A 109,312-nucleotide genomic window follows, 5' to 3' on the forward strand; every position below is an offset into this window, starting at 1 on the left:
TGTCCGCCCCGCTTGCAGTTCATCCAACGTGGCTCGCGCTTGATCGCAGGCCCGTGGAAGAGTCGCTTCCCATTGCCGAAACTGACTCCATCGAACAAGCAATCACGCGGTTCGAAACCCACCGAACGGAGTCCATCATGAGCCTGCAAACTGCCTTCACCGCCGCCGTCCTTGCCTTCTCTGCCGCTTTTACCGTCTCGGCCCAAGCCGCACCGCAACCCACCGTCAAGCTGGAGCGCGTCGTCGTCACCGGCAAGGCCACCCAAGAAGTTGCGCAACTGCCGCGCGTTGTGGTGGTCGGCCACAGCGAATCCACGCTGCTGCGCCGGACCACGCTGGCGGCCGCCAAGACCACCGCCAAGCGCACTTGAGCCGACGTCTGGTCCCCATGCAGATGACGCCTTTTCCCCACCGTCGAGCCGAGTCGCCAGTACTGCTGAGCCAGTACTGCCGACTCAGCTCGGCCTATTCCAGAATCTCCTTCAGCCGTGCCCGGTCAAAGCCGATGACGCGCTGGCCGCGCACGACCAGGGTCGGCGTGCCGACGGCGCCCAGGGCCTGGTAGTCGCTCAGGCACTGGGCATCGCGCTCGATGAAGCACTCGCTGAAGGGCACGCCCTCCTGAGTCATCCAGCGCCGCGCCGCCAGGCAATAGGGGCAGGTCTCGGACGAGATCATGCGGATATCGCCCGGCCTGGCGCGCTGCTTCAGCAGTTCGCCGTCCTGCGCTGCAACATGCCCGCGCCAGGCCCAGGAGGCCAGCGCGGTCAGCGCAACGACGACGAGCAGCGAAAGCGGGGGCCACTTCATGGCCCCATGCTAGACCGGCTCAATAAACCTCGGGAACGATGATGTCGTCCGGCACGGGGTTGCGCAGGTAGTCCTCGCGGCGTTCGCGCGCGGGCAGATCGATGTCGGCGTGCGGCACCTCCTGGTAGGGCATCTGGCCCAGCAGGTGATGGATGCAGTTCAGCCGCGCGCGCTTCTTGTCATCCGCCGGCACGACCCACCAGGGCGATTCGGGGATGTGGGTGCGCTCCAGCATCACCTCCTTGGCCGAGGTGTAGGCCTCCCAGCGCCGGCGCGACTCCAGGTCCATGGGGCTCAACTTCCACTGCTTGAGCGGGTCGTGGATGCGGCCCAGGAAGCGCACGCGCTGCTCGTCGTCGCTGATCGAGAACCAGTACTTGATCAGCTGGATGCCCGAGCGCTGCAGCATGCGCTCGAACTCGGGCGCCGAGCGGAAGAACTCCTCGTACTGCTCGTCGGTGCAGAAGCCCATCACGCGCTCGACACCGGCGCGGTTGTACCAACTGCGGTCGAACAGCACGATCTCGCCGGCCGCCGGCAGGTGCGACACATAGCGCTGGAAGTACCACTGCGTGCGCTCGCGGTCGTTGGGCGCCGGCAGCGCGGCCACTCGGCACACGCGCGGGTTCAGCCGCTGCGTGATGCGCTTGATGACGCCCCCCTTGCCCGCCGCGTCGCGGCCCTCGAACAGGATGACGACCTTGTGGCCCGTGTGCTGCACCCAGTCCTGCAGCTTGACCAGTTCGCTCTGCAGGCGGAACAGCTCGCGGAAGTAACGCCGCCGCTCGATGGCTTCACCGGCCGGCGCGTCGCTGGCCATCACACCGTGTTCTCGGTCCTCGAGCTCAAGCTCCAGTTCCTCGTCGAAATCGTCCTGCAGGTCGCGGTGAATGCGCTTCACCAGTTCGTCTTCGATGTGGCTCACGAGGGCTCCCGGCCGCAACGGCGGCTGTAGGCCGCGAGCCTAGGCGGGCGATATGGCGCGACTGTGACAAGGAGCTTGACGACATCGTTTACACACGTAATCATTCGCCATCGTTTACGCTCGTAATCAATGACCAGGCCACCCACCCCCATCAGCGACGCCGAAGCCCAGGTCATGCGCCTGCTTTGGCAGCGCGCTCCCCAGGCCGCCGACGAGATCGCCGCGGTGCTCGGGCCCCGGCAAGGCTGGCAGCTTGCCACCGTGAAGACGCTGCTGAACCGGCTGCTGAGCAAGGGCGCCGTGACGGCCGAACGCGACGGCCGGCGCTTTCTGTACGCGCCTGCCGTACCCGAGGACGCCTGGGTGGCCGACACCGGCCTGTCGCTGATCGACCGGCTGTTCGGCGGGCGCCTGGCGCCGCTGGTGGCGCAGTTCGCGTCGGAACGCAAGCTGAACGCGGACGACATCGCGGCGCTGAAGGCGCTGCTGAAGGAGCAGGGGCATGAGTGAGCGGCTGCTGGTGGTGTTGCTGCAGCAGGCTCTGTTGCTGAGCGTAGGCGTCATGCTGATCGCCGCGCTGCGGCCGCTGCTGCTGAGGCGCCTGGGCGCAGGCAGCGCCTACGCGGCCTGGCTGCTGGTGCCGGCGCTGTTGCTGACGCTGCTGCTGCCCCGGCCGGCTCAGGAGCCGCTGCGCGTGGTGCTGCAGGCCACGGGCAGTGCCCAGACGCTGGCCGCGCCTGCGCTGCCAGCGCCGCCGCCGGATCACGCGGCAGCCTGGTTGGCGCTGTGGCTGGGCGGCGCATCGCTTTTCGCCGCGACCCAGTTCTGGCGGCAATGGCGGCTGACGCGCCTGGGCCAACAACTGCCGGCCGGCAGCAGCCCCGCCCTCGTCGGCTTGCTGCGGCCGCGCGTCGCGCTGCCCGTCGATTTCGAACAGCGCTTCTCGCCTGCCGAGCGCGAGCTGATCCTGGCCCACGAGCAGGTGCATCGCGACCGACTGGACAACCTCTGGAACCTGCTCGCCTGCGCGCTGACGGCGCTGCACTGGTGGAACCCGCTGGCCTGGTGGGCCGCGCGCCGTATGCAGGCGGACCAGGAACTGGCCTGCGATGCCGCCGTGCTGGCGGCCCGGCCCGGCGCGCAGGCCGACTACACGCGGGCCCTGCTGGCGGCCCACGATCTCACGCCCCACGGCGCGCCGCTGGCCAGCCGCTGGGGCAGCTCCCACCCTCTCGTCGAAAGGATCGCGATGCTGAACCGCCCCCTACCCCTGAACCGCCGCCGCGCGCTGCTGCTCGCGGCCGGCGTGGCCGCCGTCTCCACTCTGGCCTATGCGGCGGAAAGCCCGCCTCCCGCAGCCGGCGCCGGCTTCATCGAGCTGCAGCTGAAGGTGGAGCGCAGCCAGGGTGGCGACAAGTCGACCATCGAGGCACGCGTCATCGGCCGCGACGGCGAGCGTGTGATGCTGCGGCTCGACGCCTTGGCCGGCGACGAGCCGGGTTGGGTGAAGGAGCCGCTATCGATCACGCTGTGGCCGAAAAAGGCCGGCGACTCGGCGCTCATCAAGACTCAGATCAGCCATGGCGAGCCGGGCGTGGAACTCGGCCACCCCAGCGTGATGTCGGCCTGGGGTCAGAAGGCCCGCATCGAGATGACCCGCGCCGGCTCGGACGAAAAGTTCGCACTGGAGCTGACCCCCACGGCCTTGCCCGCCAACTTCCAGCCGCCGAAAAACACCTTCTGAGCGAGGAGGCCGCTACAGTGCCGCCTCCCCGAATCCGCCCCCCTGCAATGAGCCTCGCCGACCTCCGCGCGGCGCTGAACGCCGAGCTTTCGGCCACGCCCGAGTACTACGACTTCAAGGTGCTGCACAGCGAGCGCGACGGCGTGCTGTGGCGGGTGACGCTGGAGCCGGGCTATGTGTTCGCCGAGGGCCAGCGGCCGGGTGTGGCCTCGGCGCAGGCGCTGCTGGACGACAGCCTGGACGGCGCCTCTGCGTGGTGGGGCGCGCCGAGCAAAGGCGGCGCCAGCGTGCTGGCCGTGCTGGCCGAGGACGACCAGCTCGTGCTGCAGAACGCCAGCGGCCCGCCGCCGCCGGCCGGGCACCTGCTCCGCCTCTACCCGACGCGCTTCCTGAACGCCGTGGCCGATGCGTGGTGGGACACGCCCTGGGCCGAACAGGCGCTGGCCTGCCTGCCCGACCTGTCGAACCCACAACCTCTGCACGGCGGCACGGCATTGACCGGCGAGCCCTTCCGCTGGCTGCGCCCGGCGCAACGCGCAGCGCTGGCGCTGGCGGGCCACAGCAGCGGTTTCCTGTGGGGGCCACCGGGCACGGGCAAAACGACGACGCTGGGCGTGCTGCTGGCCGAGTACCTGGACCGCCACCCGCACGCTCGCGTGCTGCTGCTGTCCACCACCAACCAGGCGGTGGACCAGGCCACGCTGGCCGTCGACAAGGCCCTGCACAAGGGCCGCCGCGAGCACCTGCGCGCCGAAGTGCAGCGCCTGGGCACACGCTTCGCCGCCACGGCCTACGAAGGCCGCGAACACTTGATCCCGACGCAGGACCGCGATCTCATCACCCGCCTGGCCCGCGCCGAAGGCCAGCGGCCATCAGCCCGTGATTCGCTCGCGCTCAAGGCCTGGGCCGACCGCGTCGCCGCACTGCGCGACGAGCTGCGCGCCGCTTCGCTGAAGGTGCTGCAACGCTGCCGCCTGGCCAGCATGACGACGACGCGCGCAGCCTTCACGCTGAAGACGCTGCGCGAGCTGCAGCCCGATGGCGAACCGCCCTTCGACCTGCTGGTGTTCGACGAAGCCAGCCAGGTGAGCCTGGCGCATGCCCTCGTGCTGATGCCGCTGGGCCGCGCCCGGCTGTTTGCGGGTGACCCCCAGCAGCTGTCGCCCGTGCTGCGCAGCGACGACCGTCTGGCCCGGCGCTGGCTGGGCCGCTCGGCGTTTACGGAGATGCCGCGCGGGCCGTCCGTCGCGCTGCTGGACGAACAGTCGCGCATGGCGCCGCCGATCGGCGAGCTGGTCAGCCAGCTGTTCTACGACGGCGCGCTGCGCGTGGCGGCAGACGCCGAGGCTTCGGCCAGCTGGCAGGCTGCTCGCCAACGCAGTTTGGGCGACATCGGCGCCAACGTGCATGTGCATGTCCACCATCTGAAGACGGATGGCGGCTGGTCGGCCGCGGAGCGCGGGCCGGTGCGGCGCGAGTCGGCCGAAGCCATTGCAGAGTTGGTGGAGCGTGCGCTGGCCAGCGGCTCATGGCAGGCCGAGGAGCTGATCGTGCTGACGCCGTTCCGTGCGCAGCGGGCGCTGATCCGCCAGCGGCTGCGTGCGCGCGGCCTGCCGGAGGCGCTGCGGGTCAGCACCGTGCACCGCGCCCAGGGCAGCGAGGCGCCGGTGGTGCTGTTCGACCCCGCGGATGGCGCCCAGCCCTTCCTGCACGGCGACGAGGCACAGCGCCTGCTCAACGTCGCGCTGAGCCGGGCGCAGGCCAAGCTGGTGCTGTTCGTGTCGCCCGCCGATGCGGCCAGCCCGCTGCTGGCGCCGCTGGTGCAGCGGCTGCGCTTGGCCGGCGACACCCGGGACGCCCTGCCTCTGCAGGAACTGGCGCGCGAGCCGGGCTTTCCCGCCAATGCGCTGGGGCGGCGCGTGGCCGCCGGGCGGCAGGTGGGCGAGGTGGCGCGCATCAGCGCCGACGGGCGTCAGTTCTGGCTGATCAACGCACGCACCGGGGCGGAGCAGCTGATCGACGCGGAGTTCTGGCGCCGGCGCGCACAGGGCGCACCGGCGTAGCCCTTCAGACCGCCGCCGTGATGACGATCTCCACCTTCCACTCTGGCCGCGCCAGGCCGGCGATGACGGTGGCGCGCGGCGGCGTGTGGCCGGCCGACACCCAGGCGTCCCAGGCGGCGTTCATGCCGGGGAAGTCGGCGCGGTCAGCCAGGTAGATCTGGGCGCGCAGGATGCGGCTCTTGTCGGTACCGGCGCGCTCCAGCAGCTTGTCGATGGCGGCCAGCACCTGGGCCGTCTGGCCGGTGGCGTCGGCGCTGGCGTCCTCGGGCACCTGGCCGGCCAGATAGGCGACGCCGTTGTACACGGCCATCTCCGACAGGCGGGCGCCGATGTCGAAACGTTCAACGGGGGTGGAGGCGGTCATGCTTTCTTCCGGTGCTTGGTGGATTTGACGGGATTCGATGCCGGCACAGCTTTCTCTGCCTTGTGCCCGAGCTTGCTCTCGGTGCCGGCCAGCAATTTCTTGATGTTGGCCGAGTGGCGCCACACCAGCAGCAAGCCCATGATGATCAGGGCCAGCACGGCTGGGCCGGCTTCCCAAATGAGCAACTGATACATCGGCGCGAAGGCGGCCGACACGATGGCGGCCAGGGACGAATAGCGGCTGAACCAGGCAATGATGAGCCAGGTCGCCAGCGTCGCAACCCCTAGCAGGGGGTTGAGCCCGAAGATGACGCCGGCCGCCGTGGCCACACCCTTGCCGCCCTGGAAGCGGAAGAACACCGGCCACAGATGGCCAAGGAAGGCCGCCAGGCCCACCAGCGCCGCCGTGCCCTCACCAAGGCCGTACCTGGGGCCCCAGATCAGCACGGCCAGCACGGGGAGATAACCCTTGAGCGCATCGAACACCAGCGTCAGGATGGCCGCGGCCTTGTTGCCCGAGCGCAGCACGTTGGTGGCGCCGGGGTTGCCCGAACCATAGGAGCGCGGGTCCGACAGGCCCATGGCGCGGCTGACGATGACGGCAAAGGACAGCGAGCCGACAAGGTAGCCGAGGAGGGCGGCCAGCAGGGGGAGGACGGTTTGCATGGGGCGGCATTGTCGTGCAGCCCGGCCTTGTCAATGCTGCCGGGCCTGCCACCAGACCTGCAGCCGCCGCCCCTGCTCCAGCAGGAACAGGATGAACCGCCCCACCGGCTTGCGCAGGAACGGCAGGTCCTCCGCGAGCAACAGCAGCCCCAGCGGCAACCATTCGATGCCGATGATGGGCAGAAACCAGAACACCGACGCGGCGATGCACAGCAGGCCAGCCGGGATGCGCACCCACACCGCCCGGGGGCTGTGCAACCAGGCCAGGCAGCGGGCGGCGCGCTTGGGCAGCAGTGCCTCCAGCTGGGAGTACGCCAGATCCAGCGTCTCGCGGCCGTTCATGGCGGAGGTTCGCGTCGACATCGACGGCAGTGTCGCGAGCGCCTGCCGGGCAGCCCGTAGGACGAGACCGCGAACGCTCAGCGCCTGCCCCGGCCGACAAGCCGCGGCAACACCGCAAGAACCGCCAGGGCCAGCAGCGCGCTGATCAGCGCCGTCGTCTCCCGGCCCAGGCCGCAGGCCACGCCGATGGCCGCCGTCATCCAGATGCCGGCCGCCGTCGTCAGGCCCTGGGTGTCCTCCTCGGTGCGGTGCTTGATGATGGCCCCGGCGCCGAGGAAGCCGATGCCGGTGACGATGCCCTGGATGACCCGGCTCATGTCGGCCACGGCCATGCCGCCGAGCTGCGGCACCAGCACGAACAAGGCTGCGCCCATGGCCACCAGCATGTGCGTCCGAATGCCGGCCGCCTTGCCCTTTTGCTCGCGCTCATAACCCAGCACACCGCCCAGCAGCGCCGCGAGCAGCAGCCGCGTCATGAGGCGGGTGACCTGCTCGACATCGGGCGCGTCAGAGAACTCGGACTGCAGGGTCTGGAGGACGGTGGCCCACATGGCCGCCCGCTTGGCAAGCCGCGCGCCCGCGCCGGTTCAGTTCGCGCAGGTCACCGGCCGCGCGCCCAGCAGCGTGGTCAACACCTGTGGCTCGATGCCGACGAGGTAGCCGCGCCGGCCGCCGTTGATGCAGATCCTCGGCAACGCCAGGATCGAAGCCTCGACAAACACCGGCATGGCCTTGCGCACACCGAACGGCGAGGTGCCGCCGACCTGGTAGCCGCTGTGGCGCTGCGCCACGTCGGGCTTGCAGGGCTCGACCTTCTTGCAGGGGATCTGCCGCGCCAGTTCCTTCAGGCTGACCGTGCGGTCGCCGTGCATCAGCACGATCAAGGGCTCCGCCTTCTCGTCCTGCATGACCAGGGTCTTCACGACAGCGTGCTCCTCGACGCCCAGCTGCTTGGACGACTCGGCCGTGCCGCCGTGCTCGATGTAGTCGTAGACGTGCTCGGTGAAAACGACGCCGGCGCGCTTCAGGGCCTGGGTTGCCGGGGTTTCGCTGACATGGCTGCTCTTCTTGCTCATCCCCTCATTTTCGGGGAGGCGTTCGATTCTGTTTCTCGACAATGAATTATTGTTTTACAGTAAGTTTTCCGTGTTTGCCCTAGGCCACCATGCCCGACTCCTTTTCTGCCGATGGTTTACGGCGCATCCGCCGCCTGGCCTGGGTCGTGCGGCTGCTCTGCCTGCTCGGCGTCGTGGTCATCGGCACCCTGCCCTTCATCTTCTGGGCCGAGGCCGACTGGGTGGCCGAGGTGGCGGCGCATCTGTGGAACGTCAACAAGCTGCAGCTCGATCTCGGCTCGCGGCTGTGGGGGCTGGCGGCGTCGATGCTGCCGACATCGGTCAGCCTGTTCGCGCTGTGGCAGATGTGGTCGCTGTTCGGCTGCTTCGCCCAGGGCGAGCTGCTGGCGCGCCGGCCCGCCCAGCATCTGCGCCGCCTGGGCCTGGGCCTGTGCGCCCTGGCCGCCGCGCAACCGCTGGGCCAGACGCTGGCCATCCTGGCGCTGACCTGGGGCAACCCCAAGGGCGAGCGCCAGCTGTGGTTCGGCCTCTCGGCCGACCACTACCTGGCTCTGCTGTTCGGTCTGCTGCTGCTGGCGTTGGCCCAGGTGCTCTCCGAGGCAGCACGCGTCGCCGACGAAAACGCTGAATTCGTCTAACCCCATGCCTATCGTCGTGACCCTCGACGTCATGCTCGCGCGCCGGAAGATGCGCTCGCGCGAGCTGGCCGAGCGCGTGGGCATCACGGAGGCCAACCTGTCGCTGCTCAAGAGCGGCAAGGTGCGCGGCGTGCGCTTCGACACCCTCACGCGCATCTGCGAAGCCCTGCAATGCCAGCCCGGCGACCTGCTCGCCTGGGAGCCCGGCCCCGAGCCTCCCGAAGACCCCTGACCCGCTGTCATCCCATGCGCTTTCTGATCTCTTGCCTGCTGCTGGCGGCCTGCGCCGCCCATGCCCAGACCGAAGTCCTGCCTCCCGTCCAGACCGACCTCAAGCGCGACAAGGGCGTGCTGCCCTATGCACGCATCAACGAGCTGCTGACCAAGTTCGGCAAGTATGGCGAGGGGCTGTTCCGCATGGACTTCAAGGTCGACACGACGAAGTCCACAACGCCCCTGGCGGACGTGCGCATGGCGGTGCGCAGCGACGAGGCCGACCACCCCATCCGCATCGACGGCGAAGGGCGCTTCGACCTGCCGCTGCTGCCCGAGGCCGAGGCCAAGACTGCCGACCTGGCCAGCAATGCTGCCAAGGGCACGCTGCCCATTCGCGGCAGCATCGAGCTGACCTATCCACCGGAACAGCTGACGATGGCCAAGGTGCGCCAGACCCTGCGCGTCGCCCGCACGCTGCGCGAGGAGCTGCTGCCCTTCTATCTGCGCTGGCTGTTCCCGCGCATCGAGGCCGTGCGCGTGTGCTCGGCCACACCCAGCTGGGAGCTGCAGTGGCAGGAGAACGGGCAACTGCTCGGCCTGCCCCTGCCCCTTGCCGCTGGCGAGCGTGATCCAGATGCCAAGAAGGGCGAGAAGGGCCGCCCCTGCACGCTGCTGACCGGCCAGGAGAACTGGCCCGACGCAGCCCGCCTGCTGCCGCCGCCCGACAGCAAGCTCAGCGTCAAGCTGTAAGGGGCATGAACCACCGTTGGATCGCCCGCGGCCTGGTCGGCGGCCTGCACCTGGCGCTGCTGGCCGCGCTGTGGCTGCACCGGCCGCCACCGCTGGACCACCCCGGCGAGCGACGTCTGACGACGGTCCGCCTGGTGCTGCCACGTCCGAAACAGACGCCGGCGCCCGTACCGTCGACCGCGCCGACGCAGCGCAAGCCGAGGCCCGAGCTGCCCGACATCGCGCCCCTGCCCTTCAGGACTGAAGCGCCCGGCGCTGCCAGCCCCGCGCCTGCCCCAGCCGCCGAACCCGCCCCGGCCGCCATGGCACCCGCCGAACCTCCCCGCACGACGCTGCGCCTGATGCTGCCGCCTGGCTACGCGGCGTCATCAGCCGCGGCGCGCAATCCGGCGCTGAGCGACCCGCGCAGCAACACGCCGCGCCCGACATTCGAGGACCGCATCGCCGACGCCACCGGCGGCGCTGGTGCCTGGGTTGAGGAAAGCACCGGCGAGAACCGCTCCCAGTCCGTCGGCGCCCTCGGGGACCGGCGCACCGTCATGCGCCGTGGCAACACCTGCGTCGAGATCTTCCGCTCGCGCATCGCCGACATGGACCAGTTCAACGGCAACGTCGCCCCACGGGCGGTGAGCATGGTGGGCAAGCCCTACAAGTGCAAATGAAGGGCGGCGAGCTGGCATAGACTGCGGCCACAAAAAATCAGGGGGAATGGCCAGCATGTCGCTGACCTCGGAAGCCGTACTCGCGCTCGCACCGGATGCTGCCTCGGCCAAGGCCGCCCACGGCCTGGTCAGGCCTTCGCAATGGCCCACCCTCGGCGCGAATGACGCCGCCGTCTGGGGCGAATGCCAGGGCAGCGGCGCCAAGCCCTACCAGACCCAGGTCGACCTCGCCGGCCCCGCCTTCCGCTGCTCCTGCCCGAGCCGCAAATTCCCCTGCAAGCACGGCCTGGCGCTGCTGCTGATGCGGGCCCAGCAGCCAACCGACTTCGCCGCCAGCGATGCGCCGGCCTGGGTCGGTGAATGGCTGGCCGGCCGTGCCGACAAGGCGGAAAAACAGGCCGAGAAGCAAGCCACCAAGGCCAGCGCCGCGCCGGCCGACCCTGAAGCGGCCGACAAGCGCGAGGCCCAGCGCTGGCAACGCATCGAGACCGCCGCACAGGACCTGCAGCGCTGGCTGGCCGACCAGATCGCCCGCGGCCTGGGCGTGCTCGACGACAGCGCGCTGCAAAGCTGGGCCGCAATGGCGCGCCGCATGGTCGATGCGCAGGCACCGGGCCTGGGCCAGCGCATCCAGGCCGCCGCGGCCGGTGTGCGCCGCGGCGCCGACTGGCCCGAGCAGACGCTGGTGCGCCTGGGCCTGCTGCAGCTCGCCTGCGAGGCCCTGAGCCGGCGCGCGCAGCTCGGCGCCGGTGAACAGGCCGACCTGCGCATCGTCGCCGGCTGGCCAATGGACCGCGACGAGGTGCTGGCGCAAGGCCCGCGCGAGACCGACCGCTGGACGGTGCTGGGCAGCGCCACCGAGGCCCGCGACGACCGACTGACCGAGCGCCGCGTCTGGCTGCACGGCGAGCGCAGCGGCCGCCGCGCCTTCATCCTTGACCACGCCTTTGGTGGCCGCGGCTTCGAGCAGTCCTGGGTCACCGGCACGGCCGTTGACGCGACGCTGGCCTTCTTCCCCAGCGGCAGCGGCCTGCGCGCCCTGCTGGTGGACACGGCCGCGCCCGTTGGCGCCGCCCGCTGGCCCGCCACCCAGGCCGCCGAGGAGTTCCAGGCCGTGGCCCGCCGCGTGGCCGGCTGCCCCTGGGTGGGGCTGCATCCCATCGTGCTCTGTGACGCCCTGCCGCTGCGCCATGGCGAACGCCTGCTGCTCATCGTCGACGGCCGCGCGCTGCCACTGGCCCTGCGCGAGGCCGATGTCTGGACGCTGCTGGCCCTGTCCGGCGGCCGGCCGCTGAATGTCACGGCCGAATGGGACGGCCAGGCCCTGGCGCCATTGACGGCTTGGCGTGGCGACGAGTTGCTGTGGCTGAGGAGCCCTTCATGAGTGGCCCCTGGACCGCCCTGCTGCCCGCCGCCACCGTGGGCACCGACCGCCAGCCCGGCCCCTGGCCGCTGCCGGCGGGCGACATCGGCAGCCTGGCCCGCCAGGCCGCCGAGTCCGCCACCGAACCGGCCACAGGCCTGCTGCGCGCCGCAGCCGTGCTCGCCAGTTGCTCGCTGGCCGGGGCTCAGGGCTCGCTATGGTCCGAGCCGCTGCCGGCCGCCGCGCCGGAGGATGCGCGGCCCGCGCTCGAAGCCGGCGCCGCCCTCGATGCCTTGAACTGGGTGCTGCAGGACGGCCCCACGCGCCTGCAACACGAGGCGCTGTTGCGCGTCGGCCAGGCCGCCCGGCGCCTGCCTGCCCGGCTGCTGCCGCAGGCCCTGGACTTGGGCCGCCGCTCCGTGGCCTTGCGCGCACCGCTGCTGACCGTGCTGGGCGAACGCGGCCTGTGGCTGGCCGCCCAGCGCGCCGACTGGGCATTTGCCGCCGGTGCCAGCGAAGCCACAGGCAGCGATGCAGCCTGGACCGAGGGCACGCTGGAGCAGCGCCGCGCCTGGTTCACGCAGGCCCGCCAGGCCGAGCCTGCGGCCGCCCGCGAGCGCCTGCAAGCCGCCCTGGCCGAACTGCCTGCTCGCGAGCGCGCCGACCTCGTCACCGCACTGGTCACTGGCCTCAATCCCGACGACGAACCGCTGCTCGATCAACTGCGCGCTGACCGCAGCCGCGAGGTGCGCCAGGCTGCGCTGCAACTGCTGCTGCGCCTGCCCACGGCCGCCCATCCGCAGCGCGCCGCCGCCCGCCTGTCACCCCTGCTCGTGCTGGAACGCGGCCTGCTGCGCAAGCGCTGGCAGATCGATGCGCCCGCCGCAGCCGCCGCGGACTGGAAGGCCGACCAACTCGACGCGACCCGGCCGCAGAACGATGCGCTCGGCGAGCGCGCCTGGTGGCTCTATCAATTGGTGCGCCAGACTCCGCTGGCCTGGTGGCGCAGCCACACCGGCATGACGGCAGCCGAGCTGCTGGCCTGGGCCGCGGGCACCGACTGGACCGAGGCCCTGATCCGCGGCTGGGCCGAGGTGCTGTTCGCCGCACCGGCGAATGACTGGTGCGACGCCCTGCTCGACCACTGGCCGCCCAGCCTGCGCGAAGACCCCGCCCGTGTGCTGGGCCTGCTCGCACCTGCCGCGCGCGACCGCCACCTGCTGCGCTACGCCAGCGGCGGCTCCCAACCCACCGCCACCGTGCTCGTGCATGCGCTGAACGCCTGCGCGGCCGGCCAGGCGCTGTCGGCCGAGTTGTCCGCCCTGCTGGCGCGAACGCTCAGCAAGCAGATCGGCGACGGCACGCTGAACACCGATTACGGCCTGCGCGGCCTGCTCAGCGACTTCGCCTGCGCCGCGCATGCCGACAGCCTGGCCACGCTCGCCGCCCTGCCGCGCCGGGCCGACGAAACCCCTTCCTGCGCCGAGGCGCTGCTCACGGTTGAACGCATCGTGAGCGCGCGTCGCGCCCTGCACACCTTGACCCCGAGGACGCCATGACCGCCGATGTTTTGCGCCAGCACGCCGAGACCCAGTTCGCCGAGGAACTGGCTGAGCTCAAGCGCGCCGACACCCGCCAGCGCCCGACCAACTGGGAGCTGTCGCCCTGGGCCGTCGTGCGCTATCTGATGGGCGGGCGGCTGGACAACGGCTTCGCGGTCAGCGCCAAGTACATCGGTGACCCGCGGCTGATGGAGATCGCCGTCGCCACGCTGGCCACCGACCGCGCGCTGCTGCTCTATGGCGTTCCCGGCACGGCCAAGTCCTGGGTGTCCGAGCACCTGGCTGCGGCCATCAGCGGCGACTCGACGCGCCTCATCCAGGGCACCGCCGGCACCAGCGAGGAGCAGCTGCGCTATGGCTGGAACTACGCCCAGCTGCTGGCCCACGGGCCGTCCGAAGCGGCGCTGGTGCCCAGCCCGCTGATGCAGGCCATGCGCGCCGGCAAGATCGCCCGCGTCGAGGAGCTGACGCGCATCCCGGCCGACGTGCAGGACAGCCTCATCACCGTGCTGTCCGAGAAGACCCTGCCCATCCCCGAGCTCGGCAGCGAGGTGCAGGCGGTGCGCGGCTTCAGCGTCATCGCGACGGCCAACAACCGCGACAAGGGCGTCAACGAACTGTCGGCCGCGCTGAAGCGTCGCTTCAACACCGTCGTGCTGCCGGTGCCGGCCAGCGCCGAGGACGAGATCGCCATCGTCACCAAGCGCGTGGGCGAGATGCGCCGCGCGCTGGAGCTGCCGGCCGAGCCGCCGGCGCTGAAGGAGGTGCAGCGCGTGGTGCAGATCTTCCGCGAGCTGCGCAGCGGCCAGACCGAGGACGGCAAGACGCGCATCAAGTCGCCAACGTCGACGCTGTCCTCCGCCGAGGCCATCTCGGTCATCAACAGCGGCCTGGCGCTGGCGGGCCATTTTGGCGACGGCGTGCTGCGCCCGGCCGACATGGCGGCCGGCCTGATCGGCGCCGTCATCAAGGACCCGGTGCAGGACCAAGCCGTGTGGACGGAATACCTGGAAACCGTCGTCAAGGAGCGCAGCGACTGGAAAGACCTCTACCGCGCCTTCCGTGAACTGAACTGACGTGGATCACTTCTTCGGCATCCGTCACCACGGCCCCGGCTGCGCGCGCAGCCTGGTGCGGGCACTGGACGCGCTCAAGCCCGACTGCGTGCTGATCGAAGGCCCGCCCGAGGCCGATGGCCTGGTCGCCGCGGTGCTGCAGGACGGCATGCAACCGCCCGTCGCGCTGCTGAGCTATGCGCCCGACGAACCCGGCCGCGCCGTCTACCACCCCTTCGCCGAGTTCTCGCCCGAATGGCAGGCGCTGCGCTGGGCCGCGATGGCCGCCGTGCCGGCGCGCTTCATCGACCTGCCGGTGGCGCTGTCGCTGACGCGGCCCGAGGAGGACGAAACGCCGCTGCGCGAAGACCCGCTCGGCCGCCTGGCCGAAGCCGCCGGCTATGCCGATGGCGAGGCCTGGTGGAACGACCAGGTGGAAGAGCGCGGCGACGGCGAGCAGCTCTTCGCCGCGATTGCCGAAGCCATGGCCGCGCTGCGCGCCGATGCCGGCGACGAAGACCCCCACACCCTGCTGCGCGAGGCCCATATGCGCCAATGCCTGCGTGCCGCGCGCAAGGAAGGCTTCGAGCGCATCGCCGTCGTTTGCGGCGCCTGGCATCTGCCCGCTCTGCAAGCCGAGGTCGCGGCCAAGGCCGACGCCGCGCTGTTGAAAGAAGCGCAAGCCGGGCGCGCCAAGCTCAAGATCGCCTGCACCTGGGTGCCCTGGACCTACCGCCACCTGACGCGCGCCAGCGGCTATGGCGCCGGCATCGCCTCGCCCGGCTGGTACGAGCACCTGTGGGCCAGCACCGCGGGCGACCGGCCGCGCGCCATCGGCTGGCTGGCCCGCGTGGCTGCGCTGATGCGGGCGCGCGATCTCGACTGCTCGTCCGCCCACCTCATCGAAGCCGCCCGACTGGCCGACACGCTGGCCGCGCTGCGCGGCCGCCCGGCGCCGGGGCTGGAGGAATTGCACGAGGCCACGCGCACGGTGCTGACGCTGGGCGACGAGGCCGTACTGCGCTTCCTGGCCGAGGCCCTGGTGGTGGGCGACCGCTTCGGTCAGGTGCCTGCCGACGTGCCCACGGTGCCGCTGCAGCGCGACCTCGAGCAGACGCAGAAGAGCCTGCGCCTGAAGGCCGAGGCCTTGCAGAAGACGCTGGACCTGGACCTGCGCCAGCCCAACGACCTCGCGCGCAGCCATCTGCTGCACCGGCTGCTGTTGATCGACCTGCCCTGGGGCCAGGTCGCCAGGCTGGGCCGTTCCTCGCGCGGCAGCTTCCACGAGGTGTGGACGTTGCAATGGCAGCCCGAGTTCGCGCTGCGCCTCATCGAGGCCAGCCGCTGGGGCCAGACCGTGGCCCAGGCCGCCACCGCCCGCGCCATCGAGCGCAGCGCCAGCATCGAGCGCCTGGCCGAGTTGTCCGAGCTGGTCGACCGTGTGCTGCTGGCCGACCTGCAAGGCGCCGTCGCTGCCACGACGCGCGCGCTGGAAGACCGCGCCGCGCTGACTGGCGACACCGCCCAGCTGCTGGCCGCGCTGCCGGCCCTGGCCAATGTCTTCCGCTACGGCAATGTGCGCCAGACCGACGCGGCCATGGTGGGCCATCTGCTGGACGGCCTCATCGTGCGCGCGGCGCTCGCCCTGCCCTTGGCCTGCACCGCGCTGGACGAGACCGCGGCCGATGCGCTGCGCGAGCACCTGCTGGCCGCGCATGCCGCGGTGGGCCTGCGCGCGGGCGATGCGCAGAGCGCCGCATGGCGCCAGGCGCTGCAACAGCTGGCCAGCCTGCCGACGGCCCACGAGCTGCTGCAGGGCCTGGCGACACGGCTGCTGCTTGACGGCGGCGACTGGGACAGCGAACGCGCGGCGCAGCAGCTGTCGCTGCACCTGTCGGCCGGCGCGCCCGCGGCCGATGCGGCCGCCTGGCTGGACGGCTTCCTGAACCGCAATGCCGTCGTGCTGCTGCATGACGACGCGGTGTGGCGCCTTGTGGATGACTGGCTGACGGGACTGGGCGAAGACCATTTCATCACCGTGCTGCCGCTGGTGCGGCGCAGCTTCTCGCACTTCGCCGCGGGCGAGCGCCGCGACCTGGGCACTCGTGCCGCACGCGGCGCCATCACCGCCGAAATCGGCGGCGCGGCCGACTGGGACGAGGCCCGCGCCGCGCTGCCCCTGCCGCTGCTGCGGCGCCTGCTGGAGCTGCCCGCATGAGTGCCGATGAAGAACGCCTGCGCCGCTGGCGCCTGGTGCTGGGCGGCGAGGCCGAGGCCGCGTGCGGCGGGCTGAGCGGCCCGGCGCAGGAGATGGACCAGGCGCTGACGGCTCTCTACGACGCTCAGGGCCCCGGTGGCCTGCAGTCGCGCGACCGGCGCGGCGGCCGCGGTGGCTCGGCGCCCAGCGTGGCGCGCTGGCTGGGTGACATCCGCCGCTACTTCCCCAGCCAGGTCGTGCAGGTCATGCAGCGCGACGCCCTGCAGCGCCTGAACCTGCGCGACATGCTGCTGCAGCCCGAGATGCTGAACAGCGTGCAGCCCGACGTGCACCTTGTCGCCCAGCTGATGGCGCTGTCGCGCGTGATCCCGGCCGGCACCAAGGACACGGCGCGCATGGTGGTACGACGCGTCGTCGACGAGCTGATGAAGCGCCTGGACGAGCCGCTGCGCTCGGCCATCAGCGGTGCGTTGGACCGCAGCCAGCGCAACCGCCGGCCGCGCCATGCCGAGATCGACTGGCACCGCACCATCCGCGCCAACCTGCGCCACTGGCAGCCCGAGCACCGCACCGTGGTGCCGCAGACGCTGATCGGCTATGGCCGCAAGGCAAGGCGGCCGCAGCGCGAGGTGGTGCTGTGCATCGACCAGAGCGGCTCCATGGCCAACTCGGTCGTCTACGCCAGCATCTTCGGCGCCGTGATGGCCTCGCTGCCGGCGGTGTCCACGAAGCTGGTGGTCTTCGACACGGCCGTTGTCGACATGACCGAGCAGCTCGACGACCCGGTGGAGCTGCTGTTCGGCGTGCAGCTCGGCGGCGGCACCGACATCAACGGCGCGGTGGGCTATTGCCAGTCCATCATTCGCGAGCCGCGCAACACCATCCTCGTGCTGATCTCCGACCTGTTCGAGGGCGGCGTCGAGGCCGGGCTGCTGAAGCGCGCAGCCGAGCTGGTGGAGAGCGGCGTGCAGTTCGTGACGCTGCTGGCGCTGAGCGACGAGGGTGCACCGGCCTATGACCACCAACTGGCCGCCAAACTGGCCGCCCTGGGCGTGCCGTCCTTCGCCTGCACGCCGGACGCCTTCCCCGGCCTGATGGCAGCGGCCATCCGGCGCGATGACATCGCCACCTGGGCCGCGGGCCAGGGGCTGGCTACGTCGCGCTGAGCCGCTCGCGCAGTGCCTGCCCACCGGCGCCGCCACGGCGCTTGAGCTGACGGAACAGCGTCTGGCGCGAGCCCAGGCCGCTGCGGGCGGCGACATCGTCCAGCGACAGCGCCGGGTCCAGCAGCAGGCGCGCAGCATGCTCGGTGCGCAGCCTTGCGAGCCAGGCCATCGGCGTGCAGCCCTGCAGCGCACGGAAGCAACGCACGAAGTGGTACTTGGACAGCCGCGCCACCGCGGCGATGTCGTCCAACGTCAATGCGTCAGCGTGGCAGCTCAACATGAAATCGGTGGCGCGGTCCAGGCGAGCCAGCAGCTCGACGTGCTGGCCCCGGCTGAGGGTCGCAAGGCGGCCGCTGCGCGAGCGCCAGCCGGGCTCGGCCTCCAGCATGCGCCACAGCAGCGACTGCAGGCTCTCCTCCAGCCAGGCCTCGTCGCCGACGTCACCAAGCACCGCGCCTCGGCCGCCAAGAATGGCATCGCGCAGCTGGGTCAGCTCCAGGTTCAAAGCGCCATCGGCCGGGCGCAGATGCTCGGCAAACCCTGCCGCTTTACGCCCGTTCTCGCCGTCGGCCGAGAGCACGTCGGCCGGCGTCTGGTGCGCCGCGTGGGCGACCTCGTCGGCCATGCCGGGCCGAAAGAAGACACCAAAGCTCAGCACCGGCTCGCGGCTGCGGATGCGCGCGCCGTAGTGGCCGCCCTGGTTCAGGATCAGGCAGCGTTCGGTGTCGACGCGCAGCCGCCGGCCCGGCAGCAGATAGTCCTCGCCCTCGCCGCCCCAGGCTCGCTTGATGGACAGCGTCTGCGTGTGCGGCGGGAATTCGACGCCACGGGACCAACCCATGACGACGGCGTTCTCTTGCCCCCAGTGCTGGGCGAACCACTGCCGGAACCCCGCGTTCGCAGCCGTCAGTGGCCGCGGCGCCAGGTCGGGCAACTCGCGCAGGATCATGCGCGCAAGTCTAGGCGCCTAGCGCGGGCTGCTCGCGGCGGATGCGGCCGGCGTGCCATCGCCGCCGCTGGGCTGGATCGGCCGCGAGCGCGCACCGCCCGCGTCCTGCCCGGCCGTCATCGCGCCCACGGCGGGCGGCGCCTGCGGGTGGTCGGAGGCACCGCGCAGGTCGGTGCTCGGCGCCACCTTGGGCAGCGGCTCGGACGGCGGCACGGGCGGCGGCGGCACTTCGCGCCGGCAGGCGCCCAGCAGGGCCAGCATCAGCACAGCCGGCAGGGTGACGCTCAGACGGTGGGTCGGCTGCGCGGGCATGACTCGCTCCTTGGCAGAAAGCCTGACGGACAGGGCGGCCGGGGCAATCTTCGTGCCCTGCCTCCTTCAGCCACCTTTGGCCTTGGGCGCCACCGGCACATAGACCTCGACCGGCGATCCGGGCTCATCGGGACAGAAGTCGGGGCCATAGCGCTCGAACAGCGGACCGGCGGCCTGGACATCTTCCGAAGCCGGTAGCTGGCGCTCGAAAATGTCGCCGAAGCCCGCCTCAAGCTCTGAAAACGGAAAGCTGAAGAAGGCGTAGCGCCCGGCTGGCAACGTCAGCTTCGTCATGCCCGCCGGCACGGTGGCCGACGGCTCGACGGCCACGCAGGCCAGGTAGTCGAAGCCGGCGTCAGACTGGTTGTGCATGACGCCGTAGGTGGTCCTGGCCTCGATGGCCTGCGCGACCTCTGGGATGCGGGCCACGAAGCGCGGCCACAGGGCCCGGATATCGGGCGACATCGGCGTCGTGCGAATCTGCAGGCCGACGACGGTGACGGCGGGTCGGTCAATGATCTGGAGTGGCATGGCGGTCCTCGAAGTTGCGAAACAGGCGCCCGTGGAGGTGCCCACGCTACGACGAACGGCGGGCATCGTTTTCGACCAACCGGTGTCGAGCAGCAATTTCTGCAACACCGGTGCCCGCACTGCACGCCTAGGCTGGTGCCCTCATCACTGCCCACACCCGCCATGCGCCAGCTCCTTGCCGCTGCCTTGTTTGCCGCCCTGCTCTCGCCCGCCCAGGCCGCCGCGCCGGCCGAACTGTTTGATTTCTGGGTCGGCGACTGGATCGTCACCTGGCAGAACGCCAACGGCAGCCCGGGCCAGGCTCGCAACCGCGTCGGCAAGATCCTCGACGGCCAGGTCATCGAGGAGAACTTCGAGGGCGACCCGGCCGTCGCGCCGCGGCTGCTGGGCCGCTCGCTGTCGGTACTCGACAAGGCCGGCGTCTGGCACCAGGCCTGGGCCGACAACCAGGGCGGCTTCTTCGCGCTGACCGGCGGCAGCATCGGCGAGACACGATTCTTCGCGACCGACCTCAAGCCCGTCGGCGAACAGATCAAGGGCCAGCGCATGCGCTTCTACGACATCAAGCCCGACAGCTTCATGTGGGACTGGGAAGGCAGCACCGATGGCGGCAAGACCTGGGCGCTGATCTGGCGCATCCAATACCAGCGCGCGCCCGGGGGCTAAGGCCCTCCCCATAGACTCGGCAGGGTCGTCGATCTGACCCGGAAGTCCCCATGCCTTTCTCGACCTGGCTGCTGTTCTGCGGCGTGGCCTTGCTGACCTGTTTTTCGCCGGGCCCCGGCGTGCTGCTCGCGATCTCCAACGCCATGGCCGTGGGACCGCGGCACACGGTGTTCAGCTCGCTGGGCAATGCGGCCGGCCTGCTCATCGTGTCGGGCGCCGCCACCGCCGGCATGGGCGCCCTGCTGGCGGTGTCGGCCTCGGCCTTCCTCGTCGTCAAGCTCATCGGCGCGGGCTATCTGATCTATCTGGGCATCAAGCAGTGGCGCAGCGCGCCGCTGCGGTTGGATGCCCCGGCGTCGGCCAACCAGCCGCACACGCCGGGCAAGCTCTTCCTGCAAGGCATGGGCGTGGCCGTCACCAACCCCAAGGCCATCCTGTTCTTCACGGCGCTGTTCCCCCAGTTCCTGACACCCGGCCATTCACTGCTACTGCAGACCCTGCTGCTCACCCTGACCTTCACCGTGCTGGCCCTGGTGTCCCACGCGGTCTATGTGGGCCTGTTCCGCTCGCTGCGCCGCTTCCTGACCGAGGTACGGCATCTGCGGCTGTTCAACCGCATCTCAGGCGGGCTGTTCGTGCTGCTGGGGCTGAGCCTGCTGAGGCTGCGCAACCGCGCGGCTTGAATCAGATCGAGCTTCGGCCCGTTCCTGCTCGCGCAGCCGCAGTACGCGCCGCTGCACCTTGCCCGTCGTCGTCATCGGCAGGGCGTCGATGAACTCGATTTCCTTCGGGTACTCGTAGGGCGCCAGGCGCGCCTTCACATGGGCTTGCAGGGCCTCCACCAGCGCGGTGCTAGCAGCATGCCCGTCGGCCAGCACGACATAGGCCTTCACCAGCGCGCCGCGTTCGGCGTCGGGCTTGGGCACGACGGCCGCGTTCGCCACGGCCGCATGCTTGAGCAGGCAGTTCTCAATCTCGCCGGGGCCGATGCGATAGCCGGCGGCCTTGAAGACGTCGTCCGCCCGGCCTTCGTACCAGAGCGTGCCGTCCCGATCGCTGCGGGCGAGGTCGCCGGTGCGGCACCAGTCGCCCGTGAACTTGGCCTTCGTCGCGGCCTCGTTGTTCCAGTAGCCAAGGAAGAAGACCGGGTCGGGATCGCCGTGGCGGTCACGCGCGTTCACGGCCACCTCACCGGTCTCGCCGGGCGCGCATTCCCGGCCCTCGTCATCGATGACCGCCACGCGGTGGCCCGGGTAGGCCCGGCCCATGCTGCCTGGTTTGGCCGGCCACAGGGCCTGGCAGTTGCCAACCACGTAATTCATCTCGGTCTGGCCGAACATCTCGTTGACCGGCACCCCCAGCGCATCGCGGCACCAGTTGAACACCGCGTCGCCAACGGCCTCGCCGGCGCTCATCAGCGCGCGCAGCTTCAGCGCATGGCGCTTCGGGCGAGGCTCGGCCTTCATCATGGCCTTGAGCGCCGTCGGGAACAGGAAGGCATGCGTGACGCCGTAGGCCGCCATCAGCTCGAAGGCCTTGGCCGCAGAGAAACGGCCCTGCCAGGCGACGATGGGGCGGCCGAAGTAGAGCGTGGGCAACAACGCATCCATCAGCCCGCCGGTCCAGGCCCAGTCGGCAGGGCTCCAGAAGACGGCGTCCGTCTTCTGGAGCCCTTTGCTGGGCCGAGGCCCTTCATTGCCGCCTCCCATCTCCCGCTCCCTCTTCCCCAGGGAAGAGGGCCTGATCGTCTCAGTGACATCGGGAAATGGATCGAAACCGAACCAGTTCTGGCTGGCGACAAAGCCAGTCAGGTTGCCGATCAACGCCCGCTGTGGGATCAGTGCACCCTTGGGGTTGCCGGTGGTGCCGCTGGTGTAGATCAGGATGGCCGGGTCGTCGGCCTGAGTGGCCACTGGCTTGAAGCGCGCCTCCTCGGCCTGCAGGGCCTGCATCCACGGCAGCTCGTCGCAATCCACCGGGCATTCGCCCACGACCAGGATGCGGCGCAGCGCCGGGCAGCGCGCCTTGACCTCGCGCAGGGCCGGCAGGGCTTCGCAGGCGGCAATGGCGAGCACGGCACCGCTGTCCTGCAGCCGGTACTCCAGCGCCTCGGCGCCGAAAAGCATGGACAGTGGCATGGCGACCGCGCCAATCTGCTGGATCGCGATGTGGGCGACGGCCGTCTCGAAGCGCTGCGGCAGCACGATGGCCACACGATGGCCGCGGCGTACACCCTGGTCCAGCAGCGCGTTGGACAGCCGGTTGGCGGCCCGCTGCAATTGCGCGTAGCTGTAGTGGGCGCGGCAGCCGCTTTCGCTGTCGAAATAAATGGCCGTGGCGTCGGGGGTGTCGCGCGCCCAGCGGCCGCAGCAGGCCTCGGCGATGTTGAAGTCCTGGGGCACCTGCCAGCGAAAGGCGCCGTGCAGCTGCTCGTATCGGTCTTCCGCCATGGGCCACCCCCGGTTGGGACAAGGGGGCGAATGCTAGCCAGCCCGGCAATGCCCGGGCTAATGGATTGCCCGGGGCAGAAACCGGGCGGTCAGGTCAGAGCCCGAGCCAAGCTGAGGGAGACCACATGCTCGGCCGGTCGCCGTCGGCATAGCGCTCCAGCGCGTCGCCGGTCAGGCGGCAGATGCGCCACTCGGGCATGACGTCGGCGCCCAAGCCTTCATAGAAGCGGATGGCGTCCTCATTCCAGTCCAGCACCGTCCAGTCGAAACGGCCATAGCCGCGCTCGCAGGCTGTCTGGGCCAGCTCGATGATCAGCGCCTTGCCCAGGCCGCTGCGGCGGTGGGCGGGGCGCACATACAGATCTTCCAGATAGAGGCCGGGCTTGGCCAGGAAGGTCGAGAAGTTGGTATAGAACAGCGCAAAGGCGACCACCTCACCGTCCACCATGCCAACCAGGCACTCGGCCGCGGGAGCATCGCCAAACAGATGCGGCTCGAGCTTCTCTGGCGTGACTTGCAACAGATGGGTCAGGTTCTCGAACTCGGCAAGCTCGCCGATGAGCTGGACGATGGCTTTCAGATCGCGCGGCTCGGCGGCGCGGATGTCGTGGCGGGGTGCGGGCATGGTGGCCATTGTCAGCGCACTGCCGTGTCCTACAGTGCGGATATGCCCGATGTCTATTCCCCGCGCCGCGCCCACCGCAGCGAATTTCTGAGCCTGCGCGGCCTGCGCCACCACATCTTGCGCTGGGGCCAGCCCTTGCCGGGCCACTCGCCCCTGGTCATGGTGCATGGGTGGATGGACGTCGGCGCGTCCTTCCAGTTCGTCGTAGACGCCCTGCAGCAGGAGCGCGAGGTCATTGCGCTGGACTGGCGCGGCTTCGGCCTCAGCGCGACGACGGGTGCCGACAGCTACTGGTTCCCGGACTACCTCGGCGACCTCGACGCCCTGCTCGATGCGCTGAGCCCGGGCGCGCCGGTGGACCTGCTGGGCCACAGCATGGGCGGCAATGTGGCCATGAGTTATGCCGGGGTTCGTCCGCAGCGCATCCGTCGCCTCGTCAATCTCGAAGGCTTTGGCATGCCCGACATCTCGTCCGCCGCCGCGCCCGAACGCCTGGCCAAATGGCTGGACGAGCTGAAGGACCCGCCCTCGCTGCGACCCTACGCGACGCTGGCCGACGTGGCCGAGCGACTGCGCAAGAACAACCCCCGCCTGGCCGCCGACAAGGCCGCCTGGCTGGCCCAGCACTGGTCGCGTGAAACGCCCGAGGGCTTCCAGCTCAATGCCGACCCGGCCCACAAGCTGGCCAATCCCATGCTCTACCGCAAGGCCGAGGTGCTGGCCTGCTGGCAGCGCATCGCCGCGCCCACGCTGTGGGTCGAGGGCAGCGACGACCAGCTGACGCGCTTCTGGGGCACTCGCTACCCGCGCGAAGACTTCGAGGCCCGCCTGGCCCTGGTGCCACAGCTGGAGAAGGCCGTGCTGCAGGACGCCGGCCACATGCTGCACCACGACCAACCCGAAGCGTTGGCCGCCGTGCTTGAGCCCTTCCTGTCGAAGACATGAGGCAGCCTGCCATCGGGTTGCTGCTCGCGCTGGCTGCCGCAGGCGCGCAGGCGAGCTGCTCGCGAGAACTCAGCGTCGGCATCTCCGACCTCGGCTATTCAGCCTTCCTGCGCGACGGCCAGATCCAAGGCGTCGTGCCCGATCTGCTGGACGAGCTGGCCCGGCGCAGTGGCTGCAAGCTGACCCTGCGCTACGCGCCTCGTGCGCGCGTGCTGCTGGACTTCGAGCACGGCAGCATCGACGTGCTGACCTCGGCCATGCGCGCTGCCGACCGCGACCGGGTCGGGCACTTCCTGCCCTATGCCTTCACGGAACTGGATCTGATCGTCGCGTCGGAGCGCGGGCCGCGCTCGCTGGAGGCCTTTGTCGGCCGGCCCGACCTCAAGCTCGGTATCGTCCGAGGCGTGCGCGTAGGTGAGGTGCTGGAGGAACGGATCGCACCGCTGCTGGCCTCGCGACAGGCCGAGTATTCGCCCGACTTCAACAACCTGGCGGCCAAGCTGACGGCCGGGCGCATCCAGGCAGCCATCATTCCCAACATGATCCATGCCAAGCTCAAGCGGGATGGCGCACTGCCGGCGCACAGCATCGTCGTCGACCTGCCGGAGGCCGGCACCGAACCCATCGGCCTTTACCTGAACCGCACCACCGTCACCGAGGACGACGTTCAGCTGCTGCAGGCCCAGATCACCCTGCTGAGGCGCGAAGGCTGGATCCAGCAGCTCTACGCGCGTTATGTCGGCGAGGCCGAAGCCCGGCGCCTGTTCAGGACCGAGGCTCGCTGAACTCGGCCTCCAACTTGTCCATCTGTCTCGCGTAGACGATGACGATGGCGCAAAAGCCCAGCAGCGCGCCCTGCGACGCCAGCCAGAAGGCCAGCGGCCATCCGAACACCTCGACGCTGAGTTCGCGGGCAAAGAACACCGGCACAAAACCAACGATGGCCCAGGCCAGCAGCAACCACACCGTCAGGCGGCGGGTGCGGCGCCAATAGTCGTCGCGCAGCGGAGCTGTCATGGCGGCCATTCTCACCCATGAGAAAATCCGCGTTTCGCCAAGAACCAAGCGACCGTCATGGACATCGAACACATCAACCAAATCGGCAACAACCTGGCCGACCTCACAGCGCGTACCGACGCGCTAAGGGGGTATCTTTGACTTCGACCGCAAAGCACTGCGACTGAACGAGGTCAACGCCTCCCTCGAGAATCCCAACGTCTGGAACGACCAGAAGCGTGCCCAGGAACTGGGCAAGGAAAAGCGCACGCTGGAGGCCGTCGTCGACACGATCACGACGCTGACCAGCTCGCTGGCGGACAACACCGAGCTGTTCGAGATGAGCCGCGAGGAAGGCGACGAAGCCGGCATGCTGGCCATCGAACAGGACGCCGCCGCGCTGCAGGCCAAGGTCGAGGAACTCGAGTTCCGCCGCATGTTCAACAACCCGGCCGACCCGCTGAACTGCTTCATCGACATCCAGGCCGGCGCCGGCGGCACCGAAGCCTGCGACTGGGCCGGCATGCTGCTGCGCCAGTACCTGAAGTACTGCGAGCGCAAGGGCTTCAAGGCGACGCTGGAAGACGAGACGCCCGGCGACGTGGCAGGCCTCAAGAGCGCGACCATCAAGGTCGAGGGCGAGTACGCCTTCGGCCTGCTGCGTACCGAGACCGGCGTGCACCGCCTGGTGCGCAAGAGCCCGTTCGACAGCTCCGGCGGCCGCCACACCTCGTTCGCGTCGCTGTTTGTCTACCCCGAGGTGGATGACAGCATCGAGATCGACATCAACCCGGCCGACGTGCGCACCGACACCTTCCGCGCCTCGGGCGCTGGTGGCCAGCACATCAACAAGACCGACTCGGCCGTGCGCCTGACGCACATCCCGACCGGCATCGTCGTGCAGTGCCAGGACGGCCGCAGCCAGCACAGCAACCGCGACGTCGCCTGGAAGCGCCTGCGCTCGCGCCTGTACGACCATGAGATGCGCAAGCGCCAGGAAGAACAGCAGAAGCTGGAAGACACCAAGACCGACGTGGGCTGGGGCCACCAGATCCGCTCCTATGTGCTGGACCAGAGCCGCATCAAGGACCTGCGCACCAACTACGAAACGTCTGCCACGCAGAAGGTGCTGGACGGCGATCTCGACCCGTTCATCACGGAGTCGCTGAAACAGGGCGTTTGATGCCCTCCCTGAAGCACTGCGCGCCCGCGTTCCGGCTGGCGCGCAGCGCTTCGACTGAACTGACCGATTTCCAAGGAAGCCCCAATGCGTGAAGGCAATGCCACCCTGATCCAACGCCTGGACTACCAGCAACCGGCGTTCTGGATCCGCAAGGTCGACCTGACCTTCGATCTCGACCCGGCCAAGACCCTGGTCACCAGCAAGATGCAGATCGAGCGCAACCGCGCCGTGCCCCACGGCCCGCTGCGTTTGCACGGCGAGGAACTGAACCTGCTGCGCGTGCTGATCGACGGCGCGAGCGTCTCCTTCCGCCAGGAAGGTAACGAGCTCATCATCGAAGGCGCACCCGATGCCGACTTCGCGCTCGAGATCCGCAACACCACCTGCCCGGACAAGAACACGGCCCTCTCCGGCCTGTACACCTCGGGCGGCAGCTTCTTCACGCAATGCGAGGCCGAGGGCTTCCGCCGCATCACCTATTTCCTGGACCGCCCCGACGTGATGGCCGTCTACACGGTCACGCTGCGCGCTAACGCCACTCTCTACCCGGTGCTGCTGTCCAACGGCAATCTGGTCGACAGCGGCACGCTCGACAACGGCCGCCACTTCGCCGTCTGGGCCGACCCCTTCCCCAAGCCCAGCTATCTGTTCGCCGTCGTCGCGGGCGACCTGGTGGCGCGCGAGCAGCGCATCCGCACCCGCGCCGGCAAGGACCACCTGCTGCAGGTCTACGTGCGCCGCGGCGACCTGGAGAAGACCGAGCATGCGATGAATTCGCTGATCGCCTCCATCGTCTGGGACGAGGCCCGCTTCGGCCTGCCGCTGGACCTGGAGCGCTTCATGGTGGTCGGCGTGTCCGACTTCAACATGGGCGCGATGGAGAACAAGGGTCTGAACATCTTCAACACCAGCGCCCTGCTCGCCTCGCCCGCCACCGCAACGGATGCGGACTTCAACCGCATCGAGTCCATCGTCGCCCACGAGTATTTCCACAACTGGACCGGCAACCGCGTCACTTGCCGCGACTGGTTCCAGCTGTCGCTCAAGGAAGGCCTGACCGTCTTCCGCGACCAGGAGTTCTCGATGGACATGGCCGGCACGCCGTCGGCCCGTGCCGTCTGCCGCATCCAGGACGTGCGCCAGCTGCGCGCCGCGCAGTTCCCCGAGGACAGCGGCGCCATGGCCCACCCGGTGCGCCCGGACAGCTACAGCGAGATCAACAACTTCTACACGGCCACCGTCTACGAGAAGGGCGCCGAGGTCGTGCGCATGTACCAGACGCTGGTCGGCCGCAGGGGCTTTGAGGCGGGCATGAAGCTCTACTTCGAGCGCCACGACGGCCAGGCCGTGACCTGCGACGACTTCGCGCAGGCGATTGCCGACGCCAACCCCGGCTCGGGCCTCGCTACGCGCCTGGACACTTTCAAGCGCTGGTACTCGCAGGCCGGCACGCCGCGCGTGACCGCCCGCGGCGAGCATGACGCCGCCGCCCGCACCTTCACGCTGCGCTTCACGCAGACCACACCCGCCACGCCGGGCCAGGGCGACAAGCAGCCCCAGGTGATCCCCATCGTCATGGGTCTGCTGGACCGCCACGGCGCCGCACTGCCCGTGAACGCCAACGGCGACACCGAGGGCGTGGTGGTACTGGACCAGGCCGAGCAGACCTTCATCTTCGAGAACATCGACAGCGAGCCCGTGCCCTCGCTGATGCGCGGCTTCTCTGCGCCGGTGGTGCTGGAGGACGGCCTGTCCGACGCCGGCCTGATCGTGCTGATGCGCCACGACAGCGACCCTTTCAACCGCTGGGAAGCCGGCCAGCGCCTGGCGCTTAACCGCATCCTGCATTCGCTGCGCGCGGGCCAGCCGCTGGTGCTGAGCCCCGTCTTCATCGACGCGATGCGGGTCCTGCTCAACCATCCCGAGCTGGACCCGGCCTTCAAGGAACTGGCCCTGACCCTGCCCGGCGAGGCCTATATCGCCGAGCAGCTCGACGTCGTCGACCCACAGGCCATCCACGCTGCCGTCATGGCCGCACAAACCCAGCTCGCCGCCGCCCTGCGCGACGACTGGGCCGCGGCCTTCGAGGCCAACCAGATCAGCGGTGGCTACACGCCCGACCCGGTCTCGTCCGGCAAGCGGGCGCTGGCCAACCTGGCCCTGTCCATGCTCGTGCTGGATGCGCAGGCCACGGGCGACACCGTCTGGCCGGGCAAGGCCTACCAGCGCTTCAAAGACGCGTCCAACATGACCGAGCGTCTCGGCGCGCTGGCCGCGCTGGTGAACGCCAACGCCGAACTGGCCGCACCGGCCCTGCAGCGCTTCCACGCGCTGTTCAAGGACGATGCGCTGGTGGTCGACAAGTGGTTCTCGCTCCAGGCGCGCGCGCCCGAGGCCGATGGCCGTGTGTTCGCGCGTGCCAAGGCGCTGACCAAGCATGCCGACTTCACACTCAAGAACCCGAACCGCGCGCGCAGCCTGTTGGCCTCGCTGTACATGTTCAACCCGGCTGCGTTCCACCGCGCCGACGCGGCCGGCTATGTGTTCTGGGCCGAGCAGGTGCTCGCCATCGACGCCATCAACCCGCAACTGGCCAGCCGCCTCGCCCGCGCGATGGACCGCTGGGCCGTGCTGGCCGAGCCCTACCGCAGCGCCGCCCGCGAGGCCGTCGCGCGCGTTGCCGCCAAGCCTGATCTGTCGAGCGACGTGCGCGAGATCGTCGAACGCGCGCTGGCTTCGGGAGGCTGATCGATGTCTCGTCAAACCAGCCTGACCCAATACCTCGTCGAGCAGCAGCGCGAGCACGGCCACATCCCGCAGGAACTGCGCCTCTTGATCGAGGTCGTGGCGCGCGCCTGCAAGCGCATCGCCATCGCCGTCAACAAGGGGGCGCTGGGTGACGTGCTGGGCACCGCCGGCAGCGAGAACGTGCAGGGCGAGGTGCAGAAGAAGCTCGACATCATCGCCAACGAGGTGCTGATCGAGGCCAATGAATGGGGCGGCCACCTCGCGGCCATGGCCAGCGAGGAGATGGACGGCATCTACGTCGTGCCCAACCGCTACCCCCAGGGTGAATACCTGCTGCTGTTCGACCCGCTGGACGGTTCGAGCAACATCGACGTCAACGTGTCCATCGGCACCATCTTCAGCGTGCTGCGCAAGGTGGGCCATTCGCGTGGCGTCAGCGAAGACGACTTCCTGCAGCCCGGCAAGCAGCAGGCGGCGGCTGGCTATTGCGTCTATGGTCCGCAGAGCATGCTGGTGCTGACGGTGGGCGATGGCGTAGCTGTCTTCACGCTGGACCGCGAGACCGGCTCCTGGGTTCTGACGCAGGACCAGGTCAGGATTCCGGAAGACACCAAGGAATTCGCGATCAACATGTCCAACCTGCGCCACTGGGCGCCGCCGGTGCGCCGCTACATCGACGAATGCCTGGCCGGCTCCACAGGGCCTCGTGGCAAGGACTTCAACATGCGCTGGGTCGCCAGCATGGTGGCCGACGTGCACCGCATCATGACCCGCGGCGGCGTCTTCATGTACCCCTGGGACCAGCGCGAGCCCGACAAGCCCGGCAAATTGCGCCTGCTGTACGAGGCCAACCCGATGGCCTTCCTCGTCGAGCAGGCCGGCGGCGTGGCCACCACCGGCAGCGAACGCATCATGGACCTGAAGCCCACCAAGCTGCACGAACGCGTGGCCGTGGCCCTGGGCTCCAAGAACGAGGTCGAGCGTATCGCGGCCTATCATCTCGACGCGTCCTGAGAAGCGTACCAAGAAGCGTCTATGGCATAGGCCGGTCCATCCAGCTTGTGATGAGCTGGACGGCCTCGGCCTCCATGCCGATGAAGCCGTGCCAGTGGAGGGCCTCGCAGGCGTCGCCCGTCGGGTCGGCGCCGCCGTCGACCACGACCAGCTTCTTCACTGGCGCAGCCGTCAGCCCCCGCGGGATGTAGCCCACGTCATGAGGCAGGGTCTGCCGGCACTGGTCCTTGGCGTGGTGCAGCACCAGCACCGGCACGCGGAGGGCCGACAACTCCTGGCGCGGCACGGCGCCCGGCTTGTCCCAGGCGACGATGCTGGACGTCAACACCAGGCCGGCGATCTCCCCCTGCAATCGGATGGCCGCCGCCGTGGCCGACACCGTTCCACGACTGGTGCCGACCAACCAGACCGGCAATGGCGACTTCTGCCTGACGGCCTTCAGCACTTCGCGGATGTCGGTCATGTGGGCATCCGAGATGCGCTCGCTGTAGCCCAGATCGGGCGTGTCGCTCGGCTTGCCGAAGATGGCGACGTTGTAGCCGCGCGCGGCGAACTCCCCTGCGGAGCGGACCAGGAAATTGCGGCTCGTCGGCCGCCCCGCTTCGATGCGACCGAAGCCCCCGCTGCCGCCAGGAAACAGCAGCACCGTCGCCCGCGCACCTTCGGCGGCCTGCCAGAACACCGGCGTGACGACGCCCTCGCGGGTGGCGACATCGAAGCGCCCATCCTCGGCCTGGGTCAGCGCCGTGGCGCCCAGCATCCACGCCCCCAGCAGCAGAATCCTGATTTTTTTCATGCGCCGGAGTTTGCGTCCTGCCGCCCGAAAAGCAAGCCGATCTTGGCGGCTCACAGCAGTTGCGCTATGATCTCGGGCTTCGCTGATCCCGCCTGCGGGACGCGTGAGGCCGGCATAGCTCAGTTGGTAGAGCAGCGCATTCGTAATGCGAAGGTCGGGGGTTCGACTCCTCTTGCCGGCACCAGAACAAGAAGAAGCACCAAGGGCCTGATCTCGCGATCAGGCCCTTTTTGCGTTCTGGGCAGTTTTCCGCACTTGGAACAGCTGTTGCAAACGACCTCAGCCCAACCTCGATAACGCACGCGCGGCGCGGGCACCGGGCCGTTAGTCTGCATGGATTGCAGTTCCCGAAGTCGCCCGAACACCATGGACAGCGCCAGCAACACCCCCACGCCGGGCTTGCGTCAGAAACTCATCATTGCCGCCATCGTCGTCACGGCGCTGCTGGCCTTGTTCGGCCTGTCGACCTTGCACGAGCGCACGACCAGCGAGGTGCAGGCCCGCAAGAACGCCACCGCCCTCAGCTTCGAGCGCTCGCCCGAACAATGGCTGGCCCACCCGCGTGAAGCTTCCGAGTTCGAGCGCGCCCTGCAGGCCAAGGACGTTGCGGCCGTCGGTGTCAGCGGCGGCCTGGTGCTCTACACCGACCGCGCCGGCCATCAATTCAGCACGCGGCTCATCGACTGCGGCCTGGGCTGCAAGAACGAGATCGGCTCACGCCTGGGCGAACTCAGCGTGGCCCAAGGCTTTGCGCTGACCGACATCGACGTCGACGCGCGTACCGGCGGCCAGCGCCTGTTCCAGTCCCTGGAGCGGGCCGGGAGCGCGCTGGCGCCGCTGCTCGTCATGCTGCTGATCGCCGGCCCGCTGGTCTATCTGCAGCTGCGCGGCCCCTTGAGCCAGCGTACCCGCCTGGCCGACAAGCCCAAGACCCGCTTCGACGACGTCATCGGCGCCGAAGAGGCCAAGAAGGCGTTGCGCCGCGTGGCAGCCTTCATGAAGGATCCCAAGCAATACGCCGCCGTGGGCGCCAAGGCACCGCGCGGCGTGCTGCTCGACGGCCCGCCGGGCACCGGCAAGACCCTGCTGGCCAAAGCCCTGGCCGGCGAATGCGGCGCCAGCTTCATCAGCGTCGACGGCTCCTACTTCAGCTCCATGTTCTATGGCGCCGGTATCGGCAAGGTGAAGGAGCTCTTCAAGAAGGCCCGCGACGCAGCGCCCTGCATCGTCTTCATCGACGAGATCGACGGCATCGGCCGGCGCAGCAACGGCAAGGAAGCCGGCGGGGGGGGCGGCGAGCAGGAGCAGAACCGCATCATCAACCGCCTGCTGGTGGAGATGGACGGCTTCTCCTCGCTGGAGAACGTCGTCATCGTCGGCGCCACCAACCACATCGACAACATCGACGAAGCCATGCGCCGGCCTGGCCGCTTCGACCTCATCGTGCGCACGGCCATGCCCACAGTGCCCGAACGCCAGCAGCTGTTCGGCCTCTACCTCGGCCAGATCAAGGCGGCGACCGTCATGGACCTCCCGTCCATCGCCCGCACGGCCGCCGGCATGTCACCGGCGGACATCGCCAACTGCGTGAACCGCGCCGCGGCCTATGCGGCCGAGGCCGGCGAAGCCCACGTCAGCGAGGAGCGGGTCTACCAGTCGCTGGAGACCCATCAGCTCGGCGGCGAGGTGAGCAACAGCAAGGACGTCATCACGCCCGAGACGCTGCGCCGCATCGCCTTCCATGAATCCGGCCATGCGCTGGTGGCCCATGTGCTGGAGGCCGGCAGTGTCGAGCGCGTCAGCATCGAGCCGCGCGGCCCGGCCCTGGGCGTGACCTATGTGACCCGCACCCACGAGGAGCCGCTGTACGGCGAACGCGAGCTGCGCTCGCGCCTGGCCATGATGCTGGCAGGCCGCGAGGCCGAGCTGATCGCCTTCGGCAACACCTCCTCCGGCGCGGCCGACGACCTCAAGCGCGCGTCGGAGCTCGCCACCAACATGATCGGCTCCATGGGCTTTGGCAAGACGTTCGGCTTGCTCAGCATGGCCGGCGTGCCCAAGGAACTCATCGGCCCCGACGTACAGAAGTCGCTGCTGGACGAGGCCCGCGCCCTGCTCGAGAGTGCCCAGGCCGAATGCCGCAGCGTGCTGGAGGACAAGCGTGACCGCCTGGACGCATTGACCGAGATGCTGCTCGGCCAGGAAACCGTCAGCGGGGCGCCGTTGAAGCGCGTGCTGATGGGCGAGCCTACGGCAGCTTGAGCCGCTTTCTTGCGGTGGACAAGGTCTGCCGCGACTTGGCGTAGTCGCGCCACGGGTCCTCCTTCTCGAAGGACAGGTACTCGCGCGCCGTCGTGATGGTCCACTGCGCGCCGCTCTTCAGTGAGCCGAGCTGCTCCCAGCTGACGGGCATGGAGACGCCCAATCCCGGCCGGGCCCGCGCAGAGAACGCCGTCGCCGTCGTCTGGCCGAAGCCGTTCCTCAGGTAGTCGATGAAGATCTTGCCGACGCGGTTGCGGCCGCCGCTCTTGGCGACGAAGCGCTGCGGGAGGGTCTCGGCCATGTGGGCCACGACGGCCTGCGAGAAGGCCTTGACGGTGTCGTAGTCCAGCTTGGGCGCCAGCGGCACCACCACGTGCAGGCCCTTGCCACCGCTGGTCTTGAGCCACGCCTTCAGGCCCAGCTCCTCGAGCATGGTGTGCGTGAGGGCGGCCGCCTCCTGCAGATGCGCCCAGCTGACGCCCTCGCCCGGGTCCAGGTCGAACACGATCCGGTCCGGCAGGTCGATGCGCCCGACCTTGGAGTTCCAGGTGTGGAACTCGACGACATTGAGCTGGGCGGCGTTGATGAGCCCTTCGACGCTGTCGACGGACATCAGCGCCTCGTGTTCCGGCCACAGCGCCGGATCGAGGGTCGTGATGCCCGGGATCTCCTTGTCCGAATGCTTCTGGAAGAACAGCTGCCCGCTGATGCCCTGCGGTGCACGCACCAGGGAGACGGGGCGGTTCTTCAGGTGCGGCAGGATGCGGTCTGCGACGCTCTCGTAGTAGTGCACCAGGTCGATCTTGCGCAGCCCGGTCGAGGTGTCGATGACCCGGTCGGGGTGGCTGATCTTGACGCTCGTCCTGGGCGAAGGCCGTACCGCCGCGGCCTGCTCGCGCTGGATCGCCTTGGGCGCCTTGTCGGCGCGCACACCAACGAATCTCGCATGCCGGATATGGCCATCGGGCGTCCACTCGCCGAAGGCCACTTCCACCACCATCTCCGGCCGCACCCAGCGCTCGCTACCCCGGGCGCGGCGCGACCAGCGGCCCGGCTCGACGGCCGCCGGGGCTATGGCCGGCGTCTTCGTCTGCAGCTTGCTCAACTGCCGGTGCAGCTCGCGCCCCTGCGCCGACGCCCAGCCGGTGCCGACCGAGCCGGCCGAGCGCAACTTGCCGTCCTGGTGATAGCCCAGCATCAGGGCTCCAACTTCCTGGGGCGAGTTCGTGCGGTCGGTGAAGCCGATGACGACGAATTCCTGGCGGCGCTGGCATTTCAGCTTGAGCCAGCTGTCACTGCGCCGGGAGACATAGGGCGAGTCGGCCTTCTTCAGCATCACGCCTTCCAGGCCCAGCTGGCAGGCCGCGGCGAGCACCTGCGACGGCGCCGCCGGCAGCTCATCGCTGAAGCGAACGCGGGCCGAGGTGCGGCCTTCGAGCAGCTCTTTGAGCACCGCGCGCCGGCTGCGCAGCGGCACCTCTCGCAGGTCGGTGTCGCCGAGGAAGGGCAGGTCGAACAGGAACATGGCGATGTCCTGCGTGCGCGCGTTGTCGATGGCGTTCTGCAGCCGGTTGAAGTCCGGCACGCCATGCTCGTTCAACACGACGATCTCACCGTCCAGCCAGGCCTGATCGATGCCGAGCTTCTCAAGTTCATCGACAAGCGGCGCCAGCTTCGCGGTCCAGTCATTGCCATTGCGCGTGATCAGCGCGACCTTGCCCTTGCTGATGCGCACGCCCATGCGATAGCCGTCGAACTTGTTCTCTATCACCCAGTCGCCGTCTGCGGGCGCAGCGGCAATCAGCGTTGCCAGCTGCAGCTCGAGCGTCTTCGGGAACGGCGCCTTCCTTGCGCGGGACAGATCGGGGCCGGCCGTCTGCGGCTGTGCGCGCACCCGCGGTTCACGCTCCTCCACGGGGCCCAGGGGTTTTTCCACGACGCTGTCCGGCAGGGCGCTGATGACGTCGTATTCGGCCGTCGGCCGCGCCCAGGCATCGCCGCGCTTCTTGAACAGGATCCACTGGTCCTGCTTCTTCTCGCCCGGCTTGGAGATGCGCACCAGCTCCCACAGCCCGGCCAGCTTCTCGCCATGCAATTCGAAGATCAGCTTGCCCTTGGCCAGGCCCTCGCGCGGGTCGCCGACAGGCGTCCAGCTGCCGCGGTCCCAGATGATGACGGTACCGGCGCCGTAATGCCCCTTGGGAATCTCGCCCTCGAAGCTGTTGTAGCTGACCGGGTGGTCCTCGACATGGATGGCCATTTGCTTCTTGGCGGGGTCGAAACTCGGCCCCTTGGGCACGGCCCAGCTGACCATGACGCCGTCCAGTTCGAGCCTGAAGTCGTAGTGCAGGTGCGAGGCCCAGTGCTTCTGGATGACGAAGCCCAAGGCCTTGGACTTGCGGCGCCCCAGCCTCCCCTTGGGCTCGGCGGTGCCGCTGAAATCGCGCTTGGCGTTGTAGCGCGCCAATGGCGCCTCGGCGGTAGCGGGGCGGGGCTTGCTCATGGGTCAGGCGCTACTTGCGCGCCCGCAGCCGTTTGGGGGCTGCGGCCTCGGGTTCGGCGGCATCGCGCGTGGCCGCCTTGCGCGCCGGCATTGGCGTGACCTTGGCAGACGTCTTGCCGCCGGCCTTCACGGCGGGCTTGCTGCCGAGGCTGGCGCGCAGTGCGTCCATCAGGTCGATGACCTGGCCGCCGCCTGTCGGCCCATGCTCCTCGCGCGTGGAAGCGACGATCTTGCGGCCCTTGACCTTCTCTTCGATGGCTGCCAGCACCCGGTCCTTCTCCTCATCGTGGAACAGCCCCGGCTCGAAGCTGTCCGCCGCGATCTGATCCACCAGCTGCAGGGCCAGCTGCAGCTCCGGCTTGGAGATGCTGGCCTTGGGGATGTCGAGGTCGGCCAGCGAGCGCACCTCGGCGGCATAGCGCAGCTGCTGCAGGATCAGCCCGTCATCATTGGCGCGCACCTGCACCACGTACTGCCTGGCCTTCCAGGACCACTTGGCCAGCGCGCAGCGGCCTGAGCGGCGCAAGGCTTCGGCAAGCAGGGCGTAGGGCTTGTCGCCGCGCTTGTCCGGCGCGAGCAGATAGCTCTTGTCGTAGAACAGCGGGTCGATGGAAGCCAGCGGCACGAAACTGACGATCTCGATGACATGGCTGCTGCCCTCTTCCAGCGCCTTGAGCTCCTCCGGCGTGAAGAGCACAAACTGGTTGTCCTCGACCTCATAGCCCTTGACCATATCCTTGCGCTCGACAACCTTCTTCGTGCGCTCGTTGACGTATTGCTGCTTGAGACGCGCGCCGTCCTTGGCCAGCAGGTTGAAGCGGATGTCAGCGCCCGCCTCGGTGGCCGAGAACAGGCGCACGGGCACGTTGACCAGGCCGAAACTCAGGGTCAGGGAAGCGATAGAGCGGGCGGATGTGGCCATGGAATCTCCTGTGTCCCGACAAGCTACGCCGGCCGGCCTGCGGCGGGTCAGGGAACAGCGCCGCATCGCTGTGTAGGACGCCGGGACGCATCGCGTCGCCAGGGCAAGCAGGCTCATGTTGCCGCCGTCATGAAGCGCTGCGGCAGCGTCGTTCCGGGGCGGGCACGCCGATTGCCGGGAGCGGTGCCGCACCTTCTTCAGCCCGGACCCCCGACATGAGCGACTGCCGTTTCCCGACCTCCGCCCTTGCCGAGCCCAAGGTGCGCCCATGAGCTATGCACCCTATGCCTTGAGTGGTCTGACGCTGCGCGACCTGCAGCGGCCGGCGCCGGCCCGCGCGCCACTCAGGCCCTGCCTCTTCGTCGACAAGGACGGCACCCTCGTCGAGGGCGCACCCCACAACGCCGACCCGCTGCTGCTGCGCTTCATGCCCGGCGCAGGCGAAGCCCTGGCCAGGCTGCAACGCGCGGGGCTGGCCCTGGTCATCGTCACCAACCAGAGCGGCCTGGCGCGCGGCCGCTTCACCAGGGCGGAGTTCGCGCGCCTGCAGCAGGTCCTGCTGCAACGGCTGCAGCAGGAGTTCGGTGTGCGCATCGAGGGCGTGGAAGTCTGCCCCCACGCACCCGACGACGAAGGCCGCCCGGCCTGCCTGTGCCACATACCGGCACCCGGCATGCTGATCCGCGCCGCCCACCGCCACGGCCTGGACATGGCGCGCTCCTGGATGGTGGGCGACAGGCTGGATGACGTCGAGGCCGGCCACCGCGCAGGCTGCCAGGGCCTGCTCTTCGACAGTGGCGGCGAAACTGTCTGGCGTCGTTCACCCCTGCGGGAGCCCGACGCGCGCTTTTTCGACTGGCCCGCGCTGGCCGACTATGTCGAGAAGCTCGCCACCGCCCGCCTGCCCTCTTTCGCGTCAGCCCCGGGCAGCGTCATGCAGCCGCAGGCGACGCCTGATGTGGCTTGGCATCGGCCCGACTGAGCCGGCGCGAACCAGAACGCTCAGGCCGCCTGCGGGCGCAAGGCATGGCGCGTGATGTGGGCGATGGGAACGCCGACATAGAAGATGTGCGACAGCAGGCCGCTGACGATGTTCCACCCGTGCGGAAGCTGCCAGCCGTTGACCGCTGACAGCGGGACGACGACGTAGACCATCGCCACCCAGGTGAGCAGGCCGTAGACGCTGCCCCACAGCCAGGGGCGCGCCGTCAGCGCGCCCAACCGCAACGCCGCAGCCATGTAAACCGCAGCCATCGCCGTGGTCAGGCAGAAGTGGAACAGCAGCCCCAACCCTGCCATCGCCACGCCGCCCTGCAAGGCGGAGGCACCCAGCAGCCCGCTGGCGATGTATTTCAGGATGCCTTCGACGGTGGCGCCCTGCGCTGCATAGCTCGCGAACGCCGCCACGATGTCCAGGGCACCGGCCACCAGGCCGGCAACAACGACGGCAACGCTCTTGCGCATGGATCTTCCAATCGGTCGAAATGCGCGAAGGGTGGTCGATTTGCCGCCCGAGGATGCCTAGCACCAACCCTCATTGATCAACCGCGGTGCGCCCACTACGGGCTGGTGGCTCCTGGCTCTAGCCCTGTTCAGCCAGGAAGATCTCCACGCGGCGGTTCGCGGCACGGCCGGCCTCGGTGTCGTTGCCGGCCACCGGCTCGTGCGAGCCGCGCCCCGCCACGTTGACTCTCGAACTCGACACGCCGCGGGCCGACAGATAGTCGCGCACGGCCGCGGCGCGTTCGCGCGACAGCGGCTCGTTGATGGCATCGCTGCCGGTGCTGTCGGTATGGCCGACGACAGTCACACGCACACCCGGGTCCAGGTTGCGCCCGATCTCGTCGAGCACCGGGCGCATCTGCGGTTTGATGTCGGCACGGCCGGTGTCGAAGGACACGTCGCTGGGCACGTTGAGCTTGAGGCGGTTGTCATCAGTGCGCGCGACCTCGACGCCGGTACCCTGACTCGCCTGGGCCAGGGCGGCGCGCTTGTCCTCCATGCGCTTGGACCACAGGTTGCCGGCAACCGCGCCGACAGCGCCGCCAATGACGGCCCCACGCCCGGCGCTGCCGCCGGTCACCGAACCGATGATGGCGCCGGCCACAGCGCCGGCCCCGGCACCCTTGGCGGTGCCTTGTTCACGCTCGCTCATCGACGAGCAGCCAGCGGCCAGCAGGGCCGCCACGATCAGGGTGGCCGCCGCGCCGTGGCGCAACGGAATCTTGGAAGAACGCATGGTGTACCTCTCGACAGAAAAAGCGCCGCCGGACCCTGAGGTCCGGCGGCGGGAGCATGGCGTGCGGCGCAATCAGATCTTGCGCTGGTCGCGGGCGTCCTTGACGGCCTCGCGGGCATCGCCCACGGCCTTCTGGACCTTGCCCTCGACCTGCGTCGCGGCGCCCTTGACCTGCTGCTCGGTGCTGCCAATGGCCTCGCCCAGCTTGCGTTGCGCCTTGCCCGCGATGTCCTTGACGCTGCCCTTGACTTGATCGGTGTTCATGGTGTGCTCCTTTGTGACGACCCCCGTGACGACTTGCCTAGGGGACTGGCGTCAGACTAACGAGCCAGGCAGTGCACCCGGGCCGGCCTGGGCCGGGTCGGCGGGTGGGTCCAGTCCTACGTCGCGCCTCAGCAAAGCCGGCGGGCCGCCCCATGGCGCGCCCGCTGACAACATCGACCAGGTCGGCTGCCGCTCTTCCTACGTGCCTGTCGCGCCTCGTCCGCTGTCCTCCTCGCGCCCGCGCAGCGATGCTTTGCCTACCCCAACCCCACTGGAGACCATCATGGGCAAATACCTTCTCGCCTGGCTGCTGGGTGTCCCCGGCATCGTGCTGCTGCTGGTCTATCTCTTCTTCCATTGACTGCGGCGACGCGGGCTCGGCAGTGCCGGGCCCGCGGTGGGCCAGCAGCGTCCAAGGGGTCCGCATGCCCGGCACCCGCCTTGCCGAATGTCCACCCCACTCAGGAGACCCTCATGTCGACCATCGCCGAAATCATGTCCACCCAGGTGCGCACCATCCAGCCGCAGGAAAGCCTGCGCCGTGCGGCGCAGTGCATGCAGGAACTGGACGTCGGCGCCCTGCCCGTCTGCGACGGTGAACGCCTGCTCGGCATGCTGACCGACCGCGACATCACGGTGCGCGGCATCGCCGACGGCCTCAATCCCGACCAGGCTTGCGTGTCCGACATCATGAGCCCCGAGGTCCAGACCTGCACCGCCGATCAGGATGCCGAGGACGCCAAGCGCCTGATGGGCGCCCGCCAGCTGCGCCGCCTGCCGGTGGTCGACAAGAACGGGCGCCTGATCGGCATCGTGTCGCTGGGCGACCTGGCGGTGCGCGAGTCCGGTCACATCGACCGCGCCCTGCGCGAGATCTCGGCGCCGGGCGACGCCACGGCGCCGCACTGAGGGCCACTCAAGCCAGCGGCACGGCCGCGGCCATCTGCGCCGCAAATCCGCCGGGCATCTGTCGGGCATCTGGCTTGCCAGACCTGCGTATGAACACACGCTGCCTATTGCTGTTGGCCGCCGCGGCCCTCACGGCTTGCGGCGAGAGCGCCCGCCTGCCGCAGGGTGCTGACGTCGGCCCCCGGCCCACCCTGGTCGAACCGGTGCAGACCCTGGTGCCAACCGCCCACGTCGCCTCGACCCGCCCTTGGGCAGCCGGCGAGGCGCCGATCGCCGCGCCAGGCCTGCAGGCCCAAGCCTTCGCCAGCGGGCTGGAGCACCCACGCTGGCTGCATGTGCTGCCCAACGGCGACGTGCTCGTGGCCGAGACGAACGCGCCGCCACGGCCGGACGAAGGCAAGGGGTTCAAGGGCTGGGTGATGAAGAAGCTGATGGCCAAGGCCGGTTCAGCCACGCCCAGCGCCAACCGCGTCACGCTGCTGCGCGACGCCGACGGCGATGGCCGCGCCGAGGTCAGGACCGTCTTCCTGCAGGACCTGAACTCGCCCTTCGGCATGGCCCTGGTTGGTGATCGCTTCTACGTGGCCAACACCGATGCGGTCTGGGAATACAGCTACATGCCGGGTCAGACGAGCCTGAGCGGCCCCGGCCGCAAGCTGACCGACCTGCCCGCCGGCACGCGCAACCACCACTGGACCAAGAGCCTCATCGCCAGCCCCGACGGCAGCAAGCTCTACGCGACGGTCGGCTCCAACAGCAATGTGGCCGAGCATGGCATCGAGGCCGAGGAAGGTCGCGCCGCCATCTGGGAGATCGACCGCAGCAGCGGCGCCAAACGCCTCTTCGCCACCGGCCTGCGCAATCCCAACGGCATGGCCTGGATGGCCGCGCCCGGCGGCGCACCGATGCTGTGGACCGTGGCCAATGAACGCGACGAGCTCGGCAGCGACCTGGTGCCCGACTACCTGACCTCGGTGCGCGATGGCGGCTTCTACGGCTGGCCCTACAGCTGGTACGGCGCCCATGTGGACAGCCGCGCCCAGCCGCCACGACCCGATCTCGTCGCCAAAGCCCTCGTGCCCGACTATGCGTTGGGCGCTCACGTCGCCGCGCTGGGCCTGACTGCTGCAGGAACCAGCCCAGTGCCCAAGCTGCTGCTGCCCGGTGGCTCGTCCGAAGGCGTCTTCGTCGGCCTGCACGGCTCCTGGAACCGCAAGCCCTTCGCGGGCTACAAGGTCGTCTACATCCCCTTTGCAAACGGGCATCCGCAGGGCCTGCCCGTGGACGTGCTGACGGGATTTCTGAGCGCAGAGGGCGAGGCCCGCGGCCGCCCGGTCGGCGTGGCCGTCGATGCTCGCGGCGCGCTGCTGGTAGCCGATGACGTGGGCAATGCCATCTGGCGCGTGGCGCCGCGCTAAGTCATCTCAGCGGGTGCATTCGGGCCGAGCGCCGGGCCGCTCCCAAGCCGGCCCGCTTAGGCGATGTGCGCGCCGGTCAACCCGGCACGCATCGCCGTCCCCTTGGGGGACCGGCTGGGCACGCCCGAGTTCAGCAGGGCGAGACCGGACGAGGGGCGTGTCAAGCCACGCGTCGACGGCGGTCCACCGCCTCGATCTTCAGCATCTGGCGGTACTTGGTGACGGTGCGCCGCGCCACCACCAGGCCCTGCTGGGCCAGTTGACGCGTGATCTCGGCATCCGACAGCGGCGCATCCGGGCTCTCGGCCTCGATGATGTCCTTGATGAGGCCACGGATCGCCGTGCCGGAGCAGGCGCTGCCATTGGCACTGATCATGGCGCGGCTGAAGAAGTACTTCAGCTCCAGTACGCCCACCGGCGTGGCCATGTATTTGTTGTTGGTCACACGCGAGACGGTGCTTTCGTGGATGCCCACTTCCTCGGCGATCTCACGCAGGCCCAGCGGCTTCATCGCCATGGCACCGTAGTCCAGGAAGTTGTGCTGGCGCCTGACGATGGCCTCGGCCACGTCCAGGATGGTCGAGAAGCGCTGCTCGACATTGCGCAGCGTCCAGCGCGCCTCCTGCAGGTGGGCACCGAGCTCGGCGTTGGCCGCCGTGCGGTGGCGCTGGAAGAGCTGGGCATAGACCTGGTTCAGCCTGACGCGGGGCACGATGGCCGGGTTGAGCTGCACGGTCCAATGGCCCCGCACCTTCTTCACGATCACGTCGGGCACGACATACGGCACCTGCGTGGAGCCGAAGCGCCAGCCCGGCCGCGGGTCCAGGCGGCGGATGCGGTCGCAGACCGCCTCGACGCGCGCCGGCGACTCGCCCAACTGGCGCGCCAGCGAAGCCACGTCGCGCGCCGCGAGCGCCGACAGGTGGTTGGTGACGATGTCCTGGGCCAGGGCCCGCGTGTCGGCGCAGTCGATGCCGGGCAGCTGCAGCAGCAGGCACTCGCCGACGTCGCGCGCCGCCACGCCCGCCGGGTCCAGCGACTGCACAAGCCTCAGCGCGAACTGCATCTCCTGCAGCTCGGGCGCCGGCTCCAGGCCGGTGACGTCGATCAGCTCCTCCAGCGGCGTGCGCAGATAGCCGTCGTCGTCCAACGACTCGACGATGGTGCGCGCCAGTGCAAGGTCACGATCGGACAGCGGCAGCACGTTCAGTTGTCCGTGCAGATGCGTCGCCAGCGAGGTCTCGACGGCCATCATGTCGAGCGCGCTGAGTTCGCCGTCCTCGGCGCGGCGCTGCCCGGCACTGTCGGTCGCCCACAGGTCCCGGTCACTGCCATCCTCGGGCCCGCCGCTGGTGTCGGGATCGTTGGCCGCAGCCGGCAGCTCGGTACCGGCATCGGCCGAAACACCCTCCTCCATCAGGCTGGAAAGGGCCGACGGTTGCTCCATCGGGCCGGCCTCGGTGCCGGTAGCCAGCGGCAGCGCCGTGCTGCCCTCTCCGTCACCGGCCTCGCCCTCCTCGGTCTCGAGGAAAGGGTTGCGGCCCAGGGTGTCTCTGAGCATCGCAGCAAAGTCGAGCGAGGACATCTGCAGCAGACGCACTGCATGCTGGAGTCGGGGGGACAGGGTCTGGGTCTGCCGGTGGTCGGCACGGAGGTCCATGGAGGGCACGGGTGCTCCTGTTGGCAACGTCGCTTTTGCCGCGCCGTGCGTGGACGGCGCGCGGGAACTTCAGTCAATGCAACCTCCGTGCCGGCGAGCATTGCTTGTCGCATCCCGAAACAGTTTGGCTCCGCCCCCAGGGAATAGCGTCGCGTGGCAAGCGTGAAGCCCATGGAACGCCCCGCCCACGGGCGCCGCGCCGCTGCAAGATTTACCGAAGCGCCCTCCCCGAATGGGCAATTTCGGCAAAGCGTGCCGCCTGATACGGCATGTTCGACGCCGGCCGCTGCAGCCCTTTTCGCCTTTCAACCCCGCGCAGGCACAGCCCTTGCCCTTGGCCGGGCGCGAGATCCCTCGCAATAGGAGAACGCATGAAGAAGATCCTCATCGTCTCGATGGTCGCGCTGGCCACCCTCGGCACCGGCGGCTGCGCGGTCACCAGCGGCCAGAGCACCGTGGGCCAGTATGTCGACGATGCCACCGTCGCGACCCGCGTGAAGGCACGCTTCGCCGAAGACAGCCAGGTCAGCGCCATGCGCATCCAGGTCGAGGCACTCAAGGGCACCGTGCAGCTCGCCGGCTTCGCCACTTCGCAGGCCGAGAAAGATCGCGCCGGCCAGCTCGCCCGCAGCACGCCCGACGTGAAGGAAGTGCGCAACAACATCATCGTGCGCCCGCCGGAGAAGTGAGCACCATGCAGACCCCAGCCACGGCGGCCGCCAGGGTGACTCCACACTAGGTCGGGGACCCCATGACGGCGCCCGACCCGCGACTCGAGCCGTCCCAACCGCCGCGCAGCACTTGGGCTCTGCGCGGCATTTTTTTTGTCGCCCTGGTTTTCGCCGTGCGCGAGGCCCGGCCGCTGCTGGCGCCGGTGCTGATCGCCGTCATGCTGACCTTCGCTCTGGCGCCTGCCGTGCGCTGGCTCCACAGCCGCGGCGTGCCGCCCTCCATCGGCGCACTGCTGCTGGTGCTGGCACTGCTGCTGTCCACCGTGTCCGTGGCCAGCAGCCTGGCGCGCCCGGCCGCCAGTTGGTGGCAGGCCGCGCCCACCACCGTCGCCCAGCTGCTGGAGCAGTTGGAGAAGCTGCGGGCCGCCATTCCGGGCTTGAGCCCACCGCAGCCCGCCACGCGGCTCGGCCGGGTGGCGGCGACACCGGCATCGGACCCTTTGAAGGAAAGGCTGGCTACCGAAGGCGTGGCCTTGACCGGCCTGGTGCTGACACGGGGCCTGTCCTTCCTGCTGGCAGCCGCGGCCACGGTCATCCTGACCTATTTCCTGCTCGCTTCCGAGCAATGGTTGCTGTCCCGCAGCATCGAGGCCTTGCCGCGCCGGCGCACCCGCGCGCTGCTGCTGGGTGGCGTGCGCGCAGCCCAGCGCGACATCAGCCACTACCTCGCCGCCGTCGGCATCATCAACGCGGTCGTGGGCGTCATCCTGGCCCTGGTGCTGTGGCTGCTGGGCCTGCCCAACCCGACGCTGTGGGGCTGCATCGCCGCGCTGCTGTGCTTCATTCCCTACCTCGGCCCGATGGCGCTGATGGTGCTGCTGCTGCTCGCCGGCATCGCGACCTTCGAGACCGGGCCGGAGATCTTCGGCCCCACGCTGTCCTTCATGGCCATCCATGCGGTGGAAAGCAACATCGTCAGCCCGGTCATCGTCGGGCGCCGGCTGTCGCTGAGCACTGTGTCGGTCTTCCTGTCGGTGCTGTTCTGGGGTTGGCTGTGGGGCATCGTCGGCGCCCTCATCGCCGTGCCCCTGCTGATCGGGCTGCGCAGCGTGTGCCAGCGCCGGCGGGGCCTGGCGCTGCTGCGGCGCTTCCTGGAGGGCGACCGGCACGCACCGTCGCCGTCGCTGGGCTCGCTGCTGCGCGGGCCGCCATCGAAATCCCGCTCACGCAAGCACTACACCTAGGGGCGGTGGCTCAGCCGCACGCAGTCGGGCACGCCAATTGCCAAGGCGGCCTGATACTTCTTCGTGGCCGGGGCGGGCCACAGCGCTATGGTTGCGTCCGTGCAATCCGCTCACGCCTGCCGCACCTGGACCCGCCATGCCGGTCACCATTCGTTCCCGTTTGCTGTTGCTCGTGCTGTCGGTGCTGCTGCCCGGCATGCTGGGCGTCGCCTGGCTCATTGCCAGCATCTACGAGACCGAACGCGACGCGCATGAGCGCACGCTGCGCGACACGACCCGCGCGCTGTCCCTGCTGGTCGACGGCGAGCTGTCGCGCCGCGCGGCCATCGCCCAGGTGCTGGCGCAGTCACCCGCGCTGGACGGCCCCGGGCCGCTGCGCGAGGAGAGCCGCCTGGCCTTCGAGCGCCTGGCCCGGCGCGCCATGCAGGGGCTGAGCGGCTGGGTTGAGCTGAGGGCACCGGGCAAGCTGCTGCTGAGCACCCGGCCGGGCGACGGCGCCAGCGCCGAATCCAGCGCGCCTGAGGCGCTGAGTGCCACCCCCGTCATGCTGCCGCTGCAACCCGTTGCGCCCACTCCCACGGGCGTGCCCCCGGAGCCGCATGCCGCCTGGGTGGAGCCGGTGACCCGCGACGGCCGCCTGGTCTACAACCTGGTCGTCACGGTGCGGCCCTCGGAGCTGCAGCGCGTCCTGCAGGCGCAGTCGCCGCATCCGGGCTGGATAGGCGCTGTCATGGACAGCAGCGGCCGCCTCGTGGCCCGGCTGCCCGGCGGCGCGGCCTATGTCGGCCGCGAGGGCCGCGCCGACCTGCGTCAGCGCATGGCGGCGGCGCGCGAAGGCGGCTTCGAATCGATCTCGCTGGACGGCCGCGCCACGGCGGGCTACTTCAGCACCTCGGCGCTCGGCTGGAGCTATGTCAGCGCCATGCCGCGCGAGGAATTCGCCGGCCGCGTGCCCCAGGCCGTGCAACGCGTGGCGGTAGGCGCGCTGGCGCTGCTGGCCCTGGCCATGGCCGGCGCCATCTGGGTGTCCCGCCGCATCGAGCGGCCGATAGGCGCTCTCAAGCGCCTCGCCCAGGACCTGCAGGCCGGCCGGCCGGTGCAGGCCGCCCCGACCGGCATGGCCGAGTGCGACGAGGTGGCCGAGGCCCTGGCCAGCGCGGCGCGCGACATGGAGACCAGCCGCGCCGAGCTGGAACTCAGCGTGGCCCAGGCCGTGGAGCGCACGCGCCATGTCGAGCAGCGGGGCGCCCAGAGCCAGCGCGTCGTCGCCCTGGGCCGGCTCACCGGCGGCGTGGCGCACGAGTTCAACAACCTGCTGGGCGTCATCAGCAACAGCATGCACCTGATGCAGCGCCACCCCAGCGCCGCCGAGCTGCAGGGGCCGCTGCGCGCCACGCAGCGCTCGGTCGACAAGGGCAGCGCGCTGACCCAGCATCTGCTGCGCTTTTCCGGCCGCCGGCCGGTGCGGGTGCAGACCCTGTCGCTGGCCCGCTACCTGCCCGAGGTGCAGGAGCTGATGCGCAGCGTGCTCGGGCGGCGCATCGAGATCCAGGTGCAGGTGGCGGCCAACGTCTGGCCGGTGCGGGTGGACGCCAACGAGCTGGATCTCGCTCTCGTCAACCTGGCGTTGAATGCCCACGACGCGATGCCGACGGGCGGCGAGCTGCGGCTGCGGGCCAGCAATGCCGAGGCGCACGACAAGGAAGGCCTGCCGCCGGGGGACTATGTGCTGCTGACCGTGGGGGACGACGGCATGGGGCTGGATCCGTCCCTGGTCGAGCATGCCTTCGAGCCCTTCTTCACGACCAAGGGGGTAGGCCAGGGCAGCGGCCTAGGCCTGAGCCAGGTCCATGGTTTCGCGACCCAGGCCGGCGGCACCGCGCGCCTGGCCAGCACGCCGGGCGTGGGTACCACGGTGTCGCTGCTGCTACCGGTGGCGAGCAACGCCCAGGACAACCAGATGCCGGCCTTTGCCGACACGGCCCCGCAAAGCATTGCCGGCGCCACGGTGCTGCTGGTCGAGGATGACGAGGCCCTGGGCGACGTGACGGCGGCACTGCTGATGGCCCATGGTGCCCGCGTGTTGCGCGCCGCCGAGGTGGGCGCCGCCCTGCGCCTGCTGGACGACGGGGCCGGGGCGGATGTGGTGCTGAGCGACGTCGTCATGCCCGGCGCCATGGACGGGGTCGCGCTGGCGCGCCGGCTGCGCGAGCACCGCCCGCGCCTGCCGGTGGTGCTGATCACCGGCTTCAACAACTCGGCCATTGGCGAAGGCGAGTTCATCACCCTGCACAAGCCCTGCGCGCCGGCCGAGCTGCTGGCCGCGCTGCAGGCGGCCCTCGCGGCGGCACGCATCGCCCACCCGCCGCCCACGGCCGGCCACACGCCGTAACGACAACTCAGCCACCGCGGCAGGCGCGGGCATGCCAAATGCCGATGCCAGGGCTGGACGCACGGTATGCCTGCGGACGGCCGGCGCGTCTTCATCGAACCCTGAAAGGATCTGCCATGAGCAACGACGACATCATCGACACACTGAACGACCTGATCGAAACCTGCAAGGACGGTGAATACGGTTTCCACGCCTCGGCGGAATACCTGAAGGACCCGGCAATCAAGCAGTCCTTCGAGCGCCGCGCCGAGGAGTGCCGCCAGGCTGCCACCGAACTGCAGTCGCAGGTCGTGCGCCTGGGCGGCAAGGCCGAGGACAGCGGCACCGCCGCCGGTGCAATGCACCGCGGCTGGGTGGCCGTGAAGGGCACGCTGGCCGGCTACACCGACAAGGCCATCCTCGAGGAGACCGAGCGCGGTGAGGACAGCGCGATGAGCGCCTATCGCAAGGCGCTGGAAGAGGCCCTGCCGCCCGATGTGCGCATGCTCGTGGAGCGCCAGTACGAAGGCGTGAAGCGCAACCACCTGCAGGTGCGCACGCTGCGCGACCAGGCTCGCGCCGCCGTCTGAGCGTGCAGCCGCCCTAGCTTCGGCCGGGGCGGTGCGAGGATTCGGCATCGGCATCGCCGGGCCGCTCCTCGCTGTCGGTTTGCGCCGGCGCGGCCTTGGTGGCGCGCTGGCGAGGCTTGGCAGGGGTGTTGACCAGGTTGGCCTCACCCTCCTGCTCCTCCTCTTCATCTTCATCTTCATCGTCCTCGTCGTCTTCGCTTTGCGGCGCTTCGTCGATGGCCGTGAGCAACGCTTCGGTGTCATCGGCTTCGCCCGGCGTGAAGACGCGGTCCACGCCGATGTCGGCGCCGTCGCGCACCCCTGTCTCGCCTTCGCTGGACGGCAGCGATTCGCCCAGCGGCAAGGGCGCCACCTGATCGTCGCGCAGGGCCACGTCGACGGGCAGGCCGGGGTCGGTGCCGTCGTCTTCACCGTCCATGCCCGCCACGTCGCTGCCGCTGTCCGAGCTGTCGCTGGGCCCCAGGCTCGCCTTGTCGCGGCCGGCGGGCTCGGCCGCGGCGGAATCGATACCTAGCAGGCTGCTGCGTGCCATGAAAACCTCCGGCTGTGAAACGCGGGACGGCCCCGCACCCATCGCAGGCAAGGCGTGTGCCGCCGTGCCCGCGGATCAGCCAGCGTCGTAAAAGCGCAGCTTTTCCACCGCGAAGCCGCGATCCCGCGCGAGCTGCACCAGCGTTTGGCGGCGCTCCGCGGCCAGCGTCGGTCGGCGTGACAGCAACCACAGCGCGTCCCGCCCGGTGCTGCCAATCAGCGCCTCGTCATAAGTCGGATCGACATGCAGCACGCCATGCTCGAGCCAGGCCAGCGGCAGCCAGCGCAACGCCTCGGGCCAGTGGCTGATCCTGAGCCGGGCGCCATGGCCGCCTGGCACCGGCTCCACCAAGGCCTCGCTGCCGTGGGTGCCGCTGCCGTCGACCCGGCGTTCCAGCAGATCCAGCCGCCCGTCGTCGCGCGGCAGCAGGCCGAACTCCGGCGGCTGCAACGCCGGCGCACCGTGCGCTTTCAACTCGCCAACCACGAACCAGCGGCCGCTGAGCTTCGCCAGGTCGACCTCGGCAACGGTGGCCAGTGGCTCGGACCGATGCGTGCCGAGCAAGGTCTCGACCAGGGGCAGCCCCAGCGTCACGAAGCTGCTCGCCGCAGCGGGGCTGACGCGGCCGCGCCAGCGCTCGGGCAGCAGCGGCCAGGCCAGGCCAAGCAGGCGCAGCCAGGGAATGTTCCGCAGCGCGCCGGTGGGGCGCGGCGTTGCGGGCTCGGCGTGAGGGCGCCGGCGCAGCGCCAGCAGCGCCGCAACGGCGAGCAGTGCGCCACCCACCGGCAGCAGCAGCTTCCTGGGTTGCAAGCGGTGGCGCAGCTGGCCCGTGAGACCTTCGACACCCGCGTGCAGCCTGGCCTCGCGCGCCATCAGCCGGTGCTCGACATCCAGGATGCGGGCATCGATATCGGGTTCAGGCAGCGGCGCGTTCATCGCTGGCCTCATTGGGTTGCGGGTCGGGAGCCAGCATCAGGTGGCGCCGCGTTGCGGGCAGGCGCAACCTGGGCAGCAGGCTGCGCACGCGTTGCAGCGCCAGCACGATGGCCAGCCCGTTGACGGCGATGGCCAGCAGCAGGGCCACCTCCAGCGGCAGCCCGGCCGCGACCAGCAGGCGGATGACGCCGGCCCACAGCACCAGCCAGGCCGTCACACCGAGGATGGCCACGGCCACCATCAGTGCAACGATCTGGGCCAGCGCCTGGACCGCGCGTTGCAGCTCCAGCGACAGCAGCTCGACCCGGTCGCTGACCAGGCCAGGCAACTCGCGCCACAGCGACTGCAGTTGCTCCAGCAGTGGGGCGGGCTGGTCTTGCGGTGAGTCGGCCAAGGCCGCCTCAGCGGGCGAGCCGGGCAACCAGCACGCCGACGGCCAGGGCCGTCGCGATGGCGGCCAGCGGATGCTCGCGCACGGTGCTGCGCAGGCTCTCGGCCCATTCATCGCCCAGGTCGCGCGCATCGCTGGCGCGCTGGCTCAGCGATTCGCTAGCGGCCTGCACGCCGTCCTGCAAACGCTGCACGGCGGGCGCGGCCGTCTCGGCCACGCGGTCGATGGCGCTGTGCGCACCCTGCACGACGCGGTTCAGCACGTCGTGACCGACGGCTGCGCCCTTGTCGACGGCGTCACCGGCCTTCGCGGCTGTGTCGTTGACTACGGCTGCGGCAGGCGCGGGCGTGGCGGGCGAGACCGACGAGGTCGGGAAGGGCGTATTGGCAGTGGTGGTGGCCATGGTGGTCCTTGGGGTTGGAAAGCGGGAGACGGTTCAGCGCAGGGTGCCGCGGCGGATCAGGTTGACGATCGCCAGCAGCACGACCGCGCCCAGCAGGGACACGACGAGAGCACCCAGGCTGAGAGCGTCTTGATTGATGCTCGGAATGCCGACCATGGGCGAGATCAACCAGCCGCCAATGGCTGCGCCGACGATGCCGACCAGGACGTTGAGGATGACGCCTTGTTCGCCGTCAGTGCGCATCAGCAGGCTGGCAATCCAGCCGATGATGCCCCCGGAGATGAGCCAGACAATCAGATTCATGGTGAGCTCCTGGTCGAGGTGAAGTCACCGGCATCAGGCAAACGGGGTGCCGCTCGCGCGGTGCGGGCGGCGGAAGAACTTGCAGCAGGGCTTGCCAGCCGCGTGCTCAGATGGCGCCGACGCTGCCGGTCACGGGCAGCACGATGCCGGTGATGTAGCCGGCGCAGACTGGCGCGGCGAGGAAGACATAGGCCGGCGACAGCTCCTCCGGCTGGGCGGCGCGCTTCAGGTCGGTCTGCTTGCCGAACTCGGCCACCTTGTCGGCGGGCGAATCGGCCGGATTCAGTGGCGTCCACACCGGCCCCGGCGCGACGGCATTGACGCGGATACCGCGCTCGATGAGGTTGCTGGCCAGCGACTTGGTCAGCGCATGGATGGCGCCCTTGGTGGCCGAGTAGTCGATGAGCTTGGCGCTGCCCCGCAGGCCGGTCGTCGAGCCGGTGTTGATGATGGAGCCGCCTGCCTTCAGATGCGGCAGCACCGCGCGGGCCATGCGCAGATAGCCACCGATGTTGGTGTCCAGCGTCTCCATGATGCGTTCGTCGTCGAGATCCTCCAGCGAGGAGGCGTGCTCCTGAAAGGCGGCGTTGTTGACGAGCACGTCGATCTTGCCGAAGCGCTCCATGACCTGGTCGACGGCGTCCTCACACCAGCGGCTGTCCTTCACGTCGCCCTGCAGCAGCAGGCATTGGCGGCCCTCGGCCTCGATGCAGCGGCGAGTCTCTTCGGCATCCTCGGTGGAGGAGTGGTAGGCCACGGCCACGTCGGCGCCCTCGCGCGCGAACAGCACCGCCACGGCGCGGCCGATGCCGGAGTCGGCGCCGGTGATGAGGGCGACGAAGTCCTGCAGCTTGCCGCTGCCGCGGTAGTCGGGTGCCAGGAAGCGCGGTGCGAGTTCGAGGTCGGCCTCCCGTCCGGGCTTTTGCAGATGCTGGGCCGGCAGGGTTTCGGGCTGCTTGCGGGCGCCAGCCTGCATGGCGCCGCTCTCCTCTTCCTTCTTGCCGTGCTTGGCTTGCCCGGCATCGGCCTGGTCCTGGCGCTTCTGGATGGCGCGCTGGGTCTGGAGGGTCTTGTCGACTGTCGTCATCGTGGGTCCTTCTTCAACTGGGCCGCTTCGGTTTCCTTGCCCGAGGGCGTCTGCGCATCCAGGCCGCGGTCGGGCGATTCGGCGACCTGAGCGATGTTGCCGGGCCGCTCGATCAGCTCTTCGATGATGAAGTGGCCATAGTGCTGGGCGCGCTCGGCCCCGCAGCCCTGGGCGGCCCGGGCCACCTGGATGGCCTGGTCGTCATTGGCGACACGGACAACCAGCCAGTGGTAGCCCTTGGCGGCGAGCGCGCGGTGGGCGAGCACGAGATTCATCTCCTGCCCCACTGAGGCGAGCGGGCTGGCGTGGGCGATGTCCTCGTCGATCTGCCTGAGCATCTCCTGGTCGCTGTAGTGGCGCACCGCGCCGTCAGGCAGGCCGAAACCGGCCATGGCCTGGCCGGCGCGGGCGGCCTGGCCCGCCTCGGGGAATGAAATGACGACGTGGCCGACCGGCTTGAAGACGCCGAAGCTGCGCGGCGCGTCGGTGGTGGCGGCGGAAGTGGACATAGATGGGCCCTGGTTGGCGAGAGCCCGTCAGTGGCAAGGGCGGTGCCCGGCTTGCATCGCGGCGCCGGGCACGCGGATTGCCACCAGGCCTGAGCTTTCATTCCGGAGGACCCATGCCCAGCCCAGCCCGCCGACCCGTTCTCTATGTCGAGGACCACCCGGTCAATGCGCTGTTGATGGCCGCGATTCTGGAAAGACGGCCTCAGCTGGAGCTCCTCGTCGCCACCACGGGCGAAGAGGCGCTTTGCATGGCGGCCGGCCTGCACCCCGCCCTGCTGCTGCTCGACCTGGGCCTGCCCGATTGCCACGGCAGCCGGTTGCTCGGCCTGCTGCGGGCGCTGCCTGGCTGCGAGTCGGTGCCAGCCGTGGCCGTGACGGCCGACGTCAACTTCCCGGTCGAGGACTGGGGCTTCTGCGAACTGTGGCCCAAGCCGCTGAATGTCGACGAGGTGCTGGCTCGCCTGGATGCGCGGGTGGGTACCCATCCCTCGCCGCCGCCGCAGTTGCCTGAGCTGCACACCCGGCCGGCACCGGTCGCACTGGCGCCGCACTGGCGCTGAGAGCTGCCACGGGCACTGCCATGCCCGCATGACGCAACCGTCTTCACGGCCCGCGGACGGCACGCGCGCTCCGCGCCGCGGCCGCAACTAAGGCCTGGCAGCGGCCCCGCGCCGGGGCCTCTGCCCGGGCGCGAAAAATGCGCACAGCAGTGGGCGGCCCAACCTCATGACCGGGCACCTTGCACGATGCGGTGCACCAGGTGCAGCTTGCGCACCGCCTGCGCCGACAGCACGAAGGGATAGAAGTCGGCCACGCCCATGCTGCGTGACAGCTCGTTGAGCACGCCGGTCAGTTCCATCCAGCTGTTGATGAGCTGCAGAAAACCGGCATCCGCCACCAGGTTGGCGTCGAAGCGTTCGTAGTTCAACTCCACCCGCTCGCCATCCAGGCCGAAGCTGCGCGCCGTGTCCAGTGTGTCGACCAGATGCAGGTAGTGCGCCCAGGTCTCGGCCCAATCCTCCCAGGGGTGGGCGCTGGCGTAGGCGCTGACGAAACGCTGGCCCCAGTCGGGGGGCGCGCCGTTGGCGTAGTGGCGCTGGAGCGCCTGGCCATAATCCTCGCGCTCGTCGCCGAAGAGCTCGCGCCAGGCGGGCAGCCAGTCCGTCGGCTCGACGAGGCGCTGCCAGTAGTAGTGGCCGGTCTCGTGGCGCAGATGGCCCAGCAGCGTGCGGTAGGGCTCGCCGAGCTGGTGGCGCCGGGCCTCGCGGCGCGCGTCGTCGGCCTCGGACACGTCCAGCGTGATGACGCCGTCGGCATGGCCGGTGATGACGGCCGGGCCTTCGGGGGGCGCCAGCAGCAGGTCAAAGGCCAGGCCCTCCTCGGCATCCTCGGCGCGCGACAGCACCGGCAGGCCCAGGCCGATCAACGACGACACCAGGCGGCGCTTGGCCGCTTCGATGCGCCCCCACCAAAGGCCGGCTTCGGGCTGGGACAGGTCCGGCACGGTACGCGTCAGCCGGCAACAGCGGCACAGCGTGAAGCCGGCCATCACTTCCGTGACGTCCAGCAGCCAGTTGCACGCGGCCGCGCTGTCCAGGTTGGCGCAGCGCGCGTAGCGGGGCGCGCGGCGTGCCGGCACGCCGGCCTCGCGCCAGCCGCCGCGGCCTGAGCGCGGTGCCGCCTCCAGCGCCAGCAACTGGCCCCGAGCGGGGGCATAACCCAGTGGCCGGTGGCAGGCCAGGCATTCGCTGTTGCGGAAAAACACCGGCCGGCCGCAGGCGCAGCTGAACGCCCGCGGCGTCGTCGGCGATGGCACGGCGTGCCGCGTGGCAGCAACGGAGCTCACCAGGCGCTCCAGCACAGCATCAGGCCAGCCGTTACGCGCAGGTCCAGCTCGGCGCTGCGCAGGCGATCGGCATCAAGCCAGGGCGGCATAGCGCGGCACGGTCCGGGCGGCCGCAGCCAGTTGCAGCAGCTGCTGCTCGAAGCGGCGCTGCACGCTGCCCCAGTCGGCCTGGAGGGCGTCCAGCCGCGCTTCCATGCGCAGCAGGCCGTCGGGCGCGGAGGCATCCAGGGCGCGGGTGGCCGCATCCAGGAAGGCATCGGCGGCGTCCAGGCCCTGGCAGACCGGTGCCAGGCAGCCACTGACACCGTCGCGCACATGCTGGGCGGCGGCGCCGGTGTCGAACGCGGCGACGGCCAGGCCGCTGGCCAGGGCTTCGAGCGTCACATTGCCGAAGGTCTCGGTCTGGCTGGGAAAGAGGAAGACGTCGGCGCTGGCGTAGTGGCGGGCCAGCGCGAGGCCCGTCTGCATGCCGACGAAGCGCGCCGTCGAGTGGGTGCGCTCGAGCTTCGCGCGCAGCGGGCCGTCGCCGACCACCACCATGCGCAGCCCCGGACGGCGGGCGCTCAGGCGCTCGAAGGTCTGCAACGCCAGGCTCGCGTTCTTCTCCGGTGCCAGCCGGCCGACATAGAGCATGACGCGATGATCGTTGCCGATGCGCCATTCGCGGCGCAACCGCAGGTCGCGGCGATCAGGCGAGAACAGCTTGGCGTCGACGCCCCGGCCAAGCAGCCGCAGGCGCTCGAAGCCGTGGGCGGCGAGTTCACGCTGCAGCTCCGCGGTCGGCACGAAGTTGAGGTCGGCCATGCCGTGCAGGCGCTTCAGATAGCCCAGCACGACGGTCTCCAGCCAGCCCAGGCCGTAGTGGCCGCAATAGGCGTGGAAGTTGGTGCGGAAGTCGGCGCTGCGGGGAACGCCCTCGGCGTGCGCAGCGCGCAACGCGGCCCAGCCCAGCGGGCCGGGTGTCGTCACGTGCACGAGATCGGGCGGACCGCCGCATTCGCGCCACAGCGCGCGCAGCCCCGCCGACGTGGCCAAGCCGTAGCGCAGCTCGGGATACATCGGGATGGGCCCGCCGCCGCAGCGCCATTCGCGCTCGTCGCGGCGGGCCGCTTCACCCGGCTGGCGCGGCCGGATCAGCTGCACCTCGTGCCCGACGTCGCGCAGATGCCGCAGGGCGCGCTCGGCCGTCAGGGCCACGCCGTTGATCTCCGGCGGGAAGGTCTCGGTGACATAGGCGATGCGCACGACGCTTCACTCCGGCTGTTGCATTCCGCCGTCATGGCAAGTGGAATGCCCGCCCCTTCCTGGCCCTTGCTGCTCAGGTCGACCGAGCGGCCGCCCGGGAGCGCAGCAGGGCCATCAACTGGCGCTCGGCGGCGTTCAGGCCGGACCGGGCCGAAGGCGCCGCCGCCCACGGCTGGGCGCGCAGCGCGGCGCGGGCCGCCTCATCGCCCAGCGCGTCGCCCAGGGCCAGCACGCGCGGGTGGATGTAAGCCTTGCGGCAAACCGCTGGGGTGTTGCCCAGGCGCTTGGCCACGGCTGCCAGCAGTTGCTGCGGCCGGCAGGGCTCGGCGCCCTCGGCACAGGCCTGCAGCGTCAACTGCAGGGCCAGCACGCTGCCATGCCAGGTGCGAAAGTCCTTGGCCGTCACGCGCCGGCCGGCGGCCTCGGCCAGCCAGGTATTGACGTCCGCGGAGTCGACGGCATGGGTCTGGCCGCCCTCGTCGAGATAGCGGAACAGCTCCTGGCCGGGCAGCTCGCGGCAGCGGCGCACGATGCGGGCGACACGGCGGTCGCTCACGCTGACCGAGTGGCGCACGCCGCTCTTGCCGACAAAGGACAGCCGGATGGCGTCACCCTGCACGCCGGCATGGCGGTTGCGCAGCGTCGACAGGCCGTAGGAGCCGTTCTCGCGCGCATAGGCACTGTTGCCGATGCGCAGCCAGGTGGTGTCCAGCAGGCGCACCAAAGTGGCCAGCACGCGCTCGCGGGTGGGCTCGCCCTGCCCCGCCAGCGCGCGCTGCACGCGTCGGCGCAGCCGTGGCAGCACAGCGCCAAAGCGCAGCAGGCCGTCGAACTTGGTCTGGCCGCGGTCGGCCATCCAGTCGGCGTGATAACGATATTGCTTGCGCCCGCGCGCATCGCGGCCGGTGGCCTGCAGATGGCTGTCGGCATGCGGGCTGATCCAGACCTGCTGCCAGGCCGGTGGAATGGCCAGCTTGCGGATGCGCGCGAGCGTGGCGTCGTCACGGACACGCCGGCCGCGGGCGTCCCGGTATTGGAAGCCGCCGGAAGTCGCCGGCTCGCGGCGGATGCCGGGACCCGTATCGCTGAGCCAGCGCAGGCCGGCCTGGCGCGCCTGGCGAACCTCCGGGGCCCGGGATGACGGCGGGTTGGGCATGCCGTGCCCAGGCAGGCGACGTGCCAGGCATGCCGATTGCCTCCGCGCCGCAATGCATGCGAACCACGCCGTGCCCGAGCAGCAGGTCCAGGAGACGCGTCCTGGTGCGGGCCCCCATCTGCTGGATGTATCGATGTTCTGGGGCGCCACGGGCGGCGTGCGGCGCGTGTTGACGGCCAAGCATGAGCGGCTGCGCCCGCTGGGCTGGCGGCACACGGTCATCGCGCCCGGCGCCCAGGGTCCCGGCATGGTGGACTGTGGCGGCATGCCCCTGCCCCGCAGCGGCGGCTACCGCATGGTGCTGGGCCGGGGCCGTGCGCTGCGGCAGATCGAATTCGTCGCGCCCGACATCGTCGAATCCGCCGACCCCTATGTACTGGCCTGGGCGTCGCTGGCCGCGGCGGAGCAGTTGCGCATCCCGGCCGTGGCCTTCTGCCACAGCAACCTGCCCCAGCTGGCGGCGCGCCTGGCGGGCGGCCCCGAAGGCACACGCCTGGGGCGCGGCGCCGAGCGCTGGGCCCGGCGCTATCTGGTCAACCTCTACCGCCATTTCGATCTCGTCATGGCCCCCAGCAGCGGCATGGTGCAGCTGCTGCAGTCCTGGGGCGTGCCGCGCGTGACGCTGCAGCCCCTGGGCGTGGACTGCTCGGCCTTCACGCCCTGCGCGCGCGACGCCGCCTGGCGGCTGCAGTTTTGCAGCGACCACGGCCTGGCGCCGGATACGCGCCTGTTCATCTACACCGGCCGCTTCGCATTGGAGAAGAACCTGCAGCTGCTGGCCGATGCGGTCGCCCTGCTGGGGCGCGGCCATGTGCTGCTGGCCGTGGGCGACGGGCCGGCGCCGCCGCTTGGCGAACAGGTGCTGGTGCTGCCGCCGGAACACGACAGCCGGCAACTGGCCCGCATGGTGGCCAGCTGCGATGCTTACGTGCACGCCGGCGACCAGGAGACCTTCGGCCTGGGTGTGCTCGAGGCCATGGCCTGCGGCACGCCGGTGGTGGTCGCCAGTGCCGGCGGCCTGGCCGAACTGGCGCGCGAAGCGGGACTGCTGGTGGACCGGCCGCGGGCCGGCTCCTGGGCTGAAGCGATGGACGCCAGCCTGGACGGCAACCAGGCGGTTCAGCGCCGCAACGCCCTGGCGCGCGCCCAAGCGCAGGACTGGCCGCACGTGATGGCGCAGATGACGCGGCGCTACACCGCCCTGCTCGGCCGCCAGCCCACACTGGTTGCGCCGGCCCGCAACCCGGCTCTGCCGCTGGCCAATCGGCTGGCACGCCAGCGTTGACGGCGCCGACCCGAGCGGCCGGCGCCGTGTGCGTCGTGCTGCACGACGTGTCACCGGCGCGCTGGGACGGCTGCCTGCGCGTGCTGGCTGAACTGCGCCGCTGTGCCAGCCATGCCGGCGTGCGGCTGCCGCTGTCCCTGCTCGTGGTGCCTCGCATGCACGGAAATGCGGAAGTGCCGCCGCGCTATCTGCGCTGGTTGCGCGGCATGGCCGGCGCCGGCCATGAACTGCTGCTGCACGGCCTCACCCACAGCGACGAAGGCCCGCCGCTGCGCGGCCTGGGCGACTATCTGCTACGCCGCCACTACACGGCGGGCGAGGGCGAGTTTGCCGCCCTGTCCCACCCGCAGGCCATGCAACGGCTGCGCGAGGGCCGTACCTGGGCCGGCGACCACGGTCTGCCCATGGACGGCTTCGTCGCGCCGGCCTGGCTGCTCGCCCCACCTGCGCTGCAAGCCGTTGCCGACGTAGGCTTTCGCCACACCTGCACGCTGACCGAGGTCATCGCCCTGCCACACCGGCATGTGCTGCCGGCGCCCAGCCTGGTGTTCAGCACACGCACGGCCTGGCGCCGCGGGCTGTCATTGGCCTGGAACAGCCTGCAGGCGCGCCGCGCCCGCGAGGCGCCGCTGCTGCGCCTGGAGCTGCATCCGGGCGACGCGGATCACCGCGCCGTGGTGCGCTGCTGGACGCGGCTGCTCGACGAGGCCCTGCGCACGCGCACGCCGCTGCGCCTGGCCGAGGCGGCGCAGATGGCGCGGGTGCTAGCGGGGCATCAGCGGGAGCTGCTGCGCGAGCTCAATAGGTGCCACAGCGCAAACACCAGTGTGCCGACCGCCGCCGCAACGAGGGCGGAGCGCACCGGCTCGTCGCGCACATAGCCCACGGTCCGCTCGCGAACCTGCGAGACGCCGGAGCGCATGTTGCGCAGTACCGGCGCCATGGCGTCGCGCGCTTCGCTCACGCCGTCGGCCAGATGGTCCAGGCCGCGCCGCGCGGCGTTCTGCGCCTTCTGCAGGCCATGCCGCGAAGCATCGGCCGCATCGTCAACCCAATCTGCGTGACCCATGGTGCTTCCTTCATCAGAGTGTCGGAATGCAGTGGGGGCAATCCGCGCGCCGTGCCCGCGCTCAGTCGCGCTGCGGGGGGCCGCCGAGATCCGCAGCCGCGCTGCCTTCGGCTGCATATTCCTTCAGCCGGTTGTACAGCGTCTTCAGGCTGATCCCCAGCACCGCAGCTGTGCGTTCCTTGTGGTGGTTGAAGTGGCGCAGCGTGGCCAGCATCAGCGCGCGTTCGGCCTGCGCCACGCTGGAGCCGATGGGCAGGGTGATGAAGGGCATGTCGGCATCGGCGTTCAGCATCTCGGGCAGCCGAGCAGGCGACGGCGGGATACCGACCGGCGATGCCACTGGCAGGTCTTGCGGCCCCTGGCCTCCCCAAGTCGAAGTGACTCCCGTCTCTTCGCTGCCGGGCAGCCAGGTCTCATCGATCAGCTCGCCCTGGGCCATCACATAAGCGCGCTGCACGACATTGCGCAGCTCGCGCACATTGCCCGGCCAGGGGTAACCCACCAAGGTCGCCAGCGCCTCGGGCGAGAAGCGGCGCACGGTGCCTTCCTGCTCGCTGATGGCGGCCAGGAAATGGTTGGCCAGCAGCGGGATGTCGGCGATGCGGTCCCGCAGCGGCGGCAGCGCGATCGGGAAGATGTTCAGGCGGTAGAGCAGGTCTTCGCGCAACTTGCCCGAGGCCACCGCCTGGTAGGGCAGGCGGTTGGTGGCCGCGACGATGCGCACGTCGGTCTCCTGGCTGGTGGTGCTGCCCACGCGCATGAAGCGCCCGGTCTCCAGCACGCGCAGCAGCTTGACCTGCAGCTCCAGCGGCATCTCGGTGATCTCGTCCAGGAAGAGAGTGCCACCGCTGGCGCGCTCGAAGAAGCCCTGGTGCTGGCGCTCGGCACCGGTGAAGCTGCCCTTCTCGTGGCCGAAGATCTCGCTCTCGATCAGGTTGGGGCTGATGGCCCCGCAGTTCACGGCCAGGAAGGGGCGCTTGCGACGGCGGCTGAGGTCGTGCACGGTTTGCGCCACCACCTCCTTGCCTGTACCCGACTCGCCCGTGATGAAGACCGACACGCTGGTACCCGCCACGCGCGAGATCTGCTCGTAGATGCGCTTCATCGGCGCGCTGCGGCCCCAGAGATGGCCGAAATGACCGGACTCGTCCAGATTGGCAGTCAGATCCTCCACCTCGGCCTGCAGGGTCGCCGGCTTCATGATGCGCGACAGCACCCCTTGCAACTGCTTGAGGTTGACGGGCTTGACGAGATAGTCGGCCGCCCCCAGGCGCAGCGCCTGGATGGAGGTCTCCAGATTGGCGTGGCCAGTGCAAAGCACGACCTCCGAATTGGCCACCAGCTTGGGGTCGGCCAGCAGGTCCATGCCATTGCCGTCGGGCAGGCGCAGGTCCAGCAGCAGGATGTCGGGCTGCTGCAGCGAGAGCTGCTTGCGCGCATCGCGCAAGTTGTGAGCGACCGCCACGGTGAACTGCTCGCCCGCGATCAACTCGCGCAGGGAGGCGGCTGAATCATGGTCATCGTCCACTACCAGGGCATGCGGCATCGTTTCCTTCCAGCTTTGTTACGGTGACCCAGGCGCTACGGGAGCAGTCATTTTCAACACATTCCACCCCCGTCAGAAAAACTTTGCCCGGCCGGGGCGTGTATCCACCAGTAATCCCCGTCAGGCATGCCAGCTGCCCTCAGCTGGCCGCCCACCGTAACGTTATGCCCGCCCATGAGCAACCCCTTGTTACAAGACGCTGATTGCCATGATCCCGCCGGTCTCTCGTTGACGCGGTTGCTGGACGCGCTGGCACTGGGTGCCGTGCTCGTGCTGGCCTGGCGAGCCTGCCATGGCCACCACCACCGCCGTCGCAGGGCCCATTCGGCGCGAGCACCGGTCGCCGTGCAAACCTGGGAAGGCGAAGGCGGTCGCCCGACGCCCACCGACGCCTGAGGTCGTGCCGCCAGCATTGCTGCAACTTCTACCGGTTGCTCCGCCCCCTGCAGCCGCTTGACCTCACCGGCTTCTGCAAGCTGGGCCTGGGCGGGCACACCGCCTGCCCTGCAAGCTCAACATTGGTGCATTGGCGGGCCTCATGAAGCAATCTCGCGGCTGGCACCTCGGCGGCTGGGCTTGGGCCCTCGCGGTGGTGTTCTCCCTGGCGGGCACGGTGGCCTGCGGCACCTTGCTGGAACAGGAACGTCAGGTGCAGCCAGCGTCGGCGCGCCTGACCGCAGACCGCGTCACCCTGCAGGGCCGTGACGGCCCCGTCTCCGATGCCGTCGAGGCCAGGGACCTGGCCCGGGTGCGCGACGAGGGCAATGGCGCGCTGCTGGAACGCCATCTCGGCGCGCTGGCAGCCAGGGGCGACACCCAGCTGCTGCGCGGCAACACGGCCAAGCTGCTGGTCGACGGCCCCGCCACCTTTGCAGCAATGAAGGCGGCCATCGCCGCCGCCCGCCACCGCCTGCTGGTGGAGTTCTACATCATCGAGGACGAGGGCGTAGCCGCCGAGATCGGCGAGCTGCTGCTGCGCAAGGCCGCCGAGGGCGTCAGCGTGGCGCTGATGTACGACAGCCTGGGCTCGATGGGCACGGATGGCGCCTTCTTCGACCGCCTGCGCAAGGGCGGCGTCGCCGTGTGCGCCTTCAACCCGATCAATCCGCTGGAGCGACCGGGCCACTGGGGCGTGCTGCAGCGCAACCACCGCAAGATGCTGGCCGCCGACAGCGACGTGGCCTTCACCGGCGGCATCAACCTCAGCAACGTCTACGCCGAAGGCTCCTTCAGCAGCGCCCGCCGCAGGGGCCCCGCCCGGCCGCCCGAAGGGGCTCCGCTCCCGCCTGGCGGGACAGCGCGCAGCGCGAAGGGTGCGCCAATACAGCCGCCGGCCGACGCCGACAAGCAGGGCTGGCGCGACACCCAGGTGGAGCTGCGCGGCCCCGTGGTGTCGGCCCTGGCCGTGCTGTTCCGCGAATCCTGGGCCCTGCAGGGTTGCCCCGGCGAACTGGCGCCCGCCCCGCCGCCCAGTGTGGCCACACCCGGGCAGCGCGTCGTCAAGCTGGTGGCGGGCGATCCGGCCAATGGCATCAACCCCAGCTACACGGCGCTGCTGCACGCCATCGATGCCTCGCAGCGCAGCGTGCAGCTGACCATGGCCTATTTCGCACCCGGGCCCGAGCTCATCCGGGCCCTGTGCGACGCGGCCCGCCGCGGCGTGGCCGTCTCCCTCGTGTTGCCGGGCCGCAGCGACGTCGCCATGGTGCTGCACGCCGCGCGTTCGCGCTATGCCCAGCTACTGGAAGCCGGCGTGCAGATCCACGAAATGACGGAGTCCGTCATGCACGCCAAGACGGCCGTCGTGGATGGCGTTTATTCCAGCGTCGGCTCGAGCAACCTCGACTGGCGCAGCATCGTTGGCAACAACGAGGTCGACGTCATCGTCCTCGGCGACGACTTCGGCCAGCAGATGCAGGCGCTGTTCGCCCGCGACCTGCAGGTATCTCAGCGCATCGACGCGGCGCAATGGGCCAAGCGCGGCCTGGGCCAGCGCCTGCTGCAGGGATTTGCCCGCCTGGTGGAGCCATTGCTTTGAGCTGGCATCCCGTTTGCCACAGACCGGCGGGTTTATTCAGCAACTCGGAGTTCTGCGATGACGATTGACCTCATGGGCACTTCCTCCATGACCGAAGCCACCGCCATGGGCGCGGCCGGGCGCTTCCTGAACGACATGCGCCTGGAGCGCGCACGCCGGCCGGGCGGTAGCAGCACGGGCCGGCTGATGCGGCGCAGCCGCACACGCACCGCCGGCATACGCTTTGAATGGGTGACACGCACGATCGGACCGGTGCTGCGCGTCGTGGCCACCTGGACCGACCAGCATGGTCAGCCTCACCACACCTCGTTCTCGGTGCAATGCAATGGTCTGGAAGGGGCGTTGGATCGTGCCATCGCGGCACGCACGTCCTGCGGTGCGCCGCCGCCGGATCGTGATGATCTGCTGCAACGCCTGCAGCAGGAATTCGCCACTGCGCCGCTTGCCGCGGAGCAGCTGGCTGGCATGGCGCCAGGGCGGACCTTGCTGACCGCTCAGCTCAACTTGGCCAGCATGGAGGCCTCGGTGGCCTCGTCCCAAGCCAACGGATAAAGGCAACGGGCCTGGGTCAGCAGCTCAGGCCGGCCGCCCCACAGCGCGATCTGCTCGCGCACGGTCGCCAGATCGATGCTCATCAGCACAGCCGGCGCGTTCACGCGCGGGTTGTGCCGGGCCGCCGTGTAGGGCAGCAGGCCCAACCAGCGACGGTAGAAGGCGACGTGGCGCGGGTTGACCTCGATGATGAGGCGCTCGCAACGCGCGCGACGGTGGGCGTGCAGATAGCCGAGGTGAAACACCTGGGCCAGCACCCGCTTGGGCTCGAAGGCATGTTTGTCCACAGCCAGCCGGCCGAATTCGCAGAGCTTGACGCCGGCGGAACGCCATTCGGCCAGCTCGGATTCGAAGAGCAGGTCGGCGTGCAGGCCGCCGGCACCGTCAAAACGCACCGACAGCGTGCCGATGATGTTGTCGCCGTTGCGCGCCGTGCAGATGATGTCGCCATCTTCCTTGCGGCTGGTGTAGGTCTCCCGCTTCACCGCCAGGCCGCGATCGCCGTAACGGCGTTCGACGAGCTCGTAGGCGTCACCCTCCAGCGCTCCGAAATCGCTGTTGAGCTCCAGCGGCGGTCCGCCGAAGGGATTCAGCGGCGTGCGGCGGCTTTCTTCGAATATGGGCGTCATCGACTACATCCTTGGTGCCCAACGCACCGAGCGGCGGAGTCTAGGGATTGAAATGACGCATTTCATTGAAGCTCACAGACCGATACATCTAAATCGGGGGGATCAGGGATTTCCCTGTCGCCGAGAAATGCGACAACGACCGCGCCCTGGTATTCGGGGACCACGGCAAGAAAGAAGGCCACGCGCGGCGTGGCCTCGGGAGCGAAGGCGCTGCGGGATCAGACCACGTACTTGCCCACCAGGCGGTTCATGTTGGTCAACGACAGGCGGTGCATCTCGATCATCGCGATGAGGCCGTTGCGGTGCAGCTGCAGCACCTTGTCGTCGGCCAGCTCGGCGTACTTCTTCTCGTCCAGGGCCATGAAACCCTCGACGTCGAGCTTTTCTTCGTTGGGCAAGGTCGCCTCGAAGCGCATGTCCTGCAGCAGGTCCATCTCGACGAGCAGGTTGCAGATCAGGCGGGTGCGCTCGGCTTCCTGCTCGAAGTTTTCCAGGAAGGCCTTGGCGTTCAGCAGGAACTCGGTCGGCTGGCCGTCCTTGAACAGGGCCTCGCCGGTCGTCTCGTTGAAGGCCGGCCACTTCATGTCGTAGCAGACGGCCATGCTGTTCGAGCTTTCGTCCATGCGGGCCATCACGAAGGGATAACGGCGCACATAGGCGGGCACGTAGCCACCGGTCCACTTGTCGCCCTCGACGAAGAGGTTGGAGCCCGCGCGCAGGCCCAGCACGGCCAGAGGCGCGACGGGCTGCTTGCCATCCGGGCCGGGGCTGCCGGCGCGCACGAAGACGATCGGGTATTCCTTGCAGGCGTCGGCAAACTCGACGGCGGCGAGGAAGACCGAGTTCTGATCGGCCACGCGGCTCACGACGGACTGGTCGGTGTCCAGCTTCAGGTTCTTGTGGACGTCACGATCCAGCGGCTGCATTTCGCCGTACATCGGGGGGTTGCTCATGTTTCTCTCTCTCCAGTTTCCTCGGCCAGACGACTGACCAGCACTTTGTCTACACGCTTGCCATCGAGGTCCACGACCTCGAATCTCCACGCGTCCCACTCCACGACATCGGTCGTGCGCGGCAAGCGCCCCAGCAACAGCATGATCATGCCGGCCAGGGTGTTGTAGCGCCCACGGTCCTCTTCGGGCAGTTCCTTCAGCTCCAGGCGGTCCTTCAGCTCGGGCACCGGGATCAGGCCGTCAATCAGCCAGCTCCCGTCCTCGCGCTGCACCGCCCAGGCGTCGCCATCGCTCGGGGCATTGAACTCCCCGGCAATGGCTTCCAGCACGTCACGCACGGCGATCACGCCCTGCACCTCGCCGTACTCATCGACGACGAAGACCAGGGGCGCGTCCGACACGCGGAAATGTTCCAGCAGCTCCATGCCCGACAACGTCTCGGGCACGAACAGCGGCGGCTCCAGGCCCGCCATCAGGTCCAGCGGCAAGCCCTCCAGCATGCCGGCCAGCAGCGCCGGCGCATTGGCCACGCCCAGCACCTCGCCCAGGCCGCCGCGGCAGACCGGGTAGCGGTTGAAGCCATGCTCGCGCAAGACGGCCAGCACCTCGGCCGGCGTCGCATCAACCTCCAGCCAGGCAATCTCGGCCCGCGGAATCATCATGGAGCCGACCTGGCGCTCGTCCAGGCGGAACACGTTGCGCACCATCTGGTGCTCATGCTCCTCGATGACACCGGCGTCGCGGCCTTCTTCCAGGCTGGCGGCGATCTCCTCTTCCGTCACACCGCGCTGGCCCTTGTTGCGCAAGCCCAGCAGGCCCAGCGTCGCCTCGGTCATGAAGCTCAGCGCCTTCACCAGCGGGCGCGCGGCCATGGAGATGAAGTTCATCGTCGGCGCGACGAGGCGGGCCACCGTCTCGGGGTAGATCTGGCCGATGCGCTTGGGCACCAGCTCGCCGAAGACGATGGTCAGCAGCGTGATGATGATGACGACCAGCGCCGTCGCGGCGATGTCGGTGGCATGCGGGTTCAAGCCGAAGCTCTCAGTCAGCCAGCGCGACAGCGGGCCGGAGAAGGCCGCATCGCCGACGATGCCGTTCAGCACGCCGATACCGGTGATGCCGATCTGCACCGTCGACAGGAATTTGGTCGGGTTGTCATGCAGGTCCATCGCGGCCTGCGCACCGCCCTCGCCACTCTCCACCATCACCTGCAACCGCGCCTTGCGGCTGGCGGTCAGCGCCATCTCCGACATCGCGAACAGGCCGTTGATCAGGATCAGAAAGAGAACGAGAGCGGTATCCATCGAAGGCGCCAGACCCCGGGGAAAACCCCAGGTGGCGCAAGGCAAAAACGAAGCCCGGGAGACTATCAGAAGGCCATGACCAAACCCACCGTGCGATCCCTCGCTTTGGGGTCTGCGCGGCAGAGGACGTAGCTCGCGCCGGGGCGAGTTGCGGGGCCAGGCTAGGCGTCGGCGAGGCCGTGGGGCGAGCCCCACTACGAGCCGGCAACGATGCATGGCCCCGCAAATCGCCCCGGCCCTCCGGGTTGAGACTGGCAGGGGCGCATGTGTTGTTGCTCGTCGTTGCGGGTCAGCACCCGCGGCCTCCTCGCGCCTAACCTGCGTCCCTGCCAGTCTCAACGCGGGCCACGCCCTCTGCCGCGCAGAGCCCCAGGACCGGGACAATCCGCACATGAACTACCTGATCGGCGACCTCCAGGGCTGCTGCGACGCGCTGGAGCGCTTGCTGCAGCAGATCGATTTCTCCCCGTCACGCGACCGCCTCTGGCTGCTGGGCGACCTCGTCAACCGCGGCCCGGCCTCGCTGACGACGTTGCGCCGCCTGGCCGGCCTGGGCGGCACGGCAACCTGCCTGCTGGGCAACCATGACCTGCACCTGCTCGCCGCCCACCACGGCGTGCGCCGCCCGCACCGGGGCGATACGCTGGACGACATCCTGGCCGCGCCCGACCGCGAGGCGCTGATGGATTGGCTGCGCCAGCAGCGCATGGCCGTCTACGAGGCCGGCTGGCTGATGGTGCACGCCGGCGTTGTGCCGCAATGGAGCCGCGACGACACCCTGGCCCTGGCGGCCGACGTCGAGGCCGTGCTGCGCGGCCCTGCCCTGCCCGACTTCCTGCACGCCATGTACGGCAACGAGCCGGCGCGCTGGGACCCCGACCTCGCCGGCACCGCGCGGCTGCGCTTCACGGTCAACGCGCTGACAAGGCTGCGCTTTTGCAGCGCCGACGGCGAGATGGACTTCAAGACCAAGGACGGCGCCGGCGCGGCACCTGAAGGCTTCATGCCCTGGTTCGACGTGCCAGGCCGCAGGACCGCCGACACGCCCATCGCCTTCGGCCATTGGTCGACGCTGGGGCTGCTGGACCAGCCGCACCTGCTTGGCCTGGACACGGGCTGCGTCTGGGGTGGCAAGCTGACGGCGGCGCGGGTGGACGGCCTGCAGCGCGAGATCATCCAGGTGGACTGCGAACAGGCGCAGCAGCCGGGCAGCTGAGCCAAGGCACCGTAGAATGCGCGTCCCGCTGGAAGCGTGGGAGAGTGGTTTAATCCAACGGTCTTGAAAACCGTCGAAGGTGTGAGCCTTCCGTGAGTTCGAATCTCACCGCTTCCGCCAGGTTTTCGTGAGTTCGGCAAGGCCGCGCAGCGGCCTTGGACGCACCGCCAGGTGCGGCAATCTCACAGCGTCCGCCAGCTCGAGAAGCAAGAGCGCGATGCATGTTCCTTGCATCAATCGGCAGGACTCGCGTCCAATCCGCGATGCCAACTCACCGGATCTCGCCATGTCACGTTACGTCGATCAGGTTCTCGTGCCCGGCGAGCGAGTCGTCCATCTGGGGCGCACCAGCCTCTGGTCGGTTTGGCACTTGCTGTTGTTCGGCCTGCTCTTGCTGCCCGCCTTTGGCCTTGGGCTCATCCTTTGGGTGGCCGCCTACGTTCGCATCAGGTCAACCGAGCTGGCAGTAACCACCAAGAGAGTGATCGTCAAACACGGATTCATCCGTCGCCACACGATCGAAATCAACATCAACAAGGTGGAGAGCATTCAGGTCAATCAGTCCCTCATGGGCCGAATGCTCAACTTTGGCACCCTCGTCATTGCGGGCACCGGCGCATCCCATGCGCCCATCGACGGCATCGCAGAGCCACTTGTATTCCGCCGCGCCTTCGTCGAGGCCCAGGACTCGGCACAGAGCAGCCAGGCATAGCGTCAAGAGACGCTTCAGTCGAAGGTGCCCGCCACAAAGGATGCCTTGACCGTGATCAGCCAGCTGCCCTCCACCTTGTGCAGGACGAAGTGGTCGTTGAACAGCTTCTGGCCGATCCGCACCCTCACGTTCGCTGTTGAAAGGCTGCCCGAGATGTGCTCGACCGAGAGGATTGCTTCGTCCCTCGGCGCACCCGTCGACTGGGGGCTCGGCCTTCCATGGATGAGCGCCGCATAGTCCTGTGAGGACAGCATGTTCAACCGCCCCCCGTCAAGCCACTGCACGAAGCAGTTCGGGTGGAAGACCTTGTTGAAGTCACGGCTCTTGGGCTCATAGGCCAGATTGAAATAGTCCTCGATCAGAGTGGCTACGGCTTGGGTCTGGGTCATCGCTGGCTTTCATCAATGGGCGAACGATTCGTATAGTGAGGAATCCTTCCGCGCCCGGCTACAGCGAACTGGTTATCGCTGCCATTACCAGAACACATCGACCATGGATGACCTTGATGGAGCGCTTGTCATCGGCCTGCTGGCGCTGAATGCGGTCGCCGAATCGAAGAGCTTCGGTCGTGCCGCCTCTCGGCTGGGCAAGACGCAGCCCGCGGTGAGCCGCTCGATCCAGCGCTTGGAAGACCGCCTCAGCGCCAAGCTCGTGCATCGCACAAGCCGACACGTTGAAGTGACGGATGCCGGGCATGCGTTGCTCTCCAAGGTGCTGCCCCTGCTGCAGGGGATAGAGGATGCGACGGCCGCCGCCTCTGACCAGGCCTCGGCCGTCAACGGCACGCTGCGCGTCGCCTGCGATGCCCGGTTTGCCGGCCTCGTGTTGGCACCGGAGCTGGCGCAGTTTCTGAAGGCCCACCCGTCTCTTCAACTGAGGCTGGAGACCAAGAACGGCCTCTCGGACCTGGTGAGCGACGGATTTGATCTCGCCGTCAGATTTGGGCCTCCATCCATCTCGACCCTGGTCTGCCGCAGGCTCTACAGCCCGCGCGTTCTGACCGTTGCCGCGCCGTCCTATCTGGCGCGCCGCGGTCGACCCAGGTCGCCGCAGGATCTGGTGGGCGACGATCATGAGTGCATCGTCGCCATCGATCCCGCCACCGGCAGGCCCTTCGAGTGGGAGTTCTGGCGTGGCGACGAAAAAGTGAAGGTGGCCGTTCGCGGCAACCTGACGGTCACGGACGCCGGAATCAAGATTGGCGCCTGTCTCGCGGGCCATGGCATCGCCCAGGTGATCGACCTCGGGGTGGACGTGCATTTGCAAGCGGGCACGCTGGAGACCATCTTGACGGACTGGGCTGACGAGACCTTTCCTCTCTATGTCTACTACCCCAGCCGGACCCACGTCCCGGCCAAGGTCAGAGCCTTCATCGACTTTGTTGTGGGCATGATGCCGGTGCTTCAGCCGGCCGGCCAAGTCGACCTTCGGCCATGAATGGGTCGATCAGCGCCATCAGCTCCTGCCGCGGCATCACGCAGTCCATCTCTTCGAGCGCCCGCCGATTCGTGCGCTTGTTCGACTGTCCTGGGCCTAGCTCTCCAGGCCAAGCAGGCGCTCGGCGTTGCCATGGGCGATCAGGGCGTTGTCCGCGTCGCTGACGGGCAGGCCCTCGATGAAGGCGCGCGCGCCGTCCAGGCTCTGGTAGGGGTAGTCAATGGAGTAGAGGATGCGCTTCGCACCCATCAGCGCATGGATGAACTGGAAGTGCGGCAAGGTGAGCATGCCGCTGGGCGACACGTAGACGTGCTCGCGATAGGTCTGCACGACGGGGCGCTTCAGGCCGGAGGCTTCCTGAGGGATGGCGTCCTCCAGCCTTTGCAGGAAGAAGGGCACCATCTCGCCCCAGTGGCCGCTGATGACCTGCAAGCGGGGGTGGCGGTCGAACACCCCGGCGAGCAGCATGCGCACGACCTGGATGCCGGCCTCGTTGTGCCAACCCCAGGCGAACATCGACAGGCGTGCGCTGAGTTCGCGCTCGAAGCCGCCGTAGTACGGCGCCTGCACGGCCGGCAGCGGCAGGCCGGGGTGAACGTACAGCGGCACGTTCAGCTCGTCGAACGCAGCCAGCACGGGGGCGTAGCGCGGGTCGTCCAGGAAGGTCTCGCCGGGGCGCCCGTTGATGAGCGCCCCCTTGAGGCCCAGCTCCTTCACGGCCCGCTCCAGCTCACGCGCGGCGGCCTCGGGCGCCTGCCAGGGCAGCGTGGCAAACCCGGCGAATCGCGAAGGGTGGGCTTGCGCGGCCGCGGCCAGCTTGTCGTTGGCGGCGCGGTTCAGGGCTATGGCCTGGGCGGCCGGCAGCAGCTGCGGGAAGCCGCCATAGGAGAGGACTTGCATGGCGATGCCTGCCGCGTCCATGTCGGCTAGACGGGCCGCGCCCATGTCCAGCGCCTTGCGCGCCGACTCGCTGGGTGCGACGACATGCGGGCGGCCGGGGTCGGCGACGTGTTGGCCGTCGATGACGCGGCTGCCCCAGTCAGCGAGATAGGGCGCCTCGGCACGCACGAGGCTTTGCGACGCCGCGCCGATGGCGGCATCCAGCACGTGCTCTTCGACGCAGATCAGCTTCATGTCGCCCCTCGGCCGCCGATCACGCCAGCAGCGCGTCGCGCAGCGCTTCGCCGAGGCTGGCCGCGGACTGCGGGTTCTGGCCCGTGATCAACCGGCCATCAACCACCACCTTGTTGGACCAGTTGGGTGAGTCCTGGTGCAACGCGCCGCGCTCGTTGAGCGTGGAGGCCAGCAGGAAGGGCACGACGTGGGTGGACTGGACTTCCTCTTCCTCGCCATCGGTGAAGGCCGCCACGCGCTTGCCCGCCACCAGCAGGCTGCCGTCGGCACGGCGTGCATTGACCAGGGCCGCCGGGCCGTGGCACACGGCGGAGACGATGCCGCCAGCCGCGTCGATCTCGCGGATGAGCTTCTGCGTGCCGGCGCTGTCGGGGAAGTCCCACATCGTGCCGTGGCCGCCCGCGAACATGACCGCCGAGTAGCGCGCGGGGTCGACGTCATCGATGCGCAGCGTGTTGGCAATGGCGTGGCGGAATTCGGCATCCGCCCAATAGCGGGCGACCACCGGGTCCTTCATGTCCTCCAGCCCGTCGAGCGGCGCGGCGCCGCCCTGGATGGAGGCGATCTCGACGCGGATGCCGGCTTGCTGCAGCTTCTCCAGCGGGTGGGTGACCTCCGCCAGGTTGAAGCCGGTGGGGATGCCTGTCGCCCCCTTGACCGGGTTGCTGGTGACGACGAAGAGGATGGGCTTGAGTTCAGAAGCTTGTCGGGTCATGGGCGATGGCTGTAATCACAGGTTGCTGAAGAAGGAGGCGAGCTTGGCAATCGCCTGATCGACGTATTCAGGCCGGTCGTAGAGCGCGACGTGGGTGGCGCCTTCGATGACGAACAGCTCTTTCGGGCCTTTCGACAGCGCGAACGCTTGCTCGCTGTAGACCTTGGTGTCGGCGATGCTCCCGGCGATCAGCAGCAGCGGCTGGGTCAGCAGGTCCGGAATCAGGTGGAAGACCGTGAAGGCCAGCATCTTGTCGAGGCTGGTCATCAGGAAGCGGCCCTTGGAGTTGGGGTGCTGGCCCCGCGGTGTGCGGTAGTAGTCGTAGGCTTCGCGAAGAAAGGTCGGCGTGTTGTCGTCGATGTCTTCCAGCCGCTCGGGAACGAACGGGGCGTAGAGGGGCTCCGCACCCCTGGCCTCGGCCGTGCGCTGCTGCGCCGCCGCTTGCAGGGTTCCGATCAAGGCAGCAACGGGGATGGGGTTGCCAACAATGGTCCTGGCTGCCTCGCCCATCGGCGTGGCGCTGACGACGCCCACCGCCTTGAAGCGGCGCTCCGACTGGGCAACGGCGAGCGCGTAGCCGCCTCCGGCGCAAACGCCGAAGACCCCCATGCGCTCCACGTCGACGTAGGGCAGCGTCGAGAGAAAGTCCGCGGCAGCGCGGGCATCTTCCACGCGCGCCGACGGGTCCTCCAGCAGGCGGGGTTCGCCGCCGCTCGCACCCTGGTAGGACGCGTCGAAGACGACAACGACGAAGCCATGCGCCGCCAGCCTCCTGGCATACAGGCCTATCGTCTGTTCCTTCACGCCGCCGGCGGGGTGAATGCCGACGAGGGCGGGGTATTGCCTGTCTTCCCGGAAGTCGTCCGGCAGATGAAGGTGCCCTGAGAGCTGGATCGCCCGGTTCGGAAACGAGACGGCTTGGAGCATGAGGAATCAGGCGTTGCCGGCGGCGAAAAGCATTTCCCAGTTCAGGAAGGGGCCCAGCGGAATGACGTCCCAGCCGATGAGGCCGGCCTTGGCCAGCGGGAACTCGGCCAGGGCCTTCCTGGCGGCTTCCACGGACTCGGCCTCGGCGAGGATGGCGACGCCCGGGCGGTCCTGGCGGAAATAGATGTCACGGACGATGCCGCTCTTGTAGAGCTGCCAGCCGTGGCGGGCTTCGCCGTGCAGGTGGGGTTGGTACTGTTCCAGCGTGGCGCCGGGCTGGGGGATGTCGAGGCAAAGCAGTTTCATGAGTGGTTCCTTGAACGGATCAGGCCGGTCCCATGGCGGGACGCTCGCGGCATGCTACGGTTTCCATTAATTCGCCAGTGGCGCATTAACGTCTTGGTTATGATTCCGAAAATTCGACAATAGAACGATGCTGGACAGACTCGACGGCGTGGCGGTTTTTGTGGAAACGGTGGATGCCGGTGGCTTTGCGCGCGCCGCAGAGCGGCTGGCATTGACGCGTTCCGCCGTCGCCAAGGCCATTGCGCGGCTCGAAACCCGGCTGGGTGTGCGGCTCTTTCACCGCACGACGCGGGCGCTGAGCCTGACCGAAGACGGCCAGATCTATTACGAGCGCTGCGTTCGCGCCATGGATGAGCTCCGCGAAGCGGAGGCGCTGCTTGAATCCGGCCGGCACGAGGTCAGCGGGCGGCTGCGCGTCGCGATGCCCGTGCTGTTCGGTCGGCTTTGCGTGGCACCCATCCTGCTGGAACTCGCGCGCGAACACCCGAAGCTGGAACTCGACCTGTGCTTCAGTGACCGCCCGACGGACATCGTTGCCGAGCGCATCGACCTCGCGATCCGCAACGGCAAGTTGGGGCCGGCGACGGGGCAGCTTCGCAGCCGCCGGCTGAGCAGCCAGAGAAAGGTGTTGTGCGCCTCGCCGCACTACCTCGCGACGCGCGGCCATCCCGCCGACACCCAGTCGTTCGAAGGGCATGACGCCCTGCTGTACTGGCGGGCCGACTACGTGCAGCCCTGGACCCTGCCGGACGCCGAAGGCAAGCTGATCGAGGTCACCTTGAGTTCCCGTTTCCGTTTTGATGACCTTGCCGTCGTCGCCGACGCGGCTGCCGCCGGGCTCGGCATCGCATGGCTGCCGCATTGGCTCGTTCGGGACAGTCTGCAAGGCGGTAGCCTCGTCGCGCTCTTCGAGGAGCGCCCGCATGCGTCGGTTGAATGCCATGCGCTTTGGCCGGCCAGTCAGCACATGCCCTTGCGTCTGCGCCTGGCGATCGACACGCTGGTGTCCAAGCTTCCGGGCGCCGTCGAAGGCTAGCGCCGCTTGAGCGTTTGAAAATCCAGACCTTGTAGAAGTGGCGGCGCATCAGCCGCGACTTTCCTTCTCCAATGGCTTCGCGGGTGGCCACCTACGATTTCAGTCCGCTGCGGGCCGCCCGCTGACATGAGTTCCGAGCGCTGAACGCGCAGGCAGAACGCCGACAGAAGGGATGGACGCCGTGTGGAATCGCAAGCCGTCACTCATGAGCACGCGCGCCGCCGCGATTGCCGTCGCGTCGACACTTTCCATGCTGATCCTTTCGAGCGTCGCAAACGCCGTGGAGTCGAAGATGCCCTTCGTCAGAATCGCCGAGCTTGAGATTGATCCGGCGCAACTCGAGGCTTTCAAGGCAGCCATCGCGGAGGGCGTCGAAGCCGCAGTGCGGACCGAGCCGAAAGTCCTGGCCCTCTACGCCGTGGCCGAACGGGACCGGCCGAACCACATACGCGTCTTCGAGATCTATGCAGACGAAGAAGCTTACGCACAGCACATCCAGACCGCGCACTTCAGAAAGTTCTTTGAATCGACCTCGCCCATGGTGGTGTCTCGCCGCCTGATCGACACGGTGCCGGTTGTGCTCGGAGCCAAGCCATAGCGCGAGGCGCTTTGGTGGCGCTGCCGAACGGATGGAGCGTTGCACGGCACGTTTCGTCGTGCCCCATCGACGGCCTGTCGGCACCCTGCCACCGACTGTCGCAGCACGATGGCGGCACCGGCAGGCCATCGCGAGGATGCGGCCTTCTTCACGCGTCCCAAGGCAGACCGATGAACTCTCTACGCCACCGCTTTCTCGCGTGCGCGCTCGCTGGCGTCGCCATGGCCGCCCACGCGGCGGAGCCCTCACCGGCCGAGGCCGATCTCAGTGCCACGATCGCCGCGCTCGACGCCTCGGCCTTTGAGGCCTTCAACCATTGCGAGGCACCCGGCCAGCTCGACAAATACGCGAGCTTCTTCGACCCTGCCGTCGAGTTCTATCACGACCTCGGCGGCGTCACGTGGACGCGCGACGTGATGATCGCGCAGACCCGGGCCCATGTCTGCGGCAAGTTCCAGCGCGAGCTCGTGCCGGGCACGCTGAAGGTGTGGCCGATCAAGGGCTTCGGTGCGCTGGCCCGCGGCGAGCATCGCTTCTGCCACTACAAGCCGGGCGGCACGACGCATCCCTGCGAGGGCCGCGCCGAGTTCACCATGCTGTGGCGCCAGCAGGGCAATGCCTGGACGATCACGCGCGCCTTCAGCTACGGGCACGGGTCGAACTGAGGCGACGCCCGCGACCGCCTCGCGTCACGCTAAATGTTGGTGCTCGACGGGATGCGGCTCGGCAGGAGGTGTTCATACGGCCGCGTGCGCGCCAGGTTGCGCTGCCGGATGGTGTTCTCGACGCCGGCCAGCGCGCTGCGAAAGCGCTCCAGCGGGCCGCCGGGCCGGGTGATGGCGGGGTCGAGCAGCACTGGCGGATACGGGGGTGCGTTGTCGCGGTATTCACCCAGCATGCGGTAGTACACGCCGCCGAGGATGTGGAACAGCAGGATCTGCTCCTGCGCCGCCAACCGGCTGGGCAGCATCTGCGACCAGGTGGCCTCGCTCTGCCCCACCGCGCCGGCAGGCGCCCACGCGCCGCCCATGCCGGCGTAGAACGGGGCGTAGGTCATCAACGAGGACTGCGGGAAGTTGACGGCCGCGTGCTGGGCGCTGGCATTGAAGATGATGGCCGTCACCACCAAGGCGAGCTGGCTGCGCGTGGTGATGGGCCGGAAGCCCTTGACCTTGCCACTCACGGCCAGCTCGCTGGCCCAGGCCTTGAGTTCGTAGTCGCTCGTCACGTCGGCGTCGCTGGCGTAGTACACGGCGAGGTATTCGCTCACCCATTGCTGGATGGCATTCCAGACCAGCAGCGCGTCGTCGCGGTAGGGGTAGTCCGGCAGCCGACCGGCGTCATCCACGCCGCGTGCGCGCAGATCGTTCGGCAGCATGTTGTCGTAGAAGTCGAAGGCCAGGCGATCACGGCCGCATTCGCGCTGCAGCGTCTCGATGGGCGCGGCCAGGATGGTGTCGCCCGTGGTGAGCGGCCCCATGATGACCAGCGCGGCCGCATCGTTGATGAACAGCGTGCCCTCGAGGTGGGGCGCGAGCAGCCGGTTCAGCGGGTGCACGACCGCGAGCTGGCGCTGCGTGGCCATCGCGAAGGCCTCGGACATCAGGTGCGTTCGGCCCAGGTGCACGAACATCTCGTGATAGTTGAAGTCGGCCACCTGCACCGCGGTCTTGGCCGACTGCCACGCCCAGTAGGCGTTGGCGTTGGCCGGATCGGTGGCCCGCAGCACCAGGGGGCTGAGGGCCGGGTCCTGCCCGCACTGGATGGCGACCGGCACCAGCGAGCGGCCGGCCTGGGGGCGCGCGAACAGCGCGATGGGCGCATAGCCGTAGCCGGCGCCCGTCAGCGGCTTGTTCACCGGGCCGGCCGGCGCCATGCCGCCCAGGCTTTCATAGTCCAGCAGGTAGAGCCGGCCACTGCCGGCGGCGTCGAGCAGGCCGTCGTTGTTGCCCTCACCACCCATCGCCTGGCGGTATTGCGCATCGCTCAGCGGGAACTTGGCCGGCAGCGCAGCCACCTGCCGGATCAGCATGGGGTTGGGCCCGCCCACACGCATGTACGCGAAGGTGTCGTCGTCATGCAGCAGGCTCGCTATCGCCGGCTTGTCCAGCGTCACGAACAGCGCGTCGTACTGCGCCACCGTCTTGGGCTGCGGCGCCGTGGTGACCTGCACGGTGAGTTGGTAGTGGATCTGCCGGAGCTGCGTCGCGATGTCGCCCACGGCCGCCGTGAGGTTGGCCAGCAGCGAGAGCACGGCCGCGGGCAGGCTCAGCACGCCAGCGTTGGCAGCTGAGACGCTGTCGAAGCTCGCCTGCGCGGCCGCGAGCCGGCTCCTCAAGCCATCCAGCGTCTGCAGGCTGCTGGCAGCGAGCCCGCTGGGCGCCATCGAGGCCGCCAGATTGGTGACCGCCTCCACTGCCAGCGCCGACGTCTTGAGCTGATGTTCCAGCGTCGGCAGCTCGCCCGCCGGCACCACGGCCGCCATCGGCACGCCGGCGAGGTTGAGGTGGGATTCTGTCCAGAGATACAGCGCCTGCTGGCTGACGAGTTGGAGCCGGCGCGCCGCGGCGCTGAGCAGGTCCGCCTTCTGCGGCAGCGTGGGCTTGGGAACGGGCAGCGCCGCCGATGCTGGTGAAGGCGTGCCGCCAATCAGGCTCAGGCCGCCCGCCGAGGCGGACCATTGGAGGATGTCTCTGCGTTTCATTGGATTTATCCGGAAGCCGGTGCGCCCATGAGCCTAGCCAGGAAACGGGCCGCACGAGGGGCCGTACACATCATTTCGTGCAACCGGGCGTCACGCACAGCGTTTCGCAGCGGCCTCCTACATACGCCGCCCAACCACGGAACCAAACTTGCCGCATAGCAACTGCCGGTGCGGTGCCCCATGAGATTCGTCTTCGACTCCCTCCTCGGCGGCATCCTGGCAACGGTCGTCGCGGGTGCCGCATGCGCTCAACCCGCCGCGCCACTGCCGGCGTCTGCACCGGCTTCGGCGCCCATGACCGCAGCCTCAAGACAGGTTCCGACCCGCAACGCGGCCATCACGGCGTCCGAGAACGCCAAGGAGCCTGGCAACCAGCGCCCCGAGGAACGGGTGATTCCGCAGATCTCCATCCCGCTCAGGAACAAGAACGTCATGCCCCTCGCTGCCATTCCCGCATCGGCGCCTGTCGGCAGCGTGCCCGGTCGTGTGAACGAGGGCGCAGCGCGGTGCGTGGCCATCAGCAGCGCAAGTGAGAAGGCTGCCTGCGAGCGTGGGTTGGCGGCATCGGGGCCGATGAAATCCGAGCGCTGACGCTCAAGCCGCCACCGCGGACGGCCTGCGCGCCATGCCCTTCCACCGGCACAGCAACAGCACCGCGGCCAGGTCAACCACCACCGCGAAGACGCTCGCCTCCGGTCCGAAGGCGCCGCCGCTGAGCCATTGCGGCCGGTCGAGCAGTTGGGGGTGCAGCCATCCGGCCTGGGCCAGGCCACTCACTTCGAAGCCCAGCACCGAGCCTTGCATCCAGTTCCAGCCGAAGTGGATGCCGATGGGCAGGGCGAGGCTGCGGGTGCGCAGCCAGGCCAGGCCGAGCAGCAGGGCGCCCAGCGCGTTGTCCAGCGTCGCCGTCGCGACCGTGATGCCGTCCATGCCCGGGTTGCCCAGGTGGGCGACGGCGAAGAGCGCGGCCATCAGCGCCAGCGCCCAGCGCGCCCCCAGGCCCTCCACCAGGCGCTGCAGCACGAAGCCGCGGAACAGCAGCTCCTCCAGCACGGCCACACACAGGAATACCCAGGCGCCATAAGCCAGCGCCGCGAGGCTGCGCGCCGGGTCCAGCTCGAAGCGCACGCCGCCTGCGAGCAAGATCAACGCCGTGACCGCCGCCATCTGCGCGGCCCCGAAAGCCACGCCCAACAGCAACTGCCGCCCCCACGACTCATCCAGCGCCAGCCCCACGCCCGCCAGACGCTGCCGGCGCAGCCGCATGCAGATCCACGTCACCCCCAGCAGAAACACGACCGGCAGCGGCGACAGCCACGCCTTGGCGACGCCGATCTGCTGCAAGCCGTGAGACACCGGCCGGTACACCCACTGGCTGGCCAGGAAGATGGCCATGAAGAGAAGGATCCACCAGCCGCTGCGCAGGCGGCCCTGATCGTTGCGTAGCAGCTTGTTCAATTGCGCATCCTTGCAGGTCGGAGGGGTGGCGGTGCGCGCAATTCTGTTGAGCACGCTTGAGATCGACAACGGCCAGGCGACGAACCGCAGATCGGCCGGACAGACGACCCGATGGGAGCAACGGCCTGCCGGATCAGTCGACCGACAGCAATCCTGGCATCTCGTCCGGCGGCACCGGCCTGCAGAAGGCAAACCCCTGCATCAGGTCGCAGCCCATTGCGATCAGAGCCGCCTCGTCCGCCGGCAATTCCACGCCTTCGGCCACGACGACCATGCGCATGGCGTGCGCGACGCGCACCATGGATTCGACCAGCATGTGGGAGTCGGCATTGCCAGACAGCCCGTGCACGAAGAGGCGGTCGATCTTGAGCTTGCGGCAGCGGATGCGGCGCAGATAGGCCAGCGAGCTGTAGCCCGTGCCGAAGTCGTCGATGGCCAGGTTGTAGCCCAGGCCCTGCAAGGTGAAGACGAAGGAATCCGGCTTGTCGATGTCCTCGAAGCCGGCGCTTTCCGTCAGCTCGAATTCGATCTCGTCCGGCCCCAGCTGCAGCGTCTTGAGCTGCTGCAGGAAGCGCTCGCGGTGCTGGGGCTTGCGGCATTGCTCCCATGACAGGTTGACGGCCACCGGCGGGCAGGCCAGGCCCCGGGCGCGCAAGCCGTCGAGGTCGCGGCGCAGCACGGCCAGCAGCGCCAGGCTGAGCTCGACGATCAGGCCCGAGTTCTCTGCCACCGGGATGAATTCGGCCGGCGGCACCCAGCCCCGCTGCGGGTGGTGCCAGCGCGCCAGCGCCTCGAAGCCGTGGATGCGGCGCGCGGCGTCATATTGCGGTTGGTAGGCCAGGCAGAACTGCCCCTGCGCCAGGCCTTCGCGTATATCGTGCTCCAGCGCCAGCCGCAGGCGCAGGGCCTCGCCGATCTGCGGCGTGAAGAGCTGGAAGCTGTCCTTGCCGATCTGCTTGGCATGCCGCAGCGCGGCATCGGCACTGCGCAAGGCCTCGCTCGCATCACGCGCGTGCTCGGGCAATGAGACGCCGCCACTGGAGACATGCAGGCGCAGCCAATGGCCGTCGTGCAGCACCGGCTGCGTGAGTTCAGCCTGCAACTGGGCGACATGGCTGCGCAGCGCCTCGTCTTCCAGGCCCGGCACCAGCAGCAGTGCGAATTCGTCGGCGGACAGGCGGGCAATCTGGTCGCCGGGCCGGCGCAGCAGTCTGAGCCGCTGGCCAATGGCCTGCAGCACGGCGTCGCCGGCGGCGTGGCGATGCTGGTCGTTGATCCGCTTGAAATCGTCGAGATCCAGGATCAGCAGGGTGGTGCGGCCGTGGTGGTGCAGCACACGCTCCAGCAGCCCGCGCATGTGCTCACGGTTGGGCAGGTCGGTCAGTGCGTCGAAGCGCGCGAGATAGCGGGTGCGGCGCTCGACCTCCTTGATCTGTACCCGCAGCCGCTTGGACAGCCACCAGGCCAACCCGGCGGTGGCCAGCAGGGTGCCCATGGTGGCGGCGAGGAACTGGGCCACGTCCATCCACATCGGCAGGCGGCTGGCCTCCACGACCAGCATGCCGACTCGCCGGCCGTCGGCCATGACCGGCACCTGCACGCTCGCCGTGCCGGCGGCCTCGTGCAACCAGGTGACCTCGGCCGCGGTGCGCGAGAACTGCGTGAAGACGGCGCCATCGCCCTTCAGCAGCCGGGCATGCACGATGGACGGGCTCTGCTGCAGGGCAGCCAGGCTTTCACCGGCATCGCTGCGGCTGTCGAAGACCAGCGCCGCCGAGACCGTCTGCGCGACGATGTCGGCCTGGGTGCGCAGGTCCTCGAGCTGGCGGTCATGCAATCGCCAGTACTGCAGCACGCTGAGCAGCAGTGCGAAGACCAGCAAGGCGGCCAGCGCGACCACGAGTTCGCGCAGGCGATCGAAGGCATCGGCAAATTGCGGCTTCACGGCGATGTCGTCTGGTGGCGAACGTAGCGGGCCAGGCGCAGCAGCTTGGTGCTGATGGCCAGGCCGACGCGGCGCGCGGCGTCGAGGTCCACGTCGAAGACGATGCGGCCGTCTTCAATCTGCAGGTTGATCATGGCACCCTGCTCCAGCATCACCGCCACATCCGATATGACGAGCACCGGCAGGTCGGCCAACACCGGGCGCAGCGCCGGCTGCGGCGTGGGCAGGTAGAGCAGATGGCAGCCGGCGAGCTGGTCGGCGCGGGCCTGATGGCGCACATCGACGGTGAGGTGCCGGATCGGTCGACCCGCCAGGGACTGAAGCGCGCTGTCCATGCGGCCCTCGCCGACGGTGCACAGCTGCAGCGGCCGCCCCGCCAGCTCGCGGTCGGCGGGCCAGGTGACGAACATCAGCAGGCGGTAGACGACCTCGGCTTTCAAGGTTTCCGGGCTGGCGCTCTGCGCCGCGGCCGGCTGGGCCGACAGCAGGCCGAGCAGGATCGCGCAGCCGGCACGCCAGCCCGCCCATCCCTTCACCGCTGCTCGACTGCCGCGCATGGCCAGGCTCAGAGCGTGAAGCGCCAGTCCAGGCGCCAGGCGCGCCGGGGCTGAGGAATGGCGCTCAGCGACGTGTCGGGGGTCGACGGGTCGAAAATGCGGCGGTCCAGCGCGTTGCTCAGGTGCAGGGCCAGGCTCTGGCGCGGATCGACGTGATAGCGCAGATGAGCGTTGACGAGGGCGCTGGTCGGCACCTCGACGCGGCCGCTGCGGCGGCCGAGCAGGTTCCACTCCGTGCCAAGCTGCCAGCGCTGCCACACCGGTGAGACGAGGTCGCCCTTGAACATCCACGAGGGCGAATTGCTCAGGCGCTGGCCGGCGTCGTCGCGGCCGTCCATCCAGGACGCACTGATGTGCCAGAGCCAGCCGTCCGTCGCGCGCCTTTCGACGCCAACGTCCACGCCCCGCAACCTGACGCTGCCGACATTGCGGTACTGCACCACCGCCTCGCTCTCGCTGCCGACGGGCTGCTGCTCGATCAAGCGGTTCATGCGCGTGTAGTAGGCGTTGGCGCTGAGCGCATGGCCGCTGTGGAGCACGTACTCCCAGGCAGCTTCGACGGAGTTGAGGCGCTCGGGCTTCAGGTCATTGCTGCGCAGCTGGGAAACCCCGCCGTCGTCGTAGAAGCGCTCGTACAGATTGGGCGTGCGAAAGGACTGCGCCCACATCAGCTTGAAGGACTCCCGCTCGTCGGGCCGCAGCGCCAGCACGGCGCGCGGCGACATGGCTGGCGCGAAACCGCGCACATGGTCCAGGCGCAGGCCGGTGGTCAGCTGCAGCACCGATGAAAGCCGCCACTGGTCTTGCGCGTAGACGCCCGCGGCGTCCTGGGTGACGTGCGAATCCAGGCGCAGCGCATAGGGGTCGACGTCGTAGTTGCGCTGCAGGCCCTGGGGCGAGGTGCGCAGCTCGGCGCCGAACATCAGCTGATGGTTGAGCAGGCCTCGCCACAGCATGCGCGCCTCCAGCGTCGTCCATTGGGCGCGAGCTTCGTCCTTGTTGACGAGTTGAGGCGCCGGCCCGAAGACATAGCGGCCACGGAATTCATAGCCCGCCACACTGAGCCGCGCCGAGCGGCGTACATCGCCCTGCCAGCCTTCGTCGTAGCTGAGCTCGCCCAGCACCAGGCTGTCGGTGTAGTGGGTGCCGGGCACACCGGGCTCGGTGCCGTAGGGTGCGGTCGGGGCATCCTTGTCGCGGCGCACCGCGTTCAACGCGACTCGCCATGGGCCGTTGCGGTATTTGGCCAGCAGCGCCACCTGCCGCTCGCCATCAAGACCGCGCACCCAGCCATCGGCCGTGCCGAGTTCGGGCAGGAAGAGGTCCTCGCCGGCGGTGCGCTGCAGGTTGAGGCCGATGAACAAATCACTGTCCGCCGCGGCAGCACCGTAATGCATCTCGGCGCGGCGCGTGCCGTTCTCGCCCACACTGCCCTGGGCCGTCAGGCCCGGCGCGTCAGCGCCGTTCAGCGTCACGACGTTGACGACGCCCAGCAGCGCATTGCTGCCGTAGATCGAGGAGCCGGGGCCGTGGACGAGCTCCACCCGCTTGACCCATTCGGCGACGATGGGCAGCTCCAGCTGCGGCAGCCCCTGGTCAAAGATGGCGTCATTGACGCGCTGGCCATCGATGGCCATCAGCAGGCGGGCGCTGTAGTCGCCCGGCCGGTTGAAGCCGCGCAGCCCCAGGGCGCTGTAGGTGCGCGAGTTGCTGAGGTAGACGCCCGGCAGGCGGGCCAGCTGGTCACCCACGGTCTGGTGGCCAAGGGCATCGGACACACCCCGCTCCAGCACGCTGACCGATGCCGGCGCGTCCATCAGGCTCTGGGCATAGCGGGACGGACCCTGCACTTCCCGTTTCAGAAGCGCTTCGAGCGCCTGGTCGTCCGAGGCATCGGCGGCGGCTGGAGCGGCTTGAGCCGCTGGAGTCAGGGCCAGCGTGGACAACCACGCCAGCGCAATTAGGCGGCTTTTCACAAGGGCGGTCGCCGGCAGACGTCGGCGGCGATGGGAAACGGTGCCGAAAGCTTAGCTTTGGCCCCGTCCGCAGTCGCTGTCACATTTCACAACAACGCCGGTTGCGAGCCGGTCCGCGACTCAATTCACGGTTTGCCGGTGTAACGGGTATGGAAACGTCGCCCCTGCGCGTCCATGGCCTGCAGCCACAGCTCCGATGTGACGCTGCCCACCGGCGTGTACGCCGTGCTCAGCGTCGCCGCCGTCTTGGGCGGCAGCGGCACGCTCGTGTCCAGCACCGTGGGCGCTCCGCCGGCGGTCGGCGTGAAGACGCGCTTGATCTCGATGAGGCGCAGGTCGGGGTTGGCAGCGGCCCAGGCGGCCCAGTTGATCACCAAGCTGCCGCTCTGCAGCGAGGCGGCGGACACCGGGCTGGCTGCAGACACGCTGTCAACACTCGGGAAGCGCGTGGCAGCCGGCTCGCCGAGCACGTCGGCGCGCAGCCAGGCGTTGCGCGTCTCGGCCACGCCGGAAATCGTGTAGCTGGCGATGAACTTGGCACCACGCACGCTGTCCGCGCTGCCGATCCAGCCGACCGCCGAACGCTGGATGGCGATGTCGCCCACGCCGCCCGTCGGGATCAGGTTGGTGGCGCCCGGCGTGGACGACACGCACAGCAGGAGCCGGTTGCAATAGCCGAAGGGAATGCTGAAGCCGCCGGGTAGCTGCACCGTGGCCGAGCTGAGCAGCTGCGTGGCCGGAATGCCGGGCACGGGATCGGCCGTCTGCGCCTGGATCTCAACCTGCAGGCCGATGCCCGGGTTGGGCACCACGGCACCGCTGGCCGTGCCATCGGCATTCAGCGCCAGGAAGCCCAGCGGATACACACCGACGGCCAGCTTCTTGCCGTTGCCGATCAGGTTCCACTTGTTGGTCGTCGTGGCCGACTTGTTGTAGCTGACCGCGTCACTGAAAAGGTCGACGACTGCACCGGTGGAATCGCTGATGACGGCGCCCACCAGCACCTTGGCGCAGTTGCCGGCGGTCGGTGCATCGTCGGCGCAGCCCAGCAGCTGGAAGCGGCCAAACTGGCGGTTGCCCGTCGTATAGGTCGACAGGATGCCGGCGATGTCGGCCTTGCTGCGGCCGTTGTGCTTGTCGTAGCCGGTGACGAGGACGGAGTTCAGCAGCGTGCTGACGTCGCGCCCCTGGGCGATGAGCTGGTTCAGCGCCGCGCCGAGGTCGTCCAGGCCAGACAAGGTGCCGAGCAGCGTCGTCGCGCTGGTCGCGGCTTTCAGCGTGGAGGTGATGGCGGTGGCTGGCGTACCGCTGGCCTTGAGCAACTCGGTCTGGGCCGTGGGCAGCTCGACGACGACTTCGGCCGTCGGTGCGGCGAGGAATTTGTTGCCGATCTGCAGCACCGGCACGTTGAGCTTGGAGCGTGCGAGGTCGATGCGCACGCTCTCGATGAGCAGGTCGTGAGCACCCTTGTTGGCGGCAAAGGTCGAATCCGCCAGCAGGTCCAGAGCCGCGGCGTCGGTGATCTTCAGGTCGCTGACCTGGGTCTTGACCAGGGTCTTCAGGAAGGTGCCCGCAGCAGGCGCGGCGCTGGCCATCTGGCTCAGCTGGCTGGTGCTGGTCGAGGCGGCGGCGAATACCGGCGCAGGTTCGGTACCCAGGGACAACGCGACGACAGCGTTGGTCAGCGGCGTCACATGGCCGACCATGGCGGCGCTGATGGCCGGCACGGTGGAATGCAGCACCTGCATGGTGCCGGCAGCATCCATGCCTCGCGCCTGGATGAACAAAGGCGCGGCGGGGCTGGTGGTGCTCAGCGTCAGGCTGTAGCTGCCGTCTGCGCCATGGGTGGTGGCCGTGCCAACGGCCTTGCCCTGGCCATCGACGACGCTGATCTGCGCATTGACGAGGGGCGCGCCCGTGGCGGCAACGCCGCGCAACGTGGGCGGCTTGTCCAGCACAGGCGTGTCCGAACCGCCACCGCCGCCTCCGCAGGAGGCGAGCAGCAGGGTCAGGGCAAAAGCAGCAAGGCGGTACAGCATGGCGCGGGCGTGAATCTGGGCTTGGGCCAGTGTGCCGCGCCAGCCCACCGGGTGGTGGGCCGTTAAAGGGCCGAAATCAACGGTTGATCTGCACCCAGGCCAGCTCCAGCCAGTTGTCGGGCCGGTGGATGGCCGTGACATTCGCACGCGCCGCCCACGGCACCACCTGGCGGTGCAACGGGATGATGTTGACCTGCTCGCGCAGCTCGGCCAGCGCGCCGCGGATCTGCTGCTCGCGCTTTTTCGGATCGGGCTCGACGCTGGACTGCGCCGCCAGTGCGTCGGCCTTGTCGTTGCGGAAGCCGCCGAAGTTGTAGTTGCCCACACCCTTGTCGCCGCGCGTGCGGTACAGCGGCGTCAGGATGCTCTCGGCATCCGTCACCGAGCCGCCCCAGCCGTACATATAGAGGCTGGTGTCGTACTTCTCCAGCTTGGGGAAGTAGATGACGCGGGGCATGGCGTTGACCTTGACCTTGATCTTCAGCTGGGCCCACATCGAGGCCAGGGCCGTGCAGATTTCCTCGTCGTTGATGTAGCGGTTGTTGGGGCAGTCCAGCGTCACCTCGAAGCCGTCGACATAGCCCGCGTCGGCCATCAGCTTCTTCGCGCTGGCCAGGTCGTGCGGCAGTCGGGTCTGCAGGGCCGGGTCGTCGAAGGAGGCGATGCCGGACGGCGTCAGCGCGCCGGTGGGCACCGAGAGGCCGCTCATCAGCTTGGTCCTGAGCGCGTCGATGTCGATGGCCTGGTACAGCGCCCGGCGCACGCGCACGTCCTTGAAGGGGTTCTTGTCACCGGGGACGTTGCCATAGAGCAGCTTGTCGCGCGACTGATCCATGCCGATGAAGACAAGGCGGTTTTCCGGCCCCTCGATGACCTTGACGCCAGCGGTGTTGCGCAGGCGCGCAATGTCGCGCGGCGCGGGGTCGAGCACGAAGTCGACTTCGCCCGACACCAGCGCGGCCAGGCGCGTCGCGTCGGTCGCGATGGGCGTGTAGACGACCTCCTGGACGTTCCCTTCAAACTTGTTCCACCAGTTCGGGTTGCGCTTGAGCACCGTCTTGATGCCCGGCTGGCGGCTGGCCAGCATGAAGGGCCCGGTGCCATTGGTATTGAGCGCCGTGAAGCTCTCTTCCTTGTTCTTGAAGTCCAGCGGCTTGGTGGCCTTGTGCGCCTCGCACCACTTGCGGCTCATGATCCACAACTGGTCGATGTGCTGCAGGAAGATGGGGTTGAAAGTGGTCAGCTGGAAGTCCACCGTCAGGTCGTCGACCTTCCTGGCCGTGCCGACGGCGTTGGCCCAGACGGCGATCTGCGAGGTGGGCTCCTTGGCGCGCTGCACCGAGAAGACGACGTCATCCGCCGTCAACGGCGTGCCGTCGTGGAACTTGACGCCGGCGCGCAGCTTGAAGCGCCAGGCGAGCGGCCCGGTCTGCTTCCATTCGGTGGCCAGGCTTGGCACCAGGCCCAGCTTGGCGTCGCGATTCGTCAGTCGCTCGTAGATCTGGCCATTGACCATGTTGGTCAGGCTCTCGTTCTGCGAGTCCGGGTCCATGGTCTGCGGATCGCCCTGGCTGGCCCAGCGCAGCGTCTGCGCGGACACACCGCAGGCCCATGCCAAAAGAGCTACACCCAGCCATCGCTTCATTGCCATCTCCCAACTGCAGGGCTGGCAGTTTAGGAGGCCGTCAAAGCCCCTTCGTTACCGTTTGGCGTTCGGGTTCCAGAGCTCGTCCAGGTGGGTGAAATTCCAGTCCTCGGGCGGCTCGCGGCCGGCGATGCGGTCGGTGGACGTGGCCAGGTCGATGACTTGCAACGGGATGGGCATGCTCGACTTGGTCGAGTAGAAGACCTTGACGCGCGGCGCGACCAGTGAAGTGGCGTTCTGCTCGACAACCACCGCCAGGCGACCCGACTGCAGGCGCACCAGGGTGCCGGTCGGGTAGATGCCGACGCTCTTCACGAAGGCCTGGAAGACGGCCGGGTCGAATTGCCCCTTCCACTGTGACATGCGCTGCAGCGAGCCGGCCGGGTCCCAGGCGTTCTTGTAGGGCCGGGTCGAGGTGATGGCGTCGTAGACATCGCAGACCGCGCCCATGCGCGCCAGCAGGCTGATCTGGTCGCCGGCCAGCTTGTGCGGGTAGCCGCTGCCGTCCATCTTCTCGTGGTGGTGCAGGCAGACGTCCAGGGCCGAGGGCGGCACCTTGGCACCGTCCTTGAGCAGGTCGAAGCCGCGCTCGGGGTGGCCGCGCATGACGTCGAATTCGGCGTCGGTCAGCGCACCGGGCTTGTTCAGCACCTCCATGGGCATCTGCATCTTGCCGACGTCGTGCAGCAGCCCGGCCAGGCCAGCTTCACGCACTTCGGCATCGGACAGCCCCATCTGCCGGCCCAGAGACACCATCAGGCCGCAGACGGCGACCGAGTGCATATAGGTGTAGGTGTCCTTGTCCTTGAGCCGAGCGAGGCTGAGGAAGGCCGACGGGTTGCGCGCCAGCGAGGACGTGACCTCGTCGACGATGGGCAGGCAGACCTCGGTGTCGATGGCCTTGCCCAGCCGCGCCTCGTTGAACAGCGCCATGACGGCCACCTTGGCCCGGCCCAGCACCTGGGTGGCGCGGTCGAGCTCGGACTCCATGCTGACGCGCGGCTGAGGGGCGGCTGTGGCGGGCGGCGTGGGCGGCGAAGCGACGGTCACGGCGGCGATTGGCGCAGGCGCAGTCACATCCCCGCCCTTGCTGACGTCGATCCAGACGGCCGACACGCCGCTGGCCTGCAGGGCGGCAAGGTCGGCGGCATCGGTCAGCACGAACTTGGTCTTCCAGAACGGATGGGAGAGCCAGGCCCCCTCCATCGCCTGGAGATACATGCCCAGCCTCACGTCGGAGGTCGAGATCTTCTTCAACATGACAGCGTCGTCTATGCGCACCAGTATCCGTGCGTGACGCAGGCAAGGCCGTGCAACGATCGTGCAGCCCTGCACGCTTTTGCCGCGGGCAACAAAAAGCCGCCTTGAAGGCGGCTCGGTCGGGCGGCGGTCGCGCCGGGTCAGCGGAACTTGCCCTGCGGCACGGTGGCCAGTTCGGTCGGCAGCGTGCTGATGTAGCTGGCGATGGCCTTCAGTTCGGCGTTGCTGAACTGCTTGACCTGGCCGGCCATGACGCCGTTGCTGCGGCCCACCCCGGGGTTCTTCTCGGTCTTGTAGGACTTCAGCGCGACGGTCAGGTAGTCGGCATGCTGGCCAGCCAGCTTGGGGTAGCTCGGGTCGATGGGCTTGCTGAAGTTGGCGCCGTGGCAGGACACGCAAGCGCCCTTGGTCAGCAGCTCGGCCACATTGGCCGGCGCGGCCGGAATGCTGTCGGCCACCGCCGGCAGCTTGGCCTGCTGCTCGTAGAAAGCGGCCACGTCGTTCATGTCCTGCTCGCTCAGCGAACCGGCAATGCCGCGCATCGTCGGGTGCTTGCGGTCGCCCTTGGCATAGGCCTGCAGGGCCGAGACGATGTACTTGGCGTTCTGGCCCGCGATCATCGGCACCTTGTGGATCTCGGGGAAGCTGGCCTGGTAGCCGACGATGCCATGGCAGCCGATACACATCGCGACCTTGGTCTCACCGGCCTTCACGTCCTGGGCCTGGGCTGCGAGGGCAGCAAAGGCGGTGGCCAGGGCGAGCGAGATCTGCAGCAGTTTTTTCATGGTCCCAAGAGGTTCGGGTTGGTGTCGTGTTCCGGAGCGGCGGCGATTATAGGAGGCCTCCTATACTGGTCCGGCCCCTCTTCAGTTCGGGTTTTGCCCCGGTTTTCCCAATGAAATTCCAAGGTTCCGACCAGTACGTCGCCACGGCCGACCTGATGCTCGCGGTCAATGCCGCGGCGACGCTGCAGCGGCCGCTGCTCATCAAGGGCGAGCCCGGCACCGGCAAGACCATGCTGGCCGAGGAAGTGGCCGGCGCTTTAGGCATGCCGCTGCTGCAGTGGCATATCAAGAGCACCACCAAGGCCCAGCAGGGCCTGTACGAGTACGACGCCGTCAGCCGGTTGCGCGACAGCCAGCTCGCCGGCATCGAGGGCAGCGAGCGCGTTCGCAACATCGAGAACTACATCGTCAAAGGCGTGCTGTGGCAGGCCTTCGAGGCCGACGAGCCGGTCGTGCTGCTCATCGACGAGATCGACAAGGCGGACATCGAGTTCCCCAACGATCTGTTGCGCGAGATCGACCGCATGGAGTTCTATGTCTACGAGACCCGGCAACTCATCAAGGCGAAACACCGGCCCCTGGTCTTCATCACGTCCAACAACGAGAAGGAACTGCCCGACGCATTCCTGCGCCGCTGCTTCTTCCACTACATCAAGTTCCCCGACGCCGAGACGATGAAGAAGATCGTCGATGTGCACTTCCCGACCTTGAAGAAGGACCTGCTGGCCGCCGCGCTGAAGAACTTCTACGACGTGCGCAACCTGCCCGGCCTGAAGAAGAAGCCCAGCACATCGGAGCTGATCGACTGGCTCAAGCTGCTGCTGGCCGAAGACATCCCGGTGGACGCGCTGCAAGCCAAGGACGAGAAGGTCAGCATCCCGCCGCTGGTGGGGGCGCTCCTGAAGAACGAGCAGGATCTGACGCTCTTCGAGAAGCTCGTCTTCATGCAGCGCAATAACAGATGATGCAGCCCCCACGCGTGCTTACGCCCGCTGCCCCCCGAGGGGGCGCCCAGCGGCTCCGGACGGCCGAGCGCCGCTGATGGCTCAAGACTTCGACCGCGCGATGCGCGAAGGGCTGGCGGATGCCGTCGGCTTTGTGCTTGGCGCGCTGGCCGGCTGGTGGCTGGGCCGGCAGTTCGGCATCGACTTCATCGCCAGCACCGACTGGAATGCGCAGCAGCTCGTCGGCCTGCTGCTCATCGTCGCCGGCTGCGGCGGCGGCCGCTTACTGGCGCGGCGGCTGATGCTGAAGGACAAGCCATGAAACCCGTCCTGCCCGTGACGCTGGCCGCCGGCCCCATCCACCTCGTGCCGCTGACGCTGGACCATGTGCCCGGCCTGCAGGCCGCGGCCGCGGACGGCGAACTGTGGAACTTGCGCTTCACCAGCGTGCCTGCGCCCGACGAGGCCGTCACTTACGTCGAAGCGGCCCTGGCCGGGCAGGCCGCCGGCCACCGCCTGCCCTTCGCCGTGCTGGATGCCGCCACCGGCGAGGTGCTGGGGTCAACGAGCTATCACGACATCGTGCCGGCCATCGAGCGCGTCGAGATCGGCTACACCTGGTATGCCCAGCGTATGCAGCGCAGCGCCGTCAACACGACCGCCAAGCTGCTGCTGCTGACCCACGCCTTCGAAACCCTGGGCGCCAAGCTCGTGGGCTGGCGCACCGACAACTTCAACCACGCCTCGCAGCGCGCCATCGAGCGCCTGGGCGCCAGGCGCGACGGCGTGATCCGCCACCATGCGCTGCGCCGCGACGGCACGGTGCGCGACACCGTCATGTACAGCCTGACCGTGGGCGAATGGCCCGAGGTCAAGGCGCACCTGAACTGGCAACTGACTCGACAGCGAACATGAAAAGACAATCCAAGGCCTTTGACGTCGATGCACTCTGGGCCCTGGATCGCATCGGCGAACCCAGCCTCAGCCCCGATGGTGCCCAGGCCGCCGCCGGTGTCACGCGCTACTCGATGGAGGCCAACCGCGCGCAGAGCAGCCTGTGGTTGTTCTCGACGCTGGGCGGCGAGCCGCGCCGCCTGACCGAAGCGGGCGAGAAGGACGGCAACCCGCAATGGAGCCCGCGCGGCGACCTGATCGCCTTCACCGCCAAGCGCGAGCAGGCCGGCGTGAGAGACGAGGAGACGCAGCTTTATGTGATCCCGCCGGACGGCGGCGAGGCGCGCCGCGTCGGCCAAGTGCCCACGGGCGTCGAGTCCTTCAAGTGGTTCCCCGACGGCCGGCGCATCGCCTTCGTGTCCTGGGTCTGGCCCGATCTGAAGGGCGCAGCCCAGGCCGCGCGGCTGCGCGACTTCAAGAGCCGCAAGGAAAGCGCCTACGTCACCGACGAGGCCTTCTACCGCTTCTGGGACCACCACCTGCCGATGGACCGTGTGCCGCATCTGCATGTGATGGACGTCGAGACGGGCAAGGTGCGCGACCTGTTCGAGGGCGCGGCCTGGGAGCTGAGCCGCGCCGAGCCGGATGTGAATTGCTTCGACGTGTCGCCCGATGGCCGGCGCATCGCCTTCGCGTTCGACCCCACCGCCGAGAAGAAGCTGGACGGCCGCTTTGCGCTGGCCGAGATCGACGTGAGAACGCGCCAGGGCCAGACGCTGCTGCAGGACGGCGACTGGGACTTCGCCGCGCCGCGCTACAGCCATGGCGGCGCTCACCTCGCCTTCCTGGCCAGCCATCAGGCCCTGGGCCACAACCATCCGAACCAGCTCGCAGTGCTGGATCAGCAGGGCCGTTGGGCCGTCTTCAGCGAGGATTGGGACCATGAGGTCAGCGCACCGCTGCGCTGGGCCGAGGACGACCAGGCGGTGTACTTCGCCGCCGAGGAGCGCGGCCGCCGCCACCTCTGGCAGTTCGCGCTCGGCGACCGAACCGCCGAACGGGTTTTCGAGGGCGGCCATGTCGGCAGCTTCGCGCTGTCGGCCGGCTTCCTCGTCGTCAACCACGACGGCATGCAGTTCCCGCCGCGGCTGTCGGTGCTGGCCGACGATGGCCTGCGCCGCATCGAGTCGCTGAACGACGAGCGCCTCGCGACCCACAGCTTCGGCCGCCACGAGGAGGTCACGATCCAGGGTGCGCGCGGCGACGACGTGCAGATGTGGCTGACCTACCCGCCGGGCTTCGATCCGAAGAAGAAGTGGCCGGTCATGCACGTCATCCACGGCGGCCCGCACACTGCTTTCGGTGACAGCTGGCACTGGCGCTGGAACCATCAGGTGTTCGCCAGCCAGGGCTATGTCGTCGCCTGCGTGAATTACCACGGCTCATCCAGCTTCGGCCACGAGTTCCTGGACAGCATCACTGGCCACTGGGGCGAGTACGAGTTGCAGGATGTCGAGGCCGGCACTGACTGGCTGCTGAAGAAGTCATGGGTCGACCGCAAGCGCGTCGTCGCCGCTGGCGGCAGCTATGGCGGCTACATGGTGGCCTGGATGAACGGCCACGTGAAGGCCGGCCGCTATCAGGCCTACGTCTGCCACGCCGGCTGCTACGACTGGCAGGCCATGTACGCCGACGACGCCTACAGCTGGCATCGCAAGGAGCTGGGTGCGGCCTATTGGGATGATCCGGCCCGTGTCGCCGCCCAAAGCCCGCATGCCTTCGCCAAGCATTTCAAGACGCCGACCCTCGTCATGCACGGCCAGCTGGACTACCGCGTGCCCGATGCCCAGGGCCTGGCCTACTACAACACTCTGAAATCGCTGGGAGTGCCTTCGAGGCTGGTGTGGTTCCCGGACGAGAACCACTGGGTGCTCAAACCGCGCAACAGCCGACTCTGGTACGGCGAGTTCTTCAACTGGCTGGCCCGCTACACCGCCTAGGACAAGCCCGACGTCCAGCAGGCGGGCGAGAAGGTGTCGGCTCTGCATAATCCGCAGAACTTCGATCCCGGCCCTGCTCCATGCTGATCCAGTTCTGCCGCACGCCGCCTGCCTTGCATGAAGCGCCGCCGTCCGGTCGCCCGCAGCAATGAGCGAAGCGGCTGGCGGTCCACCCGGGCGCAGAACCCCAGAAGACCCGGTAGAGCCCACCATCGCCGTGGAGGTCCAGCTGACGCCGGGCCACACCCTGCCGCCCGGCACGCGCATCCACGACTACCGCATTGACCGGGTCCTGGGAGAAGGCGGTTTCGGCATCGTCTATCTCGCCACCGACGTCGCCCTGGAGCGGCAGGTCGCCATCAAGGAATACCTGCCCTCGTCGATGGCAGCACGCGCCGGCAATTCGCTGACAGTGCTGGTCAAGTCGCCCAACCATGCAGAGACCTTTGCGATCGGGCTGAGGAGTTTTGTCAACGAGGCCAAGCTGCTGGCCCGCTTCGACCACCCGGCGCTGCTCAAGGTGCATCAGTTCTGGGAGGGCAACGGCACCGCCTACATGGCCATGCCCTACTACCAGGGGCAGACGCTGAAGGAGGCGTTGGCCAGGCTCGGCCGGCCGTCGACCGAAACCGAGGTGCGCGCCTGGCTGATGCCGCTGCTGGATGCGCTGGAAGTGCTGCACAACGAGCACTGCTACCACCGCGACATCGCGCCGGACAACATCCTGCTCACCGACCACGGGCCGCTGCTGCTGGACTTCGGCGCCGCACGCCGCGTCATCGGCGATCTCACGCATGCGCTGACCGCCATGCTCAAGCCGGGCTTTGCGCCCATCGAGCAATACGGTGACATGCCCGGCGTCACCCAGGGCCCCTGGACCGACATCTTCGCGCTGGCCAGCGTGCTCTACGCAGCCATCAGCGGCCGCCGCACGGTGGCTTCCGTCGAGCGGCTGCTCAACGACCAGCTGCAACCGCTGGCCACCGTGGCGGCGGGTCGCTGTGGCAACGCCTTCCTCGCGGCCGTCGACCGTGCGCTGGCCATCCACCCCAAGGACCGCCCGCAATCCATTGCCGAGTTCCGGACCCTGCTCACTGCCGGCGACACGCAGGTCATCGATCTGCTCGAGCTGCAGGCTTTGGGCCTCCCGACCGGCGACGAAACGGTGCTGTTGCCGGATTTCGACCCCACCCAGGTCGCATCGATCAGCCCGTTGCTCGCGCCGCGGGAGCCGACACGCCCCGAACCACCGCCGCCGCCCGCCGTGGCTCGCACGCAGTTGCCTGCGGCGCCGCCGCCCCCGGTGCTGCCTGCCCCGCCCCCGCCGACAGCTCTTCCAGCGTCCAGCGCCGTGCCTGCACAGGCGTCCGTGCCGGCCCCGCCGCGCCGCGCTCTCCTCCTGAGCGCGGCGGGCGTGGTGGGCCTGGCCGCGGCCGCCTGGGGCGGATATGCCTTGCTCTGGGCACCGGCGCCCGCCGAGCTGGCGCCGCCACCCGCGCCGGCGTCGGCCGCCGCTGCGGCTCCAGCTCCAGCGCYGATCGCTTCCAGCCCAGTCCAGGCTGCCTCGGCGGCCTCTGCACCGGACACGCCCGCCTCCACCGCCCCCGTGCCACCGGCTCCCGCGCCGGCACCCACAGCCTCGGCGCCGACGCCCATCGCCGTGGCGCCGGCCGCACCCAAGCCGCGCCCTGCCGTGACCGCTCCTGCGCCCTCCGAGGCGAAGGGCGCAAAGTGCAGTGATATTCTGCAAAAAGCCTCACTGGAACCGCTGACGGCGAGTGAGACCGCTTACCTGAAAAAGGAATGTCGATGAGTAGCGCTGGCCACACGAATCGCATCAATTTTTCAGTGCAACTGGGGCGTGCCGCGATGCTGGGCTGCATGGCCCTGCTGGCCGGCTGCCTGGAGACGGCGCCGAAACAGCCGACCGTCTCGACCAACGAGTTGTCCTTCAGCGAAGCCGTCGTCGTCGCCACCGATGGCCTGGTGGGCCAGACTCAGAAGCTGCCCGCCTTCCTGGCAAAGGTGGAGTCCAAGATTGCCAAGAAAAGCGTCGTCGTCGATCCCATGATCGACGCGACAAGCGGCCAGCAGACCCAGACCACGCAGTTGCTCGAACGCCGCATCGCCGAGCGCCTGGCGGCGCGCAAGGAAGGCAGCTTCGACCTGCTGCCCTTCAGGACCGAGAACCTGTCCAAGGTCCAGTATCTGCTGACCGGCACGCTGACGCGCCTGCTGGGGGTGCCGGGCAAGAAATCCTTGCAAATCAACCTGGCCCTGGTGGACATCAAGACGGGCCAGGTGATGGCCCAGGCCTCGGCGCTGGCCCGCGACGACGGCCTCAACCACACACCGCTGGCGATCTACCAGGACAGCCCGGTGCTGGTGAAGGACAAGGTGGTGGACGGCTACATCAGCACGGCGCTGACAGCGCCTGGCAGCTCGGCCAACAGCGTCTACATGGAACGCGTCGCGGTGGCCAGCGTCATCAACGAGGCCGGCTCCCTCTACAACGCCGAGCGCTACCCGGAATCGTTGACCAAGTACCAGGAGGCCCGCAATCAGACGGGCGGCGAGCAGCTGCGCACACTCAACGGCATCTACCTCAACAACGTCCGGCTCGGGCGCACCGCCGAGGCAGAGGCCGCCTTTGGCCAGATCGTGGCCTACGGGCTGCGCGCCAACAAGCTGGACGTGAAGTTCCTCTTCAACCCCGGCAGCACGGAGTTCTGGTCCGACCCCAAGGTCAGCGGCGCCTATCCGATGTGGCTGAGGCAGATCGCCAGGGAGGGCGCCGGCGCCCGCGTCTGCATGGTCATCGTCGGCCACACCAGCCACACCGGCTCGGAGCAGACCAATGACGCGCTCTCGCTGCAACGCGCCACTTTCATCCAGCAGCGCCTGGCGGCCGAAGCCTCGCCCCTGGCCCAGCGCGTCAAGGCCAGCGGCATGGGCTGGCGCGAGAACCTGGTCGGCAGCGGCAGCGACAACGCGGTGGACGCCCTGGACCGGCGTGTCGAGTTCCGCGTGGTGCCCTGCAACTGATACCCCTCGTCCAGCCGCACCCCGCTGAACGCGGTGCGTCTGACCGGTCCCCGAGGGAACGGCGATGCTTGCGGCATTGAGCCGCAAGCACATCGCCAGCGCGGGCCGGCTAGGGAGCGGCCCGGCGCTCGGCCCGAAAGACGGCATCCCTAACTCCGGCGAGACTCGCGCTGCATAATCGTTTTCGACCTGCAGTCCCCGAGTCCGCACCGATGCTGATCCAGTTCTTCTACACGCTGCGCGCCGCCAAGCTCAAGGTGACGGTGCCCGAGTACCTGACGCTGCTGGAAGCCTTGGAGGCGGGCGTCATCGGCGGCCCCGACAACGGCGGCACGGCCAGCATCGACGACTTCTACCACCTGGCCCGCACGTCCCTGGTCAAGGACGAGACCCAGTTCGACAAGTTCGACCGCGCCTTCGCCGCCTACTTCAAGGGCGTGGAGATGCTGACCGACTTCACGGCCGACGTGCCGCTGGAGTGGTTGCGCAAACAGCTTGAGATCGAACTGACGCCCGAGCAGAAGGCTGCCATCGAGAAGATGGGCTGGAACGAGCTGATGGAAACGCTCAAGAAACGCTTCGAGGAGCAGAAGGAGCGCCATGAAGGCGGCAACCGCTGGATCGGCACCGGCGGCACCAGCCCGTTCGGCAACAGCGGCTACAACCCGCAGGGCATCCGCATCGGCGGCTCTGGGGGTAACAAGAGCGCCGTCAAGGTCTGGGAGCAGCGCGCCTACCGCGACTACGACGACACGCTGGAACTCGGCACCCGCAACATCAAGGTGGCCCTGCGCCGCCTGCGCCGCTTTGCGCGCGAGGGGTCGGAGCTGGAGCTGGACCTGGACGGCACCATCCACGGCACCGCCGCCAATGCCGGCATGCTGGACATCCGCATGCAGCCCGAGCGCCACAACAAGGTCAAGGTGCTGTTGCTGATGGACGTGGGCGGCACGATGGACGAACACGTGAGCCGCGTGGAAGAACTCTTCAGCGCCGCCAAGACCGAGTTCAAGCACCTGGAGTTCTATTACTTCCACAACTGCGTCTACGACTTCGTCTGGAAGAACAACCGGCGGCGCTTCGCCGAGAAGCTCAACACCTTCGACCTGATCCGCAAATACAACCGCGACTACAAGCTCATCTTCGTCGGCGACGCGACCATGAGCCCCTACGAGATCCTGCAGGCCGGCGGCAGCGTCGAATACAACAACGACGAGCCCGGCGCCGAATGGATCCAGCGGCTCACCCACGCCTTCCCCAAGTACGCGTGGATCAACCCCGAGCCGCAAGGCGTCTGGCAGTACCGGCAGAGCATCGCGCTGATCCAGCAGCTGATGCAGCAGCGCATGTTCCCGCTGACCCTTTCCGGACTCGAAGGCGCGATGCGGCTGCTCAGCAAATGAAGCGTCTCTTTGCACTGCTCGTCGCAGTGCTGCTGAATGCCTGTGCCACGCAGGCTCCCCCGCAGGCACCCGCCCCACCGGCGCCGGACATCCCCGCCGACGCACCTGCTGTCTACAGCGTCGACATCCGCATCGACGGCGAAAGCCGCGAGGCCGCGCGCCTGCGCACGCTGCTGGCCCAGAACCTCGACCTCGCCCGCTACCGCGCCAGCGAGGCGGCGCTGAGCCGGGTGGAGCTGGCCCGCCTGGCCGCTGCGGCGCCCGCGCAGGCCGAGACGCTGCTGGAAACCGAGGGCTACTTCAACGCCAAGGCCGACGTGGACCGCGACCCGGCAGACGAGACGCGGCTGTTGCTCACCGTCAAGCCGGGGCCGGTGGCAAGGGTCGACAAGCTCGAGCTCGAGTTCACCGAAGGCCTGGCCGACGAGCAGGCCCAGGCCCTGCGGGAAGTCCTGCGCAGCGCCTGGACGCTGAAGAACGGCGCCGCCTTCACGCAGTCGCAATGGGCCTCGGCCAAGAGCGATCTGCTGCTGCGCGCGCGCAATGGCGGCTATCCGCTGGCGCGCTGGGCCGAGACGGCCGCCCGCGTCGACCCCGACACGCAAACCGCCGAACTCCACCTCGTGCTGGCCAGCGGCAACCGTGCCAGGCTCGGTGCGCTGCGCATCGAAGGGCTCAAGCGCCAGAGCCGCAATGCCGTCGAGCGCCTCGCCGGCTTCGACACCGGTGATGACTACACCGAGCAGAAGCTCGCCGAGTTCCAGGAGCGCCTGGCCAAGACCCAGCTCTTCGACGCCGTGCGCGTGCAACTGCTGCCCGAGGCCCCGAACGCCGACGGCACCACGCCCGTGCAAGTCACGCTGACCGAGTCGGCCCTGCAGCAGGCCACGGTGGCGGTGGGCTATCACAGCAACACCGGCCAGAGCATCAGCGTCGAGCATCTGCACCGCCGCCCCTTCGATCTGCCCGTGCGCGCCCGCACCAAGCTGCAATTCAGCCGCGACCTGCGCGGCGCCGAGCTGGAACTGAGCTCCCACCCCCAACCCGACCTGAAACGCAACCTCGCCTCGCTGCAGTACGAGCAGGACCGCACCGGCGACACCATCGCCACCAACCTGGGCGTGCGCCTGGGCCGCCTCTACGAGTCGACGCGCGACGAGCGCCTGAGCTATGTCGAGCTGCTGCGTGCCCGCGAGACCGCCGGCAGCGAGGTCAACACCAACCTGGCCCTTTCCATCAACCAGCAGTGGATACGCCGCCGCCTGGACAGCACCCTGCTGCCCACCGACGGCCACCAGGCCCTGGCCCTTGTCGGCTTCGGCTATGCGAAGGGCGGCGGCACCGACGACAGCGGTCCCTTCGGCCGCATGCAGTTCAAGCTGGGCGTCTACAAGCCCTTCGGTGGCTGGTTCGCGTCGGCGCGCGCCGAGGTGGCGCAGGTGGTATCGAAGGAACAGGTCGGCGTGCCGGAGAAGCTGCTCTTCCTGGCGGGCGGCGACGAGTCGGTGCGCGGCTATGCCTACCGCAGCCTGGGCCCGCAGAAGAACGGTCTGACCGTCGGCGGCCGCGTGCTGGCCACCAGTAGCCTGGAAATCGCGCACCCCATCATGCCGAGCTTCCCCAGCCTGTGGGGCGCCGTCTTCGTCGATGCCGGCAATGCCGCCTCGCGCTGGCAGGACTACCGCGCCGTCGTCGGCTATGGCGCCGGCGTGCGCTGGCGCAGCCCCGTCGGCCCGCTGCGCGTGGACCTGGCGCGTGCGCAGGAAACCGGCAAGTGGCGGCTGCACTTTAGTGTGGGGATCACGCTGTGAGGCGATCCTTGCGCATCCTGCGTGCCGCCCTGATCGCGCTGGCGCTGGTGCTGGTGCTGATCGCCGGCTTCGTCGCCTGGCTGCTGCAACGCCCTGCGGGTGGCGCCTGGCTGCTGGCCCATCTGCCCGGTGTGCAGATCGAGGCCCCCGAGGGCTCACTGATGGGCGAGTTCAGCGCGCGTCGCCTCATCCTCACCTGGGCCGGTGGCTCGGCCGAATTGCGCGGACTGCGCTGGAAGGGCCTGGGCGTCAGCCCCAGCGCCGGCCTCCTGCTGGCGCGCGAGCTGGCCGTGGACGAGGTCGTCATCCGCAGCCAGGCCAGCGACAAGCCCATCGTCCTTCCGCCGGACCTCACACTGCCACTGGGCGTGCAGATCGCCAGTCTGCGCATCGCCAAGCTGAGCTGGGCGCCCGATCAGGCACCGTTGCTCGGCCTGGACGCCCAGCTGGACCTGCCCCGCCGCGGCACCCATCGCATCGAGCTCAAGGCTGCTCGCTGGCAACACCTGACGCTGGCCGGCAAGGCCCGCATCGAGAGTGCCGCGCCGCTGCAGACCGACGCGACGCTGCGCGTGCAGCAGGCCGAAGCGACCGACCTGCCGTGGTCAGCCGTCGCTGCAGTCACCGGCCCATTGGCCAGGCTCAAGGCCAAGGCCGAGCTGGAGGCCGCGCACCAGACGCTGAAGGCCGACGGCGAAATCCAGCCCTTCGCGCCCTGGCCCGTCAACGCGCTGCAACTGAAGGCCGACAAGCTCGACCTGGCGGCCCTCATGCCTGGCCTGCCACGCACGGCGCTGAGCGGCGACGCCCAGCTGAAGGCGCCCGCCCGCGACGCCGAAGCCACGCTGCAGGCCGACCTGCACAACGCCGCTGCCGGCCGCTGGGACCAGGGCGCCCTGCCCGTCAACCGCCTCGTCATCGCGCTCGCGGGCCGGCCTGACCAGCCCACCAGCCTGCGCCTGACCGCGCTGGACGCGGAACTGCCCGGCGGTGGTCGAGTGCAAGGCAAGGGAGCGCGTGAGGCCGATGGCCGATGGCAGCTCGACGCCCGTGTGCAGGGCCTGCGCCCCGAAGCGCTGGACGCGCGTGCGACGCCGGCGCGCCTGGATGGGCCACTCACGCTCGCGGGCAGCAAGGCCGGCCCCTTGAGCGCCAGGCTTGACCTCGCCGGCACGGTGCAGAACCGTCCGCTGCGCGTGAAGGCCAAAGCCCGGGGCGAGGGCACGAAGTGGCAGATCGAGGACGCCCAACTGGCCAGCGGCGACGCCACGCTGCAGGCCAGCGGTCGCGTCGACACCGCCGGTGCCGCGCAACTCAAGGTTCAGCTGCGCCAGTTCGACCCGCATCTGCTGTGGCGCGGCGCACCCGGTACGGCCTGGGCTCGCCTGCCCAGCCCGACACGACTCAGTGCCGAGGCCGATGTGGACGTGCGCGGCAAAACCCTCGCCACGCTCAGTGGCAACGTCTACGCCCGCTTGCTGCCCAGCCAGTTCGCCGGCCTGCCCCTCGAAGGTCGGATCAAGCTGCAGCGCGAACGCGCCGCCGACCCGGCGGCCTTCGACATCGACGGGCGCCTGGGCAACAACCGCGTGCAGACCAGCGGCCAGGCTCGGGCCGAAGCCATCACCGGCACTGCCGCACTGAAGGCCGGCGCGCTGGCCGAGCTGAACCCGCTGCTGGCGCTGTTTGACCAGCAGCCGATCGCCGGCCAGGGCGAGGGTGATGGCAGTTTCCAACTGGTGCGCGGCATCAAAAGCTGGCAGGTCGGCGGCAGCGGCAAGCTGTCGCTGGCCTCCGCCAAGGCGTTGGGCACCAGCATCGCCGCCCTGAAGGCGCGCTGGGAATTGCCCCTGCCCGGCACCGATGGCGATGGCCCGGTCGCGCTGAACCTGGACATCAGCCAGCTGCGCGACCCGCTCGCCCAGCTGACCAGCGCCAAGCTCGACTTGCAAGGCCGGCGCAGCGCCCACGATGTGAAGGCCGAGGTCAGCGGCAAGATCATTCGAGATGCATCGGCGCGCGACTCGCAAGACCTGACGCTGAACGCCCAGCTCCAGGCCCGTGGCCGCTGGGATGGGCAGGCCTGGAGCGGCCGCGTTGCGCGCATAGCCATCGGCCCGCTGCGCCCCAACACGCCGCCACTGCTGGCGGCCAAGGACATCGGCCTGCGCTGGGCCAGCGACGGCCCACGCCTGCAGGCCGAGCCCGGCCGCGCCGAGGTGGGCGGCGCCTTCGTGCGCTGGCAGGCCCTGAGCTGGACCGGCGGCGAACGGCCCGAGGCCCGCGCCGAACTGCAGCTCGAGGACGTGGCCGCCGCGCCATTGATGGCGCGCTGGCAACCTGACTTCGGCTGGGGCGGCGACCTGCGTGTGACGGGCCATGCCTCGCTGCTGCTGAATGATCGGCTCACCGCCGAACTGCTCATCGAACGCCAGAGCGGCGACCTGCGCGTGACCGACGAGTTTGGCCAGCGTGCGCTGGGACTGACCGACCTGCGCCTGGCGGTGAATGTGCGCGACGGCCTGTGGCAGTTCGCGCAGGGTGTGGCCGGCAGCGAACTTGGCAGCCTGGGCGGCGCGGTGACGCTGCGCCCGGCCAAGCTGTGGCCTGACGCGCAGACGCCCGTGCAAGGCGTGCTGCAGGCCAATATCGCCAACCTCGCCACCTGGGGCAGCTGGGTGCCGGCCGGCTGGCGCCTGGGCGGCCGCGCGGCGGCCACCGTGCAGCTTTCCGGCCGTCTGGGCGCCCCCGACCTCAATGGCCGCGCCGAAGGCGAGAACCTGGCGCTGCGCCATCTGCTGTTCGGCGTGGATGTGACCGAGGGCCGCTTCACGCTCGACTTGAAGGGCCAGCATGCCGAGCTCTCCAAGCTCGAGGCGCGCGGCGGCGATGGCTGGCTGCGCGCCAGCGGCACGGCCGAGTTGGGCGCCCAGCCCAAGGCCCACATCGAGATGACGGCCGACAAGCTGCGCGTGCTGTCGCGCGTGGACCGCCGCCTCGTCGCCAGCGGCCAGGCGACGCTGGACCTCGACGCCAAGGGGCTCAAGCTGGAAGGCAAGCTGCGCGCCGACGAAGGCCTGTTCGACTTCAGCCGCGGCGACGCGCCCGCGCTGGCCGACGATGTGACCGTGCTGCGCGGCCCGCGCGACGCAGCACCCACCGCGCCGCCCGCACCCAAGGCCGCGCGCAACAGCGTCGTCAACGTCGCACTGGACTTCGGCCGCGACTTCAAGGTACGCGGCCGGGGCCTGGCGACGACGCTGCGCGGCCAGCTGCAGGTCAGCCAGAACAACGGCCCGCTGCGCGTCACGGGCAAGCTCGACGCCGATGGCGGCCAGTACGCGGCCTATGGCCAGAAGCTGGACATCGAGCGCGGCGACATCAGCTTCACCGGCGCCTACGACAACCCGTCGCTGGACCTGCTGGCCGTGCGGCCCAACCTCGATGTGCGCGTCGGCGTCTACGTGGGCGGCACGGCGCTGGCGCCGCGCGTGAGCCTGTACTCCTCGCCCGAGATGAGCGACACCGACAAGCTCTCCTGGCTGCTGCTCGGCCGCGGCCCCGATGGCCTGGGCCGCACCGACACGGCCCTGCTGCAGCGCGCCGCCCTGGCCCTGCTCAGCGGCGAAGGCGAAGGCCCGACAGGCAAGGTGCTGCGCAACCTGGGGCTGGATGAGCTCTCGCTGTCGCAGAGCGACGATGACACCAAGGCCACCATCGTGCGCCTGGGCAAGCAGATCTCGCGGCGCTGGTATGTCGGCTATGAACGCGGCCTGAATGCCACCACGGGCTCCTGGCAGCTCATCTACCGCATCGCCCAGCGCTTCACGCTGCGGGCCCAAGGTGGGGACGACAACGCGCTCGATCTCATCTGGCAGTGGAAATGGGATTGATGTGAGCCCCTCGCCCAGCATGCCCTGCTGAACGCAGGCAAGTCTGGTCGGTCCCCCGAGGGGACGACGATGCTTGCGGCGTTGAGCCGCAAGCACATCGCCAGAGCGGGCCGGCTTGGGAGCGGCCCGGCGCTCGACCCGCAGATCTTGCAAACGAGCCCAAGCGCCAGCGGCGTCCTACAAAGCGACGCGTTTCGTTTGCCATTCGGCATCCCGGCCTGCCTACACATCTGAAACCCCGTTGAGACCAAAGTTGTTTCATCAACCCCTGTTGATTCCGATGGAGGTTCACCATGACCCAGGTCCAGCTCACTACGCCAACAGCACCCGCTTCGCTGCCGCTTCCTCAGTCCGCGCACAAGGCGACCATCGCCGAAACCCTGCGGGCTGAGCCAGAGCTCACCCATCTGCTGCACTTCGAGCCGCTGACCTACCAGGGCGCCGGCCTGGACATTCCCTGCGACCGCCAGGGCCGCGTCGGCCTTGATGCCCTCGGCGACAAGCTGCGCAACGACTACTTTTTTGCGCGGGCACTGATCGGCCGCCTGTTCGACAAACCGACCGTCAAGCAGGCCCTGCCGGTGATGCATTCCTGAGCAATCAGGCGCCGTCCTACAGCCCCACCCTGGTCTGCCCGACAGCGGGCGCCAAGACCCTCCGCGAGGATTCAGGCCATGTTCACAGACTCACTCTCTGCGCAGACCGTGCCCCATCTGCCGGTCGCCGCCGATCTTGTCGATGCCGATCTCGACGTCTCCCTCAGTACCCCGTCCACGCTGGTCGTTCACGCCAGCCTGGAACTGCAAGGCAGCGAGGCCATGGACCTCGCCCTGGTCATTCCCCGCTCGCGTTGCAATGGCGAGCGCCCGCTTCTCACCGCCCTGCTGGACGCCGTCCAGGCCGCCGTGGCACGCGCGACGCGTGGCGGCACCCTGCACCAGCCGCGCCGCGTGCTGACGCAGGTGGCCGGCCAACCCCATCTGGTCGCGCAGTTCTAAAGGCCTATTTCGAGCGCCCGTCAAACTCCGTGACGGGCACGGCCTTCAGGTCGATGTCCTCCAGGCAGCGGATGTTGATGGCTGCCATCGCCGAGCCGTCCGGCCCCTTGCCTTCGCCATAGGGATGCATGCCACAGGTCGGGCAGAAGCGATGCTGGATGACATGCTTGTTGAAGGTGTAGCTGCTGGCGTTCTGCTCCGGCGTCAGCAGTTTCAATGCGCTGCGCGGCACGAACCAAAGCAGCGATCCCTTGCGCTGGCAGATCGAACAGTTGCAGGACAAGGCGGAGCCGATCTCGCCCTCGACCTCGAACTTGATGTGGCCGCAGTGGCAGCTTCCTTGGTGCGTCATGTCGCGTGTCTCCTTGAGTAGGCGGATGCTGCCAGAAAGCCCGCGAGACCCCATGCGAGAATGCGCGCCGCCTGACCGGCGCCTTCACGGCGCCAACGGTGCTCTCCGTAGTTCAATGGATAGAACGGCCGCCTCCTAAGCGGCAGATACAGGTTCGATTCCTGTCGGAGGGACCACGAAGCATCGATGCGGCCTCACAAAACGCCAGGAAGCGGGCCAAAGCGCTCTGAGCGGCCCTGTTCCAGGCGTCGCAGCCGTCTTTCCAGATCGGCGAGATCCCGGGCTTCGCTAAGAAAGCGCTCGTCGTCATCCCGTGTGAACGCGTCCCTCAGGTTCAGCAGCCATGCGCCCAAGCGCGACGTCGAGCCGGTGACGACAGATTTTGGGAACAAGGTAGCGCTACGTTGCATGGGTGCTCCTTCGTGAGGCTCGAAAGCGATGAATCACGATAGGCACCGCCCACGCTGTTGCAAAGGCACAGAAGGGGCGCAAGTTCACTCGGCTGTATCAACGCAGCTGCAGACACAGCTGGCTGCCCGGGCCGCCGGGCATCGATGACAGGCGGCTCAATGCGAAATCCGCCGCTTGATGGGTGGGCCAACTGATCCTCGTCAACGTGGGTGTTGAGATCGTCCGGCATTCTTGAGGTCCAGGCGCTCGATCAGAGCTGCCGCCAGTGCGCAAGAATCGCGTCTCGCCTTCTACGAGGAACCGCAATGCCTAAACCCGTCATCCGTGCACTGAGTGCTGCCCTGCTGCTGGGCACAGCCACCAGCTGGGCAGCCGACGAAGTCACCCTGCCCCTGAAGGAAGCGTGGTTCGAGGGCGAGATCGTGCATTACGTCAGCACGGACATCTCCGACCCCGGCATCGCCAAGAAGCAGGGCATCAACTACGTGCCCGCCCTGGCCCAGACGCTCAAGCCCGGCATGCCCGTCGAGAAGGCCTACAAGTTCCCGGGCGACGAGCAGGCCACCGTATTGCCCTCCATCCCGCGGCCCGTGGGCGGCGCCAATGCGGACGCGACCTACAGCCCGCTGTGGGTGCTGGTCATGGTGCGCTGGAAGCCCGGCGTCACACCGCACACGCTCAAATCCGAGGAGGCCGTGCTGGCGGCCGAGGAAAAGGGCGAGGTCCAGCTGACTCCCACCAAGATCGTCGCGAACTGGCCCGTCGTGCGGGCACGTGGCGCCGCGCTACAGGGCGTGCGCTGAGCCAGCAAGACATCATCCCTTCGGCCGGTCGCCCCCGTCACTGAGGGTGCCGCGCAGTTGGGAGGGCGCCAGCCCGGTCATCCGGCGGATGGCGCGGCTCATGTGCGCCTGGTCGGCGAAGCGGCACTGCGCGGCCACGGCGGCCAGGCCGGCGTCGCCCCGGGCGATGTGGCCGAGCGCGCGATGGGTACGCTGGAACAGGCGGTAAGCCGCCGGCGTCACACCAAAGACCTGACGAAAGCCGCGCGCAAGGCTGCCCGGGTGCAGGCCGAGTTCGCGCGCCCACGAAGCCACCGGTGCATCAGGATCCTGGCGCAGCCGTGCCGCCAGCAGGTCGGGCCAGTCCGAAGCGGGAATCGGCAACTCCGTCAGGCTGGCGGTCAGCAGGTCCAGCGCCGCATGCAGGTCCCGTTCCGCCAGCCGAACCACCGCGTCCGGATCGCTGGCGGCGGCATGGGTGGCAGCTTCCCAGGCGGTGGGCAAGGGCAGGATCAGCACCTGGGCGCCACTGCCGGCCACTTCGTCCAGGTGGTACTCCCAGCGGCGGTGGGCGAGTACATCCCCCGCCCGCAAGTGGTGCCGCCCCGTGTCGCCCGCCTCGACATAGCCGCCGGCGAGCACCAGGGCGACGAAGGCTTCGTCATGCCGGTGCCGGCCCAGCCGCTCGCGCGGCGGATGGCGCATCGGCCCGGCGGTCAGCGGGCGGCAGGCGCCGGGCGCGCCGGGTCCGCCAGGTGCTCCCTTTGGCAGGTGAATTCGGTTCAAGACAGGCTATGCAATCGGCCACAAACTGGCCTCATTCTGAGGGATGCCTGCATGACCATGTTTTCGAGTTTGCGCGCCTTGTGGACGGCCGCCGCCCTGCTGGCCCTGCCGTGCATGTCGGGTGCAGCCACCGCACAGCACGTGCTGGCCGCGCACCGGGCGGCGACAGGCGAACCCGCCAAGGCAGGCAGCCTGGCCTTGCGCTACGCCTATTCGGGCCAGGGGCTGGTTGGCACCGTCATCACGCGGTTCGACACCGCCAGCGGCGCCTTCGTCACGGACAGTGAACTCGGCCCGATCACGGTGGCGAACGGCTTCGACGGCCGCCTGCCCTGGATGCGCGACATCTCTGGCGCCTACACGCCCCAACAGGGCGGTGACCGGGTGCGCCTGGCGATCAACGAAGCCTACCGGCTGGCCAACCTGTGGTGGCGCCCGGATCGCGGCGGCGCCCGCATCGAGGCGCTGGGCCGCGAGACGCTGGACGGCCGCACGCTGGAGCATCTCGCCGTGATGCCTCGCGGCGGTTTGCGTTTTGACGCCTGGTTCGACGCCGGCAGCGGGCTGCTCGCCCGCATCGCCGAGCGCCAGATGTTCTTCGACACCCGCACGACCTACGAGGACTACGTCCGCCAGGGCGGCGCGCAGTTGGCTGGCCGCGTCATCATCGACGGCGGCACCGGCGAGTCCGGCCTGGCGACGATGCGGCTGCTCGACGTCAGCTCGCCACCGCGGCGGCCCCGCACCGCCTACGCCATGCCGGCCGACCCACCACAAGGCGTCACCCTGGCCGACGGCGCCCGCCGGGCCAGCGTCCCGTTCCGGCTGCTGAACAACCACATCTACGTCGAGGCGCACGTCAACGGCCACGGTCCCTACACCTTCATCGTCGACACGGGCGGCCACACCATCCTTTCGTCCCGCGTGGTGGCCGAGGCGGGTCTCGACGCCCAGGGCGCCTCACCGTCGGCGGGCGTCGGCGAGAAGACGACGACCAGCGGCTATGCGAAGGTGCGCGAGATCGCGCTCGGCCCGGTCCGCATGCACGACCAGACGGCGATCACCATGGACATCTACGACCCGGCGGTCGAAGGCATCCGGGTCGACGGCATGGTCGGCTTCGAGCTGCTGCGCCGCCTGGCGCTGCGCGTCGACTACCAGCACAGCACGTTGACGTTCAGCCGCTTTGACGCCTTCGATGCCGGCGACGCGGGCACGGCCATCCCCTTCAAGTTCTACGACCACCTGCCGCAGGTCGAAGGCCGCGTGGGCGACATCCCGGCGCTGTTCGACATCGACACCGGCTCGCGCAGCGAGGTGGACCTCACGAGCCCCTTCGTCGCCGCCCGCCGCCTGCGCGAACGCTTCCCCGGCGCCATCACCGCCATGACCGGCTGGGGCGTCGGCGGCCCCTCGATGTCGGAGGTCGTGCGCCTGCCGTCGCTGTCGATCGGGCCGGTCACCATCACCGCACCGGTGGCGGCGCTGTCGGGCGCCAGGGCCGGCTCCTTCAGCGATGCCAACTTCGACGGCAACATCGGCAGCGGGCTGCTCAAGCGCTTCGTGACCAGCTTCGACTACTCGCGCCAGCGCATGTACCTCAAGCCCATCGTGCCGCCGCCTGTCGACGCGGGCCGCTTCGATCGCTCGGGCATGTGGCTCAACGCGGCCGACGAGGGCTTCGTCGTGGCCCACGTCTCTCCCGGCGGCCCGGCGGAGGCGGCAGGGGTTGCCGTCGGTGACCGGCTCCTCACCCTCGATGGCCGGGCGGCGCGGGCCGATGAGCTGTCCGCGACACGGGCGCTGCTGCGCACCCGGGCGGATGGCGATCGCATCACGCTGGGCATGCAGCGCGGCACCGAGCCACGCAGCGTCGTGCTGGTGCTACGGGAGCGGCTGTGAGCGACCACGACGAACGCCGGCGAACACGCGCCGTCCTGCTGCTGCTGTCGCTGGCCATGTTCATCGTCTCGCTCGACCAGTACATCGTGGTGGTTGCGCTGCCGGACATCGGCCGGGACCTGGGCTACTCGTCCCAGACACTGCAATCGGTCATCAGTGCCTACGCGATCGCGTCGAGCGGTTTCCTGCTGCTCGGCGGCCGCGCGTCGGACCTGCTGGGCCGGCGCAGGGTTCTGGCCGTGGGCCTGTTGCTGTACTGCCTGGCGTCCCTGGCCGGAGGCCTGGCGACCGGCACGGCGCAACAACTGGTGGCCCGTGCCTTCCAGGGCCTCGGCGGCGCCCTCGTGTTCCCCAGTACCCTGGCGCTGATCAACGTGCTGTTCAAACAAGGCCCGGCCCGCAACCAGGCACTCGGCTTCTGGGCCGGCGCGGGCGCGGCTGGGCTGGTGGTCGGCGTGCTGGCGGGCGGGGCGCTGACCAGCGGCTTCGGGTGGCGGGCCGTCTTCCTCGTCAACGTGCCCCTCGCCGGCGCGGCGCTGGCGGCCACCTTCGCGCTGATCGCGCACGACGGGCCGCTCGACCTGTCGCGGCCGTTCGACCTTCCCGGCGCAATCAGCGCCACGGCCTGCGTCACGCTCATCGTCCTGGCCCTGGTCCAGGGGCCCGAGCTGGGCTGGACATCGCCATGGATCCTCGCAGCCCTGCTCGCCGGGCTCGCGCTGGCCGGGGCCTTCGTCGCCGTCGAGCGGCGCAGCGCCGACCCGATCCTGCCGCTGGCCCTGTTGCGAAACGGCTGGCTTGCACTCGCCGCTGTCACCGCCGCACTGTTCATGGCCACCTTCGGCACGCTGCTCTACTTCCTGTCCCTCTTCTTTCAGGATGTGCTCGGCTACGACGCCCTGCACGCCGGCCTGGCCTTCCTGGTGCCCACGGCCGTCGTGACCGGGGCGTCGGCGGCAGCCGGTCGGCTGGCCACCCGCTTCGGCCTGCGCCGCACGATGGCAGGCGCGCTGCTCGTGGGCGCCGCCGGCGCGCTCATGATCGGCCTGGCCGCCCGGCCCGACGCCGGCTACCTGGACCTGCTGCCCGGCATGGTGGTCGTCAGCCTCGGCGACGGTGCCATGTTCACGGCCATGTTCATCGCGGCGGCCCAGGGTGTCCCAGACGACCGGCAAGGCGTGGCCTCGGGCATCGTCTCCACCGCTTCAGGCATCGGTGCGGCCGTCGGCCTCGCGGTGCTGGTGTTGATTGCCAACCACGCCAGCGGCGGGGTGGCCGCGCAGGCGCTGCGCGCGGCGCGTGCTCAGGGGATCGCCCACGCCGCCTGCACGATTGCGGCGGGCATTGCGCTCACCCTGTTCATCGTGCTCGGCTGGCGGCAGGCGCCGGACGACGGCCATGGCTGAAGCACCGGTGATCGCTTTTCGCGACGCCGCCGAATTCGAGGCCTGGCTGGAGGCGCATGTCGATCTCCAGGGTGGCGTCTGGCTCAAGATCGCCAGGAAGGGGTCGGGCCTGCCCTCGCTGACGAGCGACGAGGCGGTCGACGTGGGCCTTTGCTTCGGCTGGATCTCCGGCCAACGCAGGGCGCTGGACGAGCGCCACTACCTGCAGAAGTACGTGCCTCGCCGCCCGGGCAGCCGCTGGTCGCAGATCAATGTGGACAAGGTGGCGGTGCTGGCTGCCGCGGGCCGCATGCGGGCCACGGGCCAGGCCGAGATCGATGCAGCCCGGGCCGACGGCCGCTGGGCCGCCGCCTATGCGCCGCAGCGCACCGCCGGCATTCCGCACGACCTGGCCGTCGCGCTGGCGAGCCACCCGCTCGCCAGCGCGGCGTTCGAGTCGCTCGGCCGCACGCGTCAATACGCATGGATCCTGAAGCTGCTGACGGCGCGCGATGAACGGGCCAGACAGGTGCAGCTCGCGAAGCTGATCGACACCCTCGAGGGGGCTTGCGCGACCGTTGAACG

General features: G+C 69.0%; 108 protein-coding genes and 3 tRNA genes (1 of these 111 only partly in view). 59 read left to right on the forward strand and 52 right to left on the reverse strand.

Annotated elements, in window-relative coordinates:
• The first annotated feature begins 137 nt into the window (after positions 1-137).
• The gene (locus AC1DW0_RS12940; RefSeq protein ID WP_477946235.1) at positions 138-371 is read left to right on the forward strand and encodes a hypothetical protein; all 234 of its coding nucleotides are present in this window, start codon (positions 138-140) and stop codon (positions 369-371) included.
• Positions 372-465: 94 nt separating this feature from the next.
• Here the strand turns inward: AC1DW0_RS12940 and AC1DW0_RS12945 are convergent, their stop codons facing one another.
• Complete coding sequence (locus tag AC1DW0_RS12945) at positions 466-810, reverse strand: glutaredoxin family protein (protein ID WP_056198630.1); 345 nt, start codon at positions 808-810, stop codon at positions 466-468.
• A gap of 19 nt (positions 811-829) precedes the next feature.
• Complete coding sequence (gene ppk2, locus AC1DW0_RS12950) at positions 830-1,735, reverse strand: polyphosphate kinase 2 (protein ID WP_082532723.1); 906 nt, start codon at positions 1,733-1,735, stop codon at positions 830-832.
• A gap of 129 nt (positions 1,736-1,864) precedes the next feature.
• On the opposite strand from ppk2, the gene AC1DW0_RS12955 reads away from it, so the two are divergent.
• The 3 genes from AC1DW0_RS12955 to AC1DW0_RS12965 are packed head-to-tail and all read left to right on the forward strand — an operon-like array spanning position 1,865 to position 5,542.
• Positions 1,865-2,245: a BlaI/MecI/CopY family transcriptional regulator gene (locus AC1DW0_RS12955; protein WP_056198634.1), complete on the forward strand. Its 381-nt coding sequence runs from the start codon at positions 1,865-1,867 to the stop codon at positions 2,243-2,245.
• Entirely contained in the window at positions 2,238-3,479 is a 1,242-nt protein-coding gene (locus AC1DW0_RS12960) for a M56 family metallopeptidase (protein WP_477946237.1), read from the forward strand. Before AC1DW0_RS12955 ends, AC1DW0_RS12960 begins: the two co-directional genes overlap by 8 nt.
• A 47-nt stretch (positions 3,480-3,526) precedes the next feature.
• Entirely contained in the window at positions 3,527-5,542 is a 2,016-nt protein-coding gene (locus AC1DW0_RS12965; protein WP_477946239.1) for a DEAD/DEAH box helicase, read from the forward strand.
• Positions 5,543-5,546: 4 nt separating this feature from the next.
• On the opposite strand, the gene AC1DW0_RS12970 is transcribed toward AC1DW0_RS12965, so the two are convergent.
• The 5 genes from AC1DW0_RS12970 to AC1DW0_RS12990 all read right to left on the reverse strand — a co-directional run bounded on the left by AC1DW0_RS12970 (position 5,547) and on the right by AC1DW0_RS12990 (position 7,989).
• Positions 5,547-5,906, reverse strand: a complete 360-nt coding sequence (locus AC1DW0_RS12970) for a RidA family protein (protein WP_056198641.1) — start codon at positions 5,904-5,906, stop codon at positions 5,547-5,549.
• Positions 5,903-6,571: a glycerol-3-phosphate 1-O-acyltransferase PlsY gene (gene plsY, locus AC1DW0_RS12975; RefSeq protein WP_477946241.1), complete on the reverse strand. Its 669-nt coding sequence runs from the start codon at positions 6,569-6,571 to the stop codon at positions 5,903-5,905. Before plsY ends, AC1DW0_RS12970 begins: the two co-directional genes overlap by 4 nt.
• A gap of 30 nt (positions 6,572-6,601) precedes the next feature.
• A complete protein-coding gene (locus AC1DW0_RS12980; RefSeq protein WP_477946243.1) occupies positions 6,602-6,913 on the reverse strand; it encodes a hypothetical protein in 312 nt (103 codons plus the stop codon).
• A 77-nt stretch (positions 6,914-6,990) separates the two neighbouring features.
• The gene (locus tag AC1DW0_RS12985; RefSeq protein WP_477946245.1) at positions 6,991-7,464 is read right to left on the reverse strand and encodes an MgtC/SapB family protein; all 474 of its coding nucleotides are present in this window, start codon (positions 7,462-7,464) and stop codon (positions 6,991-6,993) included.
• A gap of 36 nt (positions 7,465-7,500) precedes the next feature.
• Positions 7,501-7,989, reverse strand: coding sequence for an aminoacyl-tRNA deacylase (locus AC1DW0_RS12990; RefSeq protein WP_477946247.1), 489 nt, complete (start codon positions 7,987-7,989; stop codon positions 7,501-7,503).
• An 89-nt stretch (positions 7,990-8,078) separates the two neighbouring features.
• Between AC1DW0_RS12990 and AC1DW0_RS12995 the strand changes: the two genes are divergently transcribed.
• From AC1DW0_RS12995 to AC1DW0_RS13035, 9 genes are read left to right on the forward strand one after another with little or no spacing between them, the layout of a single operon-like run.
• Positions 8,079-8,627, forward strand: a complete 549-nt coding sequence (locus tag AC1DW0_RS12995; RefSeq protein ID WP_477946249.1) for a DUF2975 domain-containing protein — start codon at positions 8,079-8,081, stop codon at positions 8,625-8,627.
• A gap of 4 nt (positions 8,628-8,631) precedes the next feature.
• Entirely contained in the window at positions 8,632-8,859 is a 228-nt protein-coding gene (locus AC1DW0_RS13000) for a helix-turn-helix domain-containing protein (protein WP_477946250.1), read from the forward strand.
• Between the two features lie 14 nt (positions 8,860-8,873).
• Positions 8,874-9,593: a hypothetical protein gene (locus AC1DW0_RS13005; RefSeq protein WP_477946252.1), complete on the forward strand. Its 720-nt coding sequence runs from the start codon at positions 8,874-8,876 to the stop codon at positions 9,591-9,593.
• A 5-nt stretch (positions 9,594-9,598) separates the two neighbouring features.
• On the forward strand, positions 9,599-10,255 hold the full coding sequence (locus AC1DW0_RS13010; RefSeq protein WP_477946254.1) for a hypothetical protein: 657 nt from the start codon (positions 9,599-9,601) through the stop codon (positions 10,253-10,255).
• A gap of 55 nt (positions 10,256-10,310) precedes the next feature.
• A complete protein-coding gene (locus AC1DW0_RS13015; RefSeq protein ID WP_477946256.1) occupies positions 10,311-11,639 on the forward strand; it encodes an SWIM zinc finger family protein in 1,329 nt (442 codons plus the stop codon).
• Positions 11,636-13,177, forward strand: a complete 1,542-nt coding sequence (locus tag AC1DW0_RS13020; RefSeq protein ID WP_477946258.1) for a DUF5691 domain-containing protein — start codon at positions 11,636-11,638, stop codon at positions 13,175-13,177. The genes AC1DW0_RS13015 and AC1DW0_RS13020 overlap by 4 nt, the downstream gene beginning before the upstream one ends.
• Positions 13,174-14,256: an ATP-binding protein gene (locus tag AC1DW0_RS13025; RefSeq protein WP_477946260.1), complete on the forward strand. Its 1,083-nt coding sequence runs from the start codon at positions 13,174-13,176 to the stop codon at positions 14,254-14,256. Before AC1DW0_RS13020 ends, AC1DW0_RS13025 begins: the two co-directional genes overlap by 4 nt.
• A gap of 1 nt (position 14,257) precedes the next feature.
• The gene (locus tag AC1DW0_RS13030) at positions 14,258-16,453 is read left to right on the forward strand and encodes a DUF5682 family protein (RefSeq protein WP_477946262.1); all 2,196 of its coding nucleotides are present in this window, start codon (positions 14,258-14,260) and stop codon (positions 16,451-16,453) included.
• A complete protein-coding gene (locus AC1DW0_RS13035; RefSeq protein WP_477946264.1) occupies positions 16,450-17,619 on the forward strand; it encodes a VWA domain-containing protein in 1,170 nt (389 codons plus the stop codon). The genes AC1DW0_RS13030 and AC1DW0_RS13035 overlap by 4 nt, the downstream gene beginning before the upstream one ends.
• Here the strand turns inward: AC1DW0_RS13035 and AC1DW0_RS13040 are convergent.
• The 3 genes from AC1DW0_RS13040 to AC1DW0_RS13050 all read right to left on the reverse strand — a co-directional run bounded on the left by AC1DW0_RS13040 (position 17,606) and on the right by AC1DW0_RS13050 (position 19,411).
• Positions 17,606-18,568, reverse strand: coding sequence for a helix-turn-helix domain-containing protein (locus tag AC1DW0_RS13040; RefSeq protein ID WP_477946266.1), 963 nt, complete (start codon positions 18,566-18,568; stop codon positions 17,606-17,608). The genes AC1DW0_RS13035 and AC1DW0_RS13040 overlap by 14 nt on opposite strands.
• A gap of 18 nt (positions 18,569-18,586) precedes the next feature.
• Positions 18,587-18,880 (reverse strand): hypothetical protein, encoded by a 294-nt coding sequence (locus tag AC1DW0_RS13045; RefSeq protein ID WP_477946267.1) that lies wholly within the window; start codon positions 18,878-18,880, stop codon positions 18,587-18,589.
• A 66-nt stretch (positions 18,881-18,946) separates the two neighbouring features.
• Positions 18,947-19,411, reverse strand: a complete 465-nt coding sequence (locus tag AC1DW0_RS13050) for a GyrI-like domain-containing protein (RefSeq protein ID WP_477946269.1) — start codon at positions 19,409-19,411, stop codon at positions 18,947-18,949.
• A 162-nt stretch (positions 19,412-19,573) separates the two neighbouring features.
• Here AC1DW0_RS13050 and AC1DW0_RS13055 point away from each other — a divergent pair, with 162 nt between their 5' ends.
• Both AC1DW0_RS13055 and AC1DW0_RS13060 read left to right on the forward strand, forming a co-directional pair.
• Entirely contained in the window at positions 19,574-20,077 is a 504-nt protein-coding gene (locus tag AC1DW0_RS13055; protein WP_477946271.1) for a hypothetical protein, read from the forward strand.
• 50 nt (positions 20,078-20,127) lie between these two features.
• A complete protein-coding gene (locus tag AC1DW0_RS13060) occupies positions 20,128-20,760 on the forward strand; it encodes a LysE family translocator (RefSeq protein WP_477946272.1) in 633 nt (210 codons plus the stop codon).
• Here the strand turns inward: AC1DW0_RS13060 and AC1DW0_RS13065 are convergent.
• Both AC1DW0_RS13065 and AC1DW0_RS13070 read right to left on the reverse strand, forming a co-directional pair.
• On the reverse strand, positions 20,698-22,527 hold the full coding sequence (locus AC1DW0_RS13065; protein ID WP_477946274.1) for an acetate--CoA ligase: 1,830 nt from the start codon (positions 22,525-22,527) through the stop codon (positions 20,698-20,700). The genes AC1DW0_RS13060 and AC1DW0_RS13065 overlap by 63 nt on opposite strands.
• Before the next feature lie 94 nt (positions 22,528-22,621).
• Positions 22,622-23,161: an N-acetyltransferase family protein gene (locus AC1DW0_RS13070; protein ID WP_477946276.1), complete on the reverse strand. Its 540-nt coding sequence runs from the start codon at positions 23,159-23,161 to the stop codon at positions 22,622-22,624.
• A gap of 15 nt (positions 23,162-23,176) precedes the next feature.
• Between AC1DW0_RS13070 and AC1DW0_RS13075 the strand changes: the two genes are divergently transcribed.
• Both AC1DW0_RS13075 and AC1DW0_RS13080 read left to right on the forward strand, forming a co-directional pair.
• On the forward strand, positions 23,177-24,097 hold the full coding sequence (locus AC1DW0_RS13075) for an alpha/beta fold hydrolase (protein ID WP_477946278.1): 921 nt from the start codon (positions 23,177-23,179) through the stop codon (positions 24,095-24,097).
• Positions 24,094-24,882: a substrate-binding periplasmic protein gene (locus AC1DW0_RS13080; RefSeq protein ID WP_477946280.1), complete on the forward strand. Its 789-nt coding sequence runs from the start codon at positions 24,094-24,096 to the stop codon at positions 24,880-24,882. Before AC1DW0_RS13075 ends, AC1DW0_RS13080 begins: the two co-directional genes overlap by 4 nt.
• Here the strand turns inward: AC1DW0_RS13080 and AC1DW0_RS13085 are convergent.
• The gene (locus AC1DW0_RS13085) at positions 24,863-25,114 is read right to left on the reverse strand and encodes a DUF4212 domain-containing protein (protein WP_457323661.1); all 252 of its coding nucleotides are present in this window, start codon (positions 25,112-25,114) and stop codon (positions 24,863-24,865) included. The genes AC1DW0_RS13080 and AC1DW0_RS13085 overlap by 20 nt on opposite strands.
• A 57-nt stretch (positions 25,115-25,171) precedes the next feature.
• On the opposite strand from AC1DW0_RS13085, the gene prfB reads away from it, so the two are divergent.
• The 3 genes from prfB to AC1DW0_RS13100 all read left to right on the forward strand — a co-directional run bounded on the left by prfB (position 25,172) and on the right by AC1DW0_RS13100 (position 30,038).
• Positions 25,172-26,276, forward strand: a protein-coding gene (prfB, locus tag AC1DW0_RS13090; RefSeq protein ID WP_157281678.1) for a peptide chain release factor 2 whose coding sequence is annotated in 2 segments (ribosomal slippage) — positions 25,172-25,252 and positions 25,254-26,276 — 1,104 coding nt in all. Because the reading frame shifts where the segments join, the coding sequence is not laid out codon by codon here.
• Between the two features lie 84 nt (positions 26,277-26,360).
• Complete coding sequence (pepN, locus tag AC1DW0_RS13095) at positions 26,361-29,024, forward strand: aminopeptidase N (RefSeq protein ID WP_477946282.1); 2,664 nt, start codon at positions 26,361-26,363, stop codon at positions 29,022-29,024.
• Positions 29,025-29,027: 3 nt separating this feature from the next.
• On the forward strand, positions 29,028-30,038 hold the full coding sequence (locus AC1DW0_RS13100) for a class 1 fructose-bisphosphatase (RefSeq protein WP_477946283.1): 1,011 nt from the start codon (positions 29,028-29,030) through the stop codon (positions 30,036-30,038).
• A gap of 19 nt (positions 30,039-30,057) precedes the next feature.
• Here AC1DW0_RS13100 and AC1DW0_RS13105 read toward each other — a convergent pair whose 3' ends face one another.
• On the reverse strand, positions 30,058-30,834 hold the full coding sequence (locus AC1DW0_RS13105) for an alpha/beta hydrolase (protein WP_477946285.1): 777 nt from the start codon (positions 30,832-30,834) through the stop codon (positions 30,058-30,060).
• A 108-nt stretch (positions 30,835-30,942) separates the two neighbouring features.
• On the opposite strand from AC1DW0_RS13105, the gene AC1DW0_RS13110 reads away from it, so the two are divergent.
• A tRNA-Thr gene (locus AC1DW0_RS13110) sits at positions 30,943-31,018 on the forward strand.
• Between the two features lie 182 nt (positions 31,019-31,200).
• A complete protein-coding gene (locus tag AC1DW0_RS13115; RefSeq protein ID WP_477946287.1) occupies positions 31,201-33,096 on the forward strand; it encodes an AAA family ATPase in 1,896 nt (631 codons plus the stop codon).
• Here the strand turns inward: AC1DW0_RS13115 and ligD are convergent.
• Both ligD and ku read right to left on the reverse strand, forming a co-directional pair.
• Complete coding sequence (gene ligD, locus AC1DW0_RS13120; protein WP_477946289.1) at positions 33,083-35,599, reverse strand: DNA ligase D; 2,517 nt, start codon at positions 35,597-35,599, stop codon at positions 33,083-33,085. The two genes, AC1DW0_RS13115 and ligD, sit on opposite strands and share 14 nt — an antisense overlap.
• A gap of 10 nt (positions 35,600-35,609) precedes the next feature.
• On the reverse strand, positions 35,610-36,521 hold the full coding sequence (gene ku / locus AC1DW0_RS13125) for a non-homologous end joining protein Ku (RefSeq protein WP_477946291.1): 912 nt from the start codon (positions 36,519-36,521) through the stop codon (positions 35,610-35,612).
• 268 nt (positions 36,522-36,789) lie between these two features.
• Between ku and AC1DW0_RS13130 the strand changes: the two genes are divergently transcribed.
• Complete coding sequence (locus AC1DW0_RS13130) at positions 36,790-37,503, forward strand: D-glycero-alpha-D-manno-heptose-1,7-bisphosphate 7-phosphatase (protein ID WP_477946293.1); 714 nt, start codon at positions 36,790-36,792, stop codon at positions 37,501-37,503.
• Positions 37,504-37,523: 20 nt separating this feature from the next.
• On the opposite strand, the gene AC1DW0_RS13135 is transcribed toward AC1DW0_RS13130, so the two are convergent.
• From AC1DW0_RS13135 to AC1DW0_RS13145, 3 genes are all read right to left on the reverse strand, one after another.
• Positions 37,524-37,985, reverse strand: coding sequence for a hypothetical protein (locus AC1DW0_RS13135; protein ID WP_477946294.1), 462 nt, complete (start codon positions 37,983-37,985; stop codon positions 37,524-37,526).
• Between the two features lie 118 nt (positions 37,986-38,103).
• Positions 38,104-38,760 (reverse strand): YiaD family glycine zipper/OmpA-like lipoprotein, encoded by a 657-nt coding sequence (locus tag AC1DW0_RS13140; RefSeq protein ID WP_477946296.1) that lies wholly within the window; start codon positions 38,758-38,760, stop codon positions 38,104-38,106.
• 72 nt (positions 38,761-38,832) lie between these two features.
• A complete protein-coding gene (locus tag AC1DW0_RS13145) occupies positions 38,833-39,024 on the reverse strand; it encodes a CsbD family protein (RefSeq protein ID WP_477946298.1) in 192 nt (63 codons plus the stop codon).
• Positions 39,025-39,498: 474 nt separating this feature from the next.
• Here AC1DW0_RS13145 and AC1DW0_RS13150 point away from each other — a divergent pair, with 474 nt between their 5' ends.
• Both AC1DW0_RS13150 and AC1DW0_RS13155 read left to right on the forward strand, forming a co-directional pair.
• On the forward strand, positions 39,499-39,933 hold the full coding sequence (locus AC1DW0_RS13150; protein WP_056198705.1) for a CBS domain-containing protein: 435 nt from the start codon (positions 39,499-39,501) through the stop codon (positions 39,931-39,933).
• 89 nt (positions 39,934-40,022) lie between these two features.
• Positions 40,023-41,351 carry a PQQ-dependent sugar dehydrogenase gene (locus tag AC1DW0_RS13155; protein ID WP_477946300.1) on the forward strand — a complete coding sequence of 443 codons (1,329 nt, stop codon included), beginning with the start codon at positions 40,023-40,025 and terminating at the stop codon, positions 41,349-41,351.
• 160 nt (positions 41,352-41,511) lie between these two features.
• Here AC1DW0_RS13155 and rpoN read toward each other — a convergent pair whose 3' ends face one another.
• Positions 41,512-43,020 carry an RNA polymerase factor sigma-54 gene (gene rpoN / locus AC1DW0_RS13160; RefSeq protein ID WP_477946302.1) on the reverse strand — a complete coding sequence of 503 codons (1,509 nt, stop codon included), beginning with the start codon at positions 43,018-43,020 and terminating at the stop codon, positions 41,512-41,514.
• A gap of 362 nt (positions 43,021-43,382) precedes the next feature.
• Between rpoN and AC1DW0_RS13165 the strand changes: the two genes are divergently transcribed.
• From AC1DW0_RS13165 to AC1DW0_RS13180, 4 genes are all read left to right on the forward strand, one after another.
• Complete coding sequence (locus tag AC1DW0_RS13165) at positions 43,383-43,700, forward strand: BON domain-containing protein (protein ID WP_457390186.1); 318 nt, start codon at positions 43,383-43,385, stop codon at positions 43,698-43,700.
• 62 nt (positions 43,701-43,762) lie between these two features.
• Positions 43,763-44,926, forward strand: a complete 1,164-nt coding sequence (locus AC1DW0_RS13170) for an AI-2E family transporter (RefSeq protein ID WP_457390185.1) — start codon at positions 43,763-43,765, stop codon at positions 44,924-44,926.
• Positions 44,927-45,062: 136 nt separating this feature from the next.
• Positions 45,063-47,318, forward strand: a complete 2,256-nt coding sequence (locus AC1DW0_RS13175; RefSeq protein ID WP_056198725.1) for a hybrid sensor histidine kinase/response regulator — start codon at positions 45,063-45,065, stop codon at positions 47,316-47,318.
• Positions 47,319-47,434: 116 nt separating this feature from the next.
• Positions 47,435-47,887: a PA2169 family four-helix-bundle protein gene (locus AC1DW0_RS13180; protein ID WP_457320671.1), complete on the forward strand. Its 453-nt coding sequence runs from the start codon at positions 47,435-47,437 to the stop codon at positions 47,885-47,887.
• Positions 47,888-47,900: 13 nt separating this feature from the next.
• On the opposite strand, the gene AC1DW0_RS13185 is transcribed toward AC1DW0_RS13180, so the two are convergent.
• The 7 genes from AC1DW0_RS13185 to AC1DW0_RS13215 all read right to left on the reverse strand — a co-directional run bounded on the left by AC1DW0_RS13185 (position 47,901) and on the right by AC1DW0_RS13215 (position 52,048).
• Complete coding sequence (locus AC1DW0_RS13185) at positions 47,901-48,419, reverse strand: hypothetical protein (protein WP_477946305.1); 519 nt, start codon at positions 48,417-48,419, stop codon at positions 47,901-47,903.
• A 75-nt stretch (positions 48,420-48,494) separates the two neighbouring features.
• Complete coding sequence (locus AC1DW0_RS13190) at positions 48,495-49,355, reverse strand: lipocalin family protein (RefSeq protein WP_477946307.1); 861 nt, start codon at positions 49,353-49,355, stop codon at positions 48,495-48,497.
• Positions 49,336-49,749 (reverse strand): phage holin family protein, encoded by a 414-nt coding sequence (locus AC1DW0_RS13195; protein WP_457354418.1) that lies wholly within the window; start codon positions 49,747-49,749, stop codon positions 49,336-49,338. Before AC1DW0_RS13195 ends, AC1DW0_RS13190 begins: the two co-directional genes overlap by 20 nt.
• Positions 49,750-49,756: 7 nt before the next feature.
• Entirely contained in the window at positions 49,757-50,149 is a 393-nt protein-coding gene (locus AC1DW0_RS13200; RefSeq protein ID WP_457354420.1) for an ElaB/YgaM/YqjD family protein, read from the reverse strand.
• 33 nt (positions 50,150-50,182) lie between these two features.
• A complete protein-coding gene (locus AC1DW0_RS13205; RefSeq protein ID WP_056198742.1) occupies positions 50,183-50,452 on the reverse strand; it encodes a GlsB/YeaQ/YmgE family stress response membrane protein in 270 nt (89 codons plus the stop codon).
• A 106-nt stretch (positions 50,453-50,558) separates the two neighbouring features.
• The gene (locus AC1DW0_RS13210; protein WP_457444528.1) at positions 50,559-51,539 is read right to left on the reverse strand and encodes an SDR family oxidoreductase; all 981 of its coding nucleotides are present in this window, start codon (positions 51,537-51,539) and stop codon (positions 50,559-50,561) included.
• Complete coding sequence (locus tag AC1DW0_RS13215; RefSeq protein ID WP_477946310.1) at positions 51,536-52,048, reverse strand: hypothetical protein; 513 nt, start codon at positions 52,046-52,048, stop codon at positions 51,536-51,538. The genes AC1DW0_RS13210 and AC1DW0_RS13215 overlap by 4 nt, the downstream gene beginning before the upstream one ends.
• Before the next feature lie 113 nt (positions 52,049-52,161).
• Here AC1DW0_RS13215 and AC1DW0_RS13220 point away from each other — a divergent pair, with 113 nt between their 5' ends.
• On the forward strand, positions 52,162-52,608 hold the full coding sequence (locus AC1DW0_RS13220; RefSeq protein ID WP_056198749.1) for a response regulator: 447 nt from the start codon (positions 52,162-52,164) through the stop codon (positions 52,606-52,608).
• Positions 52,609-52,772: 164 nt separating this feature from the next.
• On the opposite strand, the gene AC1DW0_RS13225 is transcribed toward AC1DW0_RS13220, so the two are convergent.
• From AC1DW0_RS13225 to AC1DW0_RS13235, 3 genes are all read right to left on the reverse strand, one after another.
• Positions 52,773-53,894, reverse strand: a complete 1,122-nt coding sequence (locus tag AC1DW0_RS13225) for a zinc-binding metallopeptidase family protein (RefSeq protein WP_477946312.1) — start codon at positions 53,892-53,894, stop codon at positions 52,773-52,775.
• A gap of 72 nt (positions 53,895-53,966) precedes the next feature.
• Positions 53,967-55,139: a glycosyltransferase family 4 protein gene (locus tag AC1DW0_RS13230; protein WP_457444534.1), complete on the reverse strand. Its 1,173-nt coding sequence runs from the start codon at positions 55,137-55,139 to the stop codon at positions 53,967-53,969.
• A 73-nt stretch (positions 55,140-55,212) separates the two neighbouring features.
• Positions 55,213-56,295 (reverse strand): DNA topoisomerase IB, encoded by a 1,083-nt coding sequence (locus AC1DW0_RS13235; protein ID WP_082532731.1) that lies wholly within the window; start codon positions 56,293-56,295, stop codon positions 55,213-55,215.
• A gap of 52 nt (positions 56,296-56,347) precedes the next feature.
• Here AC1DW0_RS13235 and AC1DW0_RS13240 point away from each other — a divergent pair, with 52 nt between their 5' ends.
• Together AC1DW0_RS13240 and AC1DW0_RS13245 are read left to right on the forward strand one after the other, a co-directional pair.
• Positions 56,348-57,580 (forward strand): glycosyltransferase, encoded by a 1,233-nt coding sequence (locus tag AC1DW0_RS13240; RefSeq protein ID WP_056198758.1) that lies wholly within the window; start codon positions 56,348-56,350, stop codon positions 57,578-57,580.
• A complete protein-coding gene (locus AC1DW0_RS13245; protein ID WP_477946315.1) occupies positions 57,577-58,461 on the forward strand; it encodes a DUF2334 domain-containing protein in 885 nt (294 codons plus the stop codon). The genes AC1DW0_RS13240 and AC1DW0_RS13245 overlap by 4 nt, the downstream gene beginning before the upstream one ends.
• Here the strand turns inward: AC1DW0_RS13245 and AC1DW0_RS13250 are convergent.
• Both AC1DW0_RS13250 and AC1DW0_RS13255 read right to left on the reverse strand, forming a co-directional pair.
• On the reverse strand, positions 58,356-58,649 hold the full coding sequence (locus AC1DW0_RS13250) for a hypothetical protein (RefSeq protein ID WP_157281686.1): 294 nt from the start codon (positions 58,647-58,649) through the stop codon (positions 58,356-58,358). The two genes, AC1DW0_RS13245 and AC1DW0_RS13250, sit on opposite strands and share 106 nt — an antisense overlap.
• Positions 58,650-58,710: 61 nt before the next feature.
• Positions 58,711-60,195 carry a sigma-54-dependent transcriptional regulator gene (locus AC1DW0_RS13255; protein WP_056198765.1) on the reverse strand — a complete coding sequence of 495 codons (1,485 nt, stop codon included), beginning with the start codon at positions 60,193-60,195 and terminating at the stop codon, positions 58,711-58,713.
• Positions 60,196-60,321: 126 nt separating this feature from the next.
• Between AC1DW0_RS13255 and AC1DW0_RS13260 the strand changes: the two genes are divergently transcribed.
• The 3 genes from AC1DW0_RS13260 (at position 60,322) to AC1DW0_RS13270 (ending at position 62,785) form a co-directional block, all read left to right on the forward strand.
• On the forward strand, positions 60,322-60,591 hold the full coding sequence (locus tag AC1DW0_RS13260) for a hypothetical protein (RefSeq protein ID WP_477946317.1): 270 nt from the start codon (positions 60,322-60,324) through the stop codon (positions 60,589-60,591).
• 142 nt (positions 60,592-60,733) lie between these two features.
• Positions 60,734-62,233 carry a phospholipase D-like domain-containing protein gene (locus tag AC1DW0_RS13265; protein WP_056198768.1) on the forward strand — a complete coding sequence of 500 codons (1,500 nt, stop codon included), beginning with the start codon at positions 60,734-60,736 and terminating at the stop codon, positions 62,231-62,233.
• Between the two features lie 57 nt (positions 62,234-62,290).
• A complete protein-coding gene (locus AC1DW0_RS13270) occupies positions 62,291-62,785 on the forward strand; it encodes a hypothetical protein (protein WP_056198770.1) in 495 nt (164 codons plus the stop codon).
• Here the strand turns inward: AC1DW0_RS13270 and AC1DW0_RS13275 are convergent.
• The 3 genes from AC1DW0_RS13275 to AC1DW0_RS13285 all read right to left on the reverse strand — a co-directional run bounded on the left by AC1DW0_RS13275 (position 62,728) and on the right by AC1DW0_RS13285 (position 65,671).
• A complete protein-coding gene (locus AC1DW0_RS13275; RefSeq protein ID WP_477946319.1) occupies positions 62,728-63,414 on the reverse strand; it encodes an N-acyl amino acid synthase FeeM domain-containing protein in 687 nt (228 codons plus the stop codon). The two genes, AC1DW0_RS13270 and AC1DW0_RS13275, sit on opposite strands and share 58 nt — an antisense overlap.
• A gap of 218 nt (positions 63,415-63,632) precedes the next feature.
• Positions 63,633-64,367 carry a SapC family protein gene (locus AC1DW0_RS13280; RefSeq protein WP_457354441.1) on the reverse strand — a complete coding sequence of 245 codons (735 nt, stop codon included), beginning with the start codon at positions 64,365-64,367 and terminating at the stop codon, positions 63,633-63,635.
• Positions 64,364-65,671, reverse strand: a complete 1,308-nt coding sequence (locus AC1DW0_RS13285; RefSeq protein ID WP_056198781.1) for a hemolysin family protein — start codon at positions 65,669-65,671, stop codon at positions 64,364-64,366. Before AC1DW0_RS13285 ends, AC1DW0_RS13280 begins: the two co-directional genes overlap by 4 nt.
• A gap of 391 nt (positions 65,672-66,062) precedes the next feature.
• Between AC1DW0_RS13285 and AC1DW0_RS13290 the strand changes: the two genes are divergently transcribed.
• From AC1DW0_RS13290 to AC1DW0_RS13300, 3 genes are all read left to right on the forward strand, one after another.
• On the forward strand, positions 66,063-66,887 hold the full coding sequence (locus tag AC1DW0_RS13290; RefSeq protein ID WP_477946321.1) for a symmetrical bis(5'-nucleosyl)-tetraphosphatase: 825 nt from the start codon (positions 66,063-66,065) through the stop codon (positions 66,885-66,887).
• Between the two features lie 30 nt (positions 66,888-66,917).
• A tRNA-Ser gene (locus tag AC1DW0_RS13295) sits at positions 66,918-67,007 on the forward strand.
• 166 nt (positions 67,008-67,173) lie between these two features.
• Complete coding sequence (locus AC1DW0_RS13300; protein WP_056198788.1) at positions 67,174-67,599, forward strand: PH domain-containing protein; 426 nt, start codon at positions 67,174-67,176, stop codon at positions 67,597-67,599.
• Between the two features lie 14 nt (positions 67,600-67,613).
• On the opposite strand, the gene AC1DW0_RS13305 is transcribed toward AC1DW0_RS13300, so the two are convergent.
• On the reverse strand, positions 67,614-67,988 hold the full coding sequence (locus AC1DW0_RS13305) for a nuclear transport factor 2 family protein (RefSeq protein WP_477946323.1): 375 nt from the start codon (positions 67,986-67,988) through the stop codon (positions 67,614-67,616).
• Between the two features lie 103 nt (positions 67,989-68,091).
• On the opposite strand from AC1DW0_RS13305, the gene AC1DW0_RS13310 reads away from it, so the two are divergent.
• Positions 68,092-69,036 carry a LysR substrate-binding domain-containing protein gene (locus tag AC1DW0_RS13310; protein WP_477946325.1) on the forward strand — a complete coding sequence of 315 codons (945 nt, stop codon included), beginning with the start codon at positions 68,092-68,094 and terminating at the stop codon, positions 69,034-69,036.
• 96 nt (positions 69,037-69,132) lie between these two features.
• Here the strand turns inward: AC1DW0_RS13310 and AC1DW0_RS13315 are convergent, their stop codons facing one another.
• Genes AC1DW0_RS13315 through AC1DW0_RS13330 form a run of 4 tightly spaced genes read right to left on the reverse strand, consistent with a single transcriptional unit; the run spans position 69,133 to position 72,118 of the window.
• A complete protein-coding gene (locus tag AC1DW0_RS13315) occupies positions 69,133-70,170 on the reverse strand; it encodes an amidohydrolase family protein (protein WP_477946327.1) in 1,038 nt (345 codons plus the stop codon).
• 19 nt (positions 70,171-70,189) lie between these two features.
• Positions 70,190-70,885: a type 1 glutamine amidotransferase domain-containing protein gene (locus tag AC1DW0_RS13320; protein ID WP_477946328.1), complete on the reverse strand. Its 696-nt coding sequence runs from the start codon at positions 70,883-70,885 to the stop codon at positions 70,190-70,192.
• Positions 70,886-70,900: 15 nt separating this feature from the next.
• Positions 70,901-71,812 carry an alpha/beta hydrolase gene (locus AC1DW0_RS13325; protein ID WP_477946330.1) on the reverse strand — a complete coding sequence of 304 codons (912 nt, stop codon included), beginning with the start codon at positions 71,810-71,812 and terminating at the stop codon, positions 70,901-70,903.
• 6 nt (positions 71,813-71,818) lie between these two features.
• Positions 71,819-72,118, reverse strand: coding sequence for a hypothetical protein (locus tag AC1DW0_RS13330; protein WP_056198805.1), 300 nt, complete (start codon positions 72,116-72,118; stop codon positions 71,819-71,821).
• A 127-nt stretch (positions 72,119-72,245) separates the two neighbouring features.
• Here AC1DW0_RS13330 and AC1DW0_RS13335 point away from each other — a divergent pair, with 127 nt between their 5' ends.
• The 3 genes from AC1DW0_RS13335 to AC1DW0_RS13345 all read left to right on the forward strand — a co-directional run bounded on the left by AC1DW0_RS13335 (position 72,246) and on the right by AC1DW0_RS13345 (position 74,417).
• Positions 72,246-73,154 (forward strand): LysR family transcriptional regulator, encoded by a 909-nt coding sequence (locus tag AC1DW0_RS13335; protein ID WP_477946332.1) that lies wholly within the window; start codon positions 72,246-72,248, stop codon positions 73,152-73,154.
• 205 nt (positions 73,155-73,359) lie between these two features.
• Positions 73,360-73,752 (forward strand): putative quinol monooxygenase, encoded by a 393-nt coding sequence (locus AC1DW0_RS13340; protein ID WP_477946334.1) that lies wholly within the window; start codon positions 73,360-73,362, stop codon positions 73,750-73,752.
• 170 nt (positions 73,753-73,922) lie between these two features.
• Positions 73,923-74,417 carry a nuclear transport factor 2 family protein gene (locus AC1DW0_RS13345; protein WP_477946336.1) on the forward strand — a complete coding sequence of 165 codons (495 nt, stop codon included), beginning with the start codon at positions 73,923-73,925 and terminating at the stop codon, positions 74,415-74,417.
• Between the two features lie 29 nt (positions 74,418-74,446).
• On the opposite strand, the gene AC1DW0_RS13350 is transcribed toward AC1DW0_RS13345, so the two are convergent.
• Complete coding sequence (locus tag AC1DW0_RS13350) at positions 74,447-76,456, reverse strand: lipoxygenase family protein (protein ID WP_477946338.1); 2,010 nt, start codon at positions 76,454-76,456, stop codon at positions 74,447-74,449.
• A 180-nt stretch (positions 76,457-76,636) separates the two neighbouring features.
• Here AC1DW0_RS13350 and AC1DW0_RS13355 point away from each other — a divergent pair, with 180 nt between their 5' ends.
• Positions 76,637-77,047 carry a hypothetical protein gene (locus AC1DW0_RS13355; RefSeq protein ID WP_157281694.1) on the forward strand — a complete coding sequence of 137 codons (411 nt, stop codon included), beginning with the start codon at positions 76,637-76,639 and terminating at the stop codon, positions 77,045-77,047.
• 3 nt (positions 77,048-77,050) lie between these two features.
• Here AC1DW0_RS13355 and AC1DW0_RS13360 read toward each other — a convergent pair whose 3' ends face one another.
• The 8 genes from AC1DW0_RS13360 to AC1DW0_RS13395 form a co-directional block, all read right to left on the reverse strand.
• Entirely contained in the window at positions 77,051-77,914 is an 864-nt protein-coding gene (locus tag AC1DW0_RS13360) for a CPBP family intramembrane glutamic endopeptidase (RefSeq protein WP_477946339.1), read from the reverse strand.
• Between the two features lie 133 nt (positions 77,915-78,047).
• Complete coding sequence (locus AC1DW0_RS13365; protein WP_477946341.1) at positions 78,048-79,859, reverse strand: putative bifunctional diguanylate cyclase/phosphodiesterase; 1,812 nt, start codon at positions 79,857-79,859, stop codon at positions 78,048-78,050.
• Positions 79,856-80,416 (reverse strand): YfiR family protein, encoded by a 561-nt coding sequence (locus tag AC1DW0_RS13370; protein ID WP_477946343.1) that lies wholly within the window; start codon positions 80,414-80,416, stop codon positions 79,856-79,858. Before AC1DW0_RS13370 ends, AC1DW0_RS13365 begins: the two co-directional genes overlap by 4 nt.
• An 8-nt stretch (positions 80,417-80,424) precedes the next feature.
• The gene (locus AC1DW0_RS13375; RefSeq protein ID WP_457444568.1) at positions 80,425-82,392 is read right to left on the reverse strand and encodes a TonB-dependent receptor plug domain-containing protein; all 1,968 of its coding nucleotides are present in this window, start codon (positions 82,390-82,392) and stop codon (positions 80,425-80,427) included.
• Between the two features lie 125 nt (positions 82,393-82,517).
• Positions 82,518-84,431 carry a hypothetical protein gene (locus AC1DW0_RS13380; RefSeq protein ID WP_477946345.1) on the reverse strand — a complete coding sequence of 638 codons (1,914 nt, stop codon included), beginning with the start codon at positions 84,429-84,431 and terminating at the stop codon, positions 82,518-82,520.
• A 76-nt stretch (positions 84,432-84,507) separates the two neighbouring features.
• Positions 84,508-86,076 (reverse strand): ABC transporter substrate-binding protein, encoded by a 1,569-nt coding sequence (locus AC1DW0_RS13385; protein WP_477946347.1) that lies wholly within the window; start codon positions 86,074-86,076, stop codon positions 84,508-84,510.
• 54 nt (positions 86,077-86,130) lie between these two features.
• Positions 86,131-87,336, reverse strand: a complete 1,206-nt coding sequence (locus AC1DW0_RS13390; RefSeq protein ID WP_477946349.1) for an HD-GYP domain-containing protein — start codon at positions 87,334-87,336, stop codon at positions 86,131-86,133.
• Between the two features lie 140 nt (positions 87,337-87,476).
• The gene (locus tag AC1DW0_RS13395) at positions 87,477-88,121 is read right to left on the reverse strand and encodes a c-type cytochrome (protein WP_056198843.1); all 645 of its coding nucleotides are present in this window, start codon (positions 88,119-88,121) and stop codon (positions 87,477-87,479) included.
• Between the two features lie 110 nt (positions 88,122-88,231).
• Between AC1DW0_RS13395 and AC1DW0_RS13400 the strand changes: the two genes are divergently transcribed.
• The 11 genes from AC1DW0_RS13400 to AC1DW0_RS13450 all read left to right on the forward strand — a co-directional run bounded on the left by AC1DW0_RS13400 (position 88,232) and on the right by AC1DW0_RS13450 (position 103,109).
• Positions 88,232-89,086 (forward strand): AAA family ATPase, encoded by an 855-nt coding sequence (locus AC1DW0_RS13400; RefSeq protein ID WP_457391716.1) that lies wholly within the window; start codon positions 88,232-88,234, stop codon positions 89,084-89,086.
• 76 nt (positions 89,087-89,162) lie between these two features.
• The gene (locus tag AC1DW0_RS13405; protein WP_457354506.1) at positions 89,163-89,387 is read left to right on the forward strand and encodes a hypothetical protein; all 225 of its coding nucleotides are present in this window, start codon (positions 89,163-89,165) and stop codon (positions 89,385-89,387) included.
• Positions 89,384-89,980 (forward strand): GNAT family N-acetyltransferase, encoded by a 597-nt coding sequence (locus tag AC1DW0_RS13410; protein WP_457444575.1) that lies wholly within the window; start codon positions 89,384-89,386, stop codon positions 89,978-89,980. The genes AC1DW0_RS13405 and AC1DW0_RS13410 overlap by 4 nt, the downstream gene beginning before the upstream one ends.
• Positions 89,977-91,959 carry a S9 family peptidase gene (locus AC1DW0_RS13415; RefSeq protein ID WP_477946352.1) on the forward strand — a complete coding sequence of 661 codons (1,983 nt, stop codon included), beginning with the start codon at positions 89,977-89,979 and terminating at the stop codon, positions 91,957-91,959. The genes AC1DW0_RS13410 and AC1DW0_RS13415 overlap by 4 nt, the downstream gene beginning before the upstream one ends.
• A gap of 148 nt (positions 91,960-92,107) precedes the next feature.
• Entirely contained in the window at positions 92,108-93,772 is a 1,665-nt protein-coding gene (locus tag AC1DW0_RS13420) for a serine/threonine protein kinase (protein WP_477946354.1), read from the forward strand.
• Positions 93,769-95,004, forward strand: coding sequence for an OmpA family protein (locus AC1DW0_RS13425; RefSeq protein ID WP_235532009.1), 1,236 nt, complete (start codon positions 93,769-93,771; stop codon positions 95,002-95,004). The genes AC1DW0_RS13420 and AC1DW0_RS13425 overlap by 4 nt, the downstream gene beginning before the upstream one ends.
• Positions 95,005-95,216: 212 nt before the next feature.
• Positions 95,217-96,407 (forward strand): vWA domain-containing protein, encoded by a 1,191-nt coding sequence (locus tag AC1DW0_RS13430; protein ID WP_457354513.1) that lies wholly within the window; start codon positions 95,217-95,219, stop codon positions 96,405-96,407.
• On the forward strand, positions 96,404-98,218 hold the full coding sequence (locus tag AC1DW0_RS13435; protein ID WP_457354515.1) for an autotransporter assembly complex protein TamA: 1,815 nt from the start codon (positions 96,404-96,406) through the stop codon (positions 98,216-98,218). The genes AC1DW0_RS13430 and AC1DW0_RS13435 overlap by 4 nt, the downstream gene beginning before the upstream one ends.
• Entirely contained in the window at positions 98,215-102,111 is a 3,897-nt protein-coding gene (locus AC1DW0_RS13440; protein WP_477946357.1) for a translocation/assembly module TamB domain-containing protein, read from the forward strand. The genes AC1DW0_RS13435 and AC1DW0_RS13440 overlap by 4 nt, the downstream gene beginning before the upstream one ends.
• 293 nt (positions 102,112-102,404) lie before the next feature.
• Entirely contained in the window at positions 102,405-102,707 is a 303-nt protein-coding gene (locus AC1DW0_RS13445) for a hypothetical protein (protein ID WP_235532010.1), read from the forward strand.
• Positions 102,708-102,785: 78 nt separating this feature from the next.
• Entirely contained in the window at positions 102,786-103,109 is a 324-nt protein-coding gene (locus AC1DW0_RS13450) for a hypothetical protein (RefSeq protein WP_457354521.1), read from the forward strand.
• Between the two features lie 4 nt (positions 103,110-103,113).
• On the opposite strand, the gene AC1DW0_RS13455 is transcribed toward AC1DW0_RS13450, so the two are convergent.
• A complete protein-coding gene (locus AC1DW0_RS13455) occupies positions 103,114-103,461 on the reverse strand; it encodes a GFA family protein (RefSeq protein WP_056198875.1) in 348 nt (115 codons plus the stop codon).
• Positions 103,462-103,562: 101 nt separating this feature from the next.
• Between AC1DW0_RS13455 and AC1DW0_RS13460 the strand changes: the two genes are divergently transcribed.
• Positions 103,563-103,637 (forward strand) — tRNA-Arg (locus AC1DW0_RS13460).
• A gap of 18 nt (positions 103,638-103,655) precedes the next feature.
• Here the strand turns inward: AC1DW0_RS13460 and AC1DW0_RS13465 are convergent.
• Positions 103,656-103,871, reverse strand: coding sequence for a hypothetical protein (locus tag AC1DW0_RS13465; RefSeq protein ID WP_457354523.1), 216 nt, complete (start codon positions 103,869-103,871; stop codon positions 103,656-103,658).
• 306 nt (positions 103,872-104,177) lie between these two features.
• On the opposite strand from AC1DW0_RS13465, the gene AC1DW0_RS13470 reads away from it, so the two are divergent.
• The gene (locus AC1DW0_RS13470) at positions 104,178-104,675 is read left to right on the forward strand and encodes a DUF7482 domain-containing protein (RefSeq protein WP_056198881.1); all 498 of its coding nucleotides are present in this window, start codon (positions 104,178-104,180) and stop codon (positions 104,673-104,675) included.
• A 12-nt stretch (positions 104,676-104,687) separates the two neighbouring features.
• Here the strand turns inward: AC1DW0_RS13470 and AC1DW0_RS13475 are convergent, their stop codons facing one another.
• Entirely contained in the window at positions 104,688-105,440 is a 753-nt protein-coding gene (locus AC1DW0_RS13475) for a helix-turn-helix domain-containing protein (protein WP_457354525.1), read from the reverse strand.
• Positions 105,441-105,491: 51 nt separating this feature from the next.
• Between AC1DW0_RS13475 and AC1DW0_RS13480 the strand changes: the two genes are divergently transcribed.
• The 3 genes in view from AC1DW0_RS13480 to AC1DW0_RS13490 are tightly spaced (each overlapping or abutting the next) and all read left to right on the forward strand, a layout consistent with a single transcriptional unit that may run on beyond the window.
• Positions 105,492-107,342 carry an aspartyl protease family protein gene (locus AC1DW0_RS13480; protein WP_477946360.1) on the forward strand — a complete coding sequence of 617 codons (1,851 nt, stop codon included), beginning with the start codon at positions 105,492-105,494 and terminating at the stop codon, positions 107,340-107,342.
• Entirely contained in the window at positions 107,339-108,748 is a 1,410-nt protein-coding gene (locus tag AC1DW0_RS13485; RefSeq protein ID WP_477946362.1) for an MFS transporter, read from the forward strand. Before AC1DW0_RS13480 ends, AC1DW0_RS13485 begins: the two co-directional genes overlap by 4 nt.
• On the forward strand, positions 108,741-109,312 hold the 5' portion of the coding sequence (locus AC1DW0_RS13490) for a YdeI/OmpD-associated family protein (protein ID WP_477946364.1). Its footprint extends 13 nt past the window's final position; 572 of the gene's 585 nt are visible here — the first part of the coding sequence; the start codon lies at positions 108,741-108,743; its stop codon lies beyond the right edge, outside the window. The genes AC1DW0_RS13485 and AC1DW0_RS13490 overlap by 8 nt, the downstream gene beginning before the upstream one ends.

The sequence above is a fragment of the Roseateles sp. P4_D2 genome, assembly GCF_056401875.1.

Coding starts and splice junctions, on each gene's coding strand:
- AC1DW0_RS12940 (WP_477946235.1), top strand. CDS start 138: ATGAGCCTGCAAACTGCCTTCACCGCCGCCGTCCTTGCCTTCTCTGCC.
- AC1DW0_RS12945 (WP_056198630.1), bottom strand. CDS start 810: ATGAAGTGGCCCCCGCTTTCGCTGCTCGTCGTCGTTGCGCTGACCGCG.
- AC1DW0_RS12955 (WP_056198634.1), top strand. CDS start 1,865: ATGACCAGGCCACCCACCCCCATCAGCGACGCCGAAGCCCAGGTCATG.
- AC1DW0_RS12960 (WP_477946237.1), top strand. CDS start 2,238: ATGAGTGAGCGGCTGCTGGTGGTGTTGCTGCAGCAGGCTCTGTTGCTG.
- AC1DW0_RS12965 (WP_477946239.1), top strand. CDS start 3,527: ATGAGCCTCGCCGACCTCCGCGCGGCGCTGAACGCCGAGCTTTCGGCC.
- AC1DW0_RS12970 (WP_056198641.1), bottom strand. CDS start 5,906: ATGACCGCCTCCACCCCCGTTGAACGTTTCGACATCGGCGCCCGCCTG.
- plsY (WP_477946241.1), bottom strand. CDS start 6,571: ATGCAAACCGTCCTCCCCCTGCTGGCCGCCCTCCTCGGCTACCTTGTC.
- AC1DW0_RS12980 (WP_477946243.1), bottom strand. CDS start 6,913: ATGAACGGCCGCGAGACGCTGGATCTGGCGTACTCCCAGCTGGAGGCA.
- AC1DW0_RS12985 (WP_477946245.1), bottom strand. CDS start 7,464: ATGTGGGCCACCGTCCTCCAGACCCTGCAGTCCGAGTTCTCTGACGCG.
- AC1DW0_RS12990 (WP_477946247.1), bottom strand. CDS start 7,989: ATGAGCAAGAAGAGCAGCCATGTCAGCGAAACCCCGGCAACCCAGGCC.
- AC1DW0_RS12995 (WP_477946249.1), top strand. CDS start 8,079: ATGCCCGACTCCTTTTCTGCCGATGGTTTACGGCGCATCCGCCGCCTG.
- AC1DW0_RS13000 (WP_477946250.1), top strand. CDS start 8,632: ATGCCTATCGTCGTGACCCTCGACGTCATGCTCGCGCGCCGGAAGATG.
- AC1DW0_RS13005 (WP_477946252.1), top strand. CDS start 8,874: ATGCGCTTTCTGATCTCTTGCCTGCTGCTGGCGGCCTGCGCCGCCCAT.
- AC1DW0_RS13010 (WP_477946254.1), top strand. CDS start 9,599: ATGAACCACCGTTGGATCGCCCGCGGCCTGGTCGGCGGCCTGCACCTG.
- AC1DW0_RS13015 (WP_477946256.1), top strand. CDS start 10,311: ATGTCGCTGACCTCGGAAGCCGTACTCGCGCTCGCACCGGATGCTGCC.
- AC1DW0_RS13020 (WP_477946258.1), top strand. CDS start 11,636: ATGAGTGGCCCCTGGACCGCCCTGCTGCCCGCCGCCACCGTGGGCACC.
- AC1DW0_RS13025 (WP_477946260.1), top strand. CDS start 13,174: ATGACCGCCGATGTTTTGCGCCAGCACGCCGAGACCCAGTTCGCCGAG.
- AC1DW0_RS13035 (WP_477946264.1), top strand. CDS start 16,450: ATGAGTGCCGATGAAGAACGCCTGCGCCGCTGGCGCCTGGTGCTGGGC.
- AC1DW0_RS13040 (WP_477946266.1), bottom strand. CDS start 18,568: ATGATCCTGCGCGAGTTGCCCGACCTGGCGCCGCGGCCACTGACGGCT.
- AC1DW0_RS13045 (WP_477946267.1), bottom strand. CDS start 18,880: ATGCCCGCGCAGCCGACCCACCGTCTGAGCGTCACCCTGCCGGCTGTG.
- AC1DW0_RS13050 (WP_477946269.1), bottom strand. CDS start 19,411: ATGCCACTCCAGATCATTGACCGACCCGCCGTCACCGTCGTCGGCCTG.
- AC1DW0_RS13055 (WP_477946271.1), top strand. CDS start 19,574: ATGCGCCAGCTCCTTGCCGCTGCCTTGTTTGCCGCCCTGCTCTCGCCC.
- AC1DW0_RS13060 (WP_477946272.1), top strand. CDS start 20,128: ATGCCTTTCTCGACCTGGCTGCTGTTCTGCGGCGTGGCCTTGCTGACC.
- AC1DW0_RS13065 (WP_477946274.1), bottom strand. CDS start 22,527: ATGGCGGAAGACCGATACGAGCAGCTGCACGGCGCCTTTCGCTGGCAG.
- AC1DW0_RS13070 (WP_477946276.1), bottom strand. CDS start 23,161: ATGGCCACCATGCCCGCACCCCGCCACGACATCCGCGCCGCCGAGCCG.
- AC1DW0_RS13080 (WP_477946280.1), top strand. CDS start 24,094: ATGAGGCAGCCTGCCATCGGGTTGCTGCTCGCGCTGGCTGCCGCAGGC.
- AC1DW0_RS13085 (WP_457323661.1), bottom strand. CDS start 25,114: ATGACAGCTCCGCTGCGCGACGACTATTGGCGCCGCACCCGCCGCCTG.
- pepN (WP_477946282.1), top strand. CDS start 26,361: ATGCGTGAAGGCAATGCCACCCTGATCCAACGCCTGGACTACCAGCAA.
- AC1DW0_RS13100 (WP_477946283.1), top strand. CDS start 29,028: ATGTCTCGTCAAACCAGCCTGACCCAATACCTCGTCGAGCAGCAGCGC.
- AC1DW0_RS13105 (WP_477946285.1), bottom strand. CDS start 30,834: ATGAAAAAAATCAGGATTCTGCTGCTGGGGGCGTGGATGCTGGGCGCC.
- AC1DW0_RS13115 (WP_477946287.1), top strand. CDS start 31,201: ATGGACAGCGCCAGCAACACCCCCACGCCGGGCTTGCGTCAGAAACTC.
- ligD (WP_477946289.1), bottom strand. CDS start 35,599: ATGAGCAAGCCCCGCCCCGCTACCGCCGAGGCGCCATTGGCGCGCTAC.
- ku (WP_477946291.1), bottom strand. CDS start 36,521: ATGGCCACATCCGCCCGCTCTATCGCTTCCCTGACCCTGAGTTTCGGC.
- AC1DW0_RS13130 (WP_477946293.1), top strand. CDS start 36,790: ATGAGCTATGCACCCTATGCCTTGAGTGGTCTGACGCTGCGCGACCTG.
- AC1DW0_RS13135 (WP_477946294.1), bottom strand. CDS start 37,985: ATGCGCAAGAGCGTTGCCGTCGTTGTTGCCGGCCTGGTGGCCGGTGCC.
- AC1DW0_RS13140 (WP_477946296.1), bottom strand. CDS start 38,760: ATGCGTTCTTCCAAGATTCCGTTGCGCCACGGCGCGGCGGCCACCCTG.
- AC1DW0_RS13145 (WP_477946298.1), bottom strand. CDS start 39,024: ATGAACACCGATCAAGTCAAGGGCAGCGTCAAGGACATCGCGGGCAAG.
- AC1DW0_RS13150 (WP_056198705.1), top strand. CDS start 39,499: ATGTCGACCATCGCCGAAATCATGTCCACCCAGGTGCGCACCATCCAG.
- AC1DW0_RS13155 (WP_477946300.1), top strand. CDS start 40,023: ATGAACACACGCTGCCTATTGCTGTTGGCCGCCGCGGCCCTCACGGCT.
- AC1DW0_RS13165 (WP_457390186.1), top strand. CDS start 43,383: ATGAAGAAGATCCTCATCGTCTCGATGGTCGCGCTGGCCACCCTCGGC.
- AC1DW0_RS13170 (WP_457390185.1), top strand. CDS start 43,763: ATGACGGCGCCCGACCCGCGACTCGAGCCGTCCCAACCGCCGCGCAGC.
- AC1DW0_RS13175 (WP_056198725.1), top strand. CDS start 45,063: ATGCCGGTCACCATTCGTTCCCGTTTGCTGTTGCTCGTGCTGTCGGTG.
- AC1DW0_RS13180 (WP_457320671.1), top strand. CDS start 47,435: ATGAGCAACGACGACATCATCGACACACTGAACGACCTGATCGAAACC.
- AC1DW0_RS13185 (WP_477946305.1), bottom strand. CDS start 48,419: ATGGCACGCAGCAGCCTGCTAGGTATCGATTCCGCCGCGGCCGAGCCC.
- AC1DW0_RS13190 (WP_477946307.1), bottom strand. CDS start 49,355: ATGAACGCGCCGCTGCCTGAACCCGATATCGATGCCCGCATCCTGGAT.
- AC1DW0_RS13200 (WP_457354420.1), bottom strand. CDS start 50,149: ATGGCCACCACCACTGCCAATACGCCCTTCCCGACCTCGTCGGTCTCG.
- AC1DW0_RS13205 (WP_056198742.1), bottom strand. CDS start 50,452: ATGAATCTGATTGTCTGGCTCATCTCCGGGGGCATCATCGGCTGGATT.
- AC1DW0_RS13210 (WP_457444528.1), bottom strand. CDS start 51,539: ATGACGACAGTCGACAAGACCCTCCAGACCCAGCGCGCCATCCAGAAG.
- AC1DW0_RS13215 (WP_477946310.1), bottom strand. CDS start 52,048: ATGTCCACTTCCGCCGCCACCACCGACGCGCCGCGCAGCTTCGGCGTC.
- AC1DW0_RS13220 (WP_056198749.1), top strand. CDS start 52,162: ATGCCCAGCCCAGCCCGCCGACCCGTTCTCTATGTCGAGGACCACCCG.
- AC1DW0_RS13235 (WP_082532731.1), bottom strand. CDS start 56,295: ATGCCCAACCCGCCGTCATCCCGGGCCCCGGAGGTTCGCCAGGCGCGC.
- AC1DW0_RS13240 (WP_056198758.1), top strand. CDS start 56,348: ATGCATGCGAACCACGCCGTGCCCGAGCAGCAGGTCCAGGAGACGCGT.
- AC1DW0_RS13250 (WP_157281686.1), bottom strand. CDS start 58,649: ATGGGTCACGCAGATTGGGTTGACGATGCGGCCGATGCTTCGCGGCAT.
- AC1DW0_RS13255 (WP_056198765.1), bottom strand. CDS start 60,195: ATGCCGCATGCCCTGGTAGTGGACGATGACCATGATTCAGCCGCCTCC.
- AC1DW0_RS13260 (WP_477946317.1), top strand. CDS start 60,322: ATGCCAGCTGCCCTCAGCTGGCCGCCCACCGTAACGTTATGCCCGCCC.
- AC1DW0_RS13265 (WP_056198768.1), top strand. CDS start 60,734: ATGAAGCAATCTCGCGGCTGGCACCTCGGCGGCTGGGCTTGGGCCCTC.
- AC1DW0_RS13270 (WP_056198770.1), top strand. CDS start 62,291: ATGACGATTGACCTCATGGGCACTTCCTCCATGACCGAAGCCACCGCC.
- AC1DW0_RS13275 (WP_477946319.1), bottom strand. CDS start 63,414: ATGACGCCCATATTCGAAGAAAGCCGCCGCACGCCGCTGAATCCCTTC.
- AC1DW0_RS13280 (WP_457354441.1), bottom strand. CDS start 64,367: ATGAGCAACCCCCCGATGTACGGCGAAATGCAGCCGCTGGATCGTGAC.
- AC1DW0_RS13285 (WP_056198781.1), bottom strand. CDS start 65,671: ATGGATACCGCTCTCGTTCTCTTTCTGATCCTGATCAACGGCCTGTTC.
- AC1DW0_RS13290 (WP_477946321.1), top strand. CDS start 66,063: ATGAACTACCTGATCGGCGACCTCCAGGGCTGCTGCGACGCGCTGGAG.
- AC1DW0_RS13300 (WP_056198788.1), top strand. CDS start 67,174: ATGTCACGTTACGTCGATCAGGTTCTCGTGCCCGGCGAGCGAGTCGTC.
- AC1DW0_RS13305 (WP_477946323.1), bottom strand. CDS start 67,988: ATGACCCAGACCCAAGCCGTAGCCACTCTGATCGAGGACTATTTCAAT.
- AC1DW0_RS13310 (WP_477946325.1), top strand. CDS start 68,092: ATGGATGACCTTGATGGAGCGCTTGTCATCGGCCTGCTGGCGCTGAAT.
- AC1DW0_RS13315 (WP_477946327.1), bottom strand. CDS start 70,170: ATGAAGCTGATCTGCGTCGAAGAGCACGTGCTGGATGCCGCCATCGGC.
- AC1DW0_RS13320 (WP_477946328.1), bottom strand. CDS start 70,885: ATGACCCGACAAGCTTCTGAACTCAAGCCCATCCTCTTCGTCGTCACC.
- AC1DW0_RS13325 (WP_477946330.1), bottom strand. CDS start 71,812: ATGCTCCAAGCCGTCTCGTTTCCGAACCGGGCGATCCAGCTCTCAGGG.
- AC1DW0_RS13330 (WP_056198805.1), bottom strand. CDS start 72,118: ATGAAACTGCTTTGCCTCGACATCCCCCAGCCCGGCGCCACGCTGGAA.
- AC1DW0_RS13335 (WP_477946332.1), top strand. CDS start 72,246: ATGCTGGACAGACTCGACGGCGTGGCGGTTTTTGTGGAAACGGTGGAT.
- AC1DW0_RS13340 (WP_477946334.1), top strand. CDS start 73,360: ATGAGCACGCGCGCCGCCGCGATTGCCGTCGCGTCGACACTTTCCATG.
- AC1DW0_RS13345 (WP_477946336.1), top strand. CDS start 73,923: ATGAACTCTCTACGCCACCGCTTTCTCGCGTGCGCGCTCGCTGGCGTC.
- AC1DW0_RS13350 (WP_477946338.1), bottom strand. CDS start 76,456: ATGAAACGCAGAGACATCCTCCAATGGTCCGCCTCGGCGGGCGGCCTG.
- AC1DW0_RS13355 (WP_157281694.1), top strand. CDS start 76,637: ATGAGATTCGTCTTCGACTCCCTCCTCGGCGGCATCCTGGCAACGGTC.
- AC1DW0_RS13370 (WP_477946343.1), bottom strand. CDS start 80,416: ATGCGCGGCAGTCGAGCAGCGGTGAAGGGATGGGCGGGCTGGCGTGCC.
- AC1DW0_RS13380 (WP_477946345.1), bottom strand. CDS start 84,431: ATGCTGTACCGCCTTGCTGCTTTTGCCCTGACCCTGCTGCTCGCCTCC.
- AC1DW0_RS13385 (WP_477946347.1), bottom strand. CDS start 86,076: ATGAAGCGATGGCTGGGTGTAGCTCTTTTGGCATGGGCCTGCGGTGTG.
- AC1DW0_RS13390 (WP_477946349.1), bottom strand. CDS start 87,336: ATGTTGAAGAAGATCTCGACCTCCGACGTGAGGCTGGGCATGTATCTC.
- AC1DW0_RS13395 (WP_056198843.1), bottom strand. CDS start 88,121: ATGAAAAAACTGCTGCAGATCTCGCTCGCCCTGGCCACCGCCTTTGCT.
- AC1DW0_RS13400 (WP_457391716.1), top strand. CDS start 88,232: ATGAAATTCCAAGGTTCCGACCAGTACGTCGCCACGGCCGACCTGATG.
- AC1DW0_RS13405 (WP_457354506.1), top strand. CDS start 89,163: ATGGCTCAAGACTTCGACCGCGCGATGCGCGAAGGGCTGGCGGATGCC.
- AC1DW0_RS13410 (WP_457444575.1), top strand. CDS start 89,384: ATGAAACCCGTCCTGCCCGTGACGCTGGCCGCCGGCCCCATCCACCTC.
- AC1DW0_RS13415 (WP_477946352.1), top strand. CDS start 89,977: ATGAAAAGACAATCCAAGGCCTTTGACGTCGATGCACTCTGGGCCCTG.
- AC1DW0_RS13425 (WP_235532009.1), top strand. CDS start 93,769: ATGAGTAGCGCTGGCCACACGAATCGCATCAATTTTTCAGTGCAACTG.
- AC1DW0_RS13430 (WP_457354513.1), top strand. CDS start 95,217: ATGCTGATCCAGTTCTTCTACACGCTGCGCGCCGCCAAGCTCAAGGTG.
- AC1DW0_RS13435 (WP_457354515.1), top strand. CDS start 96,404: ATGAAGCGTCTCTTTGCACTGCTCGTCGCAGTGCTGCTGAATGCCTGT.
- AC1DW0_RS13445 (WP_235532010.1), top strand. CDS start 102,405: ATGACCCAGGTCCAGCTCACTACGCCAACAGCACCCGCTTCGCTGCCG.
- AC1DW0_RS13450 (WP_457354521.1), top strand. CDS start 102,786: ATGTTCACAGACTCACTCTCTGCGCAGACCGTGCCCCATCTGCCGGTC.
- AC1DW0_RS13455 (WP_056198875.1), bottom strand. CDS start 103,461: ATGACGCACCAAGGAAGCTGCCACTGCGGCCACATCAAGTTCGAGGTC.
- AC1DW0_RS13465 (WP_457354523.1), bottom strand. CDS start 103,871: ATGCAACGTAGCGCTACCTTGTTCCCAAAATCTGTCGTCACCGGCTCG.
- AC1DW0_RS13470 (WP_056198881.1), top strand. CDS start 104,178: ATGCCTAAACCCGTCATCCGTGCACTGAGTGCTGCCCTGCTGCTGGGC.
- AC1DW0_RS13480 (WP_477946360.1), top strand. CDS start 105,492: ATGACCATGTTTTCGAGTTTGCGCGCCTTGTGGACGGCCGCCGCCCTG.